Genomic DNA, 115,343 nt, shown 5'->3' on the forward strand with positions numbered 1-115,343 from the left:
AATGGATTTCTAGCACAAATTCATATGAGGAAATGCCTTCAAATATTACCCCATTAATCTCAACACCTTTAACCCCCTTCGATTCCTCCATTCTTTGCTTAGCTTTTATCAAATCAAAAAAAATAAAACTTATTAAAAATAAATAAAGGATTTAAGTTATTTGTGGAGAAGATTTTAAATAGTTAATATATGTAAGCGCATACTAACCACTACCTTGCAGAAGATACTTCTTAAACATCCAAATCCGCATATTTCTAACTTTCCTTATAGTGGATGGTTTAATTTTTTAACTTTCCTTATGGATAAAACAAGCCCTAAACCAGCGGGTATTTTCGCTGTTCGTCTACTAATTGATAGTTGAGTAAACCAGGTGATTAGCTTTCGTTATCTCTGGTAAAATGGACCGTCCAGTTTAAACCGCCCTAATGTTACACGTGTCACATTTAAACTTTAACTCTATAAAGGAGGTGATTCATTTAATATAAAGATGAATTTAAGTGCAGAAGGGAACGGCCGATTCAATTTAAAAAGGAGATGAAAATGATGGGTTTACGTTTTAAAAAAGGTAAGCGTTTATTATTAACGTGTATCATTCTACTCCCACTCATGTTAATCAGTCTAACACCTTCGGAAACACTAGCGGCTAGTGATGTTAACATTAATTTATCTGGAGTGCGTCAGGAGATTCGTGGTTTTGGGGGAATGAATCATCCGGGCTGGATTGGTGATTTAACCGGTCCTCAACGAGATACCGCTTTTGGAAATAACCATAATCAATTGGGCTTCTCTATTTTACGTATTTATGTCGACGCCAATAGAAACAATTGGCACAGAGAGGTTGCAACCGCTAGACGAGCGATCGAACATGGCGCTTTAGTCATTGCTTCGCCATGGAATCCTCCAAGTGACATGATTGAAACTTTTAATCGTTATGGAGATCGAAATGCTAAACGTTTGAGATATGACAAATATCATGCCTATGCACAGCACCTTAATGATTTTGTTGCATTTATGAAAAATAATGGGGTGGATCTCTATGCCATATCTGTTCAAAACGAACCTGATTATGCGCATGATTGGACTTGGTGGACACCAGCAGAAATGCTACGTTTTATGAGGGAAAATGCGGGATCAATTAACACTAAAGTCATTGCACCGGAGTCATTTCAGTATTTAAAAAATATGTCCGATCCCATTTTAAACGATCCACAAGCACTTGCAAATTTAGATATTCTTGGCGCTCACACTTACGGAACACGATTTAGTGATTTCAGCTACCCTTTATTTAAAGAAAAAGGTGCAGGAAAAGAGCTATGGATGACTGAAGTTTACTACCCTAACAGTCATGATAATTCAGGCGATCTTTGGCCTGAAGCTTTGGACGTTGCCTATCACATTCACCATAATTTAGTTGATGCAGAATTCCAGGCCTATATATGGTGGTATATTCGTCGCCAATATGGACCTATGAAGGAAGACGGTACTATTAGCAAACGCGGCTATTCAATGGCACACTTCTCTAAATTCGTCCGCCCTGGATATGTAAGGGTTGATGCGACAAAAAATCCAGATACGAACGTTTACACCTCTGCATATAAAGGTGATGGCAAAGTGGTTATTGTAGCTATTAATAGAGGAACTACACCGGTAAATCAAAATTTCGTCGTTGATAACGGCGGTATATCAAATGTGTCTAGGTGGATAACTACGGGAAGTAGTAATCTTCAACCCGGAACTAATCTTAATGTGACTGGAAGAAATTTTTGGGCACACTTACCTGCTCAAAGCGTAACTACTTTTGTTGGAGATATTAGCAATTAGTTATATTAGTACCAATTCGAGCTTTCGCATAAAATAAATCTTCAATCAGTGGGCGTTTTCGTTCTTCGCCCACTGATTGTTAGTTGAGTGAATCCGTTATTAACCATCTAAATAGATTTACCTCTGTTCCCTATTTTGAAGGACGTTTTACTGATGGTCTGTGGTAACTAGTAAACATAACCTTAATACTAAGGATGAAAGGAACCATTGTTGCATGTTTAGATACATAATGAGCTAGTATTCTATTGATATCATGAAGACATGCGTGCATGTAAAATTAAACCCACAGCACCACTTTATTGGCTGCCGAGGGTTTAAGCTCTCTTATCATTTCACGCGCTGCATGTCAGATACCTAAGTCTTTCACCTTACTTCACACGATTTATTCACACTAAAATAATCAAAATCGACATACCCACCGACTTCTTTTGTTGCGTAATTAAAAAGTGCAAATCGATAGCCCATAAAATGTTTGGGTAAAGTGTATTTCATGTAAAGAACATCTCCAATTCCATGCCATTGCTCCTGATCTAAACTATAATAAAACGAAGCTTGATCAACCATATTTTCAAATTTACAATCCATTCTTAAATAAATACGAGCTTGTGTCAGAGGAATGGATTCAATTTCATTTTCTTCTGATGCATTTCCTCTTACCATCACTAAATATTTTGTTTTATCGCAAACCTTAATGCCAACAAATCCGTAATGTTCCTGAAGTGCAGCCAATCCCGTAACATCCCCATCTTTCATATTATCAATTTCCACTGCTACTTGTCCTGTACAAAACGGACCAAATGTCCGTTGGGTTAAGGTATTCCTCGCATAAAGAAGTGACTCACGTATATGACCATTAATTAGCCTTAGATAGCTAGGGCGATCTGAAAGGTTCCAAAAACGATGATCCGGATTGTGATTCCACTGCCATGCTCTTTTTAAATAGTCTTGATTTATGCGATCAATACTATTAGAACGAATGACAATATCAAAATGATCCGCGGCTACAATATTAGGCATCCCGAAATCATCGTTTTGCTCACATGTATAAACCACTTTTGAAAGATGATGAATGGGCCAACCGTCTTCCCAAGTTATATCAACTAGACAAGGACAACGTCCGACCGCACCTCGATCTTGAAACAATAGCGCATACCATGATCCATTTACTGTGTCGACTAATCCACCTTGAGCAATGCCAGCATCGGATAAAGCAATACGTCCCTCGTATTCACCATCAACTCGATTCGACCGATACATTAATTGTGTTCGGCCTCCTTCCTGAGGGATCATAATTAAAAAGACAAAATACATCCCATTAATCTTTTGAAAGTGAGACCCTTCAGCTGGTAAAATACAGTTGCTTCCTAGTAACTGGCTCGCATTCGGAATCAAAACTTTACTTAATCCATCTTCTTTAATAGCGGTAGCATCCGCTGTTAACTCAATAATTCTAATATCGCCACCACCATATGTCATATAGACTCGACCTTCGTCGAAGAGTAACGACATATCATGATAGACACCTTCCAAAGTTGATCTGTCCCATTGATGTTTTTCTATGTTATTGGTTTTAAATATATATGTCTTTCCTGCACTAAACGAGGCAACAGCTAAGTAAAAAACGCCATCATGATAGCGTAAACTACTTGCCCATGAACCTTTCCCATACTCATCTTGTTTGTTAGTTAATGTTTGCTGGTCTCCATCTTCTAAAATATCATACACGTACGTTACAATTTCCCAGTTCACAAGGTCAGTTGAAGTCATTATAGGTACACCCGGATTCATATGCATCGTTGTACTTGACATGTAATAAACATCATTGACCCGAATTATATCCGGATCAGGTACATCAGCCCAAATAATTGGGTTCTGAAAATTTGGAGTTACATTTACACTTCTTTGTTCTACCATTATAATTGCTCCTTTAATCCTTATAAAACAAACCTTCAATCAGTGGCGTTTTACGGACGGTTATCTGTGATAAAACGAACCTTCAATCAGTGGGGGGTTCGTTCTTATCCCACTGATTGGTAGTTGAGTGAATCAGGACATCTATTTTCTATTCTGATCCGGGAGCTTACGGACGCTTATCTGTGATAAAAATAATAATGCTTTTGTTAGACTTACGTAAGCACGGAACAAGTTAAGCACTCTATTAGTTGATAATCTTTTGTCGATATTTGGACGGTGTGCGCCCTTCCATCTTTTCAAATTGGGTAACAAAGTAATCTGGGCTTCCAAAACCCACCTCTTCTGCTACCTCATAAATACGCAAATCGGTTTGACGTAAAATTTGTTTGGCTTTATCGATTCGGACTTTTAACAAATAATCTTTGAAGTAGACACCATAGGTCTTTTTGAATAATTGACCTAAATAGACAGGATTCATATAAAATTGATTAGCTATTTTCTTTAATGTTAACGGTTCAGTGAAATGTTTATGAATATAACGTTTCACCTTATAAATATCTCCATTATACTTCTCTCTACTAAGCGTACATAGAAGATTACTTCCCTTCAATGTGTAGTGTAATAATGCTTCCTTAAGCTCATTTAATGTTTTTTTCTCATTAAATATTTCAATTAAACCGTTGATTTGTTTATGGGGTTCGTTTTGCTCAGCTACGCGTTGAATGGTTACTTCTAATTCTTTTTCTAGATGAAAAAGAAACATTTTTATCGCATCAATCGGTGCAGCAATGTGTTGTATATCTTTAATCCATTGCTCAATTTGTTTTTTTATTGCTTGTATGTTATTTTCTTCAATTTCCTCTAACAATTTATCAATGATTTGATGATTGAGCTGTTTATTCTCTATATGACAACGTGCAAGTTCATCATTATACATCAATGGGGTGTCATCACGCCTGTAATATCTCCGATTACTCGCAATCATAGCGGTCTTGTATGAAGAACGCACACCCTTTAGCCCACTATCTACTACTCCAGCAAATAAAAATATGTTTAAACCAATTTCCTTTTCAATAAATACTTTAAGACGGGATAAGAACCAAGGTACTTCATTTACATTTTGCGGAAGGTGTTTTTCTTGTAAGATCACACCATAACCTTCACGCTCAAATGGGTGAATAAACACGTGGGGATCACCGACAAAGTTAGCAATTGCTCGATTGATCTTTTCATCAATCATATCCGTAATCATCTGGTTTCGCACATCAATAATTAAATAGCAGCATTCCTTATTAATATCTTCAGTAAGGATAGCAAGATCATTAAGGTTAGGCTCCTCACCGTCTACAATGATACGTTGATAAATACCATAATTAATAAAGCGTTGATTGGCTTGTTCTTCCAAACGTTCCTTTTCAATCACTTCAGTTAAACTTGAAAAAGTGTCCTCTAATTCCTGCTTGTCAATTGGCTTAAGAAGAAAGTCGGTAACACCTAAACGGACAGCGCGTTGAGCATACTCAAAGTCACTATAACCACTAATGACAATGAATTTAGGAGGGGTCTTAGCATTTTTCTTTATTTGCTGAATCAACTCTAGACCATCATATACTGGCATCCGGATATCTGTTAGAACAACGTCAGGTCTTTCTTCAAGAATAAGCTGCAGAGCATCTTCCCCATCACTTGCTTCTCCTACCACTTCATAGTCGATAGCCTCCCAATCAATAAGAGTCATGATGCCTTTTCTTACAAAATGTTCGTCATCTACTAAAACGACACGATTCATTATTAAACCACCCTCACTTTGTAAGCGTTATCAATATATTGCAGAATAATAGCGCAATTATCCTTGTGAAAACATAACCATTAGACCTCGTCAACTGATATAAAGCAAATTACAATGAATACTTAAGAAAGGTGAATTACCTAATATACAAGAAGTTACCATGTTTTTGATACTTTGACCTGGGCATATTGACTATCGTACGGTGAAGAAACGATTTGCGTTGATTGTAAACTTACTCTTACATTTAGCGGCTCGAATCCAATGTTTATCCGAGTTTGAAGCGTCTTTCTTTTTTTGAGAGATGACATTGTTCGATGGCTATTAAGCATTTGTCGATAGCAACATCTGTCATAACTTCCTTATCTGTATCGCTGTTGACAAATAAAACAAACCTTCAATCATTAGCCGTTTTCGTACTTTTCCCACTGATGGGTAGAGTAGATCACGCCATTAGGCATCTGATAGCTGCCGTCTAAATAGATTTGCTATACACTCTATTTTATGACAAGTGTTTTACGGGCGCTTATCTGTCACACAAAAATTTTAACCACACACTTAATATAACGATTGAACAAAGGTTTGTCAAGAGTTGGGATTACTATATTATTACAATATTAATCTTTTGAATCCTATTTATTTAACAATTAAACCAAGTAATGTTGAAAGAATTTTTGCTTGTTCTTCATTTACAATGCAACCCTTAAGGTTTGCTATGCCGACTGTGATTTGATCAAAATAGGATCGACTTAAATCAATCCCTGCCAAGCTAGTGTTGGTAAAATTAACTCCTGTTAGTTCACATTTATCAAACGTCATATATTTCAAACTATTTTCATATAAGTCCGCCTGTTTAAGTATACATTCATTATAACTAGTATATTTTTGATTACAGAAGCCCATACCAACAAATTGTAAATTACAGTTTTCTAGTGCTACATGATTGAATCGGCCATCAGCCATAATAACACCTGTCATTTGACAATGATAAAATGCAACACGATGCATCGTTACTTCTTCAAAGTGGGCATTAGACAAGTCGCATTTTTCGAAAACAACATCTCGTAAATACATCTTTGTTATCTTTGCTTCTTTAAAATGCACATTACGAAAACGGACATTAACAAACTCGATCGCCTCAGCATCCTGCACCGAAATGGTACAGTTCTCAATAATCATCGCCTCAATATAAGGGTCATGTCGGTCATATATCGTATTAAAATCATTCGTTACTTTTTCTGCTGTCACGTTTGGTTTATTCAATGGCTTCACCACTATTGTCACTCCTTTTATAAGGTAGATGGTTAACGGTTATCTGTGATAAACATTATGATTATATATGAATTGACGCTATTTTTCACCACCAATATATGAATTTGTTCCTTAATCTATATTTAATTAAATAAAAACTTTATTTTTAGCTACCCTATTTGATTACCATTTTAGTACAATAATAGGCGACGTAAATTTTTTTCAATAGTTCTAAATGAAATGATGGATTCATCATCTTTTTAAAAAATATAACGACTTATTAATCAAGAAAGGGAGCTAGAGATGACTTTACTTGTCAAAGATATTATCAGTTATTTAATTCCCCCTGCTGAAGCAATTCACCATACAGTTGATACACTCAAGTTCGGTAATGAAAATACCCCCATTACCGGGATTGCAGTCACCTTTATGCCAACATATGAAGCGATTGAACGCACGATTGAACAACATGCCAATTTATTAATTTGTCATGAAGGTCTATTTTACAAGCATTTAGACGATCCTCTACCTATTCATGACAAAGTCTATCAAGCAAAAAAGCAACGGATTAAAGAGACAAATTTAAATATATTTCGTTTACATGATCATATTCATCGCATTGAACCTGATCAGATAACGTATGGATTAATAACCAAACTGGAATGGCAGCCGTACATCATTGAACACAAAACCGAATCCAGTATTGTATCACTTCCGAAACAATCACTTTACCAGGTCATCACTGATTTAAAGGATAAACTCAATTTATCTCACGTTCGTTATACGGGTGACCTTAACCAATCCTGTCAACGTATTGGTCTATTCGTTGGCTATCGAGGTGGAAGTCACCAAACCCTTTCATTAATTAACCAATACAACCTTGACCTTGTTATTTGTGGAGAAGGACCTGAATGGGAAACACCTGAATATATCCGTGATGCTCGTTATATCGGAGAAAATCGAGGGCTAATCGTCATTGGTCATATGGAAAGTGAAGAACCTGGGATGAGAGCAGTTGCTCAGCAGTTAAGTGAAGCTTTTCAAGAAGTGCCCGTTTTCTTTATTCGTAACAAAACCGCTTTATCAATGATTTGACTTGTCTATGCCCAGCCGCACCATCAATTAAGGAATGATTCCTAATCAAAAACGGGCTATTCGCCCCATTCCAGTCTCGCTATATAATTAGCACCAATGGCTTGCAAAGTTGAACCAATTGCAACAATCAACTGACCACTCTCTGGATTGTCATTAATAATTAGCAGTGTGCCAATAGCTTCTAAACCAGCCCCTAGTGCTTGCGTTACATTTCCACGCGCACTATTTACATTGTCAGCTTCATAATCAGACAATGCGCTCATTGAAGCCCCCATCGATTGAAAGCTATCACCAATTACAATAATACGTTCACTTTGATCACGATCTACTGTATTTGTAAGTGCTAAGTAGCTACCAACGGAGGACGTTGCAGCACCAATCCCATCAATCCAGTTACCCGAAAAGGAAAGTATGCCCTCATCTGGTACGGTTCCTATCACAAATGCGCCGACAGCTTGCAATCCTTCGCCAATCGTTGCGAGCAAATCGCCATATGCTTCGATACCCATCGCTTGTCTTGATTCAGCAACTGCACTAATATTAGTACCTAACGCAATAATTAAAGCTCCCGCTTGAACAATCTCCTGACTCTGCCTATCCACCATTTACATCCACCTCCAATCGATCTTCTGTATTATATTCATGCATAGCAGATTGGAAATGGATGTATATCGTTAAAATTTTAATTGACAGTGCCTTTATCGCTAACAAAAGGCTTTATATCCCTTGCTTTTACGAGTGATCGTACCACCATTTTGTTCTCATAAAGCCAACCTTCAATCAGTGGAAATTTTAATCTTTTTCCAATTGATAGAAGGTTGAGTGGATCAAGACATTAACGTCCGTTATCTCCCTAAATAGATTTGCTCTACGCTCGGGTGCTTATCTATGATAAAAGGTCATATGTTGTTTGTCTTCTCGATAATAGTCTAATCGATCCTGTAATGTCCCGGTATGAAACTCAAACTTATGGCCATCCGGATCAGTAAAATAAACAGAACGTTTATCACGCTGATCTCGCTCTCTACCAGGCAAAATATTGACGTTTAGTTGTTTTAAACGGTTGTGAACATCATCAAAATCACTTTCTGCAACGGTGAAGGCAATATGGGTATATGACTGGGTAATCTCATGGCGCGGAATATCTTTTTCTTCATTTAAGGCAAGCCATAACCCATCCAGGTCAAAATAAGCCGTTTTCCTTCCCTCAACTAACAAGGTTGCCTCAAATACATCTTGATAAAATGTTATGGATCGCTTTAAATCAGAAACAGAAAAAAGTAAGTGATTAATACCTTTAATTTTCAAAAAAAACACCTCATTTTTTGGATTTTTAAAACTAAATAAACTTATGATTAAACGTTTTGCTCACAGTGGTCTAAAAGTGGACAGGACAGACAAATCGGCTTCACTTTGCAATGTACTTTGGCATGCTGAACAATTAACGCATGGTACTCATTATAAAGTTGAACATCTTTGACTAATGTCGTTTCAAATAAATAGCGAAGATCTTGGTACTTTTTGGGTAGGTCAAAACCTAATCGTTTAAAGATTCTTCTTGTGTAAGCATCAATGACAAAAACAGGGCGATCCAAAGCATAAAGTAAGATGGAATCGGCAGTTTCTGGACCGATCCCGTTAATGGATAACAGTTGGTTCCGCAATTGAAGCGTATCTTGATGATGAAGTTGTTCCATTTTAAAATCATAGTTTTCAAACCAAGCTAAGAAGGCATGTAACCGTCTAGCCTTGATGCGAAAAAAACCACTAGAACGAATGAGCTGCTCTAATTTTTCAACTGGTAGATGAAACATTTGAATCGGATCAAGGTATGGCTCCAGCTGTAGCATGGCTTTTTCAACGTTTTTCCAAGCCGTATTTTGAACCAGAATTGCTCCTACCATCACTTCAAAAGCTGTTTTAGCTGGCCACCAATGTTGGCGACCATAGGCTCGGTATAATTGTTTATATACAACTCGAATTACTGTTTCCATCTTATGAGCCATGCTATTCATTCAATTCATGCTTTATCTTAATAAACTGCTTCGTCTCAAATTCAACCTCCAACTCAAACTTAACAACCTCATCCCCGTCGATATCAATAATATCTAAAATATCACGCTTAATCATATTAATCGATTGATCAGCGGTAACATTCATTTGATTTAACAGTATTTCCGTTGCGGCAAGAGCATCATCTCCACTTAATTCACTTCCATCGCGTTGTCCTACTCCTACTTGATTAGCAAGGCCGTCAAAATAATAGTCAAGCTCATCTCCATTATCGAAAGCAATATCTAATTCAAACATAAATATATTCGGATACTCAATATCAGCGTCGTCTAATAAAACATGTTCAAACTCGATTTCTTCTCCATTATTAAAAACAAACTCAACAGTTAGATCTTTAATATCACTTTCATTTAGATCGAGGTGATTTAAGATGGTATTTTGAATTTTGCTTAATGAATGATCTGGTGAAAGCGACAGATCTACTAAAAGTTCTTCACTTTCTTGAATGGCTGCTTCTCCCGTTATGGCTTCATTTCCTACTATTTGATTCTCCGCTTGATTATGTCGGTCATATTGATAATATTTGTTATCACCATCGCTAACATTGATTGTAAGTTCAAATTCGTCAACTGTTAACTCCTCTTGACTAGCTGTTACTTCCTGGCCTTGTTGATCATTATCCTCCCCAGTTGAAACTGAATCTTCATGGTCGATAGGCTCATTTGTATCTCCAAGATCATTACAACCAACAAGTAGAATGATCATCGGGACAACAACTAATAACTTCATACTTTTCCTCCTTTCCAAACATATTCGTTAGTCTAAATATTACCTTAATTTAAAATAAAAAAACACCTTAAACACTTAAAATAAGACTAAACGCTCAAGTTTGTTACCTTGTAAAGATTAAATACATCCTGTAAGAGGTTACATCTTTAAACCATATTGTAATTGCATGTAACATTTGCTATAGTTAATCCCTGTGTATGATAAATAGAAAAAACTCGCTTGCATAAAAGATGAAATTTCAGATAAGTTTCTTATTCCTGTCACGTGACAGGACTTTTTCATGCGTGAAATTTAATTGTGAAGGGGATGGTTTTATCGTGAAATGGCGACAACTGTCATTAAACAAAACATTAATTAAAAACGAATTTCTATCTGGCATTACCGTAGCACTTGCCTTAATTCCAGAATCTGTTGCATTTGCTTTTGTTGCGGGTGTTAGTCCGATATTAAGCATACAAACTGCTGTTATGATTGGGTTAATCGCCGCTATTTTTACAGGTCGACCTGGTATGATTAGCTCCTCTACTGCTGCTATAGCTGTTGTTTTTGCCGCACTTATTGCCCAACATGGTTTAGACTACCTATTTGCCACAGTCATCGTTATGGGCATTATTCAAATCGCTATCGGTGTACTTAAGCTCGGCAAGTTCGCAAGGATCATTCCTTATCCGGTCATGTTGGGGTTTCTAAACGGATTATCAATTGTTATCTTCTTAGCGCAATGGGACCAATTCAAGATTAATCAAGTGACCACCGTTAATGGCGTTGAAACAATTGAACGCGTTTGGCTACCTCAAACTGATTTATTAATCATGTTACTGTTTGTCGGATTGACTATGCTTATCATCTATATCGTCCCTAAATTAACAAAGGCAGTCCCTGCAAGTTTAGTTGCTATTATTACTTTAACGATTATATCTATTATTTTAAGTCGAACAGGCTATCATCTGCAAACCGTGCAAGACTTTGCAGGAATGGAACTAAGTGGAGGATTACCTCACTTTTATCTTCCTCAAGTACCTTTGAATTTTGAAACTGTGCGTATCATTGCACCCTACGCATTAGTTGGTGCATTAGTTGGTTTAACCGAAGCAGTCTTAACCCTTCAAGTCATTGATGAAATGACAGATACCCGCGGTCGAACAAACAAAGAATGTGTCGCACAAGGTTTAGCTAATACCGTAAATGGGTTCTTTGGTGGTATGGGCGGTGACGCAATGATTGGTCAATCAATTATTAACGTTAAATCTGGTGGGCGCACCCGTATATCTGCAATTGTTGCACCTGTTACATTACTGATCTTCTTGATGTTCGGATCTAGTTTTGTTAATATCATTCCACTCGCAGGCTTAGTCGGTGTTATGTTCATGGTTGTTGTTGGTACCTTTGAATGGGAAAGCTTAAAATATGGCGGGAAAATTCCCCTTCAAGATATGGTCGTCGTCATAGCCGTAACTGTTATCACTGTTGTTGTAAACCTAGCATCAGCTGTTATTATTGGTGTTATCTTATCAGCATTAATGTTTGCTTGGGAAAAAGGAAAAGTTATTTATGTCAATATTGAAAATGAACCCGATGGAACAAGAATTTATAAAGTAAATGGTTCAATATTTTTTGGTTCCGTCCTAAATTTTAAAGATTTATTTAATGTTAACGACGATCCAAACCAAATTGTTATTGATTTTAAATATGCAAAGGTAATGGATCACTCAGCTATAGATGCAATTAATTCAATTGCATCTCGTTACGAACAAGCTGGAAAATCCGTAACACTCATTCGATTGAGTGATGATTGCCAGCGCTTGTTTAGAAATGCTAAAACCATTACTTCCGTGAAAATTGATCATTCACAATCTATTCAATCAAAACATCGATATGTATAATAAAAAGGCGCATTTTCTCAGAAATGCGCCTTTTTGTTGCACAATTTGATAACTAAGCGTAAACTAATTCTTATTATATAGAGAAATGTGGGATGTCTTATGGATGAGAAACAAATAAAAATTGGTAGTTTCGCTGCTGCTGGAGCATATTTAATTTGGGGATTTTTACCTCTATATTGGAAGGCTGTTGGAGGAATCTCTGCGGGTGCCCTACTTGGTCATCGCATCGTTTGGTCTTTTGTATTTATGTTATTAATCATTTTCCTATCAAAGAGCACCAAACGTTTTTTAACAGAAGCTCGACTGATTTTTAAAGATCGAAAAAAGCTGACAGGACTGATTCTTGCGTCTCTTGTTATTAGCGGAAATTGGCTCATTTTCATTTGGGCAGTAAATAGCAACTACGTGATTCAAGCGAGCTTAGGCTATTATATTAATCCATTAATAAGTATTTTGCTAGGTGTAGTTGTTTTGAAGGAATCATTAGCTAAAGTCGAGATTTTATCCGTTGTCCTTGCTGGCTTTGGTGTTCTGTTTCTAACCTTTTATTACGGTGTCTTTCCTTGGATTTCGTTAGTTCTTGCATTAACTTTTGCTTTATATGGTCTAATAAAAAAGACAATTGATATTTCAACCATGAGTGGTTTAACACTTGAAACATTAATTGCACTCCCGGTTGCGCTTGTCTACCTACTAATCGAGGGGGATTCTTTAACAACGATGCAATCATCCTTTCAGATGGCGCTATTATTAATGGGTGCGGGTGTCGTAACAGCTATACCATTACTGCTTTTTGCTACTGGTGCTAAGCGAATTCCACTTTCAATGATTGGTTTCTTACAATACATTGCACCAACCTTTATGCTATTAATCGGTGTCTTTTTATTTAATGAGCCGTTTACATATGCACATATGATTGCCTTTTTAGCTATTTGGGTGGCACTGGTGATCTATTCAACATCACGTTTTATGAGATTCAGACAACTAAAAAAGAGTCGCCTGAGAGCAAGTTAATGAAACAATGCTTAGTAAAAACTGTGTTAACCTTTTGGTTAACACAGTTTTTTCACTTTATCACAGATAGCTTTTACTAAAACACCCACATAAAAATAAGAATACAGCTCATCAGGTAACAAATGCTATTGTCCTGATTCACTCGGGCCATGGTCACACAAGCGTTTTCGCAGGACGCGAAGACGTTATCTTGTGTTCCTTATCGGTGGGAGGAGAATGAAAACCTCCTCTAGGAATGCTCATTTTATATTTTAATAATCTGCATCTGAATATCCACCGCTGACAATAGCAATTCCTGCACTTGCACCAATTCGCGTTGCACCTGCCTCAACCACCGCTTTGGCCATTTTCTGATCACGTACGCCGCCTGAAGCTTTTACACCAATATCTGGTCCGACTGTTTTTCTCATTAAGCTGATATCTTCAACAGTAGCGCCCCCTGTAGAAAATCCTGTTGACGTTTTTACATAATCAGCACCTGCTGATACAGCTAGCTCACATGCCTTCACTTTCTCTTCATCTGTCAGTAAGCTCGTTTCAATAATGACTTTAACAAGTGCTTTTTTCTCAGCTGCCTCAACAACAGCTCGAATATCTGATTCTACTAGCTTAAAGTCTCGATCTTTTAAAGCACCAATATTAATGACCATATCTACTTCCGTCGCCCCATGGTCAATTGCATTTTTTGTTTCATATGCTTTGGTAGCAGAAGTGGAAGCGCCTAATGGAAATCCAATAACGGTACAAACCGCCACCTCTGTTTCCGCTAACCTATTTGCTGCAAATTTAACCCAAGTCGGGTTGACACAAACGGAGAAAAAATCATATTGCTTTGCTTCATCACACAGTTTTTCAATCTGATCTTTCGTCGTATCAGCTTTTAAAGCGGTGTGGTCAATCATGTTTGCCATTTTTTTATCCATAAAAACTCATTCCTCCTCTTTTAAATCACTAGCTAAAAAAGCACCAGGTAAAAGGCCAGACACTGTTGTGTCTAACACCTCACCTTTTAAATTCGTTAATACAACTGGCATATCCTGTTCGCAGAGCTCACTAATTACTTGCCGACAAGCCCCACAAGGTGAAACGGGTCGATCCGTATCTGCTACAACCACTAATAAGTCAAATGTCCGCTCACCTTGAGCAAGTGCACTAAACAAAGCGGTTCGCTCAGCACAGTTGCACATCGAGTAAGCCGCATTTTCAATATTACATCCATGATAGACCTTCCCACTTTTTGTTCGTAAAGCAGCACCTACTTTAAATTTCGAATAAGGTGTATATGCTTTTTTACGTGCTTCAATGGCCTCAGCAATCATTTGTTTCACTGTCATCCCCGCCTTCTATTATGCTAATTCGTCTAGAATAGCCTTTACAAAATCAAGAAAATCCTCTCTTACTTTTTCTGTCGTTTCAATGACTTCCTGATGGTTTAATGGCTGATCCAAAATGCCAGCTGCCATATTTGAGATACAGGAGATGCCTAACACTTCAATTCCAGCATGACGCGCTACAATAACTTCTGGAACGGTTGACATGCCAACTGCATCACCACCCATAGCTTGAAGCATATTAATTTCTGCTGGCGTTTCATAGCATGGACCGGTATTCCAAACATAAACCCCTTCTTTCAGATCCAAATCAATTGTTTTTGCCACTTGCTTTGCCAACTGTTGCAGCTGACGATCATAAGCTGCAGACATATCAGGGAAACGCACGCCTTGCTCACTATCATTTGGTCCTATCAATGGATTTTGACCTGTATTGTTGATATGGTCGGTAATTAGCATTAAATCACCGGGTTCAAAATCAGGATTCACACCACCGGCAGCATTCGTGACAATCAAACGCTCAACACCTAAAGCCTTCATCACACGAACAGGAAAAGTCACTGCCTCTAGGCCATAGCCCTCATAATAATGAAAACGTCCTTGCATAGCCATAACAGATACGCCTTTCAGATCGCCGATAACCAATTGACCTGCATGCCCTTCAACCGTAGAAACAGGGAATCCAGGAATCTCCTCATATTTAATGTTAATGGGTGATTCAATTTCGTTAGCTAATTCACCTAGACCTGAGCCAAGGATTAACCCAATTTTAGGCGTTTGAGATAATCGGTCTGTAATAAATCGCGTTGCATCTTGTAATTGTTTTGATTTCATGATCGATCCCCCTTAATATTTCCAAGAAAACTTTCACCGAATTCAGGCATTTTAACGCCAAAATTATCAGCAATGGTAGCACCAATATCAGCAAATGTTTTGCGAATAGGCAGTGCTTGTCCACATTTAATACCTGTATGATGAACGAGTAATGGGACATATTCACGCGTATGATCCGTTCCATGGTGGACAGGATCATTACCATGGTCAGCTGTAATGATTAATAAATCATCTTGACGTAACTTGTCTAGAACTTCAGGCAAGCGTTGATCAAATGTTTCTAACGCTTCTCCATAGCCTTGCGGATCCCGGCGGTGACCATACTTTGCATCAAAATCAACAAGGTTCAAAAAGTTCAATCCATGAAAATCTTTATCGATGGATTGAATGAATTTTTCCATTCCATCATCGTTACTCACTGTACGAATCGATTCTGTTACCCCTTCGCCATCATAAATATCTGATATCTTACCTAAGGCAACGACATCCAACCCTTGATCTTTTAACGCATTCATAACTGTACGCCCAAAAGGCTTTAATGCATAATCATGTCGATTAGCCGTACGCTCAAATGCACCTGGCTTACCAATAAAAGGGCGTGCAATAATTCGTCCAATCATATATTTGTCATTCATCGTTAACTCACGCGCCGTTTGACAAATTTGGTATAGCTCATCAACGGGTACAATGTCTTCATGTGCTGCAATCTGTAAGACTGAATCAGCAGAAGTATAAACAATCAATGCACCAGTACGCATATGTTCTGCACCAAGCTCATCAAGAATTTCAGTCCCTGAAGCCGGTTTATTACCAATGATTTCTCGTCCCGTTCGCACTTTAATTTCAGCTAATAGATCATCTGGAAAGCCATCTGGAAATGTTTGAAACGGTTGATCAATGTGAAGACCCATTATTTCCCAATGTCCAGTCATTGTATCTTTTCCATTTGAGGCTTCCTCCATCTTTGTATAATGCGCTATTGGAGTATCTACTTTTTCTATCCCTTTAATTTCTCTAATATGGCTTAAACCCAACTTCCCCATCGTCGGCATGTTTAATCCACCCATATGCTCGGCAATGTGCCCTAATGTATCTGCACCAACATCATTAAAATCAGCTGCATCTGGAGCTTCTCCAATTCCAACTGAATCTAATACAACTAAAAAGATTCGTTTAAATATCCCTGACATGTTGATTCCTCCTTGTTGTTATTCAACTAAAAAACACCCGAATATGTTCTGCAATAACGCCACCTAAATAAACGCCAAAGACGCCAACAACAGCAGAAAAGACAGGGGGTGCTGGCAATGGCAACTTTAAAAATTTAAACAAAATACCAACCATTATCCCTGCTAATAGTGCTAAAAATACTTCTCTCATCGTTTCTCTCCTAAATTCTTATTCAGTAATAATATCATAAATCAATTGATACGGTGACGGCTTTTCCGCTGAAAAGGTATAAGCTTGTTCAACTTTATTTTTAACCTCACTGACATCTTGCTGATTACTGTGAATGACGGCAATGGTATCACCGCTTTCAACCCGGTCACCGACTTTCTTCTTTAAAACAATCCCAACGGCTAAATCAATTTCTGACGCCTTTGTCATCCGCCCAGCTCCAAGCATGCTAGCAGCGATACCGAGCTCATCAGCAACCATTGCGGAAATATAGCCTCCCTGACGAGCTACAACATCGATTTGATAAGCAGCCTGCGGTAATCGATCAGGATCAGCAACGACTGAATCGTCCCCACCTTGCGAAGCAATAAATGCTTTAAACTTTTCAATCGCTTGTCCATTTTCAATAGCCGACTCAAGCTTTTGTCTGGCTTCTTCAATGGATGACGCTTGTTTAGCTAAATAGACCATATGACTACCTAGTGTCAAACAGAGCTCTGTTAAATCTTCCGGACCCCGCCCATTTAATGTATCAATGGCTTCCTTGACTTCTAGGGCATTCCCAATAGCAAAACCTAATGGCTGGCTCATATCTGAAATGACAGCAATTGTTTCTCGACCTGCCCCATCCCCAATGGCCACCATCGCTTGAGCAAGCTCTTTCGCTCCAGCCAAGTCTTTCATAAACGCACCAGATCCTGTTTTCACATCTAAGACAATTGCATCAGCGCCTGAGGCTATTTTTTTACTCATAATCGAACTTGCTATTAATGGAATTGAATTAACGGTAGCTGTAACATCACGTAAAGCATACAATTTTTTATCAGCAGGCGTTAAATTCCCGCTCTGACCGACAACAGCAATTTTATTTTGATTCACTAATTTATTAAATGTATCACTAGCTAATTCAACTTGAAAACCGTCAATTGCTTCAAGCTTATCTATGGTCCCACCGGTATGACCCAAACCTCGACCTGACATTTTAGCAACTGGCACACCTATGGTAGCAACGAGTGGCGCTAAAATAAGCGTTGTGGTATCACCAACACCACCGGTACTATGTTTATCGACTTTAACCCCTTCAATGTCTGATAAATCGATTTGGTCGCCGGACGCAACCATCGCCTTTGTTAAATGCACACATTCTTCCGTTGTCATATCTTGAAAATATATGGCCATTGCCATCGCCGACATTTGGTAATCTGGAATATCACCATCGGTATAACCTTTGATCATAAAATCTATTTCCCGTTTAGATAAGGCCTTATCGTCACGCTTTTTTGCAATAAGATCTACCATTCTCATCGATTCACTTCCTTTCTCTATGCCTTAATATTTATGTAAACCACTACTTAATTAATGCGATAACACCCAGACATCTACACCTGCTCTTCATATAGTATAACCAAGTGAGCATATTCACTCATTAATTAAAGGTAGGACGTCCAACAACTTATTTAAAATCATTTAGATAAAACGAACCTTCAATCAGTGAGCGTTTTATGGGCAATTTATCTGTGATAAAATAGGCAACTGCAGGTTCTTTATCACTTGACCTTCTGCATTTTTAAACTTCCCTAACCTTTAGAACGTCTTTGTATTTCTCGTTTGCAACAATTAAGCTACTCTTATTAGTATAATGATCAGAGGACGACCCCGTCAATTAAGAAAGAATTTTACAAATCCAAATCATTAAAAGGTGCGTTTTCTAAACACATTAAAACTAACTTGATCTGATCTAAAGAAATTTAGTGAATATAAGACAGGTTGATCATTGGCATCATAATGTGTTTGTTTCAATATCAATAATGGAACATCAAGATCACAAGATAAGATTTTTGAAATTTCTTCATGATAACCAATCGTTTTAATAGCTGCTTGTGCATAGCTAATGGTGATATTTGCCTCTGTTTCGAGCGCCCGTAGCATCGATTCATCAGTTAACTGGTTTATTCCCTTTAATAACTTAGCTGGAATTTTGTCAATACAATAAACAAGAGGTACACCATCTGCTTTTCGCACACGTTTAACTAAATAAACGGGTTCGCCTTTCTCTAAATGAAGTTCTAACTGATCTTCACTATGAGCATCAGTGTAACCGGTAAAGCGCCATTCGGTTTCTGGTTGTTTACCTTCACGTTTGATCATGTCGGTAATGCTAAATAATTCTTCTAGCCCACCAGAGAAAACAGGCTTTTTGTTAACAAATGTGCCTATACCATGTTTTCTTAATATAATGCCCTCTTCCTCTAAAATGCGTAAAGCCTCTCTTAATGTATTTCTAGATACATGTAATTGTTTAGCCAATTCCATTTCTGAAGGCAAACGTTCTCCAGGTTCTAACTCACCTTTAGTAATTTTTTCTTTTACCTGTTCAATAACCAACAAATAACGTGGTGTTTGATAATTGTATTCCAATCTAATCCTTCCTTTATACACACATTTTCATACGTTTATCATTTTTCTTCATTTCACATCTGACCTGATCGTAGACTGTCATGTTTTATCTATACTGTGCGTTAACGTAAGCAAGCCTAATACTAAGCTTTAGACCACGTATAGTAAACGAAGTTAACCCATTCTCCGTTCATTTCAAAACGATTAGTATCTGCTCCTTGATAAGTAAAAGCGTTCTTCTCTAATACACGTTGTGATGCTAAATTATGAGAAGTTGTTTTTGCCTCTAATCGAGTAACCGGCAATTGGTCGATACGTTCGAGCAATAGGGCGACTGCTTGACTGGCCAATCCTTTACCTACACTATTTCCACCGATTCGATAGCCTAAATCACCCGTCTGTGTTTCAATATCAATATCTACTATATTAAGACGGCCATGTATAACTGACGACTGATCTTTAATTAGGAAAAAGTATGACTTCCCAGTTTCTTGTTCTGCTAATAATGCTTGATTATTTTTCTTAAATTGCTCATATACAAAATAATTATCCGGGCGAGGCGGAACCATCTTCTCAAAGAATACTTTATTTTCTTGTTCGAACTTAAAAAGGGCTTCAAAGTCACGTTGATTTAATTTTTCTAATCTGATATTCATGTAATTTTCCTCACTTATCTTAATAGATTTCGGTAAAGCCTTAATGAAATGTATGATTCCGTTTCACTATTTCCATAGCTAGATTGTTCATGACTGAAGATAAAGCCTTTAGCTTGATAAAAAGGAATGGCTTCCATATTACCTTTTTGCACAGAAACCCATTGCTTTCTCGCACCTTGTTGCTTCTGTTAGGTAGTGATCGCATCTAATAACTGTGTTCCTATCCCTTAATTTCGTCGCGAGGGGGCAATATATAATACAAACAACTCACTCATTTGGCAATCTGTCATACCACCGCCCCCAGCACCGACTACTTGATCATGATCTAATGCCACAAAGTAACCTCCCCAAGAGCGACTTGTCTCCGTTACCTCGCGCCATACGCGCTCTCGATGATAAAAAGTCTCAATGACTCTATTAATATAAGCCTTTGAATGTGTCGTTCAGTAGGTATTCCAGTAAGCTATTCGACAAACATTAATAATTCCTGAGATATCCACTTCTGTCGCTCTAACCACTTCAATCATTGCAAATCACCTTGTCAAACCGATCGAATCCGAACATCGTCAGATCAACCGTACTTTCACGTTGCATAATACGATCTGCTAAACTTTCACCAATGCCACTAGCAAATTTAAAGCCATGACCTGAAAAGCCAGCCGCTAGCCAAACTTGTTTATGATGAGGGTGTTGATCAATAATGAAATCTTCATCGGTTGTCATCGTGTATAAACAAGTCTTACCTTTCTTAAGCTTCCCTGCTGCTTTCGGCATCCATTTTTCTAGAAATGACCTTAATATGTGTTCGTCTTCAGGATAATAACGAAAATCTCGCTCAAATTGATTGGGATCAACTGGCATACCATAATCATGGCGACCTAGCTTAACACCACTTCCATCCATGCTAGGGAAGCCATAAAATAACCCTTCATCTGTTTCGGCTGTGAATCCAGGAAAAACACTAGCATCAAACAAATCAGGATCTGCATCAAACCAACCAATCACTTGTCGTTTCGGTGTTAATGGAATAGCTAAGTTTAGTTGATCAAACCATTGAGCCTGCCAAGCCCCGGTAGCAATGACTACTTGTTGGCTTGTATACTGTTGTGCTTGTGTGATAACGTGGACATCATCTTGATCTATAACAAGGTCTGTCACGGGTTGATTAACAATAAGATCTGCTCCTTCTGCTTGAGCTAAGCGACGATAGGTTTTCATGCACTGATCGACAAACAACACACCCGACTCCGATTCAAAGCACCCGATTTGCGTTGCTTTATCCGCTAAATGTACACTGGGGAAGTTATACTTAAGTTCATTGTGATCATACATCGTCAACGGTAATTGATAGTGGCTAGCACTTTGTTTTATTTCATTTATAAACGTAGAGTTTTCCTTAGCAAAACTTAAAATGCCTGTTTTTTTAAAGAGAGGGACTTCACTTTCGATCTGCAGTTGATTCCAGAGAGCTTGCGACCTTAAAGCTAACGGTGTATAAGCTCTTCCTTCTCCATAAGCATGGCGTATCAGACGGGTCTCCCCTCCGTGGCTCCCTTGTTGATGCGGTGGATCATAGGCATCAATCATCAACACCGTCGCTCCTTGTTTTGCTAAATAATAGCCTGTTGCTAAACCTATTGTGCCTGCTCCAATAACAGTGACATCATACTTCATCTCGCTTTCCCCCCTTTATCTCCTTGAGTCAGCAATCGCTTGTAATGCCCGCTGTTTATCCTTGGCTTGGACATAGATTAAATATTGTGTAGGTGATGAGCCAACAAAAGCGCGCGCATTCACTTGTCTTTTTATATCTATTTGATAAACTATGCCCTGTGCTTGCAAGCCGCTAACGCTTCGAAAATAACTTGCTTCATCAAATGTAGTAAAAACTTCATGTTTAAACTTTGAAAACAAATAGCGGAATAACCCCATCTTATCATCCTTCCATAGCTTTTAACATGGCGTTCCACAGTATTCTATTTTATTTCCATTATAACACTAGCTGCAATATGTAACTGCTGCATGTAAAACAATTTTCAATTAATGGACGGAGGCCTACATGATGTAGGTCATACAGACGTTGCCACAGGACGTGGCGGTTTTAGTCTACGTTATTTCCTCCCACCGATTGATCTCTGAATGAATCAGGAGGTTAGCGTCCGTTATCTCCCGCCAAAAAAGAATAAATAAAATTTATATATTGACTTAAACTTAAAAAGAAACTAGCATTAAAGTTAATCATTAACGCTTTAAATTTAAGATAATAAAGGAGCCCACAACATGAAAAAAATTCTCTTGTTAATGAGTTTATTAATTCTAGTCGCTTGTCAACCAGCAACAGATGATGACACAACTCAAGAAAAAACAAATGATAAAGTAACAAATGAAGAAACTGTCGAAAACGGGGACCATGAAGAGAAAGACGCAGAAGACCAAGCAGATCCAGATCAAGACAACGAGCGTGAGGATCAACCAGAGACTGATCAAGGTATTGGTCAAGATGGCTCATATAGTTCAGACGACGCGATTATTCTTGTTCAAGAATATCTCCATGACGAAGGTGTAAACATAGATATGAATTATATGTATGACGGCGATGACGAGCAAGGACATTATCGCGTTCAAGTATTTGAAGTGATTGGTGACGGTGCTGAAGAGTCCCACACTGCTACCTATGGCTGGTACAGTGTAGACCCCGAAACAGGAGAAGTAACAGATCTTTTTGATTAGTTTTCACGACGTGAAAAGCGTGCCCGCTTTTATATAAAGATGCGCACGCTTTAGGTTTAACCAATTTTAATGTGATGTTCTTTCAATCCATCGGTTAATTTTCGGGCGAATTGAACGGCATGCGGATGATCACCATGAAGGCAAATCGTATCAGGGGCTAGGTCAATCCATCTGCCGTTGATCGTCTTTACACGTTGCTCCTTTACCATGGCTAAAACCCGTTCGACAACTTCATCTTCATTTCGAATCACTGCATCTTCTTCACTTCTTGGGACAAGCGTACCATCATCATGATAATGACGATCGGCAAAGACTTCTTGGGCATAAGAAAGACCGACCGCTTCTGCTTCACTTATCAATGCACTATTAGCCAAACCGTATAAAATCAAATCCGGATCAAAAGCTTTAATCGCTTCACATATCGCTTTTGCTATTCTTTGGTCTTGAGCCGCAACATTATATAACGCCCCATGCGGCTTAACGTGATGAAGCTTTTTTGCTTGAGTAAAAGCTGTTAAGGCGCCGATTTGATAGGTAACATCATTCGCTATCTCTTCCGGAGAAGCTTGTAACACCCTTCGACCAAAGCCAACCCGATCAGGGAAGCCTGGATGTGCACCTATCTTCACCTGATAGCGCTCAGCTAAACGAACTGTCTTTGCCATCACCATCGGATCAGCGGCATGAAATCCACAAGCAATATTAGCTGATGATAAAAAAGGCAAGATGTCTTGGTCGTGCCCAATTGTATAACGGCCAAAGCTTTCGCCTAAATCACCATTTAAATCAATACATACCATACAATCACCTCCATCATTCGGTCAATATAAGATGTATCTTCAATCAGTGAGAAGTTTTGTTCTTACCCCACTGATGGGGCGCTACGGGAATCAAGACATTAACGGACATTTTACGTGCTATCTATGACAAATCTTCTAGCTTCAGTAGAACCGTTATTATCTACTATGCTTTTTTAAAGTTATTTTAGATTTGTGATTCCGGTAGTCAAATAAAGTTAGCTGAGTTAAATCAATCGCTTCAATCAGTTCCTTAACATCAGTGAAACTTAAGTCATCAGTTGGCTCAACAGTCGTTGTCCCCATCTCTTCTATCGTCACACGAATATTTTCTTTTTGCTTTCTTATTAATGTTTGTGCTTGTTTGACGGTTATCATTTTAAACTTAATAATGCATCGGTCTGGGCACTGAACCAATTTTCCCAGATCAGCCGTACAAACAACACCAATGATCGGATAACCCCCTGTGGTTTGCCGATCAGCTAATAGTACAATCGGTTGTCCCTCAGGTGGTACTTGAATTGCACCAAATACCGTACCTTCTGATAACATATTTGCTTGCATCTCTGTTTCTAGACGTGTACCTTTTAAGCGATAGCCCATTCGATCAGCTTGTCTCGATATTTGATAGCTCCCGCCAAAAAATCGCTTGACTTGATCTGCAGAAAACATATCGATATGAGGTCCCATAACGACTCGAAGCGTTAATTCATTAATTTGATCTGTCCGAATTATTTTAGCCCATTTTCTTAAAACGTGTGGTTGATCCAGATCTATTTTTTGACGAAAAGCGAGCTCATCCCCTGCTTGCAACGGTTTTCCTTCAAATCCACCAACAAGGTAGCGGGTACTTGTTGACCGACTCCCCATTACAATAGGAAGATCAAAGCCACCCGCTAACGCTAGATATGAAAAACGACCATTTTTAATCGCTTTTGTCGTCAATTGGTCACCAGCTTGCACCATTACCCCTTGATACATTGGGATTTTCTTGCCATTAAGATGCGGTTGACAATCTCCCCCGGTCATAGCAATGATAGCAGGCTCATCAAAAAAATACGAGCCGCCTGTTAACATCATTTCTATCCCTGCTTCATCAATCGGGTTATTCACTAATCGATTCGCTATTTCCAAGGCATAATGATCCATCGCACCAGCTTCAGAGAAGCCACTATGTTGATACTTGATCCGACCAAAATCTTGAATTGTCGTAAACGCACCGGGGCGCACAACTTGAAGTCCCATTTACTCTTTCACCTCATTAATCCGCAAGTGATAAGTACCTGTCTCAACTTGGTTAGCTATATTTTCATAAGTAGAGCGATCAATCGGTTTAAAACGTATATAGTCTCCAGCTTGATAGGGTACATGTGGTGATTGGGTTGGATTAAAGAGTTTTACCGGCGTTGCACCAATTAACCGCCAGCCCCCTGGAGAATCAAGTGGATAAATACCCGTCTGCTGTCCTGCTATTCCTACTGATCCTGCTGGAATCTTTATACGTGGTTCATCTAAACGAGGCATAGCTATAGTATGGTCCAGCCCACCTAAATAAGCGAAACCAGGTAAGAAACCGAGCATATAAATAAGGTAATCGTGTTGACTATGCCGTCTAATGATCTCATCTATCGGTAACTTTTTAGCCATCGATATGGACGCGAGATCTAATCCAAATGTCTTGTCATAACAAACAGGGATTTCGACAACCTTCTTTGTTTGTCGATCAACACGCCCTATATCATCTATCAATGGTTTTAATCGATAAGATAATGTTTGAAAATCGATATCGATTGGATCATATAAGACCGTTAGGGTTCGAAAAGCTGGGATCACTTCTTTTATACCCTGCGTACCACTAGACATAATGAGATCTGCTGCCTGATGGACACGGCTGTTAATTTCCGGATCAAGTTTTTCTTCAAACTGAATTTGTAAGCCTTGATCACCAAGAGGAACGATTCGTGACTGCATTGGCAACACCCTCTTCCACTAAAATAAGCGATTTTATTATCTTTACTCTGCCTTACAAAACCGTTTTTTATAGAGAAATAGACAAGCAGCTGCTTGTCTATTTTTAATTTAGTTGATATCAATCGCAATGATTTCATATGTTAATTCATTAACCAATTGCAATGTTTCAAGCTCAAAGTCTAAAGCCGTCAATTCAATAATATTATAAAAATCTTCAAGATTAACAGAATCTTCAGCTTCAAACCGAATTTCAACTATTCCTTCCTCTTCTTTCACATCGATTACATTAACAGCTTCAGGAATAGCAGGTTGATACTTGTCTGGTTGGTCATTTAACTGCTGCATTTCTTCAATCGTTTCTGAAAAATCACTTTCAGTAGTCATGCGATCATCGCTTTGATAACGGGGAACATATAAAGCATGCTCTCTCTCCCCTTGCGCTTCTTCATCGACCAGTAAGTAATAACCTCTATTTGATTCAGCTTCCATTGACATCGTTTCAATTCGACCGGTTTGTCCGTAATCAAGGCCACGTTGATCTTCAACATAAAAAACTAACGTGTCAACACCAAATAGTGCTGTCAATTGATATAGCATTTCATCTAGCAATAATTGCTCTGTTGAAGCCAGGCTCATAAACATTTGATTTTGAGAAAAAACTAACGTTGCAGTCGAGTCATCAATAGATACCTCTAATAGTTCATGAAAGGATTGATGATTGGTAAAATCACTTTGAATAAGGGATTCTTTTAACCTTTCTTCCTTAGTTAATTCTTGCTCAGCACGTTCAACTGCAAAAGTCATTATATCTTGATTATCTAACCAAACCCAATTCACAACAGGAATAAGTGATCCCTCTAATGTTATTTCTACAAATTCAGGTTCTGTTTCCTCTTCACTTTCGGGCGCTTCGGATTCTTCTTGTTCTTCTTGTTCTGTAGAATCTTCCTCTTGCTTATTCACATCTGAATCATCTGGTGCTTCAGTTGTGTCATCGGTTGATCCACAAGCCATTAATAATAGTGTTGTCATCATAACGAGTAAAATTAACCACTTTTTCATCGTTGATTCCCCCCTTGTGTATAAACGACCTTACGCTAGTATAAGAAAAACTGAGATATGCTCTACTTCAACCCCATATATTAGTTTTCCTTCTACTCGGCATAAAAAATTTAACTCTGATAATTATAAAAATTTGTCACTCTACTAAATCGATAAGCAAACCTATCACTATTATTATAACATTTTATCACCTGATAAACTTAACCAATTTGTGTTTAGGTTTTAAATAATTAGGTAATGGTTATAAAACGAACCTTCAATTAGGGGGGGACAGACGTTTATCTGTGATTAACCAATATTTATCAATTAGAAAAGGAGGCTAATCCAATGACTGATCAGAAAGTATTTCGTTTTCTTATCTATGCTGTTTTAACTTTTACATTCATTTACTTACTAAATCTCACTGGATTTGTCTTTAAACCAATCGGAGCATTATTAGCGGCAATTGCTGTTCCCGTGATTGGAGCAGGATTTCTTTATTACATTACCAATCCTTTTGTTAACTTACTAGAAAAAATAAAAGTACCACGTCTTCTAGCGATTATCATTGTCTTTCTACTTATAATTGTGTTTATTGTTATCAGCGTTTATTTTATTATACCGCCGATTCAAGATCAGATTAATAGCCTTGTCGAAAGTGGGCCGGACATACAACAGTGGATTGAGGACATGATTAACATCTGGCGCAATGGACAAGAATTTATACCTGAAAGTGTCCAAAATGCAATCGACAACATGGTTGATAATATCGGACAATACACCGAACAAATGGCTACGTCTGTATTTAGTTTTTTAGGCGCTTTTTTTAGCTTTTTATTTTCATTCATACTCATTCCATTTTTCTTATTCTTTATGTTAAAAGATCGCGAAAAATTTATTCCTTTCATCACTAACTTCTTTAGTGAGTCAAAAGCAGAAAGTCTGACGCGATTATTAAAAAACATTGATGAAACACTTGGCTCATTTATTCAAGGTCAAGCCTTAGTTAGTCTTAGCGTAGGAATAATGTTGTTAATCGGTTATTTAATCATTGGCCTCGACTATGCATTAATCTTTGCTATCTTTGCCTTGTTTATGAATTTAATTCCTTATCTAGGTCCTTGGTTATCTGCTATTCCTGCTGTTGTTGTTGGTTTTTTCCAAGACCCAATGACAGGTGTTTGGACAGCTGTAGTAATGATTGTCGCTCAGCAAATTGAAAGCAATTTAATTGAACCAAATATTATGGGTAAAGTGTTAAAGATACACCCGCTAACCGTAGTGATTATCATTCTAGCGGCCGGCGCAATCATCGGCTTTGTCGGCTTAATTTTTGCCGTTCCTGCTTATGCTGTCATTAAAACAATTGCCACTCATTTCTATCAAGAATATAAAAAGACACGACCCGCTGGCAAAAAAAATATTTGGTAACAGGGAAAGAGCCTGGACAAAAGCGTAACAAGATAAGAAAAATCCGAACATTAATGTCTGATACATATAGCGCTTCGGTAAAACACTTCGCTTTCCGTGGGCACGGCTTCGGGCCTACAGGATGTAGGTCAGTTAGACGTTGTCCCAGGACGGGACGAAGTTAGTCTAACATTCCTCCACTGTGTGAAGAAGTACACTTCACACAGTGGATCCTCAGCTCGTGCTATTCCCACAGGAGTCTACGTGTTTTTCCTACGCTTTGTTCAGAATGTTCGGATACGCCATTTCATTATTTAGTTATGTCCCACCCTCTTCATTATTAACATCTATTTCATGACTCTGTTTCTATGATTTTATCTTGCGCATCATTATATTGGTAAAAGAAAGTTTGATCAGGTTGATCATGAAACACGACAGCTGCTTGATAATCACCACTTCTCTTCAACTGATCGTCTTCGTCCGCACAAATAATAGGGTAGATTTCAATTTCAATAATATCATTTTCGATATGATAACCCTGATCCACTAAAAAAGCTTTTGTATCTTGCCGTAATTGGCTTTGCTAACATATAAAACAGATAAGCTATGCTTTTACACGCATAAGTCGCATACTATTTAATGAGACAAGCAAAGTAGCTCCCATATCCGATAAGATAGCAATCCATAACGTTAGCCAACCCGGAACAACTAATAACAAGGCCACTAACTTAATCAAAATTGAGAATGTTATATTGGACTTAATAACGCGCAGTGTTTTTCGGCTTAATTTAACAACAAAAGGTAATTTAGTCAAATCATCACCCATCAATGCTACATCAGCCGTTTCTAGAGCGGTATCTGTTCCCACGCTCCCCATTGCAATCCCTACAGTAGCAGCGGCTAGAGCTGGTGCATCATTTACACCATCACCCACCATTGCCACTTTACCAAATTGATCGCTTAACGCCCTTATTGCATTTAATTTATCTTCAGGCATAAGTTCGGCCTGCACTCGTGTTACACCCACCTGTTCTCCAATCGCATGAGCGGTTATTTGATTATCACCTGTTAACATAACCGTTTCCTGAATATTAGCTTCATGCAACTGGCGTATGACAGATGGACTCGATAGACGGACTTGATCAGCTACAGCAATGACAGCCAACACTGCTTCCTTCGTCCAAACAAGCATAACCGTTTGACCTTGTAACTGGAGATTTTTAATACGTGTCTCAATCGACCGACCAATTCGTTCTGAAAAGTGTTCCTGAAACAAATGCGGACTGCCTATCCAGTAAACGTCTCCAGCTATTGTCCCCTTAATTCCTTTACCTGTTAGAGACTGAAACTCACTGACATCAATCTTTTCAAATCCAGTGCCCTCAGCCTCCTTTAAAATAGCCGAGGCAAGCGGATGTTGCGATTGATATTCGAGTGCAGCAATGTTTTTTAACAATCCATCTTTGTCTTGTTGATCGCAAAAAACTTGATACGTTGTAACAACAGGTACACCTTTGGTTAAAGTTCCCGTTTTATCAAAAGCGATTGCCTTTAAAGATCCGATCTCTTCTAGATAAATACCACCTTTTATTAAAATACCATTTTTGGCTGCATTTCCGATCGCAGAAACAATCGAAATTGGTGTTGATACCACTAATGCACACGGACAGCCAACAACAAGAACAGCTAACCCTTGATAGACCCACGCTTGCCAACTTAGTCCGAATGCAAGTGGAGGAATGATTGCAACAAGTAGTGCAATGATCATGATTATTGGTGTATAATATTTAGCAAATTTATCGACAAAAGCTTGAGCAGGTGCACGTTCTGCTTGGGCCTCTTCAATCAGATGAATGATCTTAGCAATCGTTGTATCTTTAACGTGCTTTGTCACACGCACTTCCATTAGCCCTTCTTCATTTAATGTACCCGCGAACACAGTGTCATCAACATGCTTTTCTACAGGTACCGATTCACCAGTGATCGCTGCTTGATTAACAGAAGAATGCCCTTTGATCACAACGCCATCCATCGCAATTTTCTCCCCCGGCTTCACAATCATATCATCGCCAACTTCAATCGACTCAACCGGTACCATGTGATCTTGCCCATTGCGTCTAATCAATGCTCTTTTCGGTGCAATATTCATTAATGATTGGATAGAACGACGGGCGCGGTCCATTGAAAAACGCTCCAACTCTTCACTAATGGCAAATAAGATGACAACAACTGCAACCTCAAACCACTCACCAATAATCGCTCCACCGATTACCGCCAATGTCATCAATGTCTTCATATCAAAATCAAATTGGCGTAAATTTATCAATCCTACTTTTAAAAGATCTGACCCAGAAGTGAAAATCGTGATCACAAATAAAAGAATGGTGACAATATTTTCTTCTCCATTAATGAAAAAAGAGATGACCCCCGTTAATAAGAACAACATAGCAAATAATAACTCCCGGTATTTTTTATAAAAAGGCATTTTAGCTTTATCCTGTTGGGAACCTTCACTAGAAGCTAGTGATTGCTCATGTTCAGGGGTAACCTTTAAGTGCTCAAAAGCACCCGCTTTTTCTAATTGCTCAACCGAAGCTTCACCATAAACAGAAATTTTTGAAGCACCAAAGTTTACCTTTGCTTCTGAAACACCAGGAAGTGCATTAACATTTCGTTCAAATTTCCCAGCACAGTTAGCACATGAGAACCCTTGCACGCGGTAAACATGTTTATTAGCTGAATCACTATTTTTTTTAATCACGATCATCAACCTCTTTTCCATGAACAATCCCTATCGTAATTAATGTTTTTACATGATCATCATCTAACGCATAGTAGACTAACTTGCCTTGCTTCTCACTTTTGGCTAAACCTAGCTTTTTGAGGTGACGTAGATGATGTGAAGCTGTTGCTGTTGATGAGCCAATAATATGGGCCACATCACAAACACACAATTTTTCTTCTTGGGTTAAGGCATAAGCAATTTTCAAGCGTGTTTCATCACATAAAGCTTTAAACATATCTGCAACAGAAGCGAGACGCTCACGCCCAATCATTGCCTTAACACGATATACTTTATCTTCATTAAAGCTAAGCACTTCACATGTATCATTTGTTTCTTTACCCTTTTCACTCATATGATCCACCTTCATTCAAATGTTTGTTTGATTATAATTGCATTCTAATGCTCATTTGAATGTTAGTCAATGGACATTCAAACTATAATTTGAATATATAATTAAAAATCTCATATTTGTTCTTCATAGAAAATGTTTCTACAAATACAAAAAAGGCTGATCATCATATTGATGATCAGAACCTTTTTCCAACTTTTATTTGTTTTTTTGAACAGGAATCCAAATTTCGGTGTAATCATTTTTACTCGCCACGCTTAGTTATACATCTTAAACATACCTTGTGAATAAGGGTATGTATATGTAAAGCCAAATTGAGCATATAATTTATCAGCTGGACCATCAGCAATCAGACTTACATAAGAACCTGCATAAGTGTGTTGATCTAAATAGGTCATTAGTTCAGTCATGATGACTTTACCCAATCCTTTACCTTGATAACTCGGTTTAACGACAACATCAACAATTTGAAACACTGTGCCCCCATCACCGATAATTCGCCCTAATCCTATTAACATGTCTTGATCATAAATACATACCGTAAACAGCGCATTTTTCAACCCTATTTCTGCCGCTTGTTGCGACTTTTCACTCATTCCACCTTCAACCCTCAAAGCAATATACGCCATCGGATCGGGCGCATGGTAATTTATTTGATAGTTCATCAGATCTACTCCTTTTTATCATACGCATGCATTAAATAAGATTAAATTTTATTTTACAGAACAAATTTTAACATAAGCACCTGCTCGCGCTTTTTGATATGTCCTTTCCTTCATTACCTTCACGTCTTCCGATAGCTGTGATGCACTGACAAGCTGATGACCATCCCATACAGAGGGATCGACAATGCGGATTTTGCTCTTTCGATACAAATCATAATCACGCTGATGACCTGCTTGGACAATCACATCTGAATGTAATTGAGATAAATACGCTTGGATCTCTGGTTGCTGGGAGTCTTTAAGCTTAGTCATAACGGTAGTATCATCAGTTAAAAGATCATTAAAGTGAATAATCTTTTCGGTTAACGCTATTTTCAAAACATGCGCTAATCGATCATAACCATACACGTTTAGTGGATCTAAGAAAAAATCAATCACTTCTTTATGATAGACCTTTATAAACCACGTCGCCGCATCTAATTGGTCAAGGTAGAGTCGATTGTTCACGACAATTAAATGATTCAAGAAAGTTTGTACTTCATTTAACGAAATATGACCATATCTGTACATATCCCTTATCGTATAATCGATACGATCAGCACAAAGCTCAGGAGCTTCTTGCTCAAGTATTGTCCATTTTTTTTGATTAAACAAAATATCATCATTATCATATGAATACTTAGCAAGAATTGACGGTATCTCGGATTCTAATACGACGCGTTGATAAATCTGCTCGTGATAATCTTCGTGTTGGTTATCTAAAGCAAAATCAATGACATGAGAAAATGCCGTATGCGAAATATCATGAAGTAATCCAGCAATTTGCTCAGCAATTGATCCCCCCATTTTTTTAATCAATAACATGACACCAACCGAATGCTCGTAACGTGTGACATTCCAATTCGAGTTGACTAAATAACTGGCTCCACCTTGATGAATCTTCTTTAACCGTTGCACAGGTTGACTTTGGATAAGTTCGACCAATACGTTATCCAACTGAAATTCGCCATATAATGGATCTATGATGTGCAAATTAGCCCCTCCCTTCCTAATAAATAAATTATAATTTATTATATAAAACAAATCAAGAACACACGTTCTACTTTTAAGGGACGTTATTTTTATATATGCCATGAATTAGAAACGCTCACTTTTGTTACCCTTTTGATAAACTATTTTTCACTGCATTTTTAATAGATAAAACGAACCTTCAATCACGGGCTTTCGTCCTTCTCCCACTGATAGTTCGAGTGAATCAGGGCATTAGCGTCCGTTATCCCCCACCTAAACAAATGAACTTGGCTCTCTATTTTTAAGCAGGCGTTGGACGGACGGTTATCCGTGATCGACATCATTTACATTGATCATTACTTTTACTTATCACTTATTAATAGAATGATACGGACATGTTATCAGGTGATCGTCTACCATACCTATAGCCTGCATGAAAGAATAGAGCGTGACAGGTCCAACAAATTTAAAGCCACGCTTTTTTAAATCTCTACTAATCTGCTTAGACAACAGGGTTTCAGCAGGAATTTGTTTTTCCGAACGCCAACTATTTACAATTGGCTTATCATCTAAATAGCGCCAAAAAAACGTTGCTAAACTTCCGAATTCCTCTTGAATCTTCAATACAGCTTTAGCATTATTTCGAACAGATTGCAACTTGGCCAAGTGTTTAATTACATCACCTTCTGCTTTAATCTGATCTAATTGTTGATCGGTTAACCTTGCACAATAGTCGATATCAAAATGACGAAAGGCAACTCGATAACCTTGACGCTTTGATAAAACAATATACCATGATAAACCTGCTTGTGCGCCCTCTAATGATAACATTTCAAACAAATAACGATCATCTCTACTAATCACACCCCACTCATTATCATGGTAACTTTGCATAAATGGATGATTGCCAGGCCAAGAACACGATCCCATTATGGATCCCCCTTCGGATAATATGTTTATTGTTTAGGCTATTATTCAGCCTATCACTTCTACTCAATTTTCTAAATGACGACTTGCTGATGAGCACTTTTCAAAAAACAGATTAAAAGATGAGCTAAATCTTGTCTTTAATATTGGATACAGACATCAACTTCATTCTAACAAAACTTTTAACCTATTCGCATCATTTTCTCTCTCGACAATCATCATCAATCACCCCTCACTCCATCCTATCGTGACGCATATTCGTACTTCTCCCACTGATTGGTAGTTGAGTCGATCAGGACAGTACTGTCCATCAGCTCCCTCCTAAATAGATTTGTTTCACTCTCTATTTTGAGGTGGGCGTTGGACGGTTGCTTATCCGTGATAAAGTAGTAAACGTAAAAAAACTCTTTTGCTATGAAGCAAAAAAGTTTTTTTATAGACGTTATTCATCGAGACTTTCTATCCTAGCGACAATCGCTTTAATCCGTTCTTTTGCACTCTCATAATCCTGTTCTTTTTTCGTAGCCTGAGCTTTACTATCTGGTTTTTCATCCTTAACTTTGCCTTCAGTCGGTTGATTAGCTGGAGATCCAAAGCCTCCTAAAGGTAAAAAAGTTTGTTGTTTTTGATAAAGTTTAAAGAACAAGACAACCTCTGCTTTTTCTACGATTTTATGAAAGCGACCATATTGATCGACATCTTTATGAAGATCTAAATCGTTGACCACACTAAATAGCAATTTACACTCTATTGGCTCATTATAAAATTCATAGCTGGCCCCACCTGAAACATGGTGATCTGCGCCATGACCTTTTTTATCAAGATAAATTCTCTCATTGGATATTGTAGATTTTTGGCTAAACTGCTCTTCCGGTGATCGAAAAACGCGAAAACTTTGGTTACAGCTGAACGGCACGTTAACAGCATAATCGTGCACATACCCTTTATAATCATCTACATATTGAATGTTTTTGTGAACATAACCTGACACAAATACTTTTACTTCAGGAAAAAAGCCACGCCCGGGAATAACTGATGGAATCGCTTTGCACTGGGTAATGTGCACATTTCTTTTGATACTTTTTATTTCTCTAGCTTGTGAAGGTAACTTAATTTCTGATTCTACTAATGCCTGTAATTCGGCATCTGCTAAAACGACAGGAATATACGCATTACCTCCGAAATAAGACGCACTGTCACAATCTACTCTAGTTGTCTTCGCTTCATGTTGCTTAACTGGCTTCTTACACATCGCTTCTAATTGATTTTTCTCCTCCAAACACGTCCTCTCCTTCCTTTTATCATTTTTTTATCTTTCAATATTGGTATATGCGATAAAGAAAGGATCGGCATGGTCTAAGTGTGGAAGGTATATAACCATTTTTAAAATTATGGTAAACTTTATTATACAATAATACAGTCAAATCGTGATTTAAATGAAAAAAACACTTATAAAGGAAGATCTATATGTCTCATGATCTCATTACAGCAACATACAATCGGTTGTGGCAAGAAGCGATAAAAGCGAAAGCATTCAATGTTGGCACAGACCTTTTAAATCAACAAGTCGATTCTAAACGCGCTATTTCCCTGATCTGTCGACCGTCACAAGCTGTTCAACAGGCAATCACCGATTTTTTAAAGCAAGCTTACCAGTTGGAACCCGAGCAATATTATTATCAATCGACTGAATTTCATACAACCATTCTCTCAATTATCTCATGTGCCTCGCACATAGATACGAGTCAGCTTAATTACACACCATACATAGAAGCAATTGAAGAAGCTGTACGTACTATTCCTTCATTTCAGATTAGATACCAAGGCATCACCGCCTCACGGGACGGCGTAATGATTCAAGGCTTTCCTGATGATTCAACATTGGCGTTATTACGAGATAGCATCCGAAAAAATATTAAAGAAGCAGAAGTAATAAACACGTTGGATCAACGTTACAAAGCCCACACCGCCCATATCACATGTCTCCGATTTCAGCAGTCTTATCTAAAAAATAGGCAGGATTTTTTTAAATTTTTAGAAGCCAGTCGATCCTTGTCCTTCGGAACAAGTAAAATTTCTGAGTTAGAGTTGGTAAGAAATAATTGGTTTATGCAGCAGGATCAAACAGAACAGATAGCCACTGTCCCCTTACTATCCACATGAAGGGTTAAAACTTAATGCTTTTTCACAAACTAGGAAACTTTTAATAATAAGAGGATATATCGTTTGGTGGAGAATTTCTTAGGGATAGGTGAGTAACTACTTGAAAATGAACGACGTCCATGAAAAGCATATTAAACGAATCATCAATCAGGACATTAGCGTCCGTAAGCTCCCACCTAAATAGATTGCCTCTCCTTGAGAGGAGAGCCTTACGAACGGTTATCTATAACAAAAAAAGACCGAACATATTAGCTCGATCTTCATTTATAATCGTTGGTGTATCCGTGACAATCTTCAGGAGCTTAAAACATCGATGCGTTAGAGCATCACAGACACCAACTATCATGAGGTGAACTTAGCCCTCAAGTTAAAGCATCTAATTGTTTTGAAACCGCTCCAATCAATGGGTGATCTTGTGCAAGCTCAGCCACCTCTGCCAATGCTTGCGGATAACCTTTGGCGTTTACTTTTGCTTGAAGTTCAACTGCCTCTTGATCTTCTTGATATTCATAACTTAATGCCACAGCAATTGCCTTAGCTAGATAAATCGGCTCTTCGCCAAATAATTCGAGATATAAGGTAGCCGGTCGAATGAATCGATCATTTTTACTTAACTTCCGTAACGGCCCCCTGGCTACACGTGTCACTTGATCGGATATATGTGGATTTAGAAAGCGTAAAATAATTTTCTCAATGTAGGCCTCGTGCTCTGCTTGTTCAAACCCAAACTGCTTCACAATAACGCGCCCGGTTTCTTTCAAAGCACCCTTAACTAAACTGGAGACTTGAGGAGAATCCATCGCTTCCTTAATCGTATTGAACCCCATGTTATAACCTAAATAAGCAGCAACTGCATGACCTGTATTAACAGTAAACAGCTTGCGTTCTATAAATGGGGCAAGATCAGATACATAAGTAATCCCTGGAATATTAGGCTTTTCTCCTTTAATCGCTGCTTGATCAACCACCCACTCATAGTAAGGTTCAACCGACACTGTCAACAATTGCTCATGTGATTGATTAGGAACGATTCGATCAACAGCAGCATTGGGAAAGCCAACGCGCTCACTTATTATACGTTGATCCTTAGCAGACATTTTCTCAAGGACGTGATCTTTTAATAAGGCACTTCCCCCAATCATGTTCTCACAAGCAATGACGTTAACCGGGGGATTATCTTCTTTTAGGCGCTTCGCTAATCCTTTAGCAATTAATTCAGCAATGATCGGTAAGATGGAGGCACCTACGGCTGTTGTAATGATATCTGCCTCAACAATGGCATCCACTACCGCTTCAGCGTTTGTTGCACTGTTAATACCAGAAATATTTGTCACTTGCTCTCGTTTTTGTGCTTGATCAGCCAAGATCACAGTATAATTTTGTTTTTGATTGATTTCATCAATCACTTGCTCATTAACATCAACAAAAGTCGTGTGATAACCTGCTCTGTCTAACAACAAACCTATAAAACCTCGACCAATATTACCTGCACCAAAATGAACAGCCTTCATTTAGTTCACCCCACTAAAAAGATCAATAATTTCCTGTTTTGAAGATGCTTGAATTAAGGTTTGAATATTATCTTCATCTGCACAAACTAAGGCGATTTTTGATAAAATCTCCAAGTGTTCGTCTCCTTTTCCAGCAATCCCAATTAAAATATTCACAGTATTGCCATTAAAATCAACACCATCAGGGCAAATAACAACAGATAACCCTGTTTCCTTCACTGCCTTTTTTGCATCCTCAGTACCATGTGGAATTGCCACATTATTTCCGATATATGTCGTTGTCACCTGTTCTCTTTCTATCATTTTATCGACGTATGATGCTTCTACATAGCCATTATCAACTAATATTTGTCCAGTAAAGCGGATGGCCGCTTCTTTGTCTGTTAATGTTGCTCCTAAAGTGATATTGTCTTTTGTCAAAATTTCTTTTGTCATGTTGAACACTCCATTCATAATTTTTCATTGATAAATGTATTTAACTGCTGAGATAAATAGCGCTTAATTTTCTCCTTATTGTTTGATTCAAACAATGCTGTTGTTTGTTGATCACGAATAATTAAGCTACTAATAAAACTGAGTACTTCTAAACACTCGTCTTCTGCATGAAGAGGTGACAACATAAACAGTAAGGTATCTGTTGCCATCTCACGATTATCCATGCCTTTAATAGATAGTGGTGTGTTTAAATGATAAATAACAAACACCGGCTTTTTCACTTGTTTTTGCCTTGTGTGAAAAAGCGCCAACCTTGTGTCAGGAATGCCTAAACCGCCTAAAGCTTCCCTATCTAATAACGCTTGGTAAACTTCTGCCGTATTGGCAACATATTGACCGTCTAATAATTGGTCACAGGCTAATTTAAGCACTGCTTCTTTTGCAAGTGATTCAGTCACTTGATAAACATCAAAAGATAACAGAAGTCCTAATGAAACGCGCGAATAAATTTGCATCCGTTCTAACCTTTTTTGTATGTCTGTTTCCGTCAATTTCTCGCCATCATCCGGTTTCGATGGGGTCGATTGATTGGTTAATGTTTTTCTTTTAATAATCGACTTTAACTTTGCGATTTCATTTTCAGTTAGAATAGGTGAAACAAGTACATAATCTTTAATTTGCTCTCGTAAAGGAATCGTTGAAACAACTAGGTTATACTTCTCAACATCAATATGCTCTAGCTCAAATAAAGAGCAATGATCAATATTGTCAATTTCATTAATTTCTTGCTTAATTCTAGAACCAAGCATTTTAGATGTGCCAATCCCACTCGAGCAAATGACTAATGCTGATAACTTATGTTGGCTTTCCCTGTGAATGGTAGCCGCTGCAAAATGCAAGACTAAGTAAGCAATTTCTTCATCAGGAAAGCTAATATTATCAAAAACGCTGTGACAGGCATTTTTAATGATCTCATATAAGTCTTGATAATCCCTTTTTATTTCTTCCATAAGCGGATTATTAATGTACATATCCTTCTGAATTCGATAGATGGTCGGCTTTAGGTGGGTAACCAAATCATGAAACAAGCTTTTATGATTGATTAAAGGTATCCCGATCTTTTCCTCTACTTCTGTAATTAATTTTTTAGTGTAATAAATAATATTTACTGCCGAATCCTCTAACAAATAATCTTGATCTGACCTTAACTTAGCACCTAGTAAATGCATGGTTATATAGCCTATTTCATCAGCAGGAATTGACAATTGAAAAGCATGTTGTAATTCTATAATTATTTTCTCAGCTATCTTATATTCCTTTGTGTCTTTTAATTCATTTAAATAGTTTAAGTCAAAATGTATACGCTCACCTTTTTGAAGACGCTCAATTGCTAAAGCAAGATGAACCACTAAACCAATATATGAACGGTCTGCCAACTCATAAGGAAGCTCTTTTTTTATATGCTCGATACTCTTTTCAATTGTCACAAGCTTTGATTGGTCAACAAGTCCTAATAACCGCTCAGAAATGGAATCTATTGACGGTTCACTTTGCTTTTCAATGTTTTCTTTAATAAACAATATAAAATCCAATTCAGCAACATACTTAGAGATTAAATGACTGAGTGCAGCTCTCTTATTAGACTCTTCGCCTTCAACCTTAACGCCATAACCTCGCTTACGAATTAAGGTCAATTTATATTCTTCCAAGCTCTCTTCAAGTTTGTCTAAATCATGGCTGACCGTCGCAACGGTAACATTTAATTCGTTTGCTAAAGAAAATAATTTAATCGGTTCACTTGACTCTAATAAAGTTGTTAAAATAATGGCATGGCGTTCTTCAGGTGTGTAATCAGTAAATTCAACTTGAGCCAAAGAGAGATCTAACTGTCTTTTATCAGCCTTGTCCCCTTCTAACTTAACACCAACACCAGCTTTTTTGGTTAATGATAGGTGATGTTTAACAACAATATCTTCAACAACTTTTAAATCCCGATGAACCGTTCGACTGCTTACATCAAGTACCGCTGCTAATTGTTCAATCGTGATGCCGCTCTCATTATTTAATAACTCTTCGATTATTTTTCGTTCACGACCTGATATATACACATTCACCATCCTTTTTTCATTGATTAAAGTCCACTTGGTGACACCCTCTATTTATTTCTACCCTTATACCATAATAATAAGCCCTTGAATGATGGTTTCTCAACAAAACAAACACCTAATTTCGTCGATAAAGATGTTGACATTATTTAATAAGTGACTTTTCGGCATGAACTAACGTTCTATACGCATGAGAAAGTCGCATGCGGAACATCCATGCAGAAGTAAGTTCAACAAGCATATTGAATACGATCAAGGTTAATTGAGTTAATAGTTTACTTTCCTAACTGCAAAAAAACAACCTTGTCTTCAGTCACTCGAAGACAAGGTTGTCTGACTAGGATTCACTTAAATCTTTAATAAGTTCATCATATTTCGGACTATTTAAAAAGTTCTCAACTGAAATATGATAAGCATCTGCTCTCTTAGCTTTAGCACGATCTGTTAAATCTTTGTGGGTAATAATAATATCAGCATCATTTGGAATATCATTAATCGCTTTATTAATTACCTCGATATCAATATTTGCTTTGCTGAATTTATCTCTTAGTAAAGAAGCGCCCATCGCACTTGATCCCATCCCAGCATCACAGGCAAATACGACTTTATTAACATCTGCCGCGGTCACTGATGTCACCTCTGTCTGATCAAATGATCCTGCTACAGAGCTTTTCTTTCCTTTCATTTCTTCCATTTTCTCTGCGGCTGTACTAATATCATCCTCTTCTTCTCTTTTATCTGCCTTTAGAATCACAGAAGCAACAAGGAAGGAAACAGCTGTTGCGACCACAACCCCTGCAATAACACCGACATAATTACCTCTTGGTGTCATCGTTAATAACGCAATAATACTTCCCGGTGAAGGTGATGATGTTAAACCAGCATCAAATAATGAGAAAGTTAAAACACCACTCGCCCCACCAGCAATGGCTGCTAAAATAAGCATTGGCTTCATTAACACATACGGGAAATAAATCTCATGGATCCCACCAAAGAAGTGAATAATTGAAGCACCAGAAGCAGAAGCTTTTGACGCACCTTTTCCAAAGATCATAAATGCTAGAAGGATACCAAAACCTGGCCCCGGATTTGTTTCAATTAGAAATAAAATTGATTTTCCTGCCTCTAAAGCTTGTTCTGTACCTAACGGCGTAAACACACCATGATTAATCACATTGTTTAAAAATAAAATTTTCGCTGGTTCCACTAATAAACTAGCTGCTGGCAATAAACCGGCATTTACAATCGCCTCAACACCTGCACCTAACGCACGATTTAGACCGCTTACAACTGGTCCCATCGCTAGTACACCAAAACCTGCAATAATAGCACTTAAAATACCAGCTGAAAAGTTATTATACAGCATTTCAAAACCTGAACGAATTTTCGGTAAAAATGGCTTATCGAATGCTTTCATTAAGTAAGCTGATAACGGCCCCATAATCATGGCACCCAAGAACATTGGCGTTCCAGCTGCACCGACAATAACCCCCATCGTTGCAATCGCACCTACAACACCCCCACGGGCACCATAGACCATCTTACCTCCTGTATAACCAATTAATAATGGTAGTAAATAATTAATCGTTGGTCCAACTAACTCAGCTAGTGTTTCATTTGGAATCCAACCATCCGGAATGAATAAAGCAGTAACAAGTCCCCAAGCAATAAATGCGGCAATGTTTGGCATCACCATCCCACTTAAATAACTACCAAACTGTTGTACTTTTGAACGAACCCCTTGTTTTGACATGAGACATTCTCCTCTCAAATAATAAGTATTATAGATAATGACTACAACTTAATAATAAAGCGGTTACAGGGTGGGTTCAATCTTTTCTAAATCCAGATTTGTCAGTTGCTTTGTTGACAAAATTAAACTACACCGTTAATTTATCCACCTTGTCCTAAAAAATGTATATAAACTAAATGTAACTCGACTTTTGTACTAAGATAGGAATGCATTGAGATAGGGGTTCTTGCAAAATAAAGACATCATCAACATAAGGATCCGTTGAGGAGATCAGGAAACGAAACGTTTACGATCAAAAAACGCACGTTTACGATATTTGTAATAAATATATTGAAAATCATGGTAATATTAGCATAGGTTAACCGACTGTTCATGAGCAAAAAAAATATGAGATTTATCTGTGTTAAAACGTATGGACAAGGAGAAGTGATCTTATGCACTTAAAAAGGAATACAACTATGCTTAGCTTTTTTTTAGTTATTATCTTGTTATCCGCGTGTTCATATCGAGAGTTTGAGGATTCGCTTAAAGACACGTTCAATAAAGATGATGAGGAAGAAATAGTCAATACGGTCACACTTCCTGAGACAGCATCAGATTCTGAAGATAACAGCCTTTATTCTATTGGTGATACCATTTCATTTACTTATGCAGATAATGAAACAGTTGAGTACACGCTCCAGCAAGTGATCATTTCGGACAATATTAATGATCTCGGTCTGGACAAGGCAGACTTCTATGATCAATCTTTAATCGAAGATGATGGCACTGTGGATGGAGCACATCAACTTGTTACTATTGATGTCAGAATAATAAATAAGGATTACAGAGGCTTTAACTTTGATGTCGAGCAAGATAAAGCATCCTTATATATTGAACTAGCAGTGGGCTTTAAAAACGGTATTGAAGACCCAGATGGACCTTTTCTTTTGCACGCCTCTTTTTTTAGTGACCATTCGCCATTAGATCAAAATCAAGGTCAGGATTATTACAAGTTCTTATTGGGAATTGGTGAAGAAATCGACGTAACGGTAGGTTGGTTTGTGCCCACTGATTTATTAGAAGAGGAGCCTTTATACTACATAATTGGTTACGAGGGACATGCGGAAGACTTTCAATATTTCCAACTAACACTACTGGACGGGGAGATGAATGATGATGACTAATACATTGACCCCCTTATTAAAAATCGAACTATCAAAAGCGATAAAAAATAAATATTTTATCACTACTTTAATCGTTGCGCTTATATTCGCCTTGCTTAGTGCTTGGTATATAATAGATTTACATTTCTATACCCAAAGCATGATGAAAATTCACGGAACCAATGGAAATCCCATGACACCCGCTTTCTCACTATTTAACCATTGGATCGGCGGAGAAGCTACGTCACTTGGTTTCACCCTATTTTTCACCCTTCTTCCGCTTATGGCAGTTCTTCCGTACGGATGGTCCTATTTTATCGAAAACAAAACAGGTTATTTGAAAACCGTTGTAACAAGAAGCAGTAAGTGGTACTATTTCTTAGCTAAATACATCGCAACCTTCACGGCTGGTGGTCTTGTTATATTCCTACCATTGGTTATTAATCTGATCGTTGTTGCCTGCTTTATACCAGCTGTCACGCCATCTACCATGTATACGTTATATTATTCAGTCGCCCACGTCTCCATGTGGTCGTACTTGTTTTATACTTATCCTTTAGTTTTTGTCATTCTTTATTTGATTTTGAATTTTATTTTCGGGGGCTTATTTGCGACAATGAGTTTAGCGATTTCCTTCTTTTTCAAAAACAGGATTGCTATTATTTTAATACCCTTTTTCTTGATCTTGATTTTACATTACAGTCGGACGTTCTTGGCCTATAAATATTATAGAGAAATTTCACCACTGAATTATTTGCATTCTGTTAGCATAGAAAACCCTGTAAGTAGTTGGATTGTTCTAACTCAAGGTTTACTGTTCTTTATATTAACGTTTGGAATAACGATGAGATTAGGTGTAAAACGTGACATTTTATAAACTATTAAAATATGATGTGAAAAACGGCTTCCGCCTTGGTCTAATAAACCTTTTAATTGTCGCTTTATTTGCGCTCGCTTTTTGTATCGACTTTTATTTACGAAAAAATGGCGCTTATATTTTCGACGCATCTACACCAGAAGGAACATTCATTGACTATCTCTTTTATATATTTGGAGGTATTAAGGAATATATCCCTTCTCGGACAGATGGCTTTATTTTCCCTGTCAAATGGTTGTTACTTCACCTATTTATTTTGTACAGTACACTCTACTATCCTTATCGAGATTTGTCATCTTTAGGATTAAATATTCTAGTCCGTACAAAAGGGAGAATGGCATGGTGGTTGTCTAAAAGTCTATGGAATATATGTTATGTTCTAGCGTGTTATCTGGTAATTTTTCTAACGGTATTTGGTTTTTGCCTAATCATGCAAGAGCCGATTTCGCTTAATATTACACCGATGTTCGTCAATGATCTGTTAGAAGCAGACAGTCCGTTTGATATATTTTCAACTCAGCTTGTTTATATCATTCTTTTTTTTCCGCTGTTCATTTCGCTAGCGCTTAACTTATTACAAATGACATTTGTCCTGTTTATTAAACCATTATATAGCTTTGGCGTGATGGCCGTTATTTTACTCGCTTCTGCTTATCTCCTTACCCCAATTCTACCAGGGAATTATGCGATGCCGATTCGTAGTGAGCATGTGGTTGAAAATGGCGTTCAAGTTACCGATGGTGTGATGATGGTTCTACTCCTGATAGCAGCCTCTTTTATTGCTGGGTGTGACTATTTTCGTCGTTATGACATTTTAAATGACGACTAATTAGTTATACAGGTTAACAAATTATTTGAAAATGAGGGATTTACAATGACAACAATTTACATGGATGGCGTTTATAAAAAACTAAAAGGTTTAACCGTTATTAACAATATATCTATGACTTTGACATCAGGCCAGGTCACAGGTTTTCGCGGGGTCAATGGCTCAGGTAAAACCATGCTGATGCGGCTAATTGCAGGACTGATCTTACCGACTAAAGGCACAATTAAAATTGATGAAAAAGTACTAGGCAAAGAAATCACATTTCCAGAAAGCATTGGTATTCTCCTTGAGAATCCAGCCTTTCTTGATAGTTATTCAGGCTTTGATAACTTAAAAATGCTCGCTTCCATCCGCAATAAAATTGGCGATGACCAAATTAATCACACGTTAGAAGCTGTTGGTCTCGACCACGAAAGCAGTCGAAAAAAATACAAAAAATATTCATTAGGTATGAAACAACGTCTCGGCATCGCTGGATCAATCATGGAACAGCCTGATATTGTGATTTTAGATGAGCCAACCAATTCACTCGATACCGATGGTGTAGAGCGGGTCAAACAGATTGTCCAGCAAGAAAAGGAGCGCGGTGCAAATGTGATCATTGCTTGCCATGATACTGATATTCTCGATCAATTAGCTGATAAAATATATTATTTAGAGAACGGGGCGATGGTACAATCGACAAGGAGGGTACCTCAAGCATGAAAAGAATAGCTATCATATTAATAACGATTTTCTTATTCATCGGTATCAGTATCCGGATTTGGTATGTCAATAAAACGGTTAACTTGCCACCGATCGATACGTTTCAAATGGAGAAAGAAGTGGCCATTGAGGAAGATATTTTTCTTGATGATTTTGAAAATATGGATGGTTACACAGTAACAGTAAATCAAGCTGAAATCCTCCCTTATCAAGACTTTTTAGCAAAATACAACTATAATGACGATGAAAATGACCCATTATTCCAAAAAGATAATATTTTCTATCCTGAAATGGTGTATGATCTGCAACTTACGATTAAAAATACAAATGATACAGACGATCTTACCCAACATAGTGGGATCAATTTTATTAATTACCAATTAATTGGGACGGATTTTTTAATGCAAATTAATGATCAGTTGTATTCAATTGCCAACCCTGAGTTAGAAGCGGGGATGACTGAAGGATTTCGATTACGACCAGAGAGTGAGATGGATTTTAATTTACCGTTTTTCTTTGCTCCTTCTACCAACGTGCTGCCGATTCAAACAGAAGCTGTTTTGCATGATCAAGTATACCTTGTTGTCTCACTGCACCCGACTGTTAAGCGGATTTTAATTGAATAGTGTTTAAAGCGGTCCTGAACAGTTTAACAAAAGCGGTCTTCAGGGCTGATTTTATTTCTAAGTGGTTAATTAATCTGTAACGTTTTGACACTTCATATGATTTTTACGTTTCTTTTGTTTGATATCCTCTTTATTTTCTTATATAAAACGAATCCTCAATGTGCTTCTCCCATTGAATGACAGCCGAATGTGGTGGGCAGGGCATTAGCTCCCGCTAAATAGATTTGCTCTTCTCTCTATTTTGAGACAGATGCTTGTTAGCTGTGATAAAATTCCTTCTTAATGTAGAAAAAAATGGTATAATAACTATAAAATGAAGCTTCAATCAGTGGACGGTTTCGTGCTTCTCCCACTGATTGTTAGTTGAGTCACAGGATATCAGTAGCCGTTATCACCCACCTAAATAGGTTTACTCTATCCTTTATTTCGAGGTGAGTGTTTTACGGGTGGTTAGCTGTGATAAATAAATGACTCAAAACATAATAAGGCAGGTTCAGTTAATATGATCTTTTCTTTCCCTTTTTTCGCGCTTGAATTGACATCGATCTGTTTTGCCCTCTTTTTTACGTTTAACATGCGACCAAAGATTAAAAAAATTGTGATAGACATGGTCATCATTGTCCTTCCATCTCTTTTTTGTTACTTATTCATCTTTAAATGGTTGGGATGGCTTTATTTTTTATTTTCTCTAGCTATAATCGATTACGCCTACGTGAAGGAAAGACGTATTTTCTTAGATGTCGCTATGCTTGCTATTGCAAGTGCCATCTCTAAGAATCTATCCCAGGTAATTGAATTTTCATTTTTCAGCGAACAAGACATGCCTGCTGTTTTAATCAATATTAGTTTATTTCTATTGTTCTTTGCGTTTTTTACATACCTTTACCATCTCTTCATTAAAAAAGTATGGCGTAACATTTTCATTCCAGTTATGAGTCAATTTATTTTAATAACGATTGCTTGCATGACTGTGAGTATTTTGTATATTAACCTTTTTATGTCATTAAATCAAAACCTCTATTATCTTGCCATGTTTAACTTAATTATTGAAGTCGTTTATTTTTTCTTAATGTTTATCTTATCTATGATTCTGCTTCGAAACGTTAAGAAAGAGAACATGTTAAAACAAAAAGAAACCGAACAGCAACAATTGCATCACTACATGCAATCGTTAGAACAGATTAATAAAGATATGCAGCGGTTCAGGCATGATTATAAAAATATTTTATTGACGATGCAAGGCTATCTTAATGAAAATAACACTGAAGGACTCAAGGCATATTTCAATGAGCACATTGTTAAAGTTGAGGAACGCACATTTAAAAGTAATTATCTATTTAACCAATTAGACCAACTTAAACTTGTTGAACTGAAAGGCCTACTGGCAACAAAAATACTTATGGCTGAAGAATTTAATATCGCGATTAACATGGAAATACCTGACGTCATTGAAGCCATTGATATGAATATCATTGATCTCACTCGCATCATTGGCATTATCATTGATAATGCCATCGAAGCCAGTATCGACATTGAAGAACGACAACTAAACGTCGCCTTCCTTAAAAGGGAAGCTAACTCTATTTTAATTATTGTCGAGAATCGTGCTGACACCAACGCAATCAATATGAGTCACATTTTTGACGCTGATTATTCAACAAAACATGACCACAGTGGTATGGGGTTAACCACCGTGCGCAAGATTTTAAATAACTATCCAAATACCACGATGAATACGCGAATTGAGAATGATTTTTTTATTCATGAACTCGATATTCATAAAACGAATCTTCAATCAGCGGGCGGTTTTGCCCTTCCCCCACTGATTGGTAGCTGAGTAAATCAGGATATTAGCGTCCGTTAGCTCCATTTCTCTACTCTCTAGTTTGAGGCAGGCATTTTGGACACGGTTATTTGTGTGATAAAGCCAATCAGTCTATCGCTCTCTCAACTTCATATAACACTGAATCGTGAGAATGGGCAGAAAGGAGCCTTTCAATGAAAGTTATCATATGTGAAGATGAATCCAATCATCGTGAATTTTTGAGATCTACGATTTTGAAATATGCAATGTTTTACCAACCTAGCGTTGAATTGTGTTTAACTACAGGCAATCCTGAAGACGTTTTAGATTTTTTAAAAGATCAACAGGCTGACTGTTATGTTTTAGACATTGAGCTTAATTCAACGATCACCGGGATGGACTTAGCTAGCAAGATTAGAGAAAAAGACCCTTTAGCACAAATCATTTTTATTTCCATGCACGCAGATAAGTTAAAACTTACGTTTAAATATAAACTCGCAGCACTTGATTTTATAGTAAAGGATAACGAACACAACAAGCTAGAAACACAAATTCAAGAAGCGCTTGCAGCAGCATTTAAAAAGTACCAACAATTAGGATGTAGTAATAAATCAACACACATCCAAATAAAGATTGGAGAACGAATAAAAAATGTACGCTTTGACGACATCTATTATTTTGAAACCGCTCCACAAGAACATAAAATTATACTATATGAAGTTAATGGCATATATGAATTTTACGGGAAATTGAAAGCGTTCGAAGACATCCATCCGCGTTTTTACCGTTCTCACAAAAGCTATCTTGTCAATCTTGATCATGTAAAAGATATCAATACCAAGCAACATAACTTAACAATGAGGAATGGACACCAATGTCTTGTTGCAACACGGAAGGTAAAGGATCTTCAAGCAAAAGTTGCTGATCATTCCATAATAAACCATTGAAACGAGCCTTCAATCATTGGAAGTTTTCTTTCTCCCCAAATGATTGAAGGTTCTTAGCGTCGATTAGCTTCTGCTAAATTGATTTGATCTATTTTGAGACGGGGTTTTACAGACGGCTATCTGTGATAAATATACAAATCTTTTTTATATTTTGTTGCTAATCTCATTGACATAAGCTATAATTTGATATTGATAATCATTTTCAAGTAGGGAGGGTTGCATTTGATTTCAGTAGATCAAGTTAAAGTCGGATATGATGATGAACTGATTATAAATGAATTAAGTATTACCATACCCAAAGAACAAATCACGACAATCATCGGACCAAATGGCTGTGGCAAGTCCACACTATTAAAATCAATTGCTCGCATTCTTAAAACAAGTGGTGGAGCAATATATTTAGATGGAAAATCAATTAGCCAAACACCTACACGTGAGGTTGCTCAAAAGATGGCGATATTACCACAATCCGCTGAAGCACCAGCTGGATTAACAGTTAGAGAGCTTGTCACCTATGGGCGCGCTCCTCACCAGTCTAGATTTGGAAAATTAAAGTCAAATGATATAGAAGCGATTGATTGGGCATTAGAGGAAACAGGGTTGAGTGAAATCCAAGACAGAGCAATTGATGCCTTATCTGGTGGTCAGCGTCAGCGTGTCTGGATTGCAATGGCTCTGGCTCAAGATACAGAAATCGTCATTTTAGATGAACCGACCACTTATTTAGATCTGTCACATCAGCTTGATATTTTACAGCTACTTGAAAAATTAAATAGCGTACAGAAGAAAACCATCGTTATGGTACTTCATGATTTAAACCATGCGTCACGTTTCTCACATCATTTGATTGCCATGCGTGATGGAGCAGTGATTGAGTATGGTGAACCACATCAGGTCATGACGGTTTCCAATCTGCAACAAATTTTTCAGATTGAGGCGATGTTGGCTGTTTGTCCATTCAGTCAAAATCCAATTTGTCTTTCATATGGCAAAATCCAGCACCAAAAAGAAGCAAGTTCAGCTTTAGGATAAACCATACTATAAAGGGGAATACACAATGAAAAAACGATTAATTATTGCCATACTTTTATTTACATTATTATTAGTAGGGTGTATGGAGCAAGACTCATCAACAGAGGCAGAAACAACTGAAGATAACACAAACGAGGAATTTGTTATTACAGATAGTTTGGGAGAACAGACATTTGAAGGTGCTCAAGAACGTGTCGTAGCCATTGAATGGAGCATTGCTGAAGAATTATTGGCATTAGGTGTTCAACCTGCTGGCGTTGCAGATGTTGAAGGGTTCAACACTTGGGTAACAATCGACGCTCAATTGGACGACACTGTCGTTGATGTTGGTCTAAGAACAGAGCCAAACATTGAAGAAATTGCCAAATTGGAACCTGATGTGATTATTGGTGTAGCTGGTTATCAAGAAGCGATGGTCCCTGAATTAGAAAAAATCGCTCCTGTTGTTTTATACGAAACAGCCACCGAAGAGGTTTTAGAAGACTTATATGCTAATACACTCGAAAATTTAAAAACGACTGCTCAATTGGTCGGAAGAGAACAAGAAGCAGAGCAAGCCATTGCTGATTTAGAAGAACGATTAGCAGCCGCAAAAGAAAATATCGAAGCAGCTGATTTGCCAACGAACGAATTTGTCTTTACACAAGCTTTTTCCGTTAGTGACGTACCGACATTTCGTCTTTTTACACCAAATTCAATGGTGAGTCATGTCCTCGAAGGCATGGGGTTAACGAATAAAATTCAAGATCAAGATGCCGTCGACTATGGCTTTATCGAAGCGAATGTCGAGGGAGTATCAAATTACCAAGAAGCTCTTTTCTTGCACACCGTTCAAGAAGATGATCCTCTATTTGACAACTTAGCCGATAATAGTGCTTGGAATTCACTTTACTTTGTTGAAAATGATGCCATGCATGATATTGGTGCTGGTGTGTGGACTTTTGGTAGCGTCTTATCAATGGAAACGTTGATTGAAAATGTTGAGGAAGCATTAACGAAGTGATCGTATGAAAATGAAGCCTGTTTTTTTATTGATTGGGACATTGTTATTATTCATTGTCCTTGGTCTTGTTCATGTCAGCCAAGGGCAAGCCTCATCAGGCTTTTTTAGGTTTTGGCAAGAGGTGTGGCACGATGAGCAACAAATGAATTTCCTGCTACATAGCCGAATGCCTCGTTTTGTCATTGGCTGCTTAACTGGTGCTGCTTTAGCTATAGCTGGTATGCTTCTCCAAACGATGACAAAAAATCCGCTCGCTAGTGCGAGTACACTCGGCATTCACGCCGGCGCTTATTTTTTTGTCGTTTGTTTTACAATCTTCTTTCCAGCAATCGGACATGCTTTTCCTCTGCTCGTTACATTAGCTGGCGGATTTACTGCAGCATTTTGCGTTACTTTTTTGGTAGGGAAATCACTCGACCCTGTTCGAATTGCTTTAACAGGGCTTATTATAACGATGCTTTTTTCTTCCTTAACAAGTGCATTACAGCTCTTGTTTGCTAATGAAGTTGCCGGCCTCTTCCTATGGGGATCAGGAACTTTAATGCAGTTAGATTGGAGCGGTGTGACTTTTGCTTCACCATGGATTATTATTTTAGTTTTAATTGGCTTGTTAATCAGTCATCGTTTCGACTTTCTGTTGCTCGGTGACGATGTAGCCATTGGACTTGGACAAAATATTACCATTACCAAAGCGTTTGGATGGCTAATTGCAATCTTACTCACTTCAATTACAGTTTCTGTCGTCGGTCCAATTGGATTTGTTGGTATTATTGCTCCCCATTTGGTTCGATTAATGGGATTCACTAAACATCGCTCAATGATTATTGGTAATAGTATTGTTGGGGCAAGCTTACTGATTACTGCTGATATAGTCGCTCGACTTGTCTCTGCAACATCTGAATTACCAGTCGGTGCGATGACAGCGATTATTGGTGCACCTTGGCTGATCTACTTGGCATTAAAAATGCGTAAACAAACACAAACGTCTGGAAGTACGCTAGAAGGAAAAGTGCGTATCACACATTATAAGTCTTTTTACTTCACCTTACTGGCTATTACATTTGTTTTAGTTGTCGTTAGTCTTTCTTTTGGTGGAACCAGCTTTACCAAACTTGTTGAACTTCCCCAGGAATTGATGTATAACAGCTATGTCTGGGAATTCCGTGTGCCTCGCGTGCTTGTTAGCTTTCTTGTCGGTACAATGATGGCTGGTAGCGGTTTATTAATGCAGACTGTTTTACGTAACCCACTAGCTGATACGTCTGTTTTAGGCGTTTCCTCAGGTGCTAGTGTATTTGCAATGCTATTTCTTCTGATCTTTCAACAAGCACCGATTTTATTTGTTCCTATAGGTGCTTTAATTGGCGCTTTCTTAACCATGGGACTCATTCTCGGCATTAGTGCACGAAGCGGGTTTCAACCTATGCTATTAATTTTAATGGGGATTGCTATTTCTGCTGTTGGGTCCGCTATTATTCAAATTTTATTAGTCCGGGCGAACCTTTATGCTGGACTTGCATTAACATGGTTAACCGGTAGTACCTATGGGACGAACTGGCAAGATTTCATTATTATTTGTGTTGCTAGTTTAGTTATTTTGCCAATCATTGTTTTATTTGCTTCTACTTTCGATATTCTTTCATTTGATGATGAGGTGTCAATTGGTCTTGGTGTAAAAGCAAGCCACATGCGTCTATTTATGATCGTGCTAGCCGTCACTCTATCCGCACTAAGTGTCGCTATCGTTGGAACCATTGGCTTTATTGGATTACTAGCACCACACATCGCTAGGCAATTAGTTGGTCCGAAGTTAATGCGACTGCTCCCGCTCAGTTTGATGATCGGTGGCATGTTACTCATTAGTGCTGACTTTTTAGGACGTCTTCTACTAGCACCTAAAGAAATTCCGTCGGGAATCATTGTTTCATTAATTGGCGCACCTTACCTGCTTTATTTATTAAAGAAAGTAAATGCTGTTCAAGCAAAATGACGACTTAAAGTTATGGAATACCAAGAAAAGGAAAGACTACTTACTTATACCTTCTAAAACAAAAAAGCTATCTTTTCACTTCAAAAGTGTGAAAGATAGCTTTTTTCGGGAGAAATGTCGTGCTACTGAGTGTTTCTATTTCACGCACTACTGCTTTAACACGTTTACTATAAATCTTTGCTATTCAACAATTTACTTCGCTTTATCTGCAAAACTATTTTTTTGATTAGTGTGGTCACACCAAAAATAATAATAAAGATTAACGTAATCGTTGCGCCAGGCGGGGTACCATACCCATAAGAACCAACAAGACCCGTAAACATACCCGTTAATGCAATGATTATCCCTATCATAATGACACCATTAAAACTTTTACTTAGTCGCATTGAAATTGCTGCTGGCAGGACAAGAATAGCAGACACCAATAACGCCCCAACAATCGGCATAATCACCGCAATGGTTATGCCTGTTAAAACATTAAACAGAATCGACATCGTTTTAATAGGTAAACCAGCTGTAAAAGCTGTTTCTTCATCAAAAGTTAATATATACATCGGTTTTCGAAAAATTAAATATAGTAGTCCGATCATAATGGTTAATCCTAGTAACATCCATATTTGCTGTTCACTAATGGTAACGATTGAGCCAAACAGAAATTGATTCATACTTAAGGTTGCTCCACCTTGGTTTAACCCCATTAAAACAAGTGCTAAAGCCATTCCGCCAGACATTAAGATTGCAATTGAAATTTCTGAATAGGTCCGATATAGCATGCGCAAATATTCTAGTAAAATTGCAATCGCTACGACAACGAATATATTTGTCCATGTCGGATTAACCCCAATTAACATGCCTAAAGCAACACCTGCTAGTGAAACATGTGAAAGCGTATCGGCCATTAAAGACTGTCTACGCAAAATTAAAAATAGCCCGAGCATGGGTGCAATTAATGAAATGAGGAATGATGCTTGGAAGGCTCTTTGCATGAATCCATAGAAAAACATCTCCAAGGTGACCCCTCCTTCCGCACAAGCTGTATATGCTTGTCAGCATAGCGCCGAAGTTCCTCGTGATCATGAGTAACCATTAAAACACCTTTGCCATGATCCTTACTATTATGCTTTAATAACTTATAAAATTGCTCTCGCGAATGAACATCCATTCCCGTTGTTGGTTCATCCAATACAAACAAATCGGGATCAGTTGCAAAAACGCGCGCAATTGAGATCCGCTGCTTTTGACCACCAGATAATTCACCGATTTTCTTATGGCGCATGTCCCACATCCCAACTGACTCCAAAGAACGGCGCACATGCTCTTTATCTTGTTTATCTAATTTTTGAAACCATTTCCCTCTTTGGAAACGTCCAGACTGAACAAGTTCAAGCACTGTACTTGGAAAGCCTGCATTGAATGAAGCCACTTGTTGAGGAACATAGCCGACAACAAGTTTCTCATCCCAGCGATTTTTCGTAGATAAGTTAACATTTCCCTTAGTTGGCTTAAGTAAGCCTAAAATATTACGTAGCAGCGTGGTCTTCGCTGCACCATTCTCACCTGTCAGCATGACAAAATCCCCTGAATTGACTTCGAATGATATATTTTCAAGTACAGGTTCATCTTCATAATGAAAGGCAAGGTCATTTACTTTAATATAATGCACTTTAATGCGACCTTTCTATAATTATATTTATGAATACTTTTTTATTATACGCTTACTTCGTCGTTTTGAAAAATATAAGCTAGTCATTTTACTCGATGGCGAATTGGAGGCTGTTATTCAAGATGACTACTTCTCAGTTCCTTTAGCCTTCTATGATCGTTTAGAAAAACGAACCTATTTGTTAAGCCTTTATCGTTTGCGCTTTATTGCTTGTGACTACTTTCCTAACACACAAAAAGTCATAAGAACTCTATAAGCTGATCATTACAACTTATAGAGTTCCTTTATACTTGACTATTCTATTAAAACTTAATTTTACATTAATAAATACTTAACTGTAAGGCTTCTAAGTTTTCACGCATCGCTTCAATATAGCCTAAATCATCAGCCATAAGCTCTTCCGAAAGTACTTCTAGATCATGTAATACAGCTGTCTCTGTACCTGTTTCATTAGCGACTGTTTGGGCAATAGCTGAATTAGCTCCATGTTGATAATAGATAACAGGAACGCCATATTCATCAATCAAGCTGCCAATTTCTGCAATACGAGAAGGGCTTGGCTCTACTTCGGTGGATAAACCGCCGATCGCTACTTGTTCAAGATTATAGCGATGGGCAATGTAGCCAAATGCTTGGTGTTGCACAACAAAAACACGATTTTCTGCCTCTGCAAATGCTGTTTCAAAGTCTTCATGTAATGCTTGAAGTTCTGCATTAAAGGCTTCCGCATTCTCCTCATAAATCTCCTGTCCATCAGGATCAGCTTCAACTAAGGCATCGCGAATGGCATTCACTTGCTCTTGAGCTAAAACGGGATCTAACCAACTGTGAGGATCTTCATCTTCATGATCATCAACATCAATTTTAACGGGCTCTGATTCAGCATAAGCTTGATGATCATCATCATAGAGAACGGCTTTAACTTCAAAACTAGCTCCCGTCGTTTGATACTCTAAGCGATTTGTTCCCTGACCAGAAATAATTTCCCATTCATCACTTGAACCTTGTCTTTTATACCAATGCCAATCATCATAATCAACTTCTGAATCGAATTGTGCTTCAAGTGTGACGACATCACCTGTATGATAATGATCAGCCAACCCTGTTATTTCAACTGTTTCAGCTTCGTCCCCATGGTGATGATCTTCATGATCGTCATGGTTTTCAGCATCGTGGGCATCGTGATCATGGTCATGATGTTCATCGTCGTGATCATGGTCGCTATGATCGTGGTCGTGATCATCATCGTCGTGGTTATCAACAACAATCTCTACGGGCTCTGATTGCGCATAAATATCATGAGCGTCATCATAAAGGACTGCTTGCACTTCAAAGTTCTTATCTGTTGCTTCGTATTCAAACATTTTTGTTCCTTGACCAGAAACCATTTCCCAGTCACTATCTGAGTCTTGTCTTGTATACCAATGCCAATCATCATAATTAACATCTTCGTCTAACTCAGCCGTTAATTCAATCTGGTCACCTGTATGATAGTGATGAGCAACACCACTAATCACTACACTGGCATCGCCTTGATCACCATGACCATCACTACTTGTATCCGCCAGCTCAATTCCCTCAGCTGCTCGCGCAACAATAAGAGCATCATTTTCAATCGTATTTAATAGACTCTCTGCCCAAAATTCCATCTCTTCACTACTATAAACAAATACATCTGCATCATTGACTGCTGCGACATCTTGTGCACTTGGTTCATAATAGTGTGCATCTTCACCAGCCGAAACCATCAACGTTACATTAGCACGATCCCCGGCCACTTGTTTGGTGAACTCATACATTGGATAAAAAGAGGCCACAACATTAATTTCTCGGTCATCTTCTGCACCACTTGTATCTGCATCATCTTGTCCACATCCAATAAGAACAATACTTACAACGAACATAATTAAAAGGGCAGTTAGCCATTTTCGCTTGATCATTTTTTTCTCCCCTTGATAAAATATTAATTAAATCGTAATCATTACGAATGAAATATTAACATTCTTCTCTTTATTCTGTCAAGCGTAAAGTGTTCCATCTCATGCTCCGTTTTTAACTTGTTACGTTGAAAAACCGTACCTTTCACGCTTAACCTTTTATTAAACTTTATTTCTCTTATTCTAATAAATGCTTAAAAATCCGTTTTAACACATGATAACCTTCCGTATAATGCTGCCTCAAAATAGCGTCTATTTAGGAGGGCGCTAGCGGACATCAATAGCCTCGCCTCATCAGTGGAAAAGAATGAAAACCTCCACTGATTAAAAGTTTGCTTTATAACATTTGAAGCATACCATTATAGAAATCATCTATAACGGTATGCTTATTTTATTTTCTATTGTTTAATTACATTCCAATTTTTTGAAACGTTTTTTAATGGGCAAGCATGTCGCGAACTAGACCATCCGCCTCTAATTCAGATGGATAATACGTTGGCCAATTGGTCAATTCCTCTAACAGCCCCTCACGGTCGTCTCCCCAATACAGATGAAAATGATGTGAATCTACAGGGAATATATTATGATCGCTGAACTGAATATATTGTGGCATCTCTTCCGATCCATCAACCCGTGTATAGATAAACCGTACCCCTCTGTTACCTCTTTCGTAAGTAAGGATTTCGTATCCATCATAAGCATACTCACCAGAGATTTCCTCTCCATCTTCAAAGAAAGTCACTATGTCATCCTCGATCACAATACGGTCTACCTCTGTTTCATAGCCAATTGTATAATAATCTTTGTATTCTTCAGCAGTCATATCTCCTTCTTCGGCCTTGTGCTCAAATACCTCATCTAAATCTCCAGATAGTAGATATGGATAAACCGACTGCCAATCCCCATACCAATCAGCTAGTTCGCGATCCTCAATTTGATCATCTTCAAAGTAGCCATCGTAAATTTGCTGACTTTCTTCGTCATGCCCGTGATGATCATCAATCACCACTGTGATAGGGGCAGACTGACCATAAGCCTCATGATCGTCACCAAATAGCACTGCTTTAATTTCTAATCCGTCAATCGTTGCTTCTCCAGTAAATACTTCAGTATCCATTCCAGATACAACTTCCCATTCATCATCTGCATGCTCTCTTGTGTACCAATGCCAATCATCATAATCTGTCTCTTCATCCAAAACAGCTGTTAACTCAATCGCATCACCCGTATGATAGTGGTGTGCAACTCCTTCTATCTCAACAATCTCTGGCGCTTCGTCATCTTCATGTTGATCGTCAGTATGTACTTCCTCTTCTGCATCATCAGCTACCGCATCTTGATCTTCATCTGCTTGACATGCAACTAACAATAAACCGAGTAAACATACACTAAATAAAAGCATAAGCAACTTTTTCATTTTATTTATCTCCCTTTCCTTTATATAAATCGTAATAGTTACGTTTTATAACGTAACATTAGTGTAACTAAACTGTCAAGCTAATTCTAAAAGACTTTTAAAAATAAAAAAGATTGTTGAAGTCTTAAACAAAACTTCGACAATCTTTTCTAAATTTTTTATAATCTTTGTCGTCTTCTCGCGTTTTTTCACACATTTCGCAACAACATAATATCGATTATTTTGAATCTATTTTACGCATTTCCCCTCCAGTATACAATCAAAGTCGCTAGAAACACGATGATCACACTCAGAAGAATGGCTGCTACAATTACCGTACACTTGTTGTATACATAATGGCAGTCCAAGCTCTAGTATTGACTAAATGACTATTATATTTCATTTTAAAAAATAAAGAAATTGCACAAGCACTAAGGCTCATAACAGACAAGGTAACCCAATTTTTACGATCAAACTTTTTATATGAGATAAGAGTAATGATGGGAAGTATTCAAGCGATTAATCCGAGAACTAGACTTCCAATATTAAGCCAACCAATCATAAGCCCCCGATGGGGCCCTCCAAGCTAATGTTAGCAATCACAAGCTATAATTGCTTAGATATCGATATCTTGCAATAATCATATCCGTAATGATTTGAAACATTATCGTATGTGTCTGATAATTTGTTTGGTGTGGAAAAATCACCGCTTCGCTCACAAATGGGAAATTTAGCACCTCTGGATTTGATGAAAGCACAATAACTTTCGCTTTAGTTTGAGAGAAACTGTTTTTTTTCGGTGTTCCTGTTCGGATTTGTTGTTTGGTTAAATAATTACCGGAGTTAGTGAAAACAATAATTAAGGTCTCTTCTGTTGCATTTCGTAAAAACTCATCTTGAGTCAAATCATTTTGAAACGTAGTAATAAATTTCCCACTATAGGCTAACTTAAGTTGAAAGTCTTGAGCAGCAGATTCTGAAAAAATAGTACCCAATGCGACAACTTTTTTATACTTGTGAATTGCCTTTGCAATCCGATCAATTGTCGAGATATCTATGTTCTCCTTGAAATAAGAAACATCCTTTAGAATCGCATCAAAATATTGATCATAACCTTCTTTTTCCATTGAAGTTATGATATTCGATATATAATTTAAAGGGTTATTAAAACGATTCTCAATGAAGGAAGCATTGTCCTTCAAATCCAAATAATCATCGAAACCAAGTGTACGTGCAAATTTTGAAATGGTTGATTTTGAAACATCACATAATTTAGCCACTTCTCCAATACTTAAATTATGAACATCATAATAATGGTTTAGCATTGTCAGCGCAATATGATGGTTAGTGGTTTCACTCGCTTGCCCGTTTAAGAATATGATAAGCCTGATAATAAGCAGTCCCATTTCAATTCTCCTTTCTTACAGTTTCCAAAATTCGAACTTTGTAATATTTGATACAATACCTTGTTATTGTTAGCTTGTAAAGCGCTTTAAAAAGAAAAATGACAATTGAAAAAAGGAGCATAAACTATGGCAAAAGATTTTACTAATTTATCTAAAACGATTGTATCACATGTCGGCGGCGAACAGAATATTGTTAGTTTATATCATTGCATTACAAGGTTAAGATTTAATCTTAAAGACATAAAAATTGCAAAAGAAAATAAAGAAAAGATTCAACAATTAGATGGGGTTCTTTCTGTAATCGAGGGAAACGGTCAGTTTCAAGTCGTTATTGGAAATGATGTATCCGAGGTTTTTCAATCCATTATGAAAACCTACACTATTAAGAATGCATTAGAAGATGGAAGCGAAAGTAGTGAAAGTGAAGAAAAACATGGTAATGTTATTATTCGATTTTTTAATGTCCTGTCATCTATTTTTAATCCCATCATTATTACGCTCGCTGGAGCAGGGATGTTAAAAGCACTACTAGTTGTCTTAACAACTTACAACCTTTTAGAGGCAGAGGGAAGCACTTATAAAATACTTTCAGCTGCGGGGAATAGTGTGTTTTACTTCTTACCCATTTTTCTAGCGATAAGTGCTGCACGAATTTTTAAGGTTAATATGTTTATTTCATTAGCCATCATCGCAGCACTACTTGAACCAAATTTCACAGGAATGATTACTGAAACGGGAGTTACCGTAGATTTCCTAGGCATTCCAGCCGTATTAATGGGCTACTCCGGTACAGTTATTCCTGCAATCGTTTCCATTTATGTTTATTCACATGTTGAGCGTCTACTTAAGAGAATTATACCAAAGAGTATGGAGATTTTCGCTCTCTCCTTGATTGCACTTCTGATCATGGTACCTCTCACCGTTCTAGTCATTGGCCCGATCGGTGTTATGCTTGGTGATGGGTTAGGGACAGTCATGAACACCATCAGTGACACGAGTGGGTTACTAGCTGGTCTACTAATTGGAGGGAGTTGGACTTTCTTAGTTATGATCGGCATCCATTGGGGTGTTGTCCCAATTATGGTGAATAATCTTACCCTTTATGGCTACGATACCCTGCGTCCTATGATTGCTGCCGCTACCTTTGCTAGTGCAGGGGTTGCATTAGGGGTGTTCCTGAGGTCTAGAAATAAACATACAAAAGGTTTGGCCTTGTCTGCAATTTTCCCAGCTCTTTTGGGTGGTATTACCGAGCCGATTGTCTATGGATTATCGATAAAATATAAAAAACCCCTCATTGCGCAAACAATTGTCGGTGCACTTGTAGGAGCATTTATGGGAGCAATGCAAACAAAAGCAATTGTCTATGTCTTCCCAGCACTCACAACTCTACCAGCCTTTTTCGGCGACACCTTTGGTTATTATCTTATAGGAATTACTGCTGCCTTTTTCGGAACAGCTATTTTAACCTATATTTTAGGACTTGGAGAAGTCGGAAAACAAGAAGAGAGAACAGAAGAAGCATCCAATAAACTTAATGTACTTGTTCCTGTCGATGGACAAGTTATAACGCTAGATGATGTAAATGATCAAGTGTTTTCTTCTAGAGCTACGGGAGATGGGTTGGCTGTATATCCGTCAAATGGCGAACTCGTATCCCCCGTAACTGGTAATGTTGTTACTGTTTTCCCTACAGGGCATGCTCTTGGAATAAAAACAGATTCAGGCACCGAAATTCTTGTTCACATAGGATTAGATACAGTTAATCTTGATAAAAATATTTTTAACATTTCTGTAAATGCAGGTGAAAGAGTAACTCGTGGTCAGAAAATAGGGGAATTTGATCTGGATGCAATTAAAGAAGCAGGGTACGACCCAACAACCATTCTTGTTTTCACCAGTCAAATTAAAGAAGAAGATTTCGAAGTTGTTGATAAAGATGAGCAAAACGTAACTGAACTGACTAAGATTAACTGATATTTACCGTCAATTCTGGTATCTCCTTCTACAAGGGAGTTGCTAATCAGATTTAAAATGCCCCCTGTCAAGTAGACAGTGGAAATAAGAAAAAGAATCTAAGTGGCTTTAGCTCTATATTCCATAGGGCTAAGGTCATTAAACCGTTTTTGGTATCTTTCATGATTATAAAAATGGGTGTACGCATCTATTGCCGTGCAAAGTTCTCCAAATGTCTGATATTTATGCAAATAATATTTCTCGCATTTCAGTGTTCCAAACGAAGAACATTTACCACAGCGTTTATAAAGCAAGTGGTGGCTTTATATGAGAACGGAAAAAAGCCGTCAAGATATTGTCAGCGAATATGATTAACAGCTTCTGCCTTAGACAGATGGATTAAGCAATTTAAATAGTCTGAATCCTTTAAAGAAAAGAACAACCTAAGCTCAGAAGAACAAGAATTGATCAATCTAAGAAAAAGAGTTGAAAGTGGAAGTTGATATTTCCCCTAAAGGATAAAAGATTCTAAGAACTAAAGTTCAAAAAAATGCAAGCCGCGCTGATCACGAGACGCAAATAGAGGTGATGGAGGAAAATCGTCAAAACTGCTCGGTATCAGCCATGTGCGACGTTCTACAAATAGCTCGAAGTGTTAGTTCAACTTGCCTTATGGCGATATTTACAGTGAATTTGAAACGTATAGTGAAACTAATGAATGAAAAATAAGCTAGGATCGTATTATAAATCTTAAAAGAGCGACTTTAAATTCAAAAATTGAGTTTGAAGTCGCTCTTTTTTAGTACAAATTATTACTTCCTTTAAAAAGTCACTAGATTTTCAGTAGCCTCGAAAGTGACTACTCATTTTTACACTTCGCCTAAATAATCTGTAAAATCTATCTTTTCACCATTTGTTTGAATAATTTGCTTATAATAATTAAAACTCGCTTTCTTTTTTCGCGTTAAGCTGCCTGAACCATCATTTTGCTTGTCTACGTAGATAAAGCCATAACGTTTTTCCATTTCTCCAGTTCCTGCCGAAACAATATCAATTGGCCCCCACCATGTATAACCTAAAATATCAGACCCGTCTTTAATTGCTTCAGCCATAGCAACTACATGATCTTTTAAATAACCCATTCTATCTTTATCAAAAATGTTACCATTTACATCTGGTGCATCCCTCACCCCAATACCATTTTCAACGATAAATAAGGGCTTTTGATAGCGATCAGTTAGCTCATTACAAACATAACGAAGGGCAAGGGGATCAATAGGCCAGCCCCATTCCGTTTCCTCTAAATAGGGGTTCTTCTTTCCTAATAAACCACCCGTATTCCCTAAAATCTTCATTCCTGATTCATGTAGAGAGCTACGATAAAAACTAAAACCAAGAAAATCACAGGTTCCTTCCTTTATAATTTGTAAATCCCCCGGTTCTATTATTAATTCCAAGTTATTTTCCTTAGTGATTCTGCTGAAATACTTGGGGTATTCTCCTCTTAATTGGACATCGCTATAAAATAAGGATCTTCTTCTTAACTGATAAGATTCAAATACATCATTCGGATTACACGTTGCTGCATAAATAGGGCTCAACGAGAGCATACACCCGATCTGATTATCTGAGTTAACCGCTTTTCCATTCAAGACAGCCTTCGCACTAGCAACAAACATATTATGACTTGCTTGATAGAGGGTCTGCAATTTCTCGCGCTCATCTCTAATATCTGTAATATCAATTGCTGCAGCTAAAAAAGGGATGGTATGGGTATGGTTAATTTCATTAAACGTCATCCAATACTTCACTTGGTCTTTATATCTGGCAAATACAACTTTTGAATATCTATCAAAATACTCAATTAGTTTTCTATTACTCCAACCACCATATTTGGTCACTAAATGCAAGGGGGTTTCAAAATGAGATAACGTAACAACAGGCTCGATTCCTTTAGATTTCAACTTGCCAAAAAGCCGATCATAAAAAATTAACCCTTCTTCATTTGGTTCTTGCTCATCTCCATTGGGGAAAATTCTTGACCAAGCAATTGAGGTCCTAAAACATTTTAGTCCAAGTTCTGCAAGCATTTCAATATCTTCCTCAAATCGATGATAAAAGTCAATCGCTTCATGACTAGGATAAAACTCACCTTTTTTCAATTCTAATGTAACTTTCCCTATTCGCTTTTCTCCGACTGGCAAGACATCCGCTATGCTTAATCCCTTTCCACCTTCTAAGTAGGCTCCTTCAGCTTGATTAGCAGCAATAGCGCCCCCCCATAAGAAATCCTTTGGAAACATTAATAAATCGCTCCTTCACTTTTTATTTATATAATTTTAATCTTTAGTACCAATGAATTTGCGTGCAGTCTAGGACATCTATATAAATCGATACACTTCGTCCTCCTCTGTTTGACCATAATTCTAACAAAGTTCTTAGTCATTTTACTTGTTATAAACCATGGCTTCCTAGGTGTTTTCTCACCTAAATTATAGTGCAGAATATAACGCTGCATTTAAAAGTTCGCAAATGAGAAACCTTTCCATCATTAATTGAATATTTCAGGTTTAGCTCCCCGCAGTTTTGAGACGAATTTCTGCTATCTTTGTGTGAAATTAGAATGTGAACTTGAAGAACGCAAAAAAGGATGAGGGAATTTTAAGAAGACGTCGCATACTCACAAAAAAATGGTTTTAAGTCAACGTCTTTAAATTAATAGTGGGGTAATACACGTAGCCTTAATCGAACATATCATTTAAGACAAAATGCACGACACTTAATAAACTTAGTCTGGTTGTTTAACCCTTTTACAAACCCGTTGTTATAGCCAGAGGCCAAGCTTTTTAGAACTTCTGATTTCCAATTTTCGAGCGGACCAATGGCTTGGATAAAACCAACCTTCAATCAGTGGACGTTTTCGTTCTTCTCCCACTGATGGTCTTCTTTGTAAAATCATATTTATTATCGCCTCCAAAAGCTCGAACAATCGGCTTTGTCAGATATATTAAACGCAATGATCTTCTCCAATAGCGGATAATCTATCTCGGTTTCCCAAGGCATGCGAATCAATTGCTTTGTATATGAATAACCCGCTGTTTTAAGGTCTTCCTCTACATACTGAATAGCCACTTCCTCGGGTGCGACCGCTAAATGTTTCTTAGCTACACTGAACCCAATTATAAAAGTTCCATGATCAGTAAACATCGGTTGTTTCCATTTGATTTCTATTTTTAGATTAGGATACTTATGCTTTACCCAGTTCAACACTTCTTCTATACGTTCACGATGCGAATCGTCCTCAATAGACTCTATAAAAGCTTGTAATTCTGACATATAAATGCCTCCTAGATTAAGTTTTATCACAGAACCATCCATAAAACGCCCAATTTAGGATCGTTTTATTGTTTTCGTAGTATTTTCTCAATCTTTTTTCCTTTTGCTAATTCATCAATCAGCTTATCCAAGTAACGAATTTCCTGCATGGTAGGCTCTTCAATTTCTTCCACCCGAACACCGCAGATCACACCTTTGATTAATGACCGTGAAGGATTCAATTGAGGGGCTTCTGCAAAAAAGCTTTCAAAGTCGATCTGCTTTTCCAATTGTGCCTCTAACTCTACTTGAGTATACGCCGTTAACCAGCAGATAATCTCATCTACTTCTGCTTTCGTACGCCCTTTTTTCTCTGCTTTGGCAATATAATGGGGGTATACACTTGCAAAACTCATACTATAAATTTTCGGTTTTGTCATGATCATTTTCCTTCCTTTCACTAATTAATGAATAAGTTTTTCCACACTGATTTAATTAATCTAAACATGTTCAGTATCCATCATAAAACCCCTTTCCATAAATACATGCATTATTCGTAAATGAGCCTTACTATCATTAGTTTAAACCCTAGAGTTGACTATAATACAAGGATAATATTAGCGTAAACATGTCCTCTTAAATAATAATTTGTATAGTAGATACTCCTAAAGTGATTTGACAATTGAACATAATTAATGAATAGTAATATTAAGGCGTTATTAGGTTTCACCGATCACTATAGAACGAGATGAATAACACAAGTAATCATTACCAACGCGCTCGCGCAAAGGAGGTCATAAAAATCGCAACTTCAAAGAAAACGTTAAGAACCTGTGACAAAGGACACAAATACTATAAAAGTAGTGATTGCCCAACATGTCCAAGCTGTGAACAACAGCAAAAACCTGAAGCTCAGTTTCTTGCTCAGCTTTCAAATCCAGCTAGGCAAGCATTAGAACACGAAGGAATTACCACATTGCAAAAACTATCGACTTTTACCGAACGCGAGATTTTAAAACTTCACGGAATTGGACCACGCTCAATTCCAACACTTAAAAGTGAATTGCAGAAACAAGGATTAGCATTTAGGAATTGAAGCCAATAGAACAAAAGTGATACGTGATAAAAAGACGAACAACCAGTGACCGGTTGGAAGAGAATCCGCGTTGATTACTACTTTATTTAGGTAAAATATAAACGTTTATAGAGTTGACAAACACAACATCCATAATATGGTGGATCCAACTCTAATCTCTCGCGAATTTTCGTTCCTCGTACTAATTTGGCTAACTTAAACAGCTATTTTTTGACTCGCCGAATGCCTACGCTTGATATCATTAGGTGCATTCGACTTAAGTTTTACTACAATCAGTATACCATGAATGGCATTTCTAATTTGTTTAAGCATAGCGCTAAATCGTCCCTGCCATAACAAAGCAACAACATAAAGGAACACCTTCGATAAAGTGCTGCATTTCAATCGAAGGTGTTTTTAAGTTTAGCAATGTTTTCCGTACAATTGTTTATTGCTTTATATATATGCGAAATGATTCTAACTCAATTTCTTTCCAACTGTAATCCCAATTTTCTTCATAGTAGCTTACGTGAAGTATTGGTTCAACTTCAACATAATCTATGTCCTCAGGAAAGGCAGCAGTCGTAACGGTCATATTAGCGTAGACGTGCCCTTCTTGATGATGACTTGGATAATAGCTATTGCCTAAATCATCAATGACTTGATAATTGACATAAAAATCATGGAAATCAATCTGCTCTCTAAGTCTAGTCAAATTGATTGTATGAGAAAATGAAAAATAACTAGAAATAGGTGTCATTATCATATCTTTAAATTGAATATCGATAAATTCATCGTTAACAACCTGTTGATTAATCTCAATCTTTTCATTATCAATAAGACCCAACCTAAAAGAGAGCGACCAGTTTCCTTCTATCGTTTCTAGTTCCTTAACATCGTGCATATCAGTTTCCACCGCCTTTAACCAGCTGATCTCTTGACCGCGCACCCAAACTTGGATTGAATCAGCTGGATCTTCAATTGCTAACTCTACCGTCTCTAAGCCCACATATTGGTTGTCAGCAACCTTATGAACAAAGGAAGGGGAATAACTAAGCAGATCCTTATTACCTTCTACCTCTAAAAAATTCACATACAAATACTCGCCTAAATCACGATCAGTTTTAATATCATAAGCCACTGAAATACGTTCACCATCATAAAGAGCATCCGTCACGGTAACGGTTATTCCATTGCTAGAATCGGTTAAATCAATAGCTGTTAGATAATCAACTCTATCTCCTATCAACTCAATATCGTCACTAGCAAACCAGCTGAACACATCACCCACAATCGGAATATTTCTTGCCACCGTGGGATTGACCAACGCAAAAATAATATTACTGGCAATAAATAACGTCGTTATAAGGGCAACAAGATAAAGTTTGTTGTTATTTTTTTTGTTTGATAACTGATTGAGAACGTGGTATTTTATTCGTTTGGCTTCACTTTCACTAATCGTTTGCTTTTGAAACTGATCATCTAATTTCAAATCATTAAAGACCTTATATAAATTTCCCATAGAACAAACCTCCCTGTCCTTTTTTATTTAACACTTTCTTACCTCGATATAATCGATTATCTACGGCTGCTTTACTGAGGTTTAGCTTTTCAGCAATAGCTTGATTTGACATCTCCAAAAAATATTTCATAATGAAAATTTTTCGATCAACTGCTTTTAGGTTAGCTAATCTGTTCAAGAGCTGATCTGTCGTTTCTTGCTTTATTACACTATCTTCAGCTGATTCCACACAACGAGTACCCTCATCTAATTCAGTAAAGGTTGGCATACGATGCCATTCCCTTTGTTTATCAACAGCTTTGAACTTTGCAATCGTACACAGCCATTTTCCAAAATCGTCTCTGTCACCTTTAAAGTGCTTAACATTGGTGTATGCCCCAATGAACACATCACTTATACACTCTTCAATCAAATAATAGTCTTTATATGTCTTTAATGTATTAACAACAACACCTTTAACAAGACCAGCGTATTGATCGATAACATATTCAAGTGCGTCGGGATTCCCCTTTTTCATCTGCTTAATAAAATTAGCATCCGATATTTGCATTGTAAAAACTCCTTTTCATACAGCGAACCTTCAATCACTGATTATTTCCGGTCTTCGCCCATTACGGGTAGCTGAGTAGATCAGAGCCTCCGTTGTCTCCCACCTAAATAGATGAGCGCTACTCTCCATTTTGAGGCGAGCGTTTTTCAGTCTATGATAAAGGCCTTTATACTTTAATTATCGAACATTCAGTCCAATTGTTCTCATTTTTTTATTAAGTGAGTCATTTTCAATATCTTGCGCCTTGTTCTCGTTCTTTTCTTAACACCTAATTAATTTCAAAACTTAACCCCGTCCTCGTATGAGGACAGGGTTAAAATAAATGAACCTTCAATGTTAAATGTGACCGTATCTTTCATTGCTTATATATGATCTTAAATCGTTCACAAACAACGGGTATTTTATGATGAAACGTTTGGTTGACCTTTTCAAGCTCATTTCTAAAAAATCGTTCATGAACCTCACGCCAATAACTTAATGTACGATCACCTTCCCCTTCTAAATACGCGTGTTCTGCTGTCACCTCATCAAATGGAACGATCTCTACGAACGTTGTCTCTGCTATTGCAACAGCGCTTCCCTCTCCATCAAGAATCATATTGAGTTGGCCAGCATAGGGGAGTTCCTCTTTTTCCAATTCATATAATGTATAATTTGATGCGGTCGCTGTTTTCGCACCTTCTCGCACTAATTTCGCTAACTCATCTGCCATTTCCTTTGAATCGCCAAATGCCCAGGCTTGATAATCATTTGGCACATTCAGATTTATTTTTTTATAATTTTCCCACATTTGAATAATAGAATTCTTTTTCATATGATATTCAACCTACTTTCCGCTTAATTTCCTAACTGATCACAAAGCTCTTCCCACTTCTTCTCTAAGTCTTCTTTCTCTTTATATAACTGTTGCAATAGTAGCACATCATCAATTGCCACTAATTTTTTGTCCAACGCTTCGACCTCTTGCTCTAATAAGGCCAACTCCCTTTCCAAGTTTTCATTGCGATTACACTGCTGCTTTTGTTGCTTTGGGTTTTCTTTCTTTTTCTCCACACGTAACGGCACCGAACTTTCTCTTAATTTGGTCATTTTTTCTCTAGCCCACCTATAGTTCCCCTCAAAGCAATGGACTTTCTTTGATTCTATCCAATAAATCTTGTCAAACAGTTTATTAAGGAAATAACGATCATGGGATACAGCTAATATACTGCCCTGAAAATTTTCAAGCGTTTCTTCTAACACTTCTCTTGACTCTATATCTAAATGATTCGTTGGCTCATCTAAAATGAGAAAATTAATATCTTGATACATTAATTGAGCTAACCTTAATCGCATGCGCTCACCCCCACTTAGCTGAGAAACTTTTTTAAACACCCCATAGCCATAAAACATAAACCTTGCTAAAATATGCCTGGCTTCACCTTCTGACACTTTAACCACGTCTCTGAACAGCTCAATAACCGTTTCTTTTTCTATTGTAGAAAAGATATGTTGAGACAAATAACCTATTTTAACATTACTGCCTATCCTCACTTCTCCTGTATCCGGGTAAAGTTTATGAAGTATTAATTTGAGTAATGTTGATTTCCCTGTTCCATTTTCCCCTATAATGGCTGCTCGATCTTGATAAGTCATATGCATATTTACATTCTCAAATAACAACTTGTCATTAAATCGTTTCGAAATGTCTTTAAACATCACAACATCATTTCCACTGCGATTCGAAGCTTCCATCTCTAGATTGATTTTTTTTCGATTTAATACAGGTCTCTTTAACTTTTCTATCCTCTCTAACGCTCTTTCCATGTTCCTTGCTCGTCTATGAAGGTCTGCATTTGGCGGGCTCGCTCGGTTTGCCCAATCTCTTAACCGTTTAATCGCTTCCTTCATCTTTTTTATTTTCTTTTGTTGCTCCTCATAAGCTTGAAATTCCCTGAGAAGCTTTTCTTCTTTTTCTTTGACAAACCCTGTAAAGTTAGTATGATAAGTCGTTACTTCTCCATCTTCCAAATCAATCACCTGGTTGACTACTTCATCAAGAAAATAACGATCATGTGAAATAACAAGCACTGTACCTCTGTATTCTCTTAAAAAATTTCCAAGCCATTCAACTGCCATTAAGTCAAGATGGTTAGTCGGCTCATCCAATAACAGCAGGTCTGGTTGCTTTAGCAACATGAATCCTAGTCCAACCTTTGTTTTTTCCCCTCCACTTAATTTGGAAAAGACCTGATTAAGTAGGGGCTGAATGTTTAAACCTTGAGCTATTTTTTCAATATTGGCATCTATTTCATAACCACCACGATTTGCATACTGGTCTTGTAAATCCCCATATTGTTCAATCAATTTTGAACGTTTAACTTCATTCATCTCCACCCCCATCTCAGCTTCAAATTTTTTCATTGTTTTCTCCATCTGCAGTAAGGTGGAAAAAGCTGATTTTAATACATCCTTTACCGTTGTCGACTCATGGCCACCTGGAATTTGCGTAAGATAACCAATAGCAATCCCTTTTTTCCAATGTATTTGACCAGAATCCGGTAAGTCTTCGCCTGCTAGTAAACGAATCAACGTCGTTTTGCCGCTGCCATTTCGACCAACGAGACCCACTCGTTGCTTTTCTTTTATTTCAAACGATATCTTTTCAAAAATAGCGTTCCCTCCGTGCATCTTAGCTATTTTATTAACACTACATACGATCACTTTTATTCCTCCTTTTAAAAACAAAAAAAGCCATGAGAAGACATACCTTCCCATGACCACAGTTTTATATAGAACGACATAGTCACTTCATTAGCGTTCTATTCCATTTAAAAAAGGAGAGCATGAAAATGCTCTCCTTTCAACCGCCTTTTTATCATGTGGGTTAAGAGATGTTTTTCACCGTTTTAGTTTGCTATTGAGTTGTTAAAAAAGGACATACGTATCCCGTTAACACCTGCAACAGCAAATTTTGCACGATTCAAATAGAGGAATTCAATCCAAAAATCGCACACTAAAACAGCTTGATTCAACATCTTTATCCCACCTCCGCTTCATTAAAGTTAACTATATCTTATCACTTATCGGATCTTTGTTCAATTCGTAAATTAAAATCTAGGATAGCCACATGCTTTGTCTGTAGTAAACCTCCAAACATTGGACGTTTTACGGACGGTTATCTGTGATAACATATGCATCATTTATTTTCATATTGAATTAAAATCTCCTCACTAAGCGGCGAACTATTCTAATATTATATTCTTTAACTCCATTCTAGTTTAAGTGATCCTTTAAAAACCATTTTATTAGACTAACACTTTTTTCTAAATCTTCTTCTAATGGAAAATGGCCTGTGTTTAGTAAATGGACATCACAGTCTTTCAAATCATTTTGGAACGCCAATGCTCCTTTAGGTCCGAAAAACATATCAACCACCGACGCTACTAGCGTCGGTGGTTGATATGTTCTGAAATATTCATGCCATTCTGGGTACTGCTTAACATTATTCTGATAATCATAATACAAAGCGAGTTGGATCTCATCATTGCCTGGTCGATCCAATACCCATTGATCCATATTCCATGCATCAGGACTAATTCGATTTGGGTGACGCGTCCTATCTGTGTATTGATACTTGGTGAAGTCTATCTCTAATAACGGTCTTAATTTATCCTTGTTCTCCTTCGTAGGGTGCTCCCAATAGGTGCGAATCGGATCCCATGCCGATAATAGCCCTTCCTCATAAGCATTCCCATTTTGGGTAATGATTGCTTCAATTTTTTCTGGATGCTTGACCGCTAACCTAAATCCCACTGGTGCACCGTAATCATGGACATAAATACTGAATGTCTTTAAGTTCAGCTCGTCAACAAAATCAGCTATTAACAACGACAAATGATTAAAGCTATATTCAAAGTCGTTCATATCTGGCTGATCGCTATTACCGAACCCTGGATAATCTGGTGCCACGACATGGTAGCTATCACTCAGTTTCGGCATTAAATTGCGGTACATATGAGAAGAAGAAGGAAAGCCGTGAAGCAACAAAATAGTTGGATTGCTTCTATCTCCAGCCTCTCGATAAAAAATATTAACACCATTTACTTTCTGCGTTTTGTATTGCATTAACATTTTATTCACCTCATCATTTGGTGAAGAAAATAAGTTATTGCGCGCATCAGATGTGCAGGCTTTTAATCATAAAAAGCTATTGCATACGATAATAGACGACCTTCAATCGCTGCGTATGTTAAGCAAAAATATATTAAAAGATATAGAACAGCAAGGTGAATTATCCCCAGATGTTACCAATCAATTAAGCGATCTTATTAAGCAATTAAAGGTTAACTTAGCCCTTGACTCGGACGCCGATAAGATGCACCTGATAATTGAAGGACTAACAACAAGAGATCACATCTTATATAAGATTATTCAATCCGTTTTCGATACATTGGCAACAACTGCTACTGATCGTATTAAAAAGTGTGAACATGCCGAATGCTATCTTCATTTTGTTGATACATCGAAGTCAGGAAAACGACGCTGGTGCAGCATGGAACTATGCGGAAACCGTCAAAAGGCGGCAGAATTTTATGCGCGGAAAAAGAAGAAAAGTCGCTCATAATCGCCATCAATCTTTCAGTTATACTTGCTTACTTAAAAGCCTTTTTGCTTGAATGGTATTGAGAGCAATTACAAACGTTACCGCATGCAAACGCAACAGCAAGAGTATTTTTTAGTGTTCGTCGATACCATTCCTGTGCCAAAGAGGTAGCAATGTTGTGTCTTATTTCGAAATGCTGTTTTGTCTGATTGCATGCATTTTAATTTTTAAAGTATATAATTACTGGAAAGCGTGTTGAAGGATAGTTCGGAGGCTTTATTAACCAGGTAAAGAGAAGTGATGAAGTTGGATCCTATCGTTATAGAATTAAACTAGAGCATGAAAAAATATACCCTATCACCCCATTAGAAGGGGGTGCCATCACTGACGCAATCATCCCATCAATAAGATTTAGCGCTAGAAGAAATACAGCGCTCTTAATTTTTCAACATCATAGCCATCTGATAAATCAATAAAGTACCGAGCCTGCCAAGCTTGAGTCTTACTTGCAGTTGCAGTTAGATCGTCTAGCCAGTTTGGATAAACTCTAACCGCCATTTTCCCTTTATGCTTAGCATTTTTCAAGACACCATATTTAAGGAGTACATCTTTAGGAAAGATAAATTGCCCACATTTCCCTCGATCTATGATTGAAACAATAAGTTTCTCGGGAGATTCCTGATAGTTATATGGTTGATTATTCCCTTCCTTATCTTTTTCCCAAATGGCAACAAAGTAGCCTTTCTTTTTCGGTGTTAGTTTAGCAAGCCTTGTCCTGTAAAAATTACTGTTCACTTGTAATATGCAACCCTCATAATTGTCGTTTTGCCCTTCTCTTGCTAATTTAAATTCCTTCCCTATTCCAAGCTCATGCATAATAGCTTCAAATAACTCCGTAGCGTTCATTGTCCTCCTCCTTTTCTTATTTTAGATATATTATTAACCCATTAACATTCAACACGACGTTTATAAATAATTGATTAGAGACGTTGCCACAGAAAAATAAATGAATAGTCCTACTATATCATTTACTGTTGTATTTAGAGCAAACGCATCTTCCAGCTCAGAAAACACTGTTTTTTGCTCCATTAAGGCTAACCCTTGAAAAATTCCAGCAAATTCAGTAGGTTCATTCAAGGTAATTATTCACACGCTTTCGCTTTTCCTCACTCATCTGTTTAAATATTTCAATTTGGTCGGTCCTGCCACGTTACGGGAAAGAGACGTGGCAGGACCGACCGATTTAATAATCAGTGGTAAGACATTAACTGCGATGATGAGCAAAATGACTGCAACCGTCGCTTCTGAGTAAAAACCAGTTCCCATAGTAATGCCTAATCCTGATGCTGCCCATATCATCGCAGCACTTGTTAATCCTGAAATCACATCATTGTTTCTCAGAATAGGGGGGTTATTTGTAGCATTGATTTATTTCTCTTTTCGTTTACGCTCTAAAATGGACCGCAGTTCGTCCAGTTCTTCTTTCGACAGAGATTCTTCTTCGATAAATTGAACCAGCATCGGTTTGAACGTCCCACCATAGATTCTTTTAATGAAAGACTGTGCCTCTGCGCGTTTGCATTCATCTTCCGAGTATAACGGGAAAAAGGTATACACTTTTTGATCTTTGTTAACCCCTACGACCTGTTTTTTCGTTAATCGATCGAGAAGCGTTCGAATTGTTTTTGGTTTCCAATCCGTTTGTTCTTGCATAGCTTGGATCACTTGATTGGCAGTCTGAGGGCTATTTTCCCAAAGGACTTTCATGATCTCCCACTCGGATTCAGAAATACTAGGCAGTCGATTAGACATCTCCTCCCCTCCTTCTATTCTCATTATTTATAGATCCCTTTGCTACTTAATATGGCTTGCGTAATTTCAGCAGCTTTACTTCCATACGCATGATCTTGATGTTGGATATTCGTTGCAAAGAAATACGTATCCGTTTCGATTTCCACGAATCCTATAAACCAACCGTTTACAGCTCGATCATTCAGAATCCCTGTACCGGTCTTTCCAAAAAGCGTGCCTTCTTGGTTTTCTTCTAACTTTATGGCCTCTTTAACTAATTGTACATTTTTTTCTTTAAAATGATATTCATTTTTATAAAATGCTTGAAGGAGTTCTACCTGTTCAATAGGCGAAATCTTTAAAGACGATTCTAGCCAATACTCGTCTAATCGTCCCGACAGATCTTTATTACCATAATCGAACATTTCCAAATAATATTGAATACGATCTCTTTGTATTTGTCGATCTAACGCTTGAAAGTACCAAGTGACCGAGTAGCTCATGGCGGTTCTTAAGTCGTGATTGGCATGCCATTCCTCATAATCATACTGCACGCCGTCCCACTCTAATAGTGAATCATCTCCTGTAATCACACCTAGCTCTAACGCCATTAACGCGGTGAACATTTTATAGGAGGAGTTAGGAGAGACTCTCATGACACTTTTTTCTCGATTATAAATTTGATATTCATCGTTGCTCGCACTGTATAATACAAAACTACCTTCATTCTCTCCAAAGTATCGACTCAAATCTTCATATATCGCCCGCTGATCATCAAATAAATAGCGCTCACTAGAAGAAGCGGTTACCGATAAGAGAGGGAATTGAGCGATTAAAAACAGCGTGATAACGATAAAAATAAACATACTTTTTAATTTTAATAGTTTTGATTCTTCAGTAAAAGAAGCAATATGGATCATCCGTCTTTTTATATGTTTTTCGGAACCTAATAATGGGGTTGCTAAATTTAAAATAGCTGATTCCTTATTCCTCTCCACAAATCTAATGATCGTCTTTCCATACTTTTCAAAATCGCATTGATCTATTGAATGTAGCACTTCCGTGTCGCAAGCCATTTCCCGATCAAGACGCATTATTTTAAAAGCTTTCCATACAAGCGGATGAAACCAATAGACAATCTGATATAGGACAAATAAACAATTTACTTTAATATGCTTGCTCTTATAATGGTGCAGTTCATGTAGCAAGACATAGTTTATTTCATCATCAGATAAATAGGATGCCATATCCTTTGGCAGTAAAATATAGGTGTTAAACAAACCGAATGTCATTGGGGAACGTACACTCGAAGTCTCTAAAATCTTTGGACGCTTCTTTACCCCAAGCTTTCGTATACAGTCGCTATATAATTTTTTCACCTTTTCATTTTTTATTTCTGTGGCAGCTGATATAAGACGTTGTAACTTTACATAATGATACAATGCCAAAAGGAAGAAAAGCACCATACCTATCACCCAAATAATGATGAAAAATGATTGGACGAATGTATGGTCAAAACGGCTGACCGAAGTGCCAAAATCATGCACCCAATTTTCCGATTGATCCACTAAATGCCAACTATCCTGAGTCGAAGAAGACGGCATTCCTTCACTCTCATGGATAAAAGACAAGCTTGGGATCTCTACAAGGTGAACGGGTATAAACGGGAAGGTTAAAGCAAACATAAGCAAAAACCATAAATGATAGCGCCATTTTGCTGATATTTGTTTATAAAAAAATTTCCTTAGGAGCAGGATTACCGTGATGGTTACCGTTGATAACACAAGAGAAAGTACTATATGTGGCAATGTCATTTTAATTATCTCCAATTTTAGTCATTTTTCTTTCCCCTCTTACTACCTCTCACCAAACCACTAAAATTCTAACATTTAGATTTAAAATTGTAAATTTCTATTGACATTTTAGATTACATGCGTAATATTAGATTACAGATGTAGTCTATAAACTATTGGCTCCAACCATTTTTTTTAAGACTCATCAAAACAAATAAAGTCGAAAGGAGATTAATATGAAGATCACAAAATTGTCATGCGCCATTCTCTTTGGAACCTTTCTACTTTTCGGATGTTCGAGTGACCAGGAACAGGCCAGTTCTGATCAACAAGAATCTGAAAGACCTACTCCGACGGTAGAAGAGACCTTTAGCCAATTAGAGGAAGAATACGATGCCCGATTAGGAGTTTATGCATTAGACACGGGTACAGGTAAGACGGTTACATATCGTTCTGATGAGCGCTTTATCTATGCATCTACCCACAAACCACTCTCTGTTGGCGTCCTTCTTCAGCAAAAATCGATAGAGGATTTAGATGAACGCATCACATATTCAAGTGAAGATTTAGTCAACTACAATCCGATAACAGAAAATCATATCGATTCAGGATTGACATTAAAAGAGCTTAGTGATGCCTCGATTCGCTACAGTGATAACACAGCTGCCAATCTAATTTTTCATGAAATCGGTGGACCGGAAGGCTTTAAAGAAGGACTTCGAGCTATTGGAGATAATGTAACCGAGCCTGAAAGAATAGAACCTGAATTAAATGATGTAGAACCTGGGGACATTCAAGATACGAGTACACCGGAAGCATTGGCAAAAAGCCTGCAACAATTTACTTTAGGAGATGCGCTACCAGACGATAAACAAGCGTTACTAATCGATTGGCTCAAGAGAAACACAACGGGTGACGCTCTTATCCGTGCAGGCGTACCAGAAGGTTGGGAAGTTGGAGACAAAACGGGCTCTGGCTCTTATGGGACTCGCAACGACATCGGCATCATCTGGCCGCCAGATAGAGACCCGATTATCCTTTCCGTACTAACAAGTAAGGAAGAACGAGATGCAGAGCACGATGATGCCCTTATCGCAAGAGCCACAGAAGAAGTCATTAACATTCTTTTTGAGACAGAGTAAATGGCTAAAAGTGAGTATACGGTTGTTATCAAACTGTAAGACTAGGCATAGGGGAGAACCGTTTGATTCAGTTCTCCCCTGATTTTCTTCTTTGGGTCCCTCGAGGGAAGTGGATCGTCAATGCCTGCGCAGCGTCCCTTTGGCATAGCGACACGCAACGTTAGGTCAGCTTCATCCTATATTAGCAATGATATCTCTTTTCCCATTTGTTCATTCACTTAACATCCCTTTGTTTCCAGAGTATGGATTGATATGTACCAACACGTCGGACACATCGTCATGCTCAGTCATTAATGCTTGCTTTACTTGTTTAGAAATGTGATGGCCTTTTTCTACGTTCAGTGCAGCATCGACACTAATTTTAAGGTCAACGACCACATATTGGCCATGGCTTCGGGCCCGTAAATCGTCCACCTGCAAGACACCTGGTACGTTCTCCGTTGTTACAGTAAAACGTTTGCTCTCCTCCTCATCCAATACGTTTTCCAGTACCATATGAATCGATTCCCGAACCATCTGATAACCAATTCGCATAATAAACAGGGCCACGATAATCCCAGCTAGCGGGTCCAGATAGACCAGTTGACCGTATCCGATTTGATCGCCAATGATTGCTCCGGCTACCCCGAAAAACACGCCAATCGAAGATAACACATCAGAACGGTGATGCCAAGCATCGGCCATCAAGGCCGGGCTGTTGATGCGTTTTCCCAACCGATATTTATATTGATACATGAACTCTTTGCAAATAATCGAAATCACCACGGCAATAAGCGCGATTCCTGTCGGTGCCTGAGGTGTGTCACCCCAGAAGACTTGCAAGGAGGACCAAGCAATTTCAACCCCGACCAAGATCAATAATATAGATACAATAATAGCCGCAATACTTTCCGCTTTGCCATGGCCATACGGGTGTTCTTTATCAGGTGGCTTATTGGCTGCGCGTATGCCCGCCAGAACGGTAACCGAACTGATAACATCCGAAGCGGAATGAACCGCATCAGCGATAAGTGCGCGGCTCCCAGACACCCAGCCCACGATACCTTTTATAATAGCTAGTAATAAATTGCCGATAATTCCCAACCAGGAAGCAAATTGTGCTTTTCGATTGCGTTGCTCTTGCTTCATTTTCATCCCCTCCAAACCCTCGTAACCTTATGCTATTTTAATAAGCGTTTTTTAGCTTTTTTCTCTGTGGAAAGATCTCTTTTATTCTAGCAAATCGACTTCATATGGGTCTAGAGCAACCTTTTTGAGAGTGTGAAGTAATGTAAGTGAGGGGCAAATGAATCCGCGATGTCCAACAAAATTGCCTATACCCAACATGAAGATAACCTAATGAAGGAAAGAATTTAGAGAAAGGAGAAGATGCAGCAAGTGTAGGATGGTATTGCAGTATGTGAACACACTGATATAGTGGTGAAAATCCTACCACCACTCTCATTGGGCAGGTATTAAGCCAAAGAAAGAGGCTGGATCGTATGAGATCCAGCCTTGTTAACGATCGAATAACCATTGAGGACATAGTATTCATCCACTCTCTTCCTTCCACTCCAGATACCAGCAAATTAGCAGCTACCGACTTTTTAGCGTAGGAAGAGGATAAAGGCAGCGAGATAAATAATGCTTAATTTGTTGTGAAATATTATACAATTTTAAAAGCGTTTAATACTTAGAAAGGTGAATAAAATGGATCGCATATCGTAATGGCTCATCCTTTAAGTTGTAATGAATCGTATCATTTTCTTGCTTAGATTTTTGAAATTCAGATTAACGTTCTATCACTTACTCTACCAATTTTTTAAAATATGCCTTACGTATAATAAAAAAGCTCATAGTAAACAACAGCAAAATAATGCCTACACCAACCGTAGTCATCTGGAAAAAGGCGGGTGAAAGTGCATCACGAATACTGAATAACACGGTAAATAATAACATCGCAGCGATTGTAAAAGGAACAAAAATCAGTATGGATAATTCTCTTGTCACAATCACACGCATTTCTTTCATAGATAGTCCGATTTTGCGCATGCCCAAGTACTTTTCTTTTTCTCCCGCTAAAGAGGTCTGCAAGTAAAAATAAAGAATACTCATGGCTGCACTTAAAAAAATCAGACTCAGCATAAAACCAATAAAGAAGATGACCCTCTTTACAAATAACTCGTCAACGTATAATGAAATTTTAGATGAGACATAACGCTCACCTGATTCTGTCATGAGCTGTGCTTCTATTTTTTCTGCTACATCCCGTTTCTCTGTCCAATCCTTTAATTCATAGGCAAACACATGATATTCTGGATAATTGAGTGCGTCATAAATCGCATCTGGAATAACATAATATACTGCTCGAAAGCCTGATACAAGAATCATCCGTTCTTCTAATCCTACGTACTGAAGAGGGTCATCCACATAATCCTGAATGGTATCCGTATTTGGCATCACCCCCGCATTTCCTGCCACAACATAATATTCATTGTCGCTAAGTGTTATCGCTTCGTGTGTACCAAGTGCATTGAAATGCGTATTCGATAGGAAGCCAATCCTGCGATCTTCGTCTGTTTTGAACGCAGATTGATAAGCATAGACATCTCCCTCTGTTTGCTCAAGGGTTGTCTCCATAAATTCAATATCTTGCTGTTCTTTTTCTATAGGGTTATTTGGATGTGAAATATATTGAAAGCTATACGGATAGACAGCTTCCGTATTTTCTTCGACATTATAATACGAACTGTACAAAACACTCGTCGTAACAAATACGGCAAGTAATAATATACTGAGCAAATAAATGACATGAGCATGTGAATTGCCTTTGGCTTGTAAATTCGATACAAATAACATATTTGTTTTTTTGTAATACGAGGCGCTTTTTTGCAATCTCCGAATCGTAAGCCAGATTCCTTGGGTTAATACAATATAAATCGTCATTAACAGACTGATAAACAACATAATAATATAAACAATGCCTAAGCTTTCAACAACATCTGGGCTAACTTTGAGAGGTAGTAATAAAACTGCACTCACTAAGATGGATAAAAGAAGCCTCCATGGCGTTGGACGTATTAATTTTTCCTGTGTGACATCTGCTTTTAACAGTTGTACAGCTTCTTCCTTCTTGATAAATCGTGTCGTTATTTTGGAAACAATTAAAAATAAAACACTAAATAAAATGAATGTCATGGCAATAGCTTGTACAGGTACATACATGCCAAAGCTATCTGCCTCTAAGATATTTTTAACGACCATTAAAAACAGAGGAGAAACGATTAATCCAACAACAATCGCTGTTATAGTTGCAGTAAAAGCAATCAGCATATTTTCTCGGAATACCATTTTCTGCACTTGCTTCGTCGATGCTCCAGAAATGATAAAGACGCCAAGGCTTTTGGTTTTCTTCTTTAAAAAAGCCAGCATCGAATAAATAATAAAAACAAAAGAAAAAATATAGACAATCATACTACAAAGAATCATGACGATTCCAAGTGTACTATTCGGATCGATGGCTTCCATCATTGGATGAAATGCAATAATCAAAAAAAAGAAAAAAACTAAAATAGAAAAGACGCTGCTCAGAAAATAGGAAATATAGGTACATTTATCCCGTACTATATTTTGAATGACAATATGATTAAAGCTCATGATAACCACCGCCCAGAAATGTCAGTGTATCTACAATTTCTTGATAGAATTGCTGCTTGTGGTCACCCTTCTGTATTTCATTGTAGAGCATCCCGTCTTGCATAAAAATCACACGCTCAGCAAAGCTGGCAACATACGGATCATGTGTGACCATTAATAAAGAGGTTTGAAACGTTTCGTGAATGGATTGAAATAGCGTCATCACACTATTGGCTGCTTTAGAGTCCAGATTCCCAGTCGGCTCATCTGCTAATAATAGACTAGGCTGATGAATAACTGCTCGTGCAATGGCCACACGTTGCTTCTGTCCCCCTGAAATCTCAAAGGTTCTCTTCTTCATTATTTCTTCAATCCCTAAAAACTTAACGACTTCTGCTAAACGGGATGTCATTTCCTTTCCATTCACTGCATCGAGTGTCAATGGTAATAAAATGTTCTCTTCTACAGTTAATGTGTGAACCAAGTTAAAATCTTGAAAAACAAAACCCAATTCACTTCGTCGAAACTTTGCAAGATCTTCATCATTCAGTTCATATGGATCTTTTTGATTAATTGTCATAGAACCATTTGTCGGACGGTCTATCGTTGATATACAATTTAAAAATGTCGTCTTCCCACTTCCAGATGGACCCATTACAGAGACAAATTCATTACGTTTTAGTTGAAAGTCAATGCCTTTTAACGCTTTATAGTTCACCTCTCCCACATAATCTTTATGGAGTTGTTGAACATTTAAAATGATATCTGACATATATACCACTCCTGTTTTTCTTTTCAATGTTAACTTTAATATACCGAAGTCGCCCATTCCTTAACATTTTAAAACATGACGGCAAAGTGACACTATTGACACATTCAAAACGGCTACCTCAATCGGCAGCCGTACGAATACTTTTCGAAAGTTCAATGGTAAAAGTGGTTTCTTGATCATGAGACGTTAACTCAAACGGGTGATCTAGCGTAACCAAAATCCTTTTGACTAAGTATAAACCTATTCCTGTTGCTTCACTCCTTTTCCGTCCTTTTGAACCTGTATAGAACAAATTGAATAAGCGGTTAATCTCACTTTTTGGAATGGTTTCCCCTCTGTTACGAATTGATAACTGACCATTCCTGTAATTAATATGAACAGTAGAGTACTTCTGACCATATTTAATCGCATTACTAAGCAGTTGGTAGACAACTACTTTCATCCACTTTCGATCTGAATAAAGAATAACGTCTTCCGCTATTGCCACCTTAGGAAATAGTTCTTCCTCAATAAAGTAATCTTTTAAATCATTAATAACTTCTTGTATAATTTTCTTTAATGGCATCGCTTCAATTTTCAAATCAGATAATAATTGGGTAGAGCGGCTATACGACAAGAGCTGATTTAACGAGAAGTTTATTTTATCGCATTCGGCTTTTACTTTCTGCCATTCTCCCAACGATTTGACGTCATTTATTTGATTCGATTGAACAAGCAATTGCATGACAGAAATAGGCGTCTTCATCTGATGCACCGCATGTGAAATAAGGAGCTGCTGTTCCTGTAAAAAATCTTGATAAGCATCCTGTTCTTTTAAGAGCAAAGAAGAAAATGCCTGTAACTGATTGGCATATGCTTTTTCTATTGGAGCATGTGGACGATAGACAAGAAAACTAGCTTGGTCCACAATTTCTTTCTTTAAATGTGTATACATTTTTTTACGACGAAGATAGCGAATAACAAGCAGACTAATTAATAAAGTGATGGCTAAAAAACTAAAATAGCCATAATGATTTTCAAAGCCATCTAATTGGTCAATGATAAAAGGCAAGCAGATAAACGTTATCAGATACAAAAGAATAAAGCTGAGATGGTCCTTTATAAATAACGTCATGCGTCTTTCTCCATTAATTGGTAGCCGATTCCCCGAATCGTCTTAAGTTCTAAGGAGGATTGGACATTTTCTAATTTTTTTCGCAATCTTTTGATGTTCACTGTGAGTGTATTTTCTTCTACAAATCCTTCTTCATCCCATATAACAGAAAGTAGCTGCTGTCTTGTGACAACATTTGGACAAGCCTCAAAAAACATATTACAAAGCTGGAGCTCTTTTACCGTCAATACTTCCTCCTGCCTCGGTGTAGATAAACGTACTGTGTCCAAATTTAAGGTGGTATTCCCTATTTGTAATAGTCGTCGTTCTGCGTTTTTTGCATACTCTCCATAGGAACGTCGAATTTGCCCGTTAATTTTTGCTACTACGACATCCATTACAAAAGGCTTCGTGATAAAATCATCTGCACCATTTTCGATACCATATATCTGGTCGAGTTCGCTCATTCGAGCAGACAGAATCATAATGGGACATGTGGATATCTGCCTTATTTTTCTTGACCAGTAATAGCCATCAAAGTAAGGCAGATTTATATCCATAATAACTAAATGCGGTTCTGTTTCTTGAAAAACATCCAGAACGCTTTTAAAATCTTCTATTGTGTGACACTCATATCCGTATTTTTTAAGACGATTTTTTAATGTATTAGTAATACTGATTTCATCCTCCACAATTAATATTTTATACATAAAATCCCCTGCCTCTTTATTCTCAAAATTTTCATATTTCAAACTCACCACAGTCAGCGATAATAATTTCAGGCAAATAACATGTTGGCCACAACTCAAGTGAAAAATCAATTCCGTACTGCTTATAGAACTTTACTTTGTCAGCAACCCTATTCCCATGACGAGCCTTCTAATCCAGGATAAAGACCTTTAATAATACGTGAATACACATCAATTACCGCACCTTATAATTAACTAGTCGTCCTTCCTTGTTATGAAACAAAACTTCTATATGTAGCATACATTGTCTGACTTCCCAATCTCCCTCTCATTTTTGGGTTTGTATTTTTATTAAGTCATCCTCTTGCCAATGCAGTCGCTGTAACTAATAGCTGTTTTGGTGTTCAGTTAAATTAAAGTGGTTTCGTTTCAAATCCGGTTTTAAAAAATAAATCGCTCTAGTAAGATCCATCCTTAATTTTATAATGCCCTATATCAGATCCTCTCTCTTCTTTAATCCACTTATCGACGTTAGATGTTCTTTTTCTTTTTGACATAAGAACACCCCTTTGGCTAATCATAACCAAAGGGGTAAAACGGTGCAACTTTTTAAAAGCATTATAACTTTATTGTAAACAATACATCTTTTTGGCTTAATATATTTCCACACAAAGATATTCATTTTACATAACAAACTAATTTATTGTCTTCTAGGATTGTGCATATCGTAAGGATGAAATCTGAAGTTTTAGGATTAGAAATGAAAAATGAATGGTGCCCCCTTTCATAACATTTATAATCTTTCTCTTATTTATTTTCATTTTCAACAAACTTGCTAAAGTGGTTTCCCCAATGGGGTTGACTGCCGTCGATATCAGTAAAACCGTATTCTGTTGAGAGCCCCCATGTGCTCAACGATCTTCCCGATTTCCGTTCTACATTCGGATCAGCTGCTAGTGCGGCTACAGCCCTTCCGATGTAGAATGGCGTTTCGGATGCAATAAAATGCGGGTCGACTTCCGCTCCGTCCTTCCAGTTTTCTTCTGTCACTCCAAAGTGATCAAGCATCGCTTCAGACCGAAGAAAGCCTGGTGTTAATGCAACAGCGGAAACATGATGCGGTCTTAAATCTCTCGCCATCGACTCGGCCAAGTGGATGGCAGAAATTTTGGCTAGACTATAATACATATTGCCGCGATAATTGTAATCCACACCGTCTGTAATTTCGATGACCAAACCTTGTTTTCGTGCAACCATTAATTGAATGCCGTAATGACTTGTCAGGATATGCGAGTGTACAGCTCGTTTCTGCATCAAAAGCCCATTTTGCAGAGAATGCTCCCAGAATGGCTTCCCCCATTCTGTTAATGGGTCGCCCCCCCATACGTCATTCACCAATAAATCAAGACAACCGTCCTGTTCTTTCTCCACCCTTTCAAATAAAGTCTTCACGTCTTCCTCGACTGTATGATCGACACGAATCGGAATGCCAATTCCACCTTGTGAAGTGACCATTTCCGCCGTTTCTTCAATGGTTTCAGGTCTTCTCATACTAGAAAGATTACCTCGGGTACTTCGCCCCGTTACATAAACTGTGGCACCAGCTTCACCGAGCATCACAGCAATTCCCCGCCCGGCTCCTCTGGTAGCTCCTGCAACAACAGCTACCCTACCTTCTAATGGTTTCATTCATATCACTCTCCAATTTTGAGATAAGTATAGTATAATATTGAATGATGACATCCTTTGTCATATAATAATTATCTTTTATAAAGGTGGGTTAAATATGCGTGCGGACAGGTTGATTACCATTCTATTGTTGTTACAAAATAGAGGGAAAATAACAACAAAGGATCTGGCTAAAGAATTGGAAGTGACTGAACGTACCATTCACAGGGATATGGAAGCACTGAGTGCAGCAAGTATTCCCGTTGTGGCTGACCGGGGGAAAACAGGAGGATGGCGATTACTTGAACAATATCGAACGAATTTAACAGGTTTAAAAGATAATGAAATCAGATCTTTGTTTATCTCACCATCCGTTGATCTGCTTAATGATCTGGGTTTAACAAAGGATTGGGACGAAGCGCGTCAAAAGCTGCTGGCTTCAATTCCGAGTATCTTTCAGAAAAATGCCGGGGATGTGTGGGAACGAATCCATATCGACACAAGTACATGGAGACAATCGACTAACAAAATTGAGTCTTTTAAAACGCTCCAACAAGCAATATGGGACGAAAAGAAACTGCAAATGAAATATGAAAAGGCGAACGGAGAGATTATTGAACGAGAGGTTGAGCCGATAGGATTAGTGGCAAAAGGAAGCACATGGTACCTCATTGCCTCTGCTAACGGGGATTTTCGTAGCTACAAAGCCTCGAGAGTGCAGTCAGCAACCATAGCAAGTGAAACATTCTCGCGACCTGCGGACTTTGATTTGGCTCATTATTGGAGAGAATCCACACAACGGTTTATTAAAAGTCTGCCAAAATATGAAGTCGATGTTGAAATCTCTCCATCTACTATTCAACGAATAAAGTTTACCGGTCGTTTTGTACAGGTATTAAAGATAGACTCCCCCTTAGAGAATGACTGGATTCCCGCGAAACTTTCTTTTGATACAGAACAAGAAGCTAAGGAATATATTTTAGGCTTCGGGAATCAAATAAGGATTATTCAGCCCAAAGCCTTAAAGCAGAGTATTTACGATATGGCAAAAGCGGTTATGGATTTTTATAATCAGGAAAAGTGATTTTTTCACACCATACCCGATGAATTTGAAACTGTTCCTTTGTTTCAACAACTTCATTCAAATAGTCACTTGTTTTCGGTAATTTATTTAAATGACGCTCAAGTAGTGCAAGCCTTCTGATTTTCTTTCCAATACGACTAACATTTATATGAATGGTTTTTTTCTCCTGTAACAATTGATGAACAGCTTTGTTTATGACTGGCATAATGGCTTTAGAGAAGGGCTTAATAACCAAACCAAGGTCATTAAGCGCAACGCATTTGGTTTTAAACGTTTTGATCGATTTAGATTAAAAGTGTTATTACATCATCAATATAAAAATATCGACATTCGGGTCACATAAATGAGGCGTAAGCGTGTAACACACACCAACATTTGACGATATTTTCCATTTTCATAAAGCTTCACTAATTGCAGTTTAAATTCGGGTGTAAAAGTTCGACGTTGACGTGTCATAGTAGCACGCTCCCTTAAGTTAATAGTCTAAGTTTACAAGCCCTTATTTCATCTGTCCAACTTAGTGTAGCCTATCCAGTAAACAGCGTTAAACACATATTATATAAAGAACAAGGTTTATCAGCATTTATAAACAACTTGTTCTTCTTACTCTATTTTGTTAATGATGTATCATACAAAAAACAAATCAAGGTTATTACGGTTTAACAGGAACACATATTTCGCAATAAGGATTGCCTACCATATTACCGATATATTTTTCCATAATTGGTTTTATATCCATTTTATATCCGTTATTTTGTAGAGATTGAAAAATATTAGAATATGCCTTTTGAATATCCTCTGCAGTATGTTTGACTTCATATATAAGGTATTTTCCAGCAGTAATTTGCCCTTCGAGAACTGAATCATCCACTTCTTGATAATCATTGGGAATTACAATACAAGCATCAAATCTACAGTTATCAGGAAGTGTTGTTTCTGGATTATCTTGTGGAATTGCAAATAGAATTGCAGATTCAAGAAGATTTCTCTCCTTAGCCCACTTTTTTAGATTCTCCATTACTTCAATATTAGCAGGACCATATTGTCCAATACGTCGCATAAAAACAGTACGATAGTTTGGAAATGTCTCGACTTTGAATTTCATTATTTTAATCGTCCTTTCTTTTCTTATTTAGTTTGATACATTACGAATGTAGCACGCTTTAAAAATATAAACACTTTAATTTTTAAAATTTTTGAAATTAATTAGAATTTCGGTTGGTTCTCATTTAACTAAGAACGTGTTAAAAGTTATTTTGGAGTCTTTTATATTGTTTCAAATTGTGTGATATTAGGGAGTCTATTATATAGGTGTAAGCGTCAAGTAAAAATGAACACTTTTTGCTAATTAATTCTGAACACTTTCTTCCTTAAATATGGATGTTCGATTCTTCATTCGATGATTGTCTTCCCCCTGAAATTGAATAACTTCTACTCGATGTAGAATCCTATCCAAAATAGCTGTGGTGATCCCTTGGTCACCTAATAAATCGCCCCACTCACTTGGTCCCTTATTTGAAGTTAATATAATAGAGGCCTTGTCATGTAAGTCATTAATGAGATGGAAAAAGAGGTTAGCTTCTCTTTGATCCATCGCCATAAACATCAGATCATCAATAATGACCAGATTGGCGGCTCTTATTCGCTTCATCCTAATTTGGGCTTTTCGTGTGAATTCTTCAGCTTTTAAATGTCTTATCAATTCTTCCATCGTTATAAACATAACCTGATAACCTTGGTGAACCGCTTTAATCCCAAGTGCAGTGGCTAAATGTGTTTTTCCAACACCTGCTGGTCCTAACAGGACCAAGTTATATAATTGATCGATCCAGGTTAGCTCACTTAACTGTTTTAGCTGCTTTTGACTTAAGGTTTGTTGCTCATTAAGATTGTACATCTCAAGTGTTGTGTGGGCAGGAAATGCTGCCCACTTTAATTGTCGTTCATTCTTACGATCATAGTCGTGGAAATTTTGTTGTACACGTCTTCGCACACGATCTAATCCACAATAGATATATCGACAAAAATGAAAGCGATCAGCTACGATAATAGGCTTTCCTAATGCCTTTTGAACAGTTGCCTTAAAGGCGGGACTCATATCCATGATAACGACTTCAATCTGTTGACCATGTTTTTGTAGGTAATCTTTAATCGCGTTTTTATACCGATTAGGTAGTATATCAAGAAGTTCTCTAGTGATACCATCTGCGATAATTAGCTGATATTTTCCTTCTCTTGTGTCCCCTTTGTATTCATCCATTGCAATAAGGGCTGGAAAAGTTTCTATCTTTTTTATTTGCTCTTATCAAAGCGTCTTACAATGGTGGAAGGCGAAGACTCGTATGTTTGTCCAACCTCTTTAAAGGTCTTTCCTTTTATTGATTTCATTGAGACCGCTTGCTTCCATTCAATAGAAGCACGCTGGTACCATTCTACTATTGGACTTTTTTTCAGAGAATCGCTTCCCACAAGATGGACAAACATAACGACGACGCTTATACCATAATAAAGTCATTCACTCAAACCACTTTAAATGTTTGATTTTTTGATACCTATAATCATGTACACGCTCTGTTTTAGTGTCACAAATCAGGCAACAATGAGGCGTACGGTCCATTTCTACATAAATCTGAACCGTTCCTTCACGTTCTTCACTATTCGTTATAATGTAGTCTTTTAATCCTGGTATATTCATGGTAAAATCCATATACACGAAACCCCATTCTCTACTTGTTTCTCGGCAATTCAAGTATATAAGAATGCATCGGTTGCGTGTGTTTTGTTTTTCAGAAATTCACCTAAACCCCAACAAATATGATAGAGCCGTTTTTATTTTATCCACTCACAAAAAAAGTTTTGGATAAAATATCTATTTATAACATATACTGGTTTTTATGTATAGTATTTACTCTAATTTCTCTATTCTTGGGTTTTTTAGCATAATTGGGAACCAAATGATATACCAGTTTTTAATTATGATTTTTATTGATAATGATTTTTCAAATCAAATGACCAAACGCCATTTTCTTTCAATTTGTTCTAAAACAAGCATGGGTACAAATATTATTTTATTTTCTATTAACCTTATTATTTTCTTAATGTACTCTGATTTTGACCATATTGCATATCTTCTATCGAATTATGGACCACTCATAAATAATCTAATGGTGATAATTGGGTCTGTGTTTATAAGATATTTATAAATCTTTGGTTTAAAGAAAGAAGACTTTTGCAATTCGTTACATTTTGTATTCTCCCATATACCGCACTTGTTTTTATTATAGAATTCTTACCAAGATTTTTATTTTAAACTAAACTTTAAACCATAATCATAGTTAGGATGTGTCATAATGTTTATAAGAGAAACAGTAAAGGTGTTCTTAAAAGGTCCAAAAATAGAATTATTATCTTTGATTGTAGGATTAACATTTATGCTAACATTGGCAAATATAGAAATGCATCATTGGTCATGGTTGGTCTCTTTAGGATTCATGCTCTTATGTACGACTATATTCCGATTCATCACAGTTGATAAAAAGTATTATCTTAATGATCAATCTAAATTAACTTATAAAAATGTTGTAGATTATGTAGTCAGTAAAAATTTATTTACAATCCTTTTTGTACTGCTTATTCTTTCTCTTGTTTTTGTAATTAGTAGTTTTTTTAAAGGGGGCCAATTTGAATTTCAAAAAATCGGCAACATAATCATTTATTGTTTGTTTGTTTTGGGTTCTGATAATATAATTTATAGTTTCAATAACAAGCCAGTACCTAGTTATGCCAGTGGATTTAAACGAAATGAATTAGAAGATATTAAAGTGGGCTGGACAAATTTAAAAAGTCAACTCCCTTCATTTATTATGATTGGTTTATACTGTGTGATTTTTTTTGTTATAGATTTTGTTCCTGATTTGTTCTCCTCAATCGTTTACTATATTACTGGTTTTTGTACCTTAATTTATTTTATGAAATTAGAAAAAAAGAAAGAAACATAGATAATATGCTAGAGGATTACTTTAAATTTTCAGCTAATTTTTGGCTCTTCGCCATTTTCTGTGTAACTCGCACATTTCAGCCTTTTCGTAGGCTAGTATTTTCCCTTCTTCGCCTAACTACCACTTAGATGATAGAGCAGAGGGGGCAAGCGATTTGGACTTGACGCTTACACGGCATCATCTACAATATGCAAAGGGGAAGAAACGATAGATTGACGCTGTTTAGAGCACTCTAATTTTACGCGTATTCGAAAGTTCTCCATGTTACGAAAACCATAAGAAATACGTTTTCTATTCTTAATCTTATGGTTGGTTCTTTCTGTTCTAGCATTTGTATAGGGTTGTTCGAAATAGTTTAAAATATACGATTTCCATGTATCTAACGTCTTAACGCCTTTTGCTTTATTTGTATAATTCTATTATAGTGATAGTTCTCCCAGTTTTCAAGAATGTATGTTCCCTACCACATTAGATTGATGTTAGAGTAAAATGTTTATGGGAGAATAAATACCTCAACTTTTGGTGTTGAAGTCTATAGACTTTAACACCAAAAGTTGAGGCGAGCAAGCGAAGCGCGGTAGAAGAAAATCCCCCTATTCGCTGCGTCTATTTTATTGACATAATTTTACTTTTACATAGATTGTTGTAATATGTAAGTTTATGTCCCCCACAATTAATTTCTTTCCCTCCCCAAATCCCCCTCAATCCCTTGCCACCGTTACTCTCAACTTTGTTCCTATTTCTTATACGCAATTAGTGTTTTTCCTTAAAACAACCAATTTTGACCCGAAATATTCGATGCGAAATTTGTCGAACAGTATCTTTGTTTTTCCGTTACAGAGAAAAAACTGGATAGGCTACACTAAGTTGGACAGATGAAATAAGGGCTTGTAAACTTAGACTATTAACTTAAGGGAGCGTGCTACTATGACACGTCAACGTCGAACTTTTACACCCGAATTTAAACTGCAATTAGTGAAGCTTTATGAAAATGGAAAATCTCGTGCAGACATTGCTAGAGAATATGATATTACACCTTCTGCGTTAGATCGTTGGATTAAAAATCATCAGGAAACAGGTTCATTTGCCGCCAAAGATAATCGTTCTGAAGAAGAAAATGAACTGATGCAACTTCGCAAAGAAAATCAACGTTTACTGATGGAGAACGATATTTTAAAGCAAGCAGCGCTGATCATGGGACGAAAATAGATGTGATTCGAAATAACGCTCATAACTATTCGGTATCAGCAATGTGTAACGTCCTCGATATTCCAAAAAGTACGTATTACTACCATGTCGATGTAGCAGGCAAACGTGCACAGAGAGATGAAGATAAAGAGCTTTCTAAAGAAATTGTTCGTATTTTTAAAGAGAGTCGAAACAATTATGGTACACGCAAAATCAAGAAAGAATTAGCGAAGTTACCTGAACCAAAATATGTTTCACGTCGCCGTATTGGTCGACTCATGAACGAAGTAGGACTCGTGTCGAATTATACAGTGGCACAATTTAAACCACACAAATCAACGTGTAACGAAGCTCCTGTAAAGAATGAATTACAGCGCCAATTTAAGCAAGATCAACAATTAGCTGTCATTGTCATCGATTTAACATACGTCCGTGTCGGAAAAAAGTGGCATTATGTATGCCTATTTGTGGACCTTTTCAATCGCGAAATCATCGGCCGTAGTGCTGGAGCAAATAAGACAGCAGACCTTGTATATCAAGCCATTACAAGTATTCAAGCCAATCTGAATGACATAAAAATGTTCCATACAGACCGTGGAAAAGAGTTTGATAATCAGCTCATTTCAGAAGCTCTTGAAACATTTGGTATCCAGAGATCACTAAGCATGAAAGGATGCCCTTATGACAACGCCGTGGCCGAAGCTACATTTAAGGTATTCAAAACAGAATTCGCTAACGGAGCTCATTTCTCTTCTCTTCAACAGCTCGCTCTTGAACTTGATGATTATGTTCATTGGTTCAATAACATTCGAATTCACGGAACACTAGGCTATTTAACACCAGTAGAATTCAAGCAACAGACCTTATAATTTTTGTCCAGTTTAGTGTTGACATTCCAATGTTTTCTTAAAGACTTTTGGAGGATACTTGATATGTTTCTAGCAACCTTTTAGCCTCAATAACTAAAGATGGCAGACCATTCGAAAAGTTACGTTTTAGATGAAGGACATGTCATTGCTGATTCTCTTGGAAGAGTCTCGACTTTTCTTTATACTCTTTACTTTTACCTTCTACCATAGAAACCCTTATAAATGGCATCTGTCAACTCACTCCTTATCCGTTATAATTATTTTTCTACCTGACTTTGCTGATTCTCGTACGTTATCTAATAATCGATGAAGTTTAACTGCATCATTGAAATTAGGAATCTTACGCTTGTTTTCGAGTATATCTTTAGCAAATATGTTATAAGCCTTTTCTATATATTCTTTAGGACTCGTATCTTTTTCTAAAGGTAACATAACTTCTTCAATAGAAGCCCCCTCTTTATCATCACCTAAGCCCGAGTAATCTGGATGAGAGATTTTCTCTAACCTTAAATTTCCAAACTGGACATGCCCCGATGAATTGGATTGTGTTAATCGAAATACACCTTTTTCACCTCTAATCTCTAAATGAAACTTTGGAGATACCCCTGCTTGAATGTGAATAGAAGTTGATATGTTATCACCAAGAGTACCTTGAACTAAAATTTGATCAGCAGTATCCTTTACTATCCTTTCACCTGTTTCTCGTATAATAGCTTCCTTGTAATTCGTGTTCATAATAGCTGAAAGTTCCTTGAAATCACCTAATGTATGACAAAGAACATCCAGAGCATGCCCTCCATGTATGGTGAGTAAATTCGCTCCATTTTCTTCTTTTAAGAGATAGGCACTTCTTTGATCCGTTATCCTCCCTTTTACTTGAGTAGATACCTCCATTGTACAAGAAAGTATCTTCCCTATTTCATTCCTTTCTAATGCTTTCTTTAAATAACTAATTTCAGGAGATTGTCTCCCTTGTAATCCGACAGCATGATGTATCCCTTTTTTGTCAGCTAGTTTTGCTAACTCTATAGCTTCCTGTGTATTCCTACCTAGTGGCCATTCACAATTGATATGCTTTCCTTTTGAAATAGCACTCTTAGCAATCTCATAATGAAAAGGCACTTTTACACTTACAACCACTAAATCAACATCTTTTGATTCTACTAATTTGCTGTAATCTGCAAAAGGTATAGCATTGAATTCCATCGCACTTTTCATCGCACTCTCCATATTTGACGTACCTATTGCTTTAATTTGGTAAATAAGGTTCGCTTTTAGGGCTGGAATATGGGTTTGACTGGCCCATTGATTATTTAATGATCCACCCACTATTCCTACATTAATCTGTTTACTATCCATAAATCCCCCTCCAAAACTCATAAATAAGAAAATCATTAATGTAATTATAATCCCAAAGTGATAACATTAATAATGTTATCAAATGATACGTCTATCACTTTTTTTGATAAGGAGATTAGTTTGTTATGCATATTGAAGACATGAATGTTTTTATTTCAGTCGCAGAATTGAAAAGTATGTCAGCAGCAGCAATTAAATTGAATCACCTCCAATCTAATATATCTGCAAAAATAAAAAAAATTGAGACCCACTATAATAACGAATTGTTTATTCGAAATTCAAAAGGTGTCAAGTTAACGAAAAAAGGAGAGGAATTATACCACCAATATAAGAAAATCATCCTTCTCTGGGAACAAACCGAAAACCAAATGAAATATCATGATAAAAGTTTACGGATTGGAACCATGGTATCTTTTGGCGGAAAACAAATTTCTGCTGCTTTAAATGATCTATCTAAAGCACACCCTGATTTGAATGTTACTTTAAAAACAGGTTCGACTGAGGAAATTGATCAACTACTTACTGAAGGGCAAATTGATATTGGCGTCACCATTGGATCATTCAATAACAAACATATAAATTATGAAAAGTCAGGTACTGAAGAAATGGTGATAATAGGGGGGAATATTAGTCAAGAAACAACATTTAATAAATATTTATTCCAGAAAAATGTCCTGATACTTTCCGAGAAATGTCTCTATCATTCAATATTACGTAATATATATGATACTTTGAACATTAAATCGGGGGACTTCATTGAAATTGGTGATCCTGAAACTTTAATTCAATTTGCATCAATAGGTATGGGGATTACGCTAATCCCCAAAAGAATTGCATCTTACTATAACGTAGATTCCTATTTAGAAGTACCGAAACCCTTTAAATATATGGATTCTTATTACACTAGAAGATTGAATTACGAATTATCACCTATCGAAAAACAATTTTTCGAACTAAATAACAAATATATCTTTAGTTTCTAAAATAATGGCAATGATTGAGATAACTCATCCTTTCACTTCGATTCCGTTTATAAAAAAATGACGGTCCATAGGGAGAAACATGAATTCCAAATGAATTCCTACTCTACTTCTAACCTGAAGAACGAACGAAAAAACCAGATAAAATAACTGGAATCACTCGACTCTAGCGTGGGGAAACCAACTGAAAAAGAACTGGATCAAGACTGAACCATTACTGGCAAAGGATTGGGGGAATATAGAATTGAAGTAAACGACTGGATATAGATTGAATACTGATTGAAAATTGGATTGTATTACTTTTGGATTTCCACCTAATTTTACATAAAAAAACCGAAAGTCTGCCGGAAAAGGACCGGAAAAAACTTCGGGATTGGAACGTTAATTTTCTTTAGGGAACGCAATATTTTATCTAAGGAAGGAAATTTTTATTGAAGACAATTGGCTCCAGCCTGAAAATTAATTGATATTACGATTGAATTAAATAATTTTCTGCCGTTCTTGTTTCCCCTACGCTCTTCGCTCCAACTATTTAGCAGTAGGTACCGACTTTCTAGCTTGGGGAGAAGAAATAGACAGGGAGATATAATAGAAAAAATAAAAATGTATATAAGAACTTATCCTACCAGTATAATGCCATATGGAACTTATCCGTTTCTTTACAAAAAAACATACAGTTTGCACCTTCTCCAAGAGAGAGCGTAAAAAGTTTTGTGTAAATGGTTATACTTTCCAATAAGGAGATGGTCATTTATGCAAGACTTTTTTTATGACAAAACAATTAAAGAGTTAAAGAAAGGTTGTCGCACAGTAGAAGATGTTCAGCAGATGATGAAGGATCTGTTTAAAGAAACGCTTCAACAAATATTCGAAGCGGAATTCGAAGAGGAGTTAGGCTACCAAAAACACAATGTGAAAGGAAACAATACAGGTAACAGTCGAAACGAAGAAAATCAAATCAAAGTTTGGTGAAGTAGAACTTGATACACCAAGAGATCGAAATGGGGAGTATGAGCCAAAGGTAATTAAGAAATACGAAAAAACGGTCAACGGAATAGAGGGACAAATATTAGGACTGTACGCTAAGGGAATGTCTACACGAGATATTGAAGATCAAATGAGAGATGTATATGGTATCGATATTTCCCCTACATTGGTTAGTAAAGTGCCCGATAAGCTATCGCCAACGGAAAAGATGAGTGCATCACGCCCGCCTCTCCACGAACGCGCTTACTGTAGCTTTAAAATAAAGTTTGATTAAAAATACCTCGCAGACCCATATTTTACGATAAATTAAAAGAAACCATTTTGAAAAAAAGACTGATCAAAATGGATTCTTTTCAGCAGGTTTAAGCTTGGTTTTTTTAAAAAAGTTTGATCATTTTCTACCTGTTTTGCTCCCCAACCAGGCCCGATTGTGGAAGATTTTTTTATATTGAATGGTATCGTTGTACTGTGCAGCAAATAGGTCTGCTTGTTCTAAATAATCATTTCTATTAATTTCAATTCAAAACTCTTTTAACAACTCTTCAAACCATTGAAGATTTACTAGGTGGTGAGAACGTGAATTTTCCAACATTTTTTTAAAAGACGTTGATATAGATTGATCATACTCAATAGATTGTTCTAATAGTAAAATTTTCTTTTTTGTTTGTTCAATTTGTATTTCTATAAGATTTGTTAACTCCTCGCTTTTATATTCATTAGCAAACAACATGGTTGCATAAAAAGATAAGTTTATATAGTCTGTCTTAGACCCGTACTTATACATCAAATTTCCAAATTCTCTATCGCCTAGTTCAGTAATGATATAGTTATGCGTCTCTCTTGTATTGTCTAATTGGTCAACTTTTTTAATATATTGTTTTGCTTCTAATTGTTGAAGATTATAATAGAATGACCCTTTAGTGAAATTCACTATATATTTATAGTGTCTCTTTTTCATTAATGCTAGTAATTCATACCCGTAAGAACCTGGATTTTGTTTTAATAAACCTAAAATAAGTAATGGTATCAAAAAATAACTCCTTTTATTATTGATTAATTTTAATAGCTATTCCCTTTAATTAGGTTAATCATTGTTTGTTGATTTGCGTGACTTGAGATACAAATTCATCATATGTTATTTTCCCTAATGCAAAATCCATAGTTTTTATATATATCTTTTCTGCATTAGTATGTGTTCGATCCTGATTTAGTTTTAACCACTCATTTTCATTAGTTAGAGGCTTCAAAACATGCTTCCTGCTAGAAAAGGCTTCAAAATATCGCAAACCAAATCTCCTTTGTGATAGAGCATCAATATGAATACCATCAGGGTTAGAAGTTAATCCTGAAGCTGTGACAAAGTAGCAATGATCTTGTTCAAAAGCAAATTTTTGTAACTCTTGATTAACAAGATTATATTCAGTACAGCTTTTACCAAATCCTTCTTTTCCTAAAAAATCTCCTAAACCACCAATTATAATTGGAATAGTTGGAGCATTTAATTCCTTTCTAAGAGAATTAATAATTAAGAGGAGCTTCTCATAATATACTTTGTAGTTATCATTATTACTATCACTTTCTCCTTGATGCCATAGTATTCCAGTTAACTCACTACTTTGCATAGCAAATTTAGCTTCAGTTATTGCATGTCTAAAAAGCACTCCATCTACAGACCACTCACTCAAAGAACTTCCACCTTCAGCACAAGGAATTAAACCAATACTATCTTCTTGATTTTGGCGACTCCATTCATCTGCAAATGAGCCTGCTAAACTTATCCCCGAAACAGGACGATCATAATTGATAGGCTCAGTCATCATTTGCCATTTCCCATTACGCAACATTTGTATTCTTTCATTATAGATCGAGGGTACTTCTTTAATAAACCCTCGTCCAGCCATATTTGACTGTCCTAACATTAAAAACGATTTAATCACTTTTTGTTCTTCCTTTCAATTTTTAAATATTTATATGTTAAGTAATTACTCATTTAATTTATTGGTTCAATAGATTTTTCTAGATTAAGAAATTCAACCTATCAACCAAAGTCTAATTAGACTAGCGCACTAAGTATATTATAGTCTAATTAGACTTGTTGTCAAATTCACATTGAAAAATACTTACACACGGAACTATTCACTAAACTCCTAGTGTGCTAAAGGCTATTCTTTCACAAAATCTCATATAAGTGAAGAATCTTACTGCTCTGTTAACGTCAGATAAGTAAGACGATTGCATTTAACAATCGTCTCAAAAGAGAGCTATTTAATAAGCCGTATCGTTGTATTACGCTGCAAATGGATCAGTTGTTTGTTTTTCGTCTTTCTTTCTCAACATTAACTCCTGTTAGTTGAACAAAGGCACTTAAGAGTCATTTGCTTTTTAGTTACCTGTCTTATCCTACTAATTATTATCGTTCTCATTATAGTATTTTTTCACTAGGTGACTACGTTGTTTAAGATATTATTAATTGAAGATGATGCTACTCTATTTAAAGAGATAAAAGACCGGCTTGTAGACTGGGAATATGAAGTGTTTGAGGTTAAAAACTTTCAAAGTGTCATGGAGAGCTTTGCTGAGGTTCATCCAGACAACATGCTACAGGCATGGGATTGTACTTAGCAAAAAAGGCTGCCATCCCACTTGGTATTCACATTTCCGTTTGGTCAACTGTTGGTAGAGGGACAACATTTACCCTTACCTTCTCAAAAGAGAATCGATTTCTCCAGATTCAAGGCGAGTGACAAAAATGTCACTCGCCTTTGCTTTTTTGTTAGGATAATCAAAGGACTTCATGGAAAGGAATATATACAGTAAGGGTAGGGTCACTTAACAGTTGGAGGAACTTTTTTATGAATATACTTGAAGCTAGAAAAATCCATAAAAGCTACGGAAATAAATTCACGAGACAAGAGGTCTTAAAGGGAATTGATATTAGCATTAAAAAAGGGGAATTTGTTACGATCATGGGTGCATCAGGATCTGGGAAAACCACTCTTCTAAATGTGTTATCAACGATTGACCGGCTAAGCCATGGTTCCTTAGAAATCGAAGGTGAGGAACTAACGAAAAGCAAAGAAAAGAAGCTCGCGGAATTTAGAAAGCATCATTTAGGGTTTATCTTTCAAGACTATAATTTACTTGATACGTTAACAGTAAAAGAAAATATCTTATTACCCCTCTCGATCACAAATATTTCCAAAAAGGAAGCACTAGAGAAATTTCAAATGGTCGCAGCAGACCTTGGAATTAAAGACATAGCGGGTAAATATCCCAATGAAATATCAGGCGGCCAAAAACAAAGGACATCTGCGGCGAGAGCTTTCATTCACGAGCCAAGTATTATTTTTGCTGATGAGCCAACTGGTGCTCTTGATTCAAAAGCAGCGTCTGACCTACTAGGTAAATTAAGCACTTTAAATGAAAAGCGAAAAGCAACCATAGTGATGGTTACTCACGACCCTGTTGCAGCAAGCTACAGTAGCCGTGTTATTTTTATTAAAGATGGTCAAATCTATACCCAATTGAACAAAGGAGAAGAAAGCCGAAACACATTCTTAAAGGATATTATGAAGACACAAGGAGTTTTAGGTGGGGTGCACAATGAGCATTAATCAGCTAATTTTCCGCAGCTTTCAAAGGAACGTAAAAAGCTATTATTTGTATGTGTTCGCTCTCGTCTTTAGTGCTGCCCTCTACTTTGCCTTCGTTACCTTGCAGTATGATCCTTCAATGGCCGAAGCATCCGAATCGACTAGAGGATTAGTAGCCATTAGGGCGGCTTCTGTACTTCTAATCGTTATTGTGACTGTGTTCCTGTTATATGCTAATAATCTATTTATCAAAAGACGCAGTAAAGAAATTGGTTTATTTCAACTTATAGGCATGACGAAAAACCGTATTTTCAAGATCCTCACTGCTGAAAACGTCATACTCTATTTTGGTTCATTATTCATTGGAACGTTTTTCGGTTTTGCCTTTTCGAAATTAATCGCCATGACCTTATTTAAAATAACGGGCGTGGATGCCGTTGCCTCTCTCTATTTTTCTGACGAGGCTTTCATCCAAACATTGCTCGTATTCGGTAGTATCTATATTTTGATCATGCTGATGAACTATCTTTTTATTAGGAACCAAAGCATTTTGTCACTATTTCATATTACTAGTAAAACAGAAAGCAGAGTAAGTAAGATTTCGAGCATAGAAATCTTGATCGGGATTTTTGGGATTCTACTTATTTTAGCTGGTTACTATGTATCGGCAAGACTTTTTGATGGGGATTTCGTGTCCATAAACCACCTATTTTTAGCGATGATTTTTATTCTAGCATCTGTTATCTTCGGAACTTATTTTTTCTACAAAGGTTCTGTACGCTTTATTACCAACATGATAAGAAAAAATAAAGGTGGCTATTTAAACATCAATCAAGTGATGTCACTATCTTCCATTATGTTCCGCATGAGATCAAATGCGATGCTACTTACCATTATCACAACTGTATCAGCACTAGCAATCGGCCTGCTATCCTTAAACTATATCTCCTACTATTCAGCTGAGCGTAATGCTGAGAATACGGCACCTACTGATTTTGCATTTGTCACATCAGAGGATGCAGTGGCTTTTGGTGAGGTATTAAAGGAAAGCAGAATTAGCTACAGTGAACAAAGGGTTGATGTGCTTCGAGTGGAAATTGATATCAAAGAGATTACGGGCAACGATATCGAGAACAAAATGAGAGTTGCGGTTATAAGTGACCGTTATGTTGAAGGCATTGATGTAAGTCAAGGTGAAACGTTATTTTCTGGATATAGTGATGCGCTTTTGACACTGTTAGACTTGAAAGATTCAGGAACAGTTACCTTTCACGGACTCACGGCAGTTTTCAATCAGGAGTATGTAGGCATAGTTAATGATAGTGTGCTGCCTCTCTATTTTACTGGCGGATTACCTGCAGTGATTGTGAATGAAACGACATTTACTATGCTCGCTAATGACATGGACCCAGATATTCAGTTCGACTCATCTCTTTATATTGGCTTTACATTAGCTGATCGAGAAACCGTAGAAGCTGCTGATACACTTTTTCAAAGCATGCCATTCAGTCAAGATTCTGGCAATAACTCCCAATACTCGGTAGCGCTACAGCAAAAAATCAATATGGGCACTACGATGTTCAGTGTCGGCTTTCTCGGACTCACCTTCTTAATAACTTCAGGTTGTATCCTCTACTTTAAACAAGTAGAAGAAGGTGATGAAGAACAACCAAATTACAAAATCTTACGAAAACTAGGCTTCACTCAAAACGATCTTCTACAAGGGATCCTAAGGAAGCAACTATTCAACTTCGGCATTCCGCTTGTCGTTGGCCTTATGCACAGCTACTTTGCCGTCAAATCAGGCTGGTTCATTTTCGGGACAGAGTTATGGACACCAATGCTTATTGTCATGGGATTGTATGCAGCACTGTACTCAGTTTTTGGCTTTCTGTCTGTGCTTCATTATAAAAAAGTGATTAAAATGTCGCTGTAAAGGAGGAGAATTAGTTTGAAAAAAGGAGTTAGTATTTTAGCTATATTCATGCTAGTAGCAGTATTACTTACTGCTTGTAATATTCAAAGAATAGGAAAAGACAATGTATATATAGAAGTGATAGAACCTACAGAGACTAAGGAAGATAGTTTGGATGGTGGAGAATTAATAACTAGATATATTTACAAACAAAAGGCATTTGATGAAGAAGGAGAATCAGTAGATGTAGAATTCTCTGCGGGTAGAGAATTACGACAAGGTGCATATTTAATGCTCTATCTTAGGAATAATAATGAAGTAACATCTTATGATGAAGTAACGTGGGACGACATCCCAAATGCTGCACAAGTCGAACTAGAAAATTATTATAGTGAAAATTAATTTATTACTCAACTTTGCACTTGAAATTGAGTAAGTATAATCATTGACAGGAAAGACATTCAGTTACGTGTTTACCTGCAAAAAAGGATAGGAAAGATAGGAAAGCAGTGTGTCTATCTGCTTTCCTATCCTTTTTATATATCACAAAAACACTCCTCTTTCTTAAATCAACGCTCCCGTGAGCGATAATTCAATCTATTATTTATACATTATAAGAATGGACTCAGTAGTTTGTTAAAAGCACTTTCCCTTTGTTCTCTTTGGAATCATTAGCGATTATTATATCCTATAAATTATCGAACTTTATTTCAAAGCTACACTTACATTTTTTTCTTTTATCTCCAACCCTTGTCATGATTGATTTCTCTTCCCTTTTCCCAAACAAAAAAGAACCGAGAAGCTGTACAAGTTGTACGTTCCCGATTCTAATTAAAAGTATTACCTAAAGTCGATACATAAACTCCCTCCGCTTTCTGTTGCTTTGAAATAAAGTTTGATCAAAAATACCTGATAAATCCTTTTATGACCGTAAGCAGCAAAATCCATTTTGAAAAAAAGATTGATCAAAATGGATTTTTCCCTTGTGAAATATTCTTCAATTTTTATAAAAAAGTTTGATCATTTTCTACTTATTGCTCTTCCACAATCAGCACCCGATAGCTTAATAACTCTCTAATCCAGTTTTTCCTTTATTCTTTTTAAGCCAACTGATAGCAATAAAGTAACCAATAATAGGTGCCATCCCATATCCCATGATTGGCATAGGGAAATTACCAAATAAAGTTACAATCATCGCCATTAAGAAATAAATTGCTAAGGTTAATGAAATTATATTTTTTGTACCGTAAAAAAAGAATGGACTTAATAATAATATTAAAGATAAAATACCTAAAACGAACCAGACATTTCCAAGGTCTGCAACTAAAAAGATTATATCTTCTACATAAGGAATTGGTGCTAAATCATCGAGAAAAATCCACGAAATGATAACGAAGCCAGCAATTAGAATAAAACTTAGAAACTTTATCATCCAATTACTAATGTTTTTCCATAAAATAATAGCAGTTGCACACGCAAATGCGGTTAATTGACCTGCATCTGGTTGAAATAACAATATTAATAATATAATAAAGATTAGTCCTATTGCGTAGCTTTCACGATTGTTTAATGCTAATATCCATAACTGAATAATTAATAAGGGTAAAATAATACTTGCTATATATATATTAATTGGTCCAAAAGTTAACCATCGATGAACACCTTCTATACCATTAAACAAAAATGGTAAAACTAATAAAGCCACTATAACGACGGTATGAAGCAAATTTCCTTTACTTAATTTTTTTCTCTTATTACGAACTAAATAAATAGAACCTAAAACAGTTCCCAATAACCAGATTAATAAGTTTTGAAGCCAAATGCCTGAAGCCACACCATTTGAAACCATTGCAAAAGTTCCTATAAAGATAGCAGGAAGCATAAGTAAATAAGATTTGTTATTTTTAAAATTATCCATGTAAAATCTTCCTCTATAAATTAAGATTTTCTTCAAATTTCTTTAGAATTTCATGCTCTTGAAATTTGCACTGACTAGTTAGAACTTGCATTGTATACATATATTGGAAAATCAGTCTCCTTCCTAGTAGAGATCATGCTTTCTCGCTTAAAAATATGATCGCACCAGTCGATTTCCACATTTCTCTGGGGTTACCCTCCCATTTCTCTCAGCGTCTTTGCCTGTACATTCCTTCCCAACCTTCCAGTTCCAAATTACGATATGGTATAATTTAGACTTGCCTAGAAGGCATGCTAGTTTGTCAGAAATAAAAAACAACCCTTCAAGAACATGTTATCTTAAAGGATTGTTTTTATCAAACTTTATTCCAAATTATCAATCTTTATTTCAAATGATCAATCTTTGTTATAAATTTTCAAACACTGTAGCTTTGAAATAAAGTTTGATTAAAATACCTTGCCAACCCCACATTTTACGATAAATAAAAAGAATGCATTTTGAAAAAAGATTGATCAAAATCGATTCTTTTCTTTTTGAATGAACATTCCATTTTATAAAAAAGTTTGATTAAAAATCACTTAAAATTCTTTAATCGAAAAGGAATGAAACAGTGCAACTTTATTTTAAATCTACATTATTCATACATCACAAGAACTTTATTTAAAATAAATGACTTACAAAAAGACGATACCTTTAATTATTACGCTGAAAATATCGTGCCAAACTTTATTTAAAAAGGGAGTTGCAAGGCATCGATCAATTATCGACCTTTGGAACAACTCCCTGAAACAATTTGACTTTATTTCAAACTTTGATGATTATCTCTTCTATACTCATTTTGATAACATCATAGTGCAAAATCATAATATAAGCAGTCAATTTCTAACTTTTTTTGGAAACCCTTTTCTTTTAGCTTGCAACACTATAATCAAAGCGAATACAACTAATAAAACAAGAGCCCAAGGAAGTGTTTGAACACCTAACTGTTCAAGTAATATACCGCCTACTACACCGCCACCACCGATTGCTAGATTCCATGAAGTCACAAGCATTGCTTGGGCTACATCAGCATTTTCCCCAGCGGATTCAGCAGACGCAGTTTGCAGCAATGTGGCCGCTCCACCAAATGTCAGTCCCCAGATCACAACGCCTATATAAATCACTACTGGTTCACTGATTCCTAATCCAAGGAAAATAGATGCAACAGCGAAACCTATCAGACTTATGACTACTAATTCACGAAGCCAACTATCAATTAGAACTCCTATTAGCCAGATACCAATGACTGATGATACTCCAAATAATAATAAAATAACATCAGTACGTCTGCTCAATCCAGCTTGAGCAAGATATGGGGCAATATAAGTATATAAAATATTATGGGCTAGCACCCAGGCAAAGACAACCATCAAAACTGATAGCATGCCAGGCAAAGTGATGACCTCATGAAGAGGTTTATTTTCAGCTTTTTGACCTGGAAAATCTGGAAATTTCCAAATCACCCAAACAACAAGTGCTAACGCCAACAACGACATAAGAAGAAAAACTAATCGCCATCCAATTAATGAACCGAGGAAAGTCCCTATTGGCACACCGAATGCGAGGGCAAGTGGCGTACCGACCATTGCAACAGCCATCGCTTTCCCCTTCAATCTATCTGGCACCATACGGCGAGCATATCCGGCGGTAATCCCCCAAAGAACTCCGGCAGAAACACCAGCAAAGAAACGAGCAATAATAGTTAAAATATAGTGAGATGATATTGCCGTCACCGTATTAAATATCAAAAATCCAATAATACACGAGAGCAAAAGCGGACGACGACGCCACCCACGTGTTGCAGTAACGATTGGTATTGCAGCGGCAACCGAACCAAGAGCATAAAACGTAACAAGTTGGCCAGTTAACGATTCCGATACTCCAAGTCCACTGCTTATTTGTAATAGTAATCCCGCTGGTAAAGTTTCAGTCATTATACATATAAATCCCGCCATAGCAAGTGCTAATAAACCTCCCCAAGGCAGGGATTCTATTTCATGTGTTTTCGTGGAATGAGGCTGTCCTGATGCACTGTGTCGACTCATTATAGTCACTCTCCTTATTTAATATTTACAGAACAAATTAATTACTTATCCTGGTCACTGTAAATATTACTAAACAGAATATTTAAAGTACATGAATACTTAAAGGAGTTATGATTGATCTGCATTTAATATAATTGCATTTTAGTTATTTACCCTATAAAATAAATGCATGAAATAAAATTTATTTATTCATTTCTGAATTGATCTGGTTCAACCCCCATTTCCAGTAAGGAGAGATACTATATGGACAACGTCGACCGCAATATCCTTTACCATCTGCAACACAATGCGAGATTATCTAGGACGGAACTTGGAAAATTAGTTAACTTATCTCAACCAGCAGTCACAGAAAGAGTACATCGTATGGAAGAACAAGGAGTGATTAAAGAATACCGTACAATTATATCGCCTGAAAAAATCGGAAAACATGCGGCTGCTTTTATGTTATTTCACACAAAAAATTGTCTTGCTTTTCTCGATTTTTGTCGTTCTAGCCCTGAAGTTGCAGAGTGTTACCGTATTAGTGGAGACCATAATTACTTATTAAAAGTCATCGCTGACTCAACACAGGATCTAGAAGAATTCGGTAATCTATGTGACAGTTACGGAAACTATACAATACTCATAGTTATGTCTTCCGCATTCGATCATAAAGATTTAATACCCGATCACGAAGAAGAAAATTTGCTTTCTGAGTGAAATTAGTAATTATGTTCAACGTATTCCCTGGAAAGCGTAGGGGTATTCCGAGCTCCTTTGAAATCGTAGCGTATACAGAAATCACCGTATGTAGCTTTTGAATAAAGTTTGATCAAAAATATGATGCTAGACTAAAAAGTAGACACAGATTGTTATAATAAAAATACAAACTATAACGGTGTGTGTGTCTATATGGCAAGAGGTAATGGTAAACGATACGAAGAGGCATTTAAAATGGAGACGGTAAAGTATATCACTGTAAACAATAAGTCTGTAGCTCAAGTGGCTAGAGAAGTAGGTGTAAACGAGAATACTTTGTATAGCTGGGTGAAGAAGTATGGTCAACAACCAGAGATTAAGGCTGTACAGTCGTTCTCATCAGCAGAGCCTGAATTAAGAGCTCTCCAGAAGGAAATGCGTGATCTCAAGGAGGCTTAGTGACAGGGTTGCTGCTCTAGACAGCAACCCTGTCACTAAGCCTAATAACAAAGCTTTCATCACATAAAGTTAAACGACTTTATTATTACTGGTCAGGGAGGAATGTGATCGGTCTACACTTCTCTCCTTTCCATCGTATATTTGTATCCATCTGCCTTTTGGACAAGCTGACAATACTTGTGGTTGATTCCTTGTTTTCTTCCTTCTTTCAGATTGATATTGAAACTACCTGTACTTCTACAAGCGACACTTCCATACCAAGTTCCTTTATTTTTCCCTTTAGCGACAACACCTTTAACCATATCGCCACTTGTAAAACCAAAATAGTCTTTTTGACGAGGGTAGTAGGTGTTAATTTGAAATAAAGTTTGATTAAAAACAACCTCACAAACCCGTATTTTACAGTAAATAAGAAGAATCCATTTTAAAAAAAGATTGATCAAAATGGATTCTTCTTCAGTAAATTCAAGTCTGATTTTTGTAAAAAAGTACGGTCTTTTTGGTTCTATATCATGAGAGTACTTACTTTATCCACTTTTTAATTTCAAATCAACTTTTCTTCATAATGGTTCTTTTGGCTTTCTTAATAATTTTTGCTGTTGCTTTTGTATCGGATTCTTGACTCCAAATGTCACAAATCTCTATCACAAAATCAGGTTGTGATTTACTCGCATCATTTAACCAATTACCAACTGAATCTTGAACGTACTTTGAAGGGTCTGATTTTAATAAATTAAGAATAGGTAGAGCTTTCGAAGGTTCTTGTTTTAGGGCTTCAATATGTTTTGCCCACACTCCACGAGGGCGTATCGCTTCTATTGAAAATCTACGTATATTTTCGTCAGAGCTTTCTGCCCATTCCGTTAATAGTTCTATACTTTTATCCAATCGAATTGATAAATCCTCTCTGATTGCCATCCAAGCAATTTCGCGAACACCAAAATGGTGATCTGCCGCAAAAGGATATATGTAAGCTAATTTTTCTGCTAAAGTAATGTTTGGGTCTTTATTCATAAAGGATGCCCAACAACGAACACTATCAGATTGATGATTTGAGAGTGTTCCGATGGTATCTTTTCTTTTTTTCTCATTTTCTTCATTGATTGCTTGATATAATAGTTCACCAGTTAAACGAATGGCTTTCATTCCAGATTCAACCTTTTGTTTTTTCATTTCTGAAATAACACTTTTTAATTTATGTCCTAAGCCTATGTTAGGTAAAACAGCTTCTAATAAATAAATATGATTAACAGCCAGCCATTCAGTTAAATTAACACTCTCTATTTTACCTTGATTCAATAAAGTTCTTACTTCCTCAGGGATGCTACTAGCCTTTCTAGCTCCTTTTCTGTCTACTACTGCTTGGTCAATCTTCATAAAATATCACTCCATTCATACTGATAGTGATGTGAATATATATAAAGCACAATAATATAAATTTAGTATAGTCAAGCCTATTCATATAATTAAACTTCTACTCCTCAGTCTCATGAACTTTTTTTCATTCATTTTTCGACATAAAACACCCCTTTAGACAATTATATCCAAAGGGGTAAAACGGTACAACTTTATTACAAACGGTATAACTTTCTTTAAAACGATACAACTTTCTTATAAACGGTACATCTTTATTTAATTCTACAATAGCAGCTATTTTGAATACTGGATACTACGAGTATGAGTTTTCCATGATTTTTATTGTTAGTTGATCATTAAAGTAATAACCGGTCATCGAGTCGTTAATTATTTCTAAACGTTTATAGCCACGGTGGTTACTCAAACCCTTCTTGTAATGTTCAGGACCCTTATCATTATTAATCTTTATTTTGTAAACATTGATTGATACTTTTTATTGCACCAAAATGCATTCCTTCATGATATAGACAAAAGCTTAGACATTCAACAACACTACTTATTTGCAGTCCAGTAGAAGAGTTATATATTTCTTTTATCGGTTCATCTAACCTCTCCGATAATATTGCATCCATTCTTAGCATTTGTTCATTTAATAAAGCGATTAATTCTTCTTTCGTTGGAGTTTCGATAGACCAATCTTTTGGAGATGTGCCTGGATTAAAAAGCTCAGGAAATTTATCAGGTACAGTGACTTTTTCACCTGTAAGTTGAAAAGCAAATTTTTCAGTTACCATGTATATATGACCTAAATTCCATTTGATATTATTATTCACTCCTGCAGGTACAACTTCCAATCTATTTTCATTCACACCTTTTACGTATTCAATCGTAGCCTTACGTACAAATTTTAACTGTTGAAATAGATAATGACTCATTTTATAACTCACCTTTTCTATTTATTTAAGTTTAAAATACTAGCGTATATATTATTGCACCACTGTTTTGCTATTGACAGGTAAAGTTTGCTCCTTAATTAATGTGGTAAGAACGACTCCAAATACCAATAAAGCTGCTCCCAACCAAAATGCTAGTTCGTAGTTACCAGTCATTGTTCGAAGGTAGCCACCAAGAAATACAGCTATCGCCGCAAATACTTGATGGATGAACCAACTAAATCCAAGAATGCTTCCCATTGCATTTTTTCCAAACTTATCACCAATGATTCCAGTTACAAGTGGAATAATCGGCATGGAAGAGATCCCATACACGACAGCAAACACATATAATTGCCAAATACCTGGTGACACAGCAAGCCATATAAAAGCAAGCAACCTAACCATATACAAAATAATAAGTAAATTCTTTTTTCCCATTACAAGTGTTAATTGCCCAGTAATCCACATCGAAACTGCACTTCCCAAGGCAGCAATACCCAACAATTGACCACCAAGTGATTTCCCTCCTCCTAAATCAACTGCAAAATTTGGAAGATGCATGGTTACCAAGTATAAGGTAAAACCACATGTAGCAAATCCTAAAGTAGCAATCCAAAACTCTCTACTCCTTAATGCTTCGGACAATGAGATGCTTGTTGCTGCTGTAAATAAGGATGTTGAGTCTCCATCCGGCATTTGATTAACATCTGTCGGATTATTCTTTACTACAATTAATACGATTGGAACAACAATAACGAGCATGATTAATCCCAGTACCACAAATGCAGATCGAAAACCTGAACTAGCAATTAAAAATCCTGTTAGTGGCAGTAGTATAAGTTGACCGATATTCATTCCCATGGAGCTTCTCGTAAGCATTTTAGCTCGTTTCTTAACATACCACCTGGATACTAATACAGAATTTGCCATGGAAGCACAGCCAGCAAAACCAATAGCTGTTAATACTCCATAATAAAGAAAGAATTCCCATAATTGTGTGATTGTTGCTGAAAGGATAAATGCAATCCCCATTAAAGCTGCACTACCTGAAATCACAGGTTTCGGACCATACCGATCAATTAATCTCCCCATAACTGGCTGGAAAATTCCCCAAGTGATCATATTAAGTGATACAGCTAAGCTCAGAACCGTTAAATCCCAACCATATGTATCATTTAACGGAGCAAAAAATTGTCCTGCTGTTAAGTTTAAACCAAATGCACCCATTAACGTTACAAAGGTTACCATCACAATTTTGGAACCTAAAAAAGAGTTTGACATATAACCCACCTCCATAAATTAACCACTAAAATACACTTTTAATAGTTAATAACATAGCTCATTTTCTTTAACCTGTCAAACGTGTTACAATAGGTTAATGATTAAAGGAGGATAATTCACGTGACAAATGAAGTAACTTTCCCACTAATATCAGGGAATATCTCAATCGATTTGATTAACACTGAAGTCGTCCGCCACGGCACTCGACATGATTTGCTTACTCAACCAGAACATGTTATAGCATGGTTTCATACTTTAACAAAAAAAAGCATCATCATTAATCAACAATTTAATAAGGAGATAAAACATTGGGCGGAGGATGCATTACCACTTTTACGTGAAGTGCGTTCACTTCTTCGTGAAAGTTATGAAAAAATGGCAGACGAGAAAGTCCTTTCATCTGATTGGATCACTCATTTAGAATTATTAATTAAACAAGCTCCCTTTACTTATCAATTGATAAATGATAAATTAATTCTTATTCCTATTGGAGAGCCCGCAAAAGCTTTAGTTTCCTTGATTGCATTAGATGCCTTAACCCTTTTTGACTCAGATCAATTAAGCTATATACACCGCTGCGCTAATCCAGACTGTGTCTTGTTATTTATAGATACTCGTGGTAGACGAAAGTGGTGTTCAATGAAAATATGTGGAAATCGGGAAAAAGTGACTCGTTATCAACAACAAAAGAAAAAAGAGAAATAAGAGCTACTATTACTAGTACTCTTATTTCTCTTTTTGTATATATAAGGCTAAATTGATAAATATTTCTCCTATCAAAACTATTCTAGAACATAAATTACTTAGAATCTATTCTTGACTGGGCTCTCATATTCCTAATGGCTTTTACTAATTCTGCTTGCTCAGGTTCAATTTCATTCCACTTACTCCAAAAATCCACTGTATTACTTTCCGGCTTCAATTTAGGCTCCTTTAATTTAATTCTATTAGGCAGCAAGATTGCATCACCTAAAATAAGAGCCTCTCCAACATCTAATATAGGTAAACAATCAGTCACACCTTTTAGAGAATCCGGAACTAAGTTCTTAACAACATTTTGGTCTCGATCATTCGTTAATCGTAACACAACAAAATTATTACATTGACTCAAAATTGTTCTGCTTACATCTGAGGGCCTTTGACTCACAACGAATAATGAGACTCCATATTTACGCCCCTCTTTTGCAATTCTCTCAAAGTTATAAAGAGCTTGTTTTTGAACCGAATCAGCATTATCTTTTACTGGTAAATAAAGATGCGCCTCATCGCAAAGTAAAGTGAAAGGAGTCCTTTTATCATTTTTCATCCAAAATTGAACATCATATAAAATTCTAGCTAAAGTACCAGTAACAACAGGTAAAATATCTGAAGGAACTTCGGAGAAATCAATGATTTTTATTCCTTTACTATCTTCATTCATAGATAATAACTTTGAAATAAAAGTATTTAACCAATTGTAATTATTACATTCCTCTCTAGGGTTATATAAAAATGCATACCTTTTATCTTCAACCTTTGTTTCTAATCTTGAAATAAATCGTGTGAGTTTCCCATTCCAATCTCCTTTTACCATTCCTTTGGCACCTTGCTTCATACCTATATCATCTTCTTTAAGTAATGCTATTAAATCCAGTATTGAATAAGGGATTGGAGAGTCTACTGTAAATGATCTTTTCACACTTTCATCATTTTGATCCTCTACGCTAGTCATTTTTAGAGTTTTCAAATGTGCAGTGAATCTAGAAGCTTGATTCGGAGCATTACTATCACTTCTATCTAAGATAGTTGAAAGTATTTCTTCACGGTTTAACATCCAAAATGGCAAATATATTAGATTAGTATCTTCACTATCTAAGTCACCTGCACCAGCTATTTTAAATCCTTTAGCAATTTTACTTTCTCCTTTTGTTAACGAAGCATACTCTCCGTGCATATCAAAAACAATTATATTTGGGTATCTTAATTCACTTGCCTTTTCAAGAATTGTTGCCACACACCAACTTTTCCCTGAACCAGTACTTCCAAGCACACTAGCATGCCTCTGAAAAAGTTTATCACCATCTAGTATCGCCTGAGAATTTGTATCGTTAGCGAAATTTCCAACTATAAGCTTTTGACTTTTTTTAACTTCATTATCTAAAATGTTCATAAAGCGTTGTAAATTTTCACCATTCACTAAATAACATTCGCTATCAACATTTGGAAAAAGATTAACCCCTCTCTTGAAAAGATTACGTTTGGTTCCATCTACACTTTTAAATGTTCCAATCAAAGTTGCTCTAATTAAGTCATTGGTGCTAGTTTCCATGTCTTCCTCTTCTATTTCATCCATAACTAACATGTCAAGTTGAGAACGGGTCACCTTCTCTATTAGGCATATTAATAGTTCATGTTCAAAATTACCTTTTACTGCCATTATATGGCCGATACTTAATTTGGTCATAATCTCAGAGTTGTCCACATTCACAATTATGTTGGATGTATCAACACCTATAACCCTTCCTACTTTATTATCACTTGTTAAATTGAAAATTGTTTTTTCCATTTCAAAACACCGCCTCATTTAATTTATCAATATCCCACAAGTCGACTCCGTTAATCCGGTACGTATTGTCTCTATAAAAAACCTCAGTTCCCGAACATCCTCCACCTTCAAAGTAAGAAAGTGCAATTACATTTCCTTTACCTTCAATTATTTTTTTTGTATTGTCACTTAGAGTTCTTGTCAAGACCAGGGTTGGAATACCATTCATAATGCGTCGCTTTAAATGCGTTTCTAAATGTTCATCATTAAAACCATAGCCAATAATAATAAATTTTGAGGCTGTATCAATAGCTATATTTGCTTTTGCCCTATGTATATCAAAAGGAGTGTCATATCCATTCCTATACTTGTTTGCTCCTGGTGTTATGATTAACCGTTCAATATTTAAATCAATAGCTGTACTAATAGGTTTACCGTTAGACCAGTACCAATTCAGACATCCGTGTGGCTTATAGATTAATACTTTTTTAGTAAAAACCTTTCTGACTACTTTTCCACTTCTTTCTACTCTTTCGCAAAAGCTCATTTGGCTCCTTTTTTCATTTAATTCAGAGATGTTTTTCCCATAAAATAAATTATCTACCGGTATACCCTCAACCTCGCACGCAATCTCTATTAACCTATCGTAATTAGTGCAAATTACAACTAAGCCAGTTTCAGGTATTCTAAATCTTTTGATAAAATTTGAAAAACGTAATTTGTTCTCACCGGTAGTCACCCTATGTATTACTTGTCTTTCCTCTTCTTTTATATAATTTGTGGTTACTTTACGAATAGCTACTTCTATATCTTCATTAGGCGGATACTTTAAGAGTGTCGCCTCCAAATTTGCATCATCTTTTACAAGGCCTTCGTTATTAAGTAAGTCATTTTTTATATTGTCCCACTGCCTCAGGCTATCTTCTTTTATTTCCTCTGGTACTTTTTTTATAAGTTCTGCGGCTAATCCCCACATTCCAGGTAAGCCCTCTGCACATGAAAGCCCAGATCCCACTACCAAGACTGTATTACTACTAAAAAAAGATTGTATTTCTCTATAAAGCTTATCTTTTACACTATCATCCATTAGTCAACCTCCCTTAACTTTAGAAATTCTAAAGCAGAAAATTATATGTTAGCTATTAAGCCCAAAAATTATACCAACTAAATAAGTAATTATGCCTAGTAAACTCTTATTTAATTACCATTATAACCCAAATCAATGTAACACGAGTCTTTCATCACCAATTTAAGGTTGGAATTTATGAAAAATTTCATTTTTTATTTGTTCACTTTATCAACTTGTTAAATAAAGCTTCTGCTCTATGAAAAACTCCTTTAGAACTATGCTTGGATTTTGTTACATTAACCTCTTTAGTTTCAATGTTTTCTAAAGATTTTCTTGACCATGTCCCACTATCATTCACAAGATTCACTAGCAGTTGATTAATTATAGACTTCCAATCTTGGATTATTGGAGATGTTAAAATCAACATAGATAAAGATCGATTTTCTCGCTGAACTTCTATAATGTTGAAACTTTGACCGTTCCATACCATAACTTCTGCAATAACATATTGCCGTTTAGTAAAATTGTCACTCAATTTGGTAAATCGACGTTCTCCAAGGCCTTCCGGCAATGTATCTGTGAAAGCACGTATCATTTTCACTTCGGGAAATTGCTCCATCACCTTTAGAACATTAATAAAGTCTTGTAATTCTCCTTGAGCCTGAATTTCATTCAACATTTGATGTTCCAACCCACGCCCTAGTTGGTGTCCACCACTATCCGCCGTAGAACGTATTGAATCATTGTTTATGTAATACTTCTTTGTATTTTCATCTTCTGTCGTACGTTGTTTAGTGGGATTACCTTTTACTCGCTCGATTTTAGGTACAGTCGTGTATTCATGCTTTAACTGATTCATTTGAACAAGGTCAAAATCATCAGTCGCCCCATCCAATTGTTCGTCTAGTATAAATCCATCTTCATCTGCTCTTTTATTCAGCTTTCGGTAAGTTGTTTTCTTTGCTTCTTCAGACTTCTCTCTTTCTTGTATTTCTGGATGAGAGAGTGAGAGGTGTTCATACGGAATATGCTTATTCTTCACATTAACGATTTGTAGTACAGTCCTGCTATGTCTAGTCTCCTTAACTCTAGCTGTAAGAGTAAGTGGCTTAGTAAATGACCATTCAAATTTTAATACTTGCTCCTGAAGCCAAGTAAATGACACATTTTCAAACATTTGTCGCAAATCGCTATTTGTTAACAACCAAGCTAACTGGTAAACAAAAGGTGTCTTTGTGTACTTTTTTTCATATTGAGAAGAAAAACTAAGATGCATTTTATTAGTTTGATAGATTTCTGTGAAGAATTGAGGAAATGAATTCGATTCAAATAAACGATAAAGAAAAAAGCCATTTGGTGCTAATATACTTCGTAAGACTTCAATCACTGGCAAAATGATGTTCTTTCCATTAGAAGGGAATACGAAACTTCGGGATGTAGCACGATCAGTGCTACCTCGGATATTCCAAGGCTTCTCATAATATTTGACTATATTCGGATAAATAGTGATATCTACCTCCCGTACACCCTGAGGAGGAAAACTTGTTGTTATAACTCCGTCAGTGTAGAAGTGCTGAATAGCTAAACAAGGTAGTGAACCCCAATCCATCATCAATTTTTCTGTCCGACCACGTGCATGAAAGTAAGCATAAATCATCATTTTATTATTTTTGCGGAAGGGCTCACCAATCCAAATTAATTCAGCTTTTACTCCTTTAACAAATGGCCAAAACAGTTTAACCTGTTGTTTGCTCATAACTTTTCACTTCCTGTTTTGTTCGTAAATATTCTTCCAAATACGGTTTTATTTCATGAAAATGATGTGACTTCACAGCTCCAATACGCTGTACTTTCCATAATACAACTGGTTCTTGCCTCTGTAATATTCGATCAATAATCTTACAACAACGTCTGATTTGGAATTGCTGAGTAGATTCCGCAATTTCAGACAGGAGCTTTTTAGTACGGGGTAGTTTATCAGGTGTTTCTCCAAGTTTGATAATATTCCAAGTCGTTTTCCAACAATCGAGATTGTAATCCGGATAGGTTTACCTAGTTCAATTAGTTCTTTGTAAAGTTTTTTCACCATAGAGCAGTATTCATGGTCACGTAAGGCCCAATCGACAATTACTTGATTATTTTTTCTCTCCTGGATTGTAGGCAACTGTTCAAACAGCCATTCTTTATCGCGACGATACAAGTACATATACTCTTTTGGGAAACACTTACGAATTTGTGTTCTTGAACAACTTGGGTATTGCCGTATTCCTTTTAATAATTGCTTTCGATAAATTAGCAACGTCGA

At 36.9% G+C, this 115,343-nt stretch carries 109 protein-coding genes and 6 pseudogenes (1 of these 115 cut by a window edge); 36 read left to right on the forward strand and 79 right to left on the reverse strand.

From position 1 onward, the window contains the following. The first annotated feature begins 543 nt into the window (after positions 1 to 543). Positions 544 to 1,821 (forward strand): glucuronoarabinoxylan endo-1,4-beta-xylanase XynC, encoded by a 1,278-nt coding sequence (gene xynC / locus B494_RS0114020; RefSeq protein WP_017473018.1) that lies wholly within the window; start codon positions 544 to 546, stop codon positions 1,819 to 1,821. A 363-nt stretch (positions 1,822 to 2,184) separates the two neighbouring features. On the opposite strand, the gene B494_RS0114025 is transcribed toward xynC, so the two are convergent. The 3 genes from B494_RS0114025 to B494_RS0114035 all read right to left on the reverse strand — a co-directional run bounded on the left by B494_RS0114025 (position 2,185) and on the right by B494_RS0114035 (position 6,796). Further along, complete coding sequence (locus tag B494_RS0114025; RefSeq protein WP_017473019.1) at positions 2,185 to 3,735, reverse strand: glycoside hydrolase family 43 protein; 1,551 nt, start codon at positions 3,733 to 3,735, stop codon at positions 2,185 to 2,187. A 244-nt stretch (positions 3,736 to 3,979) separates the two neighbouring features. Continuing rightward, positions 3,980 to 5,524 (reverse strand): response regulator transcription factor, encoded by a 1,545-nt coding sequence (locus B494_RS0114030; protein WP_017473020.1) that lies wholly within the window; start codon positions 5,522 to 5,524, stop codon positions 3,980 to 3,982. A gap of 633 nt (positions 5,525 to 6,157) precedes the next feature. After that, entirely contained in the window at positions 6,158 to 6,796 is a 639-nt protein-coding gene (locus tag B494_RS0114035) for a pentapeptide repeat-containing protein (RefSeq protein ID WP_017473021.1), read from the reverse strand. Between the two features lie 279 nt (positions 6,797 to 7,075). Between B494_RS0114035 and B494_RS0114040 the strand changes: the two genes are divergently transcribed. Next, positions 7,076 to 7,867, forward strand: coding sequence for a Nif3-like dinuclear metal center hexameric protein (locus B494_RS0114040; protein ID WP_017473022.1), 792 nt, complete (start codon positions 7,076 to 7,078; stop codon positions 7,865 to 7,867). Between the two features lie 56 nt (positions 7,868 to 7,923). On the opposite strand, the gene B494_RS0114045 is transcribed toward B494_RS0114040, so the two are convergent. The 4 genes from B494_RS0114045 to B494_RS0114060 form a co-directional block, all read right to left on the reverse strand. After that, positions 7,924 to 8,472, reverse strand: coding sequence for a DUF6944 family repetitive protein (locus B494_RS0114045; protein ID WP_017473023.1), 549 nt, complete (start codon positions 8,470 to 8,472; stop codon positions 7,924 to 7,926). Between the two features lie 277 nt (positions 8,473 to 8,749). Then, on the reverse strand, positions 8,750 to 9,175 hold the full coding sequence (fosM, locus tag B494_RS0114050; protein WP_017473024.1) for a FosM family fosfomycin resistance protein: 426 nt from the start codon (positions 9,173 to 9,175) through the stop codon (positions 8,750 to 8,752). Positions 9,176 to 9,222: 47 nt separating this feature from the next. After that, the gene (locus B494_RS0114055; protein WP_026065264.1) at positions 9,223 to 9,861 is read right to left on the reverse strand and encodes an endonuclease III domain-containing protein; all 639 of its coding nucleotides are present in this window, start codon (positions 9,859 to 9,861) and stop codon (positions 9,223 to 9,225) included. 13 nt (positions 9,862 to 9,874) lie between these two features. Then, a complete protein-coding gene (locus B494_RS0114060; RefSeq protein WP_017473026.1) occupies positions 9,875 to 10,669 on the reverse strand; it encodes a YusW family protein in 795 nt (264 codons plus the stop codon). Between the two features lie 317 nt (positions 10,670 to 10,986). Between B494_RS0114060 and B494_RS0114065 the strand changes: the two genes are divergently transcribed. Both B494_RS0114065 and rarD read left to right on the forward strand, forming a co-directional pair. Beyond that, positions 10,987 to 12,552 carry a SulP family inorganic anion transporter gene (locus B494_RS0114065; RefSeq protein WP_017473027.1) on the forward strand — a complete coding sequence of 522 codons (1,566 nt, stop codon included), beginning with the start codon at positions 10,987 to 10,989 and terminating at the stop codon, positions 12,550 to 12,552. Positions 12,553 to 12,651: 99 nt separating this feature from the next. After that, positions 12,652 to 13,566 carry an EamA family transporter RarD gene (gene rarD / locus B494_RS0114070; protein WP_017473028.1) on the forward strand — a complete coding sequence of 305 codons (915 nt, stop codon included), beginning with the start codon at positions 12,652 to 12,654 and terminating at the stop codon, positions 13,564 to 13,566. 251 nt (positions 13,567 to 13,817) lie between these two features. Here the strand turns inward: rarD and deoC are convergent, their stop codons facing one another. From deoC to B494_RS0114125, 10 genes are all read right to left on the reverse strand, one after another. Continuing rightward, positions 13,818 to 14,489 carry a deoxyribose-phosphate aldolase gene (gene deoC / locus B494_RS0114075; RefSeq protein ID WP_017473029.1) on the reverse strand — a complete coding sequence of 224 codons (672 nt, stop codon included), beginning with the start codon at positions 14,487 to 14,489 and terminating at the stop codon, positions 13,818 to 13,820. Between the two features lie 6 nt (positions 14,490 to 14,495). Then, positions 14,496 to 14,900, reverse strand: a complete 405-nt coding sequence (cdd, locus tag B494_RS0114080) for a cytidine deaminase (protein ID WP_017473030.1) — start codon at positions 14,898 to 14,900, stop codon at positions 14,496 to 14,498. A gap of 12 nt (positions 14,901 to 14,912) precedes the next feature. Continuing rightward, positions 14,913 to 15,731 (reverse strand): purine-nucleoside phosphorylase, encoded by an 819-nt coding sequence (locus B494_RS0114085; protein WP_017473031.1) that lies wholly within the window; start codon positions 15,729 to 15,731, stop codon positions 14,913 to 14,915. Further along, positions 15,728 to 16,921, reverse strand: a complete 1,194-nt coding sequence (gene deoB, locus B494_RS0114090) for a phosphopentomutase (protein ID WP_017473032.1) — start codon at positions 16,919 to 16,921, stop codon at positions 15,728 to 15,730. The genes B494_RS0114085 and deoB overlap by 4 nt, the downstream gene beginning before the upstream one ends. Before the next feature lie 22 nt (positions 16,922 to 16,943). Further along, entirely contained in the window at positions 16,944 to 17,111 is a 168-nt protein-coding gene (locus B494_RS19480) for a XapX domain-containing protein (protein ID WP_017473033.1), read from the reverse strand. An 18-nt stretch (positions 17,112 to 17,129) separates the two neighbouring features. Then, positions 17,130 to 18,434: a pyrimidine-nucleoside phosphorylase gene (locus B494_RS0114100; protein ID WP_017473034.1), complete on the reverse strand. Its 1,305-nt coding sequence runs from the start codon at positions 18,432 to 18,434 to the stop codon at positions 17,130 to 17,132. A gap of 387 nt (positions 18,435 to 18,821) precedes the next feature. Further along, positions 18,822 to 19,547 (reverse strand): GntR family transcriptional regulator, encoded by a 726-nt coding sequence (locus B494_RS0114105; protein ID WP_017473035.1) that lies wholly within the window; start codon positions 19,545 to 19,547, stop codon positions 18,822 to 18,824. 122 nt (positions 19,548 to 19,669) lie between these two features. Further along, entirely contained in the window at positions 19,670 to 20,182 is a 513-nt protein-coding gene (locus B494_RS0114110; protein WP_017473036.1) for a GNAT family N-acetyltransferase, read from the reverse strand. Between the two features lie 519 nt (positions 20,183 to 20,701). Next, entirely contained in the window at positions 20,702 to 21,856 is a 1,155-nt protein-coding gene (gene solA, locus B494_RS0114120; protein WP_017473038.1) for an N-methyl-L-tryptophan oxidase, read from the reverse strand. A gap of 15 nt (positions 21,857 to 21,871) precedes the next feature. Further along, positions 21,872 to 22,114 (reverse strand): hypothetical protein, encoded by a 243-nt coding sequence (locus tag B494_RS0114125; RefSeq protein ID WP_017473039.1) that lies wholly within the window; start codon positions 22,112 to 22,114, stop codon positions 21,872 to 21,874. Between the two features lie 348 nt (positions 22,115 to 22,462). On the opposite strand from B494_RS0114125, the gene B494_RS0114130 reads away from it, so the two are divergent. Beyond that, positions 22,463 to 22,912, forward strand: a complete 450-nt coding sequence (locus tag B494_RS0114130) for a hypothetical protein (RefSeq protein ID WP_017473040.1) — start codon at positions 22,463 to 22,465, stop codon at positions 22,910 to 22,912. 56 nt (positions 22,913 to 22,968) lie between these two features. Here B494_RS0114130 and B494_RS0114135 read toward each other — a convergent pair whose 3' ends face one another. The 4 genes from B494_RS0114135 to B494_RS0114150 all read right to left on the reverse strand — a co-directional run bounded on the left by B494_RS0114135 (position 22,969) and on the right by B494_RS0114150 (position 26,742). Beyond that, positions 22,969 to 23,712 (reverse strand): LamB/YcsF family protein, encoded by a 744-nt coding sequence (locus B494_RS0114135; RefSeq protein ID WP_017473041.1) that lies wholly within the window; start codon positions 23,710 to 23,712, stop codon positions 22,969 to 22,971. A 156-nt stretch (positions 23,713 to 23,868) separates the two neighbouring features. Continuing rightward, positions 23,869 to 24,954, reverse strand: a complete 1,086-nt coding sequence (locus B494_RS19490; RefSeq protein ID WP_017473042.1) for a 5-oxoprolinase subunit C family protein — start codon at positions 24,952 to 24,954, stop codon at positions 23,869 to 23,871. Further along, positions 24,955 to 25,680, reverse strand: coding sequence for a 5-oxoprolinase subunit PxpB (pxpB, locus tag B494_RS0114145; protein ID WP_017473043.1), 726 nt, complete (start codon positions 25,678 to 25,680; stop codon positions 24,955 to 24,957). 108 nt (positions 25,681 to 25,788) lie between these two features. Further along, complete coding sequence (locus B494_RS0114150) at positions 25,789 to 26,742, reverse strand: GerMN domain-containing protein (RefSeq protein WP_017473044.1); 954 nt, start codon at positions 26,740 to 26,742, stop codon at positions 25,789 to 25,791. Positions 26,743 to 27,069: 327 nt separating this feature from the next. On the opposite strand from B494_RS0114150, the gene B494_RS0114155 reads away from it, so the two are divergent. After that, positions 27,070 to 28,152, forward strand: coding sequence for an AI-2E family transporter (locus tag B494_RS0114155; RefSeq protein WP_017473045.1), 1,083 nt, complete (start codon positions 27,070 to 27,072; stop codon positions 28,150 to 28,152). 331 nt (positions 28,153 to 28,483) lie between these two features. On the opposite strand, the gene B494_RS0114160 is transcribed toward B494_RS0114155, so the two are convergent. The 7 genes from B494_RS0114160 to B494_RS19495 form a co-directional block, all read right to left on the reverse strand. Then, the gene (locus B494_RS0114160) at positions 28,484 to 28,678 is read right to left on the reverse strand and encodes a hypothetical protein (protein ID WP_017473046.1); all 195 of its coding nucleotides are present in this window, start codon (positions 28,676 to 28,678) and stop codon (positions 28,484 to 28,486) included. Between the two features lie 57 nt (positions 28,679 to 28,735). Next, on the reverse strand, positions 28,736 to 30,892 hold the full coding sequence (locus B494_RS0114165) for a heavy metal translocating P-type ATPase (RefSeq protein WP_017473047.1): 2,157 nt from the start codon (positions 30,890 to 30,892) through the stop codon (positions 28,736 to 28,738). Further along, complete coding sequence (locus tag B494_RS0114170; protein ID WP_017473048.1) at positions 30,885 to 31,268, reverse strand: ArsR/SmtB family transcription factor; 384 nt, start codon at positions 31,266 to 31,268, stop codon at positions 30,885 to 30,887. Before B494_RS0114170 ends, B494_RS0114165 begins: the two co-directional genes overlap by 8 nt. A 254-nt stretch (positions 31,269 to 31,522) precedes the next feature. Continuing rightward, entirely contained in the window at positions 31,523 to 31,930 is a 408-nt protein-coding gene (locus tag B494_RS0114175) for a GNAT family N-acetyltransferase (RefSeq protein ID WP_017473049.1), read from the reverse strand. Between the two features lie 48 nt (positions 31,931 to 31,978). Next, positions 31,979 to 32,962 carry an HD domain-containing protein gene (locus B494_RS0114180; protein WP_017473050.1) on the reverse strand — a complete coding sequence of 328 codons (984 nt, stop codon included), beginning with the start codon at positions 32,960 to 32,962 and terminating at the stop codon, positions 31,979 to 31,981. A gap of 348 nt (positions 32,963 to 33,310) precedes the next feature. Continuing rightward, the gene (locus tag B494_RS0114185; RefSeq protein ID WP_017473051.1) at positions 33,311 to 33,871 is read right to left on the reverse strand and encodes a DNA-3-methyladenine glycosylase I; all 561 of its coding nucleotides are present in this window, start codon (positions 33,869 to 33,871) and stop codon (positions 33,311 to 33,313) included. A 439-nt stretch (positions 33,872 to 34,310) separates the two neighbouring features. Further along, positions 34,311 to 35,147, reverse strand: a complete 837-nt coding sequence (locus B494_RS19495) for a CsxC family protein (RefSeq protein ID WP_017473052.1) — start codon at positions 35,145 to 35,147, stop codon at positions 34,311 to 34,313. 188 nt (positions 35,148 to 35,335) lie between these two features. Between B494_RS19495 and B494_RS0114195 the strand changes: the two genes are divergently transcribed. Next, positions 35,336 to 36,031 carry a hypothetical protein gene (locus tag B494_RS0114195; RefSeq protein WP_017473053.1) on the forward strand — a complete coding sequence of 232 codons (696 nt, stop codon included), beginning with the start codon at positions 35,336 to 35,338 and terminating at the stop codon, positions 36,029 to 36,031. A 362-nt stretch (positions 36,032 to 36,393) separates the two neighbouring features. On the opposite strand, the gene B494_RS0114200 is transcribed toward B494_RS0114195, so the two are convergent. From B494_RS0114200 to B494_RS0114215, 4 genes are all read right to left on the reverse strand, one after another. Further along, a complete protein-coding gene (locus B494_RS0114200) occupies positions 36,394 to 37,542 on the reverse strand; it encodes a mannitol-1-phosphate 5-dehydrogenase (RefSeq protein ID WP_017473054.1) in 1,149 nt (382 codons plus the stop codon). Then, positions 37,543 to 37,977, reverse strand: coding sequence for a PTS mannitol transporter subunit IIA (locus B494_RS0114205; RefSeq protein ID WP_017473055.1), 435 nt, complete (start codon positions 37,975 to 37,977; stop codon positions 37,543 to 37,545). It abuts the gene before it with no gap. A gap of 14 nt (positions 37,978 to 37,991) precedes the next feature. Next, positions 37,992 to 40,085 (reverse strand): BglG family transcription antiterminator, encoded by a 2,094-nt coding sequence (locus B494_RS0114210; RefSeq protein WP_017473056.1) that lies wholly within the window; start codon positions 40,083 to 40,085, stop codon positions 37,992 to 37,994. Between the two features lie 334 nt (positions 40,086 to 40,419). Further along, on the reverse strand, positions 40,420 to 41,835 hold the full coding sequence (locus tag B494_RS0114215; RefSeq protein WP_017473057.1) for a PTS mannitol transporter subunit IIBC: 1,416 nt from the start codon (positions 41,833 to 41,835) through the stop codon (positions 40,420 to 40,422). Between the two features lie 434 nt (positions 41,836 to 42,269). Here B494_RS0114215 and B494_RS0114220 point away from each other — a divergent pair, with 434 nt between their 5' ends. The 10 genes from B494_RS0114220 (at position 42,270) to B494_RS0114270 (ending at position 52,793) form a co-directional block, all read left to right on the forward strand. Continuing rightward, entirely contained in the window at positions 42,270 to 43,001 is a 732-nt protein-coding gene (locus B494_RS0114220; RefSeq protein WP_017473058.1) for a DUF5027 family lipoprotein, read from the forward strand. After that, on the forward strand, positions 42,994 to 43,857 hold the full coding sequence (locus B494_RS0114225) for a hypothetical protein (RefSeq protein WP_144032254.1): 864 nt from the start codon (positions 42,994 to 42,996) through the stop codon (positions 43,855 to 43,857). The genes B494_RS0114220 and B494_RS0114225 overlap by 8 nt, the downstream gene beginning before the upstream one ends. Next, positions 43,844 to 44,686 (forward strand): hypothetical protein, encoded by an 843-nt coding sequence (locus B494_RS0114230; protein WP_017473060.1) that lies wholly within the window; start codon positions 43,844 to 43,846, stop codon positions 44,684 to 44,686. Before B494_RS0114225 ends, B494_RS0114230 begins: the two co-directional genes overlap by 14 nt. Before the next feature lie 45 nt (positions 44,687 to 44,731). Then, the gene (locus B494_RS0114235; RefSeq protein ID WP_017473061.1) at positions 44,732 to 45,391 is read left to right on the forward strand and encodes an ATP-binding cassette domain-containing protein; all 660 of its coding nucleotides are present in this window, start codon (positions 44,732 to 44,734) and stop codon (positions 45,389 to 45,391) included. Next, positions 45,388 to 46,017, forward strand: coding sequence for a DUF5028 domain-containing protein (locus tag B494_RS0114240; protein ID WP_017473062.1), 630 nt, complete (start codon positions 45,388 to 45,390; stop codon positions 46,015 to 46,017). Before B494_RS0114235 ends, B494_RS0114240 begins: the two co-directional genes overlap by 4 nt. A gap of 712 nt (positions 46,018 to 46,729) precedes the next feature. Beyond that, complete coding sequence (locus B494_RS19500; RefSeq protein ID WP_161603095.1) at positions 46,730 to 47,854, forward strand: GHKL domain-containing protein; 1,125 nt, start codon at positions 46,730 to 46,732, stop codon at positions 47,852 to 47,854. A gap of 161 nt (positions 47,855 to 48,015) precedes the next feature. Next, a complete protein-coding gene (locus B494_RS0114255) occupies positions 48,016 to 48,768 on the forward strand; it encodes a LytR/AlgR family response regulator transcription factor (protein WP_017473065.1) in 753 nt (250 codons plus the stop codon). A 216-nt stretch (positions 48,769 to 48,984) separates the two neighbouring features. Continuing rightward, positions 48,985 to 49,800, forward strand: coding sequence for an ABC transporter ATP-binding protein (locus B494_RS0114260; protein ID WP_026065267.1), 816 nt, complete (start codon positions 48,985 to 48,987; stop codon positions 49,798 to 49,800). 25 nt (positions 49,801 to 49,825) lie between these two features. Continuing rightward, positions 49,826 to 50,803, forward strand: coding sequence for an ABC transporter substrate-binding protein (locus tag B494_RS0114265; protein WP_017473067.1), 978 nt, complete (start codon positions 49,826 to 49,828; stop codon positions 50,801 to 50,803). A gap of 4 nt (positions 50,804 to 50,807) precedes the next feature. Next, positions 50,808 to 52,793 (forward strand): iron ABC transporter permease, encoded by a 1,986-nt coding sequence (locus B494_RS0114270; protein ID WP_144032255.1) that lies wholly within the window; start codon positions 50,808 to 50,810, stop codon positions 52,791 to 52,793. Positions 52,794 to 52,960: 167 nt separating this feature from the next. On the opposite strand, the gene B494_RS0114275 is transcribed toward B494_RS0114270, so the two are convergent. Then, positions 52,961 to 53,803, reverse strand: a complete 843-nt coding sequence (locus tag B494_RS0114275) for a metal ABC transporter permease (protein ID WP_033193682.1) — start codon at positions 53,801 to 53,803, stop codon at positions 52,961 to 52,963. Next, positions 53,740 to 54,456, reverse strand: a complete 717-nt coding sequence (locus B494_RS0114280) for a metal ABC transporter ATP-binding protein (protein WP_017473070.1) — start codon at positions 54,454 to 54,456, stop codon at positions 53,740 to 53,742. Before B494_RS0114280 ends, B494_RS0114275 begins: the two co-directional genes overlap by 64 nt. A 4-nt stretch (positions 54,457 to 54,460) precedes the next feature. On the opposite strand from B494_RS0114280, the gene B494_RS0114285 reads away from it, so the two are divergent. Beyond that, positions 54,461 to 54,712: a hypothetical protein gene (locus tag B494_RS0114285; protein ID WP_017473071.1), complete on the forward strand. Its 252-nt coding sequence runs from the start codon at positions 54,461 to 54,463 to the stop codon at positions 54,710 to 54,712. Between the two features lie 64 nt (positions 54,713 to 54,776). Here B494_RS0114285 and B494_RS0114290 read toward each other — a convergent pair whose 3' ends face one another. The 3 genes from B494_RS0114290 to B494_RS0114300 all read right to left on the reverse strand — a co-directional run bounded on the left by B494_RS0114290 (position 54,777) and on the right by B494_RS0114300 (position 59,195). Further along, the gene (locus tag B494_RS0114290; protein ID WP_017473072.1) at positions 54,777 to 56,396 is read right to left on the reverse strand and encodes a metal ABC transporter solute-binding protein, Zn/Mn family; all 1,620 of its coding nucleotides are present in this window, start codon (positions 56,394 to 56,396) and stop codon (positions 54,777 to 54,779) included. A gap of 433 nt (positions 56,397 to 56,829) precedes the next feature. Beyond that, positions 56,830 to 57,810 (reverse strand): metal-binding protein ZinT, encoded by a 981-nt coding sequence (locus B494_RS0114295; RefSeq protein ID WP_017473073.1) that lies wholly within the window; start codon positions 57,808 to 57,810, stop codon positions 56,830 to 56,832. A 578-nt stretch (positions 57,811 to 58,388) separates the two neighbouring features. Then, positions 58,389 to 59,195, reverse strand: a complete 807-nt coding sequence (locus B494_RS0114300; RefSeq protein ID WP_017473074.1) for a MurR/RpiR family transcriptional regulator — start codon at positions 59,193 to 59,195, stop codon at positions 58,389 to 58,391. Between the two features lie 126 nt (positions 59,196 to 59,321). Between B494_RS0114300 and B494_RS0114305 the strand changes: the two genes are divergently transcribed. Further along, on the forward strand, positions 59,322 to 61,172 hold the full coding sequence (locus tag B494_RS0114305) for a beta-glucoside-specific PTS transporter subunit IIABC (protein ID WP_017473075.1): 1,851 nt from the start codon (positions 59,322 to 59,324) through the stop codon (positions 61,170 to 61,172). 98 nt (positions 61,173 to 61,270) lie between these two features. Here B494_RS0114305 and B494_RS20640 read toward each other — a convergent pair whose 3' ends face one another. The 5 genes from B494_RS20640 to B494_RS0114325 form a co-directional block, all read right to left on the reverse strand. Continuing rightward, positions 61,271 to 61,465 carry an IS3 family transposase gene (locus tag B494_RS20640; RefSeq protein WP_083855798.1) on the reverse strand — a complete coding sequence of 65 codons (195 nt, stop codon included), beginning with the start codon at positions 61,463 to 61,465 and terminating at the stop codon, positions 61,271 to 61,273. Positions 61,466 to 62,020: 555 nt separating this feature from the next. Continuing rightward, positions 62,021 to 63,454: a glycoside hydrolase family 1 protein gene (locus B494_RS0114310; RefSeq protein WP_017473076.1), complete on the reverse strand. Its 1,434-nt coding sequence runs from the start codon at positions 63,452 to 63,454 to the stop codon at positions 62,021 to 62,023. Between the two features lie 451 nt (positions 63,455 to 63,905). Beyond that, on the reverse strand, positions 63,906 to 64,058 hold the full coding sequence (locus tag B494_RS21740) for a transposase (protein WP_144032256.1): 153 nt from the start codon (positions 64,056 to 64,058) through the stop codon (positions 63,906 to 63,908). Positions 64,059 to 64,115: 57 nt separating this feature from the next. Beyond that, the gene (locus tag B494_RS0114320; RefSeq protein WP_017473078.1) at positions 64,116 to 64,487 is read right to left on the reverse strand and encodes an iron chaperone; all 372 of its coding nucleotides are present in this window, start codon (positions 64,485 to 64,487) and stop codon (positions 64,116 to 64,118) included. Between the two features lie 65 nt (positions 64,488 to 64,552). Beyond that, complete coding sequence (locus tag B494_RS0114325; protein ID WP_017473079.1) at positions 64,553 to 64,906, reverse strand: DUF2200 domain-containing protein; 354 nt, start codon at positions 64,904 to 64,906, stop codon at positions 64,553 to 64,555. A 308-nt stretch (positions 64,907 to 65,214) separates the two neighbouring features. Between B494_RS0114325 and B494_RS0114330 the strand changes: the two genes are divergently transcribed. After that, the gene (locus B494_RS0114330) at positions 65,215 to 65,562 is read left to right on the forward strand and encodes a helix-hairpin-helix domain-containing protein (protein WP_017473080.1); all 348 of its coding nucleotides are present in this window, start codon (positions 65,215 to 65,217) and stop codon (positions 65,560 to 65,562) included. Between the two features lie 427 nt (positions 65,563 to 65,989). Here B494_RS0114330 and B494_RS0114335 read toward each other — a convergent pair whose 3' ends face one another. The 6 genes from B494_RS0114335 to B494_RS0114360 all read right to left on the reverse strand — a co-directional run bounded on the left by B494_RS0114335 (position 65,990) and on the right by B494_RS0114360 (position 71,726). Further along, positions 65,990 to 67,063, reverse strand: a complete 1,074-nt coding sequence (locus B494_RS0114335) for a DUF4179 domain-containing protein (RefSeq protein WP_017473081.1) — start codon at positions 67,061 to 67,063, stop codon at positions 65,990 to 65,992. After that, positions 67,047 to 67,613 carry a sigma-70 family RNA polymerase sigma factor gene (locus tag B494_RS0114340; RefSeq protein WP_017473082.1) on the reverse strand — a complete coding sequence of 189 codons (567 nt, stop codon included), beginning with the start codon at positions 67,611 to 67,613 and terminating at the stop codon, positions 67,047 to 67,049. Before B494_RS0114340 ends, B494_RS0114335 begins: the two co-directional genes overlap by 17 nt. Before the next feature lie 355 nt (positions 67,614 to 67,968). Continuing rightward, on the reverse strand, positions 67,969 to 68,427 hold the full coding sequence (locus B494_RS0114345) for an ASCH domain-containing protein (protein WP_017473083.1): 459 nt from the start codon (positions 68,425 to 68,427) through the stop codon (positions 67,969 to 67,971). 23 nt (positions 68,428 to 68,450) lie between these two features. Beyond that, a complete protein-coding gene (gene abc-f, locus B494_RS0114350) occupies positions 68,451 to 70,370 on the reverse strand; it encodes a ribosomal protection-like ABC-F family protein (RefSeq protein ID WP_206536224.1) in 1,920 nt (639 codons plus the stop codon). Between the two features lie 131 nt (positions 70,371 to 70,501). After that, the gene (locus tag B494_RS21605) at positions 70,502 to 70,630 is read right to left on the reverse strand and encodes an RAxF-45 family protein (RefSeq protein WP_017473085.1); all 129 of its coding nucleotides are present in this window, start codon (positions 70,628 to 70,630) and stop codon (positions 70,502 to 70,504) included. A 238-nt stretch (positions 70,631 to 70,868) separates the two neighbouring features. Next, positions 70,869 to 71,726, reverse strand: coding sequence for an alpha/beta fold hydrolase (locus tag B494_RS0114360; RefSeq protein WP_017473086.1), 858 nt, complete (start codon positions 71,724 to 71,726; stop codon positions 70,869 to 70,871). A gap of 37 nt (positions 71,727 to 71,763) precedes the next feature. Between B494_RS0114360 and B494_RS0114365 the strand changes: the two genes are divergently transcribed. Beyond that, entirely contained in the window at positions 71,764 to 72,219 is a 456-nt protein-coding gene (locus B494_RS0114365) for a CGNR zinc finger domain-containing protein (RefSeq protein ID WP_017473087.1), read from the forward strand. A gap of 396 nt (positions 72,220 to 72,615) precedes the next feature. On the opposite strand, the gene B494_RS0114370 is transcribed toward B494_RS0114365, so the two are convergent. From B494_RS0114370 to B494_RS0114390, 5 genes and pseudogenes are all read right to left on the reverse strand, one after another. Then, on the reverse strand, positions 72,616 to 73,104 hold the full coding sequence (locus B494_RS0114370; protein ID WP_017473088.1) for a MepB family protein: 489 nt from the start codon (positions 73,102 to 73,104) through the stop codon (positions 72,616 to 72,618). Between the two features lie 60 nt (positions 73,105 to 73,164). After that, positions 73,165 to 73,335: a hypothetical protein gene (locus B494_RS21025; protein ID WP_017473089.1), complete on the reverse strand. Its 171-nt coding sequence runs from the start codon at positions 73,333 to 73,335 to the stop codon at positions 73,165 to 73,167. A gap of 93 nt (positions 73,336 to 73,428) precedes the next feature. After that, positions 73,429 to 73,596, reverse strand: a pseudogene (locus B494_RS21485) (MgtC/SapB family protein); the annotation flags it as partial. 30 nt (positions 73,597 to 73,626) lie between these two features. Continuing rightward, on the reverse strand, positions 73,627 to 74,010 hold the full coding sequence (blaI, locus tag B494_RS0114385; RefSeq protein ID WP_017473091.1) for a penicillinase repressor BlaI: 384 nt from the start codon (positions 74,008 to 74,010) through the stop codon (positions 73,627 to 73,629). 23 nt (positions 74,011 to 74,033) lie between these two features. After that, positions 74,034 to 75,803 carry a BlaR1 family beta-lactam sensor/signal transducer gene (locus tag B494_RS0114390; protein WP_017473092.1) on the reverse strand — a complete coding sequence of 590 codons (1,770 nt, stop codon included), beginning with the start codon at positions 75,801 to 75,803 and terminating at the stop codon, positions 74,034 to 74,036. A gap of 215 nt (positions 75,804 to 76,018) precedes the next feature. Between B494_RS0114390 and bla the strand changes: the two genes are divergently transcribed. Next, positions 76,019 to 76,924 (forward strand): class A beta-lactamase, encoded by a 906-nt coding sequence (gene bla / locus B494_RS0114395; protein WP_017473093.1) that lies wholly within the window; start codon positions 76,019 to 76,021, stop codon positions 76,922 to 76,924. Between the two features lie 210 nt (positions 76,925 to 77,134). Here the strand turns inward: bla and B494_RS0114400 are convergent, their stop codons facing one another. The 7 genes and pseudogenes from B494_RS0114400 to B494_RS0114430 form a co-directional block, all read right to left on the reverse strand. Then, positions 77,135 to 78,052, reverse strand: coding sequence for a cation diffusion facilitator family transporter (locus B494_RS0114400; protein WP_017473094.1), 918 nt, complete (start codon positions 78,050 to 78,052; stop codon positions 77,135 to 77,137). Positions 78,053 to 78,709: 657 nt separating this feature from the next. Continuing rightward, positions 78,710 to 80,560 carry an FtsX-like permease family protein gene (locus B494_RS0114405; protein ID WP_017473095.1) on the reverse strand — a complete coding sequence of 617 codons (1,851 nt, stop codon included), beginning with the start codon at positions 80,558 to 80,560 and terminating at the stop codon, positions 78,710 to 78,712. Next, positions 80,550 to 81,311: an ABC transporter ATP-binding protein gene (locus B494_RS0114410; RefSeq protein ID WP_017473096.1), complete on the reverse strand. Its 762-nt coding sequence runs from the start codon at positions 81,309 to 81,311 to the stop codon at positions 80,550 to 80,552. The genes B494_RS0114405 and B494_RS0114410 overlap by 11 nt, the downstream gene beginning before the upstream one ends. A 118-nt stretch (positions 81,312 to 81,429) precedes the next feature. Continuing rightward, a complete protein-coding gene (locus B494_RS0114415) occupies positions 81,430 to 82,425 on the reverse strand; it encodes a sensor histidine kinase (RefSeq protein ID WP_017473097.1) in 996 nt (331 codons plus the stop codon). Next, positions 82,422 to 83,114, reverse strand: coding sequence for a response regulator transcription factor (locus tag B494_RS0114420; RefSeq protein WP_017473098.1), 693 nt, complete (start codon positions 83,112 to 83,114; stop codon positions 82,422 to 82,424). Before B494_RS0114420 ends, B494_RS0114415 begins: the two co-directional genes overlap by 4 nt. Positions 83,115 to 83,151: 37 nt before the next feature. Next, positions 83,152 to 83,335, reverse strand: a pseudogene (locus B494_RS21745) (hypothetical protein); the annotation flags it as partial. Between the two features lie 565 nt (positions 83,336 to 83,900). Beyond that, a complete protein-coding gene (locus B494_RS0114430) occupies positions 83,901 to 84,782 on the reverse strand; it encodes an SDR family oxidoreductase (protein ID WP_017473100.1) in 882 nt (293 codons plus the stop codon). A gap of 97 nt (positions 84,783 to 84,879) precedes the next feature. Here B494_RS0114430 and B494_RS0114435 point away from each other — a divergent pair, with 97 nt between their 5' ends. Next, on the forward strand, positions 84,880 to 85,845 hold the full coding sequence (locus B494_RS0114435) for a helix-turn-helix transcriptional regulator (protein WP_017473101.1): 966 nt from the start codon (positions 84,880 to 84,882) through the stop codon (positions 85,843 to 85,845). Here B494_RS0114435 and B494_RS20645 read toward each other — a convergent pair. After that, positions 85,817 to 86,050, reverse strand: coding sequence for a TnsD family Tn7-like transposition protein (locus tag B494_RS20645; RefSeq protein ID WP_083855799.1), 234 nt, complete (start codon positions 86,048 to 86,050; stop codon positions 85,817 to 85,819). The genes B494_RS0114435 and B494_RS20645 overlap by 29 nt on opposite strands. On the opposite strand from B494_RS20645, the pseudogene B494_RS20650 reads away from it, so the two are divergent. Beyond that, positions 86,018 to 86,188: pseudogene (locus tag B494_RS20650) on the forward strand (transposase); the annotation flags it as partial. The gene B494_RS20645 and the pseudogene B494_RS20650 overlap by 33 nt on opposite strands. Positions 86,189 to 86,497: 309 nt before the next feature. On the opposite strand, the gene B494_RS0114445 reads toward B494_RS20650, so the two are convergent. From B494_RS0114445 to B494_RS20230, 4 genes are all read right to left on the reverse strand, one after another. Further along, positions 86,498 to 86,950: an AraC family transcriptional regulator gene (locus B494_RS0114445; RefSeq protein WP_017473103.1), complete on the reverse strand. Its 453-nt coding sequence runs from the start codon at positions 86,948 to 86,950 to the stop codon at positions 86,498 to 86,500. A 243-nt stretch (positions 86,951 to 87,193) separates the two neighbouring features. Continuing rightward, positions 87,194 to 88,105, reverse strand: coding sequence for an IS21-like element helper ATPase IstB (gene istB, locus B494_RS19505; protein WP_017473104.1), 912 nt, complete (start codon positions 88,103 to 88,105; stop codon positions 87,194 to 87,196). Between the two features lie 32 nt (positions 88,106 to 88,137). Beyond that, a complete protein-coding gene (locus tag B494_RS21655) occupies positions 88,138 to 88,329 on the reverse strand; it encodes a helix-turn-helix domain-containing protein (protein WP_026065269.1) in 192 nt (63 codons plus the stop codon). Between the two features lie 31 nt (positions 88,330 to 88,360). Continuing rightward, entirely contained in the window at positions 88,361 to 88,552 is a 192-nt protein-coding gene (locus B494_RS20230) for an ISL3 family transposase (RefSeq protein ID WP_026065270.1), read from the reverse strand. Between the two features lie 643 nt (positions 88,553 to 89,195). Between B494_RS20230 and B494_RS0114465 the strand changes: the two genes are divergently transcribed. Continuing rightward, on the forward strand, positions 89,196 to 89,843 hold the full coding sequence (locus B494_RS0114465) for a hypothetical protein (RefSeq protein ID WP_017473105.1): 648 nt from the start codon (positions 89,196 to 89,198) through the stop codon (positions 89,841 to 89,843). Between the two features lie 167 nt (positions 89,844 to 90,010). Here B494_RS0114465 and B494_RS20655 read toward each other — a convergent pair. Then, positions 90,011 to 90,229, reverse strand: a pseudogene (locus B494_RS20655) (transposase); the annotation flags it as partial. 541 nt (positions 90,230 to 90,770) lie between these two features. Here B494_RS20655 and B494_RS0114475 point away from each other — a divergent pair. Next, a protein-coding gene (locus B494_RS0114475; RefSeq protein WP_420884347.1) for an IS3 family transposase occupies positions 90,771 to 91,900 on the forward strand; the annotation gives its coding sequence in 2 pieces (ribosomal slippage) (positions 90,771 to 91,050 and positions 91,050 to 91,900; 1,131 coding nt in all). A gap of 237 nt (positions 91,901 to 92,137) precedes the next feature. Here B494_RS0114475 and B494_RS0114485 read toward each other — a convergent pair. Next, complete coding sequence (locus B494_RS0114485) at positions 92,138 to 93,259, reverse strand: Gfo/Idh/MocA family protein (protein ID WP_017473108.1); 1,122 nt, start codon at positions 93,257 to 93,259, stop codon at positions 92,138 to 92,140. Between the two features lie 125 nt (positions 93,260 to 93,384). Here B494_RS0114485 and B494_RS0114490 point away from each other — a divergent pair, with 125 nt between their 5' ends. Beyond that, on the forward strand, positions 93,385 to 94,242 hold the full coding sequence (locus B494_RS0114490) for a LysR family transcriptional regulator (protein ID WP_017473109.1): 858 nt from the start codon (positions 93,385 to 93,387) through the stop codon (positions 94,240 to 94,242). 750 nt (positions 94,243 to 94,992) lie between these two features. Next, positions 94,993 to 95,452, forward strand: a pseudogene (locus tag B494_RS20660) (transposase); the annotation flags it as partial. 294 nt (positions 95,453 to 95,746) lie between these two features. Here B494_RS20660 and B494_RS0114500 read toward each other — a convergent pair. Further along, a complete protein-coding gene (locus B494_RS0114500) occupies positions 95,747 to 96,256 on the reverse strand; it encodes a PadR family transcriptional regulator (RefSeq protein ID WP_017473110.1) in 510 nt (169 codons plus the stop codon). Between the two features lie 58 nt (positions 96,257 to 96,314). Beyond that, positions 96,315 to 97,163 (reverse strand): sialate O-acetylesterase, encoded by an 849-nt coding sequence (locus B494_RS0114505; protein WP_017473111.1) that lies wholly within the window; start codon positions 97,161 to 97,163, stop codon positions 96,315 to 96,317. A gap of 505 nt (positions 97,164 to 97,668) precedes the next feature. On the opposite strand from B494_RS0114505, the gene B494_RS20845 reads away from it, so the two are divergent. The 5 genes and pseudogenes from B494_RS20845 (at position 97,669) to B494_RS0114525 (ending at position 101,136) form a co-directional block, all read left to right on the forward strand. Continuing rightward, positions 97,669 to 97,848, forward strand: a complete 180-nt coding sequence (locus B494_RS20845) for a response regulator (protein WP_420884348.1) — start codon at positions 97,669 to 97,671, stop codon at positions 97,846 to 97,848. Continuing rightward, positions 97,818 to 97,970 (forward strand): annotated as a pseudogene (locus B494_RS21495) (ATP-binding protein); the annotation flags it as partial. The gene B494_RS20845 and the pseudogene B494_RS21495, both read left to right, overlap by 31 nt. 108 nt (positions 97,971 to 98,078) lie before the next feature. Next, positions 98,079 to 98,840 carry an ABC transporter ATP-binding protein gene (locus B494_RS0114515; RefSeq protein WP_017473113.1) on the forward strand — a complete coding sequence of 254 codons (762 nt, stop codon included), beginning with the start codon at positions 98,079 to 98,081 and terminating at the stop codon, positions 98,838 to 98,840. Further along, positions 98,830 to 100,755: an ABC transporter permease gene (locus B494_RS0114520; protein WP_017473114.1), complete on the forward strand. Its 1,926-nt coding sequence runs from the start codon at positions 98,830 to 98,832 to the stop codon at positions 100,753 to 100,755. Before B494_RS0114515 ends, B494_RS0114520 begins: the two co-directional genes overlap by 11 nt. A gap of 15 nt (positions 100,756 to 100,770) precedes the next feature. Continuing rightward, positions 100,771 to 101,136, forward strand: a complete 366-nt coding sequence (locus B494_RS0114525; protein WP_017473115.1) for a YxeA family protein — start codon at positions 100,771 to 100,773, stop codon at positions 101,134 to 101,136. Between the two features lie 661 nt (positions 101,137 to 101,797). Here the strand turns inward: B494_RS0114525 and B494_RS0114530 are convergent. Continuing rightward, positions 101,798 to 102,652 carry a hypothetical protein gene (locus B494_RS0114530; protein WP_017473116.1) on the reverse strand — a complete coding sequence of 285 codons (855 nt, stop codon included), beginning with the start codon at positions 102,650 to 102,652 and terminating at the stop codon, positions 101,798 to 101,800. A gap of 875 nt (positions 102,653 to 103,527) precedes the next feature. After that, positions 103,528 to 104,736 (reverse strand): MFS transporter, encoded by a 1,209-nt coding sequence (locus B494_RS0114535; RefSeq protein WP_017473117.1) that lies wholly within the window; start codon positions 104,734 to 104,736, stop codon positions 103,528 to 103,530. 243 nt (positions 104,737 to 104,979) lie between these two features. Between B494_RS0114535 and B494_RS0114540 the strand changes: the two genes are divergently transcribed. Both B494_RS0114540 and B494_RS19520 read left to right on the forward strand, forming a co-directional pair. Beyond that, the gene (locus tag B494_RS0114540; RefSeq protein WP_017473118.1) at positions 104,980 to 105,435 is read left to right on the forward strand and encodes an Lrp/AsnC family transcriptional regulator; all 456 of its coding nucleotides are present in this window, start codon (positions 104,980 to 104,982) and stop codon (positions 105,433 to 105,435) included. Positions 105,436 to 105,627: 192 nt separating this feature from the next. Continuing rightward, positions 105,628 to 105,873, forward strand: a complete 246-nt coding sequence (locus B494_RS19520; RefSeq protein WP_051128271.1) for a transposase — start codon at positions 105,628 to 105,630, stop codon at positions 105,871 to 105,873. Between the two features lie 113 nt (positions 105,874 to 105,986). On the opposite strand, the gene B494_RS0114550 is transcribed toward B494_RS19520, so the two are convergent. The 4 genes from B494_RS0114550 to B494_RS0114565 form a co-directional block, all read right to left on the reverse strand. Beyond that, positions 105,987 to 106,316: a hypothetical protein gene (locus B494_RS0114550; RefSeq protein WP_017473120.1), complete on the reverse strand. Its 330-nt coding sequence runs from the start codon at positions 106,314 to 106,316 to the stop codon at positions 105,987 to 105,989. Between the two features lie 106 nt (positions 106,317 to 106,422). Continuing rightward, positions 106,423 to 107,250 carry a DNA alkylation repair protein gene (locus B494_RS0114555; RefSeq protein ID WP_017473121.1) on the reverse strand — a complete coding sequence of 276 codons (828 nt, stop codon included), beginning with the start codon at positions 107,248 to 107,250 and terminating at the stop codon, positions 106,423 to 106,425. Positions 107,251 to 107,687: 437 nt separating this feature from the next. Then, positions 107,688 to 108,164, reverse strand: coding sequence for a DinB family protein (locus B494_RS0114560; protein ID WP_017473122.1), 477 nt, complete (start codon positions 108,162 to 108,164; stop codon positions 107,688 to 107,690). Between the two features lie 51 nt (positions 108,165 to 108,215). Beyond that, the gene (locus B494_RS0114565; protein ID WP_017473123.1) at positions 108,216 to 109,445 is read right to left on the reverse strand and encodes an MFS transporter; all 1,230 of its coding nucleotides are present in this window, start codon (positions 109,443 to 109,445) and stop codon (positions 108,216 to 108,218) included. A gap of 120 nt (positions 109,446 to 109,565) precedes the next feature. Between B494_RS0114565 and B494_RS0114570 the strand changes: the two genes are divergently transcribed. Continuing rightward, complete coding sequence (locus tag B494_RS0114570) at positions 109,566 to 110,150, forward strand: CGNR zinc finger domain-containing protein (RefSeq protein WP_017473124.1); 585 nt, start codon at positions 109,566 to 109,568, stop codon at positions 110,148 to 110,150. A gap of 94 nt (positions 110,151 to 110,244) precedes the next feature. On the opposite strand, the gene B494_RS0114575 is transcribed toward B494_RS0114570, so the two are convergent. The 4 genes from B494_RS0114575 to B494_RS19975 all read right to left on the reverse strand — a co-directional run. After that, positions 110,245 to 111,990, reverse strand: coding sequence for an ATP-binding protein (locus tag B494_RS0114575; RefSeq protein ID WP_017473125.1), 1,746 nt, complete (start codon positions 111,988 to 111,990; stop codon positions 110,245 to 110,247). 1 nt (position 111,991) lies between these two features. Next, a complete protein-coding gene (locus B494_RS0114580; RefSeq protein ID WP_017473126.1) occupies positions 111,992 to 113,056 on the reverse strand; it encodes an SIR2 family protein in 1,065 nt (354 codons plus the stop codon). Positions 113,057 to 113,258: 202 nt separating this feature from the next. Beyond that, positions 113,259 to 114,794 carry a Tn7-like element transposition protein TnsE gene (locus B494_RS0114585; RefSeq protein ID WP_017473127.1) on the reverse strand — a complete coding sequence of 512 codons (1,536 nt, stop codon included), beginning with the start codon at positions 114,792 to 114,794 and terminating at the stop codon, positions 113,259 to 113,261. 72 nt (positions 114,795 to 114,866) lie between these two features. Continuing rightward, positions 114,867 to 115,343, reverse strand: the 3' end of a protein-coding gene (locus tag B494_RS19975; protein WP_277422588.1) for a TnsD family transposase. The gene runs 1,299 nt beyond the window's last position; 477 of the gene's 1,776 nt are visible here — the last part of the coding sequence; its start codon lies beyond the right edge, outside the window; it ends in the stop codon at positions 114,867 to 114,869.

Origin of the sequence: Amphibacillus jilinensis Y1, assembly GCF_000306965.1 — a bacterium.
Classification (GTDB): domain Bacteria; phylum Bacillota; class Bacilli; order Bacillales; family Amphibacillaceae; genus Amphibacillus_C; species Amphibacillus_C jilinensis.

Bases quoted from the DNA above. Each gene is read 5' to 3' on its own strand.
- B494_RS0114445 (WP_017473103.1), bottom strand. From the start codon at position 86,950: ATGAAATTCAAAGTCGAGACATTTCCAAACTATCGTACTGTTTTTATG.
- B494_RS19490 (WP_017473042.1), bottom strand. From the start codon at position 24,954: ATGGGACTTCAAGTTGTGCGCCCCGGTGCGTTTACGACAATTCAAGAT.
- B494_RS0114195 (WP_017473053.1), top strand. From the start codon at position 35,336: ATGTCTCATGATCTCATTACAGCAACATACAATCGGTTGTGGCAAGAA.
- B494_RS0114485 (WP_017473108.1), bottom strand. From the start codon at position 93,259: ATGGATAGTAAACAGATTAATGTAGGAATAGTGGGTGGATCATTAAAT.
- B494_RS0114235 (WP_017473061.1), top strand. From the start codon at position 44,732: ATGACAACAATTTACATGGATGGCGTTTATAAAAAACTAAAAGGTTTA.
- B494_RS0114265 (WP_017473067.1), top strand. From the start codon at position 49,826: ATGAAAAAACGATTAATTATTGCCATACTTTTATTTACATTATTATTA.
- B494_RS0114490 (WP_017473109.1), top strand. From the start codon at position 93,385: ATGCATATTGAAGACATGAATGTTTTTATTTCAGTCGCAGAATTGAAA.
- B494_RS0114300 (WP_017473074.1), bottom strand. From the start codon at position 59,195: ATGGGACTGCTTATTATCAGGCTTATCATATTCTTAAACGGGCAAGCG.
- B494_RS0114540 (WP_017473118.1), top strand. From the start codon at position 104,980: ATGGACAACGTCGACCGCAATATCCTTTACCATCTGCAACACAATGCG.
- B494_RS0114060 (WP_017473026.1), bottom strand. From the start codon at position 10,669: ATGAAGTTATTAGTTGTTGTCCCGATGATCATTCTACTTGTTGGTTGT.
- B494_RS0114335 (WP_017473081.1), bottom strand. From the start codon at position 67,063: ATGGGAAATTTATATAAGGTCTTTAATGATTTGAAATTAGATGATCAG.
- deoC (WP_017473029.1), bottom strand. From the start codon at position 14,489: ATGGATAAAAAAATGGCAAACATGATTGACCACACCGCTTTAAAAGCT.
- B494_RS0114130 (WP_017473040.1), top strand. From the start codon at position 22,463: ATGAAAAAAATTCTCTTGTTAATGAGTTTATTAATTCTAGTCGCTTGT.
- B494_RS0114185 (WP_017473051.1), bottom strand. From the start codon at position 33,871: ATGGGATCGTGTTCTTGGCCTGGCAATCATCCATTTATGCAAAGTTAC.
- B494_RS0114295 (WP_017473073.1), bottom strand. From the start codon at position 57,810: ATGAAAAAGTTGCTTATGCTTTTATTTAGTGTATGTTTACTCGGTTTA.
- B494_RS20230 (WP_026065270.1), bottom strand. From the start codon at position 88,552: ATGGATTTTACCATGAATATACCAGGATTAAAAGACTACATTATAACG.
- B494_RS0114045 (WP_017473023.1), bottom strand. From the start codon at position 8,472: ATGGTGGATAGGCAGAGTCAGGAGATTGTTCAAGCGGGAGCTTTAATT.
- B494_RS0114465 (WP_017473105.1), top strand. From the start codon at position 89,196: ATGTTTATAAGAGAAACAGTAAAGGTGTTCTTAAAAGGTCCAAAAATA.
- B494_RS0114285 (WP_017473071.1), top strand. From the start codon at position 54,461: ATGCGACCTTTCTATAATTATATTTATGAATACTTTTTTATTATACGC.
- B494_RS0114175 (WP_017473049.1), bottom strand. From the start codon at position 31,930: ATGAACTATCAAATAAATTACCATGCGCCCGATCCGATGGCGTATATT.
- B494_RS0114170 (WP_017473048.1), bottom strand. From the start codon at position 31,268: ATGAGTGAAAAGGGTAAAGAAACAAATGATACATGTGAAGTGCTTAGC.
- B494_RS21655 (WP_026065269.1), bottom strand. From the start codon at position 88,329: ATGTTTGTCCATCTTGTGGGAAGCGATTCTCTGAAAAAAAGTCCAATA.
- B494_RS0114560 (WP_017473122.1), bottom strand. From the start codon at position 108,164: ATGAGTCATTATCTATTTCAACAGTTAAAATTTGTACGTAAGGCTACG.
- B494_RS0114270 (WP_144032255.1), top strand. From the start codon at position 50,808: ATGAAAATGAAGCCTGTTTTTTTATTGATTGGGACATTGTTATTATTC.
- B494_RS0114565 (WP_017473123.1), bottom strand. From the start codon at position 109,445: ATGTCAAACTCTTTTTTAGGTTCCAAAATTGTGATGGTAACCTTTGTA.
- B494_RS0114520 (WP_017473114.1), top strand. From the start codon at position 98,830: ATGAGCATTAATCAGCTAATTTTCCGCAGCTTTCAAAGGAACGTAAAA.
- B494_RS0114390 (WP_017473092.1), bottom strand. From the start codon at position 75,803: ATGACATTGCCACATATAGTACTTTCTCTTGTGTTATCAACGGTAACC.
- deoB (WP_017473032.1), bottom strand. From the start codon at position 16,921: ATGTCAGGGATATTTAAACGAATCTTTTTAGTTGTATTAGATTCAGTT.
- B494_RS0114400 (WP_017473094.1), bottom strand. From the start codon at position 78,052: ATGAAGCAAGAGCAACGCAATCGAAAAGCACAATTTGCTTCCTGGTTG.
- B494_RS0114345 (WP_017473083.1), bottom strand. From the start codon at position 68,427: ATGAAAAAGAATTCTATTATTCAAATGTGGGAAAATTATAAAAAAATA.
- B494_RS0114200 (WP_017473054.1), bottom strand. From the start codon at position 37,542: ATGAAGGCTGTTCATTTTGGTGCAGGTAATATTGGTCGAGGTTTTATA.
- B494_RS0114530 (WP_017473116.1), bottom strand. From the start codon at position 102,652: ATGGATAATTTTAAAAATAACAAATCTTATTTACTTATGCTTCCTGCT.
- B494_RS0114370 (WP_017473088.1), bottom strand. From the start codon at position 73,104: ATGAACGCTACGGAGTTATTTGAAGCTATTATGCATGAGCTTGGAATA.
- B494_RS0114360 (WP_017473086.1), bottom strand. From the start codon at position 71,726: ATGTTAATGCAATACAAAACGCAGAAAGTAAATGGTGTTAATATTTTT.
- B494_RS0114125 (WP_017473039.1), bottom strand. From the start codon at position 22,114: ATGGGGTTATTCCGCTATTTGTTTTCAAAGTTTAAACATGAAGTTTTT.
- B494_RS0114310 (WP_017473076.1), bottom strand. From the start codon at position 63,454: ATGTTTCCAAAGGATTTCTTATGGGGGGGCGCTATTGCTGCTAATCAA.
- B494_RS0114100 (WP_017473034.1), bottom strand. From the start codon at position 18,434: ATGAGAATGGTAGATCTTATTGCAAAAAAGCGTGACGATAAGGCCTTA.
- B494_RS0114575 (WP_017473125.1), bottom strand. From the start codon at position 111,990: ATGGAAAAAACAATTTTCAATTTAACAAGTGATAATAAAGTAGGAAGG.
- B494_RS0114220 (WP_017473058.1), top strand. From the start codon at position 42,270: ATGCACTTAAAAAGGAATACAACTATGCTTAGCTTTTTTTTAGTTATT.
- B494_RS0114305 (WP_017473075.1), top strand. From the start codon at position 59,322: ATGGCAAAAGATTTTACTAATTTATCTAAAACGATTGTATCACATGTC.
- B494_RS0114025 (WP_017473019.1), bottom strand. From the start codon at position 3,735: ATGGTAGAACAAAGAAGTGTAAATGTAACTCCAAATTTTCAGAACCCA.
- B494_RS0114325 (WP_017473079.1), bottom strand. From the start codon at position 64,906: ATGACAAAACCGAAAATTTATAGTATGAGTTTTGCAAGTGTATACCCC.
- B494_RS20645 (WP_083855799.1), bottom strand. From the start codon at position 86,050: ATGCCAGTCATAAACAAAGCTGTTCATCAATTGTTACAGGAGAAAAAA.
- B494_RS0114555 (WP_017473121.1), bottom strand. From the start codon at position 107,250: ATGAAGATTGACCAAGCAGTAGTAGACAGAAAAGGAGCTAGAAAGGCT.
- B494_RS0114430 (WP_017473100.1), bottom strand. From the start codon at position 84,782: ATGAAACCATTAGAAGGTAGGGTAGCTGTTGTTGCAGGAGCTACCAGA.
- B494_RS0114225 (WP_144032254.1), top strand. From the start codon at position 42,994: ATGACTAATACATTGACCCCCTTATTAAAAATCGAACTATCAAAAGCG.
- B494_RS0114135 (WP_017473041.1), bottom strand. From the start codon at position 23,712: ATGGTATGTATTGATTTAAATGGTGATTTAGGCGAAAGCTTTGGCCGT.
- B494_RS0114110 (WP_017473036.1), bottom strand. From the start codon at position 20,182: ATGAATATCAGATTAGAAAAATTAAATCAACGTGACTTTGAAGCCCTT.
- B494_RS0114435 (WP_017473101.1), top strand. From the start codon at position 84,880: ATGCGTGCGGACAGGTTGATTACCATTCTATTGTTGTTACAAAATAGA.
- B494_RS0114535 (WP_017473117.1), bottom strand. From the start codon at position 104,736: ATGAGTCGACACAGTGCATCAGGACAGCCTCATTCCACGAAAACACAT.
- B494_RS0114215 (WP_017473057.1), bottom strand. From the start codon at position 41,835: ATGTCAAAACAAGGGGTTCGTTCAAAAGTACAACAGTTTGGTAGTTAT.
- B494_RS0114085 (WP_017473031.1), bottom strand. From the start codon at position 15,731: ATGAAATCAAAACAATTACAAGATGCAACGCGATTTATTACAGACCGA.
- B494_RS0114405 (WP_017473095.1), bottom strand. From the start codon at position 80,560: ATGAGCTTTAATCATATTGTCATTCAAAATATAGTACGGGATAAATGT.
- B494_RS21605 (WP_017473085.1), bottom strand. From the start codon at position 70,630: ATGTTGAATCAAGCTGTTTTAGTGTGCGATTTTTGGATTGAATTCCTC.
- B494_RS0114320 (WP_017473078.1), bottom strand. From the start codon at position 64,487: ATGTCAGAATTACAAGCTTTTATAGAGTCTATTGAGGACGATTCGCAT.
- B494_RS0114240 (WP_017473062.1), top strand. From the start codon at position 45,388: ATGAAAAGAATAGCTATCATATTAATAACGATTTTCTTATTCATCGGT.
- xynC (WP_017473018.1), top strand. From the start codon at position 544: ATGGGTTTACGTTTTAAAAAAGGTAAGCGTTTATTATTAACGTGTATC.
- B494_RS0114340 (WP_017473082.1), bottom strand. From the start codon at position 67,613: ATGCAAATATCGGATGCTAATTTTATTAAGCAGATGAAAAAGGGGAAT.
- B494_RS0114580 (WP_017473126.1), bottom strand. From the start codon at position 113,056: ATGGATGATAGTGTAAAAGATAAGCTTTATAGAGAAATACAATCTTTT.
- B494_RS0114420 (WP_017473098.1), bottom strand. From the start codon at position 83,114: ATGTATAAAATATTAATTGTGGAGGATGAAATCAGTATTACTAATACA.
- B494_RS0114155 (WP_017473045.1), top strand. From the start codon at position 27,070: ATGACTGATCAGAAAGTATTTCGTTTTCTTATCTATGCTGTTTTAACT.
- rarD (WP_017473028.1), top strand. From the start codon at position 12,652: ATGGATGAGAAACAAATAAAAATTGGTAGTTTCGCTGCTGCTGGAGCA.
- solA (WP_017473038.1), bottom strand. From the start codon at position 21,856: ATGAAGTATGATGTCACTGTTATTGGAGCAGGCACAATAGGTTTAGCA.
- B494_RS19520 (WP_051128271.1), top strand. From the start codon at position 105,628: ATGGCAAGAGGTAATGGTAAACGATACGAAGAGGCATTTAAAATGGAG.
- cdd (WP_017473030.1), bottom strand. From the start codon at position 14,900: ATGACAGTGAAACAAATGATTGCTGAGGCCATTGAAGCACGTAAAAAA.
- B494_RS0114410 (WP_017473096.1), bottom strand. From the start codon at position 81,311: ATGTCAGATATCATTTTAAATGTTCAACAACTCCATAAAGATTATGTG.
- B494_RS0114030 (WP_017473020.1), bottom strand. From the start codon at position 5,524: ATGAATCGTGTCGTTTTAGTAGATGACGAACATTTTGTAAGAAAAGGC.
- pxpB (WP_017473043.1), bottom strand. From the start codon at position 25,680: ATGCAGTCACGAATCGTTCCTCTTGGTGATCAAGGCTTACAAATTCAG.
- bla (WP_017473093.1), top strand. From the start codon at position 76,019: ATGAAGATCACAAAATTGTCATGCGCCATTCTCTTTGGAACCTTTCTA.
- blaI (WP_017473091.1), bottom strand. From the start codon at position 74,010: ATGTCTAATCGACTGCCTAGTATTTCTGAATCCGAGTGGGAGATCATG.
- B494_RS0114205 (WP_017473055.1), bottom strand. From the start codon at position 37,977: ATGACAAAAGAAATTTTGACAAAAGACAATATCACTTTAGGAGCAACA.
- B494_RS0114040 (WP_017473022.1), top strand. From the start codon at position 7,076: ATGACTTTACTTGTCAAAGATATTATCAGTTATTTAATTCCCCCTGCT.
- abc-f (WP_206536224.1), bottom strand. From the start codon at position 70,370: ATGGGAAGGTATGTCTTCTCATGGCTTTTTTTGTTTTTAAAAGGAGGA.
- B494_RS0114290 (WP_017473072.1), bottom strand. From the start codon at position 56,396: ATGATCAAGCGAAAATGGCTAACTGCCCTTTTAATTATGTTCGTTGTA.
- B494_RS0114150 (WP_017473044.1), bottom strand. From the start codon at position 26,742: ATGAAAAAGTGGTTAATTTTACTCGTTATGATGACAACACTATTATTA.
- B494_RS0114255 (WP_017473065.1), top strand. From the start codon at position 48,016: ATGAAAGTTATCATATGTGAAGATGAATCCAATCATCGTGAATTTTTG.
- B494_RS0114515 (WP_017473113.1), top strand. From the start codon at position 98,079: ATGAATATACTTGAAGCTAGAAAAATCCATAAAAGCTACGGAAATAAA.
- istB (WP_017473104.1), bottom strand. From the start codon at position 88,105: ATGGATGAATACAAAGGGGACACAAGAGAAGGAAAATATCAGCTAATT.
- B494_RS0114330 (WP_017473080.1), top strand. From the start codon at position 65,215: ATGAATAACACAAGTAATCATTACCAACGCGCTCGCGCAAAGGAGGTC.
- B494_RS19480 (WP_017473033.1), bottom strand. From the start codon at position 17,111: ATGAGAGAAGTATTTTTAGCACTATTAGCAGGGATAATGGTTGGTATT.
- B494_RS0114415 (WP_017473097.1), bottom strand. From the start codon at position 82,425: ATGACGTTATTTATAAAGGACCATCTCAGCTTTATTCTTTTGTATCTG.
- B494_RS0114585 (WP_017473127.1), bottom strand. From the start codon at position 114,794: ATGAGCAAACAACAGGTTAAACTGTTTTGGCCATTTGTTAAAGGAGTA.
- B494_RS0114055 (WP_026065264.1), bottom strand. From the start codon at position 9,861: ATGGAAACAGTAATTCGAGTTGTATATAAACAATTATACCGAGCCTAT.